We start from the raw sequence: 99,244 nt of genomic DNA, 5'->3' as shown, positions 1-99,244 counted from the left end.
GGCGGCGGGGGGGGGGGGGCGGGGTGCGGGGGCGGCGCGCGCGGGGCCGGGGCGCCCGCGCCCCGGGGGGTTGTGCTTGGGGGGGTCGCCGGGGCCCCCCCGCCCCCCCACGCCGGGGCTCGGCCCCGGACCCCGAGGTATTTCGGCCAAGATGAAGGGGAGATCCGCGCTCAGTTGCGCGGGCGCGAACGCCATCCGCCGCGCCGCTTCGGCGCAGCAATGCCGTGCTGTCCTTCGCGCAGAACTTCCGTCATAGGGTGGCCCTCCTGGCCGTACTCCTCCAGCAGCGCGGCGATCAGAGTGCTTGTATCGGTGTCGACCGGCAGCGACAGTGCCCAGTCGAAGAAGATCGAGCGGCATTCCTCGTTCGTGATGCCCTCGATCCGGTAGGCTTCCCGGATCAGCCCCTTGGGGTCCGCGTCGTTCATGTCTCTTCTCCTTCGGGCAGGACTGCCCGGATGATGCCGGCGGCGCGCGCGGTGCGCGTATCCAGTTCCTCACGCAGCGCGTCGAGGGTTTCGTGCCCGGTCAGCCGCAGCAGGAAGGCGCAGCCGCCCGCGCCCAGCGTGTCGGGGTCGAGCGGCTTGTCGCTGACCAGCCGCGCGCCGATCTGCAGCGACCAGGCGAGTTCGTAGGCCGCCACCAGCGGGCCGCTGTCGAGCCAGTCCGCCGCCCGCAGCGCCCTTGGCGTCTGGCGCACAGGCTTGCCGGAGATCAGCGCCGCCGCCTGCCCGATCAGTTCGATCTCCTGCATCCGGCCCGGGCCGATCTTGGCGTCCCACGGGCCCGAGCCGCCCTTTGCCGCCTCGATCCGGCGCAGCATGCTGGCCACCTCCGACAGCACTTTCGTGCGGTCGCGCGGCTCGGCCAGCAGGCCCAGCCGGAAGGCCTCCACGTCGTCGGCGAAGTCGCGCGGGCCAGCGATCACCCGCGCACGGGTCAGCGCGAGGTGCTCCCAGGTCCAGGCTTCTTCCTGCTGGTAACGCTGGAAAGACGCCCAGGAGGTCGCCACCGGCCCCTGGTTGCCGGAGGGACGGAGCCGCATGTCGACCTCGTAGAGCCGGCCCTCGGACATGCGCGCGGTCATCGCCGTCACCAGCGCCTGCGTCAGCCGTGCGTAATAGGTGCGCGAGGGCAGCGGCCGGCGGCCGTCCGAACTCTCGACGTCCTGCGGATCGTAGATCACGATGAGGTCGAGGTCGGAGCGCGCGTGCAGTCGCCCTGCCCCAAGCGATCCCATGCCCAGCACCACGGCACCGCGTCCCGGCGGCGCGCCGTGTTTCAGCGCGAATTCCTCCTGCACCACCGGCCAGATCGCCGTCAGAACGGCTTCGGCAAGGTCGGCATAGGCGCGGCCCGCCTCCTCCGGCGCCATCATCCCGCGCAGGAGGTGCACGCCTGCGCGGAAGTGCCATTCCTTGGCCCAGCGGCGCGCGAGGTCGAGGCGCCGTTCGTAGTCCGGTTCGGCCTCCAGGACGCGCGACAGTTCCTCTGCCAACCGGGTCCGTCCGGGCCACTGGCTCCAGAAGTCCCCGGCGATGACCGCGTCCAGCACGGACGCGTTGCGCGCGAGGTAGACGGCAAGGTCGGGCGAGGTGCCGACGATGTCCACCAGCAGGTCGGCGAGCTGCGGATTGGCCTCGAACAGCGCGAAAAGCTGCACGCCCGCGGGCAGCCCTTTCAGGAAACCGTCGAAGGCGGCCAGCGCCTCTTCGGGCCGGGCGGTGGCGGCGAGGCGCCGCAGGATCTCCGGCCGCACGCGCTGCCACAGTTGCTGGGCGCGTTCCGAGCGCAGGCAGGGATAGGTCGACCAGCGGCGCGGCAGGTCGCTGTCCTCGAAGACCTCCGGTTCGGCACAGGGCGCAGACGAGTCGGGGGCGAAGAAGCCCTCCGTCAGGGAATGCACCTCTGTCAGGCGGTCGACGATCTCTGTCTCCAGGTCGGCCAGGTCGCAGCCCATGAGGCAGGCGATGCGGTTCAGCCCCTCCTCGCTGGTCGGCATGTCGTGGGTCTGGGTGTCGTTGACCATCTGGATGCGGTGTTCCACCTCGCGGTGCGCACGGTAGTGGCAGACCAGCTTTTCCGAGACATCCTCCGGCACCCAACCCTTGGCGGTCAGCGCCCGCAGCCCCTCCACCGTGCCGCGCACCCGAAGGTCCCGGTCGCGGCCGCCGGCGATCAGCTGGCGCGTCTGGGTGAAGAACTCGATCTCGCGGATGCCGCCACGCCCCAGCTTCATGTTGTGCCCGGCCAGCGTCACCGGCCCGTGCAGCCGCTTGTGCGACCGGATGCGCAGCCGCATGTCATGCGCGTCCTGGATCGCCGCAAAGTCGAGATGCTTGCGCCAGACGAAGGGTTTCAGCGCGGCAAGGAACCGCTCCGCCGCCGGGATGTCCCCCGCCGAGGGCCGCGCCTTGATATAGGCCGCGCGTTCCCAGGTGCGCCCGAAGCTCTCGTAATACCGTTCCGCCGCCTCCATCGCCATGATGACCGGCGTCACCGAAGGATCGGGCCTCAGCCGCAGGTCGGTGCGGAAGACATACCCCTCGCCCGTGGGATCGTTCAGCATCGACGACATCTTGCGCGTGGCGCGCACGAGGGCCGAGCGCGCCTCGAAATAGTCGTCGGGATCGTAGCGGGTTTCGTCGAAGAGGCAGATCAGGTCGATGTCGGAGGAGTAGTTCAGCTCTCCCGCGCCCATCTTGCCCATGGCCAGCACCGCCGCACCGCCCGCCGTCTCCACATCCTCGGCGCTCATGCCGGGCAGCTTGCCGCGCCGGATCTCGTGACCCACGGCCGCCTGCAGCGCCAGCGTGACGGACAGGTCTGCGAAATCGCTCAGCGCGCCGGTGACATCCTCCAGTTCCCACGCGCCGGCCAGATCGCAGAGCGCGGTCAGCAGCGCGATCCTCCGCTTTGCCTGCCTGAGCGCGCTGCCGAGCGTATCGGGCGCCACCTCGCGCAGACCGGCGTGCACCGTGGCCAGCGCAGCCTCCATGTCGCCCGCAGCCTCTTCGAGCCAGTCGCCCTCCCGGGCGATCAGCCCCTTGAGATAGGGCGAGGAGCCGCCGGTGCCGCGCAGCAGGTCGGCAACGGCGCCGCTGGCCCAGCGGGCGCTCGACAGGGTTTCCTCCCCCTTCTCGGGATCGAAGGGGCGTGGCAGGCGGGTGATGCGGCTTTCCAGCGTCATGTCTGGCAGATGCTCATGACATCAGCGGCTTGGCAAGCCCTGCGCGCTCTGAGACAAGACCGCCATGCGCCTGCTCATGGTCATAGCCCACCCGCTGGAGGACAGTCTCAGCCACCGCTTCGCCGACCGCCTGTCGCGCGATCTGACGGGGCGCGGGCACGATGTCACGTTGCGCGACCTCTATGCCGAAGGGTTCGCACCCGCCCTGACCGCCGACGAGCGGCGCGCCTATTACAGCACGCCCTTCGAGGATGTTACCGGGCTGCAGACCTTCGACGGCATGATCCTTGTCTTCCCGACATGGTGGTTCGGTCTGCCCGCGATCCTCAAGGGCTGGATCGACCGGACCTTCCTTCCCGGCGTGGCCTACGCCCACGACCCGGAACAGGGCACGCTGCACCCCGGCCTGCCCGGCCTGAAGTCCGTGCTGGCGGTCACCACCATGGGCGCGCCCGCGTGGTACGACCGCCTCGTGGCCCGCCGCCCGGTGTATCGCGCGCTGAAATACGGGGTGTTCAAACCGTGCGCGCCGAAGGCCCGGTTCCGCTTCCTCGCCCTCAACGGGGCCGAGAAGGTCACGCCCGCCCGCCTGAACCGCTTCGAGACCCGCATCACCCGCGCGGCCACCCACCTCTTTCCCACGGAGCCCTGAATGAGCAAGAGCCTCAAACGTGTCCGCGCCGCCATCGAGGCGGCAGGCCTCACCCCCGACATCCGCGAGGTCGGACAGGCCCGCACCGCGCAGGAAGCCGCCGACAGCGTCGGCGTGCACGTCGACCAGATCGCCAAATCGATCATCTTCCGCGCCGAAACCTCGGGCGAGGCGGTGCTGTTCCTGACCGCGGGCGGCAACCGGGTCTGCGCCGACAAGGCCACGGCGCTGGCGGGCGAACCGCTGGGCAAGGCGGACGCCGGTCTGATCCGGGCGCAGACCGGCTTTGCCATCGGCGGCGTCGCCCCCATCGGCCACCTGAACCCGATCCGCGCCTGGCTCGACCCGCGCCTTCTGGCGTTCGAGGAGGTCTGGGCAGCAGCCGGCACACCGCGCCACGTCTTCCCGATTGACCCCAAACGCCTGCCCGGCCTGACCGGCGCGGAGACGGCCGACTTCACGCTCTGAGGCGCGCGCGGAACGCCCTGCGGCGGCCAGCCGGGCGGGTTTTTCCGGTCCTCGAACCCCCGGAAACCGCCGGAAAACCGCGTCCGGCGCTGGCTGCAGGATGCCAAAAGACCATGGCAAAACCCCGAAAATCACACCAGCACGCACCACAACCCATTGTTTTCGCTTACCATCCGCACATCACTTCGCAAATTCCGCGCCAAAATGTAAAAAACCTTCACATCGCCTCTTGATAAGCCGCCCGGCAATCCCGATCTCATGTCATGTGAAAGACATTCACATTCACTTCCAAACGGAGAGAGACATGACCACCGCCGCTTACCAAACGACCCATCTGCCCGCCAACGCAGGCTGGCTGACCCGGGCCGAGGCGTGGCTCGATCACAAGGGCAAAGGCGCCTGGATCGCGGCCATGGTCCTCGGATTCATCTTCTTCTGGCCCGTGGGCCTCGGCCTTCTGGCCTACATGATCTGGAGCAAACGCATGTTCGGCAAAGGATGCGCACAGCGCAAACAGCACTTCCAATCGCACCGCCACACTGCGTGGGCGGCAATGAAGCCCTCGGGCAACATGGCCTTCGACGCCTACAAGCAGGAAACCCTGCGCCGGCTGGAACAGGAACAGGAAGCCTTCGAATCCTTCCTCGAGCGTCTGCGCGAAGCCAAGGACAAGGCGGAGTTCGACCAGTTCATGAACGACCGCGAGAAGCGCGCCGCCGAGTCCGCCAAGACGGTTGACGAAGACGCCTGAGCGTCCCCCGCAGCCATCCGGAAGCGCCCCCGAGGGCGCTTCCCTTTTGTCCCGTCCCCACCGCTGGTAAACTGATGACAGATCTCACCCTACAGGAGCCCCGCATGTACACCGAACCGATGTCCCACCTGCCCGACCCGGAGCGTCAGGCCGGTTTCTACGACGGGGTTCTGGTGAAGCGTTTCCTCGCCTGGATCGTCGACGTGGTGCTGATCGCGCTCGTGACCCTCGTGATCTCCACCGTGACCATCGTCGGCCTGTTCATGATGCCGCTGATCTTCCTCGCGGTGGGCTTCCTCTACCGCTGGATGACGCTCGCGGGCGGTTCCGCCACATGGGGCATGCGCCTCATGGCAATCGAGTTCCGCAACGCATGGGGCGAACGGCTCGACGGCGGGCAGGCTTTCCTCCACGTCCTGGGCTACACGATCAGCATGTCGACCTTCATCATCCAGGTGGTTTCGGTCGTGCTGATGGCGACCTCCGAACGCGGCCAGGGCCTGACCGACATGGTTCTGGGCACCGTCGCCCTCAACCGCCGGGCGTGACCCGCAGCTTCCGGGCCCCTCGCAGATGGGGTCCGGAAGAATCACTTTTGCGCCGCCTTCCCGGGAACCGAACCAATTAACCTTCAGTTAACCAATTGATCAGTAAAGATTGTCCTAATGCCTTCCTGCCCATAAGTGGGGGTTGGCGGGCGGCATGATCGTTGTTACCGTTTCGTTAAACATCCCGGAGTAATGGCACCACCATGCGCCACTCGCTGCCGCTTGCACCGCAATTCTATGTCACCGCTCCGCAGCCCTGCCCTTATCTCGAGGGCCGGATGGAGCGTAAGCTCTTTACCGCGCTGCAGGGCGAAGGTTCGCAGAAACTGAACGACTCGCTGTCGAAACAGGGGTTCCGCCGCTCGCAGAACGTGCTCTACCGGCCGTCCTGCTCCGACTGCGCGGCCTGCCTGTCGGCGCGCATCGACGTGCAGAACTTCAAGCCGTCCCGCTCGCAGAAGCGCACGCTGAAGCGCAACGCCCACCTCGAACGCCGCGCGACCAGCCCCTGGGCCACCGAAGACCAGTACGACCTGTTTCGCCGCTACCTAGACGAGCGGCACGCACAGGGCGGCATGGCCGACATGGATGTGTTCGAATTCGCCGCCATGATCGAGGAGACGCCGATCCGCTCGCGCGTGATCGAATACCTCGACGGAGAGACGGGCGACCTGATCGCCACCTGCCTGACCGACATGCTCGATGACGGGCTGAGCATGGTCTATTCGTTCTACGAGCCCTCGCAGGCGAAGAACTCTCTCGGGACGTGGATGATCCTCGACCACATCGACATCGCGCGCGAGGCCGGCCTGCCCTATGTCTACCTGGGCTACTGGGTGCCGGGGTCCGACAAGATGGGCTACAAGGCCCAGTTCGACGCGCTGGAAATCTACCGCCAGGGCCGCTGGGAGCGGTTGACCGACCCCACCGCCTACGAGGCGGAGACGCATCCCCTGTCCACCGATCCCATCGCCGAACAGGTCGCCAACATCTCCTTCCCCGACGGGCGCGGCTGAACCCTCAACCGAGGAACGCTGGGACCGCCGGTGTCATCAGAAGCCCAACCGCCAGCAGGAACACCCCGCGCGCCGCGCGCCGGGCCACCGCGTGGAACTCGGTCGCGGGCTCCATCAGCCATGCCGCCGGGTCGTCCATCTCCATCAGGTGCCTGTCGTGGCGCGTGCTGCCCCGGCGGTGCACCGGGCCGGTCAGGCCGTACGCGCGGACCGGGCCGCGGCTCTCCTGCGGGCCATGTGCCGGGCGGGCCTGTCTCCGCCCCGTGCCTGCGATGCGTGATGCGTACATGATCGTATCCTCGTCTTATTGTCTTCCGCCCGGGTCTGCGCCCGGAACGATGCCAGCGTGGCACCCGATTGGGAAAACATAGCGCACACAATCATACAATTTTATGGCGAACTTTAACTCAACCTAAAAGAATGTGGCAGATGTGGCGCGGCGCCCTCACTTGCCCGCCGCAACGAAAACGCCCCCGCGGTGATCCGCGGGGGCGCCTGTTTCACGGGCCGTCCCGGTTCAGGTCAGCCGCTGCCCAGCAGCGCCGGAACAATGGTGACCACGCCCGGGAAGACCGCCAGCAGCAGCAGCCCCACCACCTGGATGATCACGAAGGGGATCACGCCGCGGTAGATGTGCCCGGTGGTGACCTCCTTCGGCGCCACGCCGCGCAGGTAGAACAGCGCAAAGCCGAAGGGCGGTGTCAGGAACGAGGTCTGAAGGTTCACCGCGATCATGATCGTCACCCACTTCGGATCGAAATGCGCGCCGTAGATCACCGGGCCGACGATCGGCACCACGATGTAGATGATCTCGAGGAAGTCGAGCACGAAGCCCAGCACGAAGAGCACCAGCATCACGATGATGAACACCGTGCGCACATCGTCGAAGCTCTTGAGGAACTCCTGGATGTAATGCTCGCCCCCGAAGGAGATCACCACGAGGTTCAGAAGCTGCGAGGCGATGAGGATGGTGAAGACCATCGACGTCACCTTGGCCGTCTCCCGCACCGCCGGCGTCAGCACGCCCGAAGTGAACAGCACCCAGCACGAGAACAGCAGGCCGAACAGCGCGTAGAGCCACAGGATGTAGGTGAAGACGAAGGCGACCCACGTTTCGATGCTGACGGTTTCGGTGTTGATGCGCAGGTCGAAGTTCATCCCCATCAGGATCATCCCGATCACGGCCAGCGTGGTCCAGATGATGACCTTCGGGCTGCGGCCCTGGTCGCCCAGCTTGCGGTAGGCCGCCAGCATGATGGCACCGGCCGCCCCGAGCGCCGCGGCGGGCGTCGGGTTGGTGATGCCGCCAAGGATCGACCCCAGCACCGCCACGATCAGCACCAGCGGCGGGAAGACCACACGCAGGAGCTCGTTCTTCGACAGCAGCTTGAAGCCATAGGCGACGCCGAACATGGTAATCGCCCATGGGATCGCCATCAGCACCACCGTCATGCCCGCCGAGGTGGTCGGCCGCAGCAGCAGCCAGTCCACCAGCAGGCCCAGCACGATCCCGAAGGCGCCGATCTGCAACGGGCGCGGATCGGAGGACGGCGACACGCCGCGCGCCACCGCGAGGATCAGGCCGAAGATCACCGCCAGCGTGGCGATGCCCACACCGATCGGGGCCGCGTCCGAAATCATCCCGGCCCGGATCGACGCGATCTCTTCCGGGGAGCGCCGGACGCTTTCCTGGATGCCGCCAGCTTCGTCGATGGCCGTCTGCTCGGCCACCGCGCGGTCCCAGGCTTCCTGCCCGTGCAGCTCGATCATCGAGGTCTTGCAGGCATCGCTCACGTTGGTCCGCAAGGACGCGGTCGCTGCGGTGTCGGAGAAGCTGTTGACCGTGAACGACTGGCTGCCGACGATGTTGAGCTGCGCCAGCACCATGGTGCCCGCGACCAGCAGAATTGGAACCCCGAGGTACCAGGTAAAGGCCTCGCCGCGCGTGACCGGCTCGTTGTGGCTGTCCTCGGCCATGACCGGCGGCGCCTTGTGCGGCTTCAACATCGCGTAGCCGAAGGCATAGGCGGCATAGAGGAACGCCAGAAGGATGCCCGGCAGCAGCGCCGCCTGGAACAGCGTGCCGACAGAGACCACCGCCGGCTTGCCGAGGAAGGTCAGCGCGTCGGTACAGCCCGCAGCCTGCGCCCGGGCGTCCTGCGCCGTGGCGTAAAGGTCGCCCGCCAGCGTCCCCAGAAGAACGATGACGATGGACGGCGGAATGATCTGACCCAGCGTACCCGACGCCGCGATCACCCCCGTCGCCAGTTCCGGCGAGTAGTTGTTGCGCAGCATGGTCGGCAGGGCGAGCAGGCCCATTGTGACCACTGTCGCGCCGACGATGCCGGTCGATGCGGCAAGGAACGCGCCCACCACGACGATGGACACCGCCAGACCGCCCGGAAGCGGGCCGAAGACACGCGCCATGGTGGTCAGCAGGTCGTTGGCGATCTTCGAGCGTTCCAGCACGATCCCCATCAGCACGAACATCAGCACCGCCAGCAGCGTCTCGATGGACTGGCCCGCGATGACGCGTTCGTTGATGCGGTTGGTGATGCCCGCGACGGTGCGCTTCAGCCCCTCTTCCCAGCCGCCGGCGGGGAAGATCGACTCTGTCGGCACCCTTGGCAGTTCGGGGTATCGGAAGATCGATATGTTCGACGGGTTGACGCCTGAGGCGACCAGATCCCGGTACTGCTGCGAGGACGTGTCCATCGCCTGGTGGATCAGGATCCCGGCACTGTCGAGCGCGGCGATGATCCCGAAGGAAATGACCCCTGCGCCACCGATGGCAAACGCCACCGGAAAGCCCGAAAGGATCGCGGCAAAGAGCGTCAGAAAGACGATGATCAGTCCGATCTCGACGCCATCAAGTCCGAATAGCATGGTGTTCGATCCTTCAGAATTCGGCGTGGTCGTAGGCTTCTTCGCCCGTTTCCACCTTGTCCCTGTCGAGGTACTTGCCCTCCGACTCCTCTCCTTCGACGAACTCGAGGTACGAGCGGAAGAAGAAGGTCCATGCCTGGATGAAGATCATGCCGACCATGATCACCATCAGGATCTTGAACAGGAAGTAGGCGGTGAAGCCGTTGGGGCTGAACCCGATGGTCTCCACGTTCCAGCGCAGCGCGCGGGCCTTCATCTCCAGCCGGTCCAGCGGATCGGTAGGATTGACCGGCGGCACGATCAGCGACCGCCACTGGAAGTACCAGGTATACAGCCAAATCAGCGTCGCCATGGGGATCATGAAGAAGAGCGACCCCGCCATGTCGATGATCCGCTTGGTGCGGAAGCTGACCGCGGAATAAACAAGGTCGACCCGCACGTGGCCGCCCTGGATGAAGGTGTAGGCAAGGCACAGTGCCACCACCATCGCATTGTAAAGCTTCAGCTCTTCCGCCCACCACGAGATGTCGAACCCGATGGGGATGCCGAAGCCCACGACGATGTCGGGGCGCGCGAATATGCGCTGGATGAAGACGATGATCACCTGTTGCAGGACCATCAGGAGGCCCGCCCAGGCGAAGAAGCGCCCGACCCAGTTGCCGAAGAACTCAAGCCCGATCACCACGCCCCACAGGAAGGACCGCTTCCACAGGCCGATCGCGAAGAGCACGAGGAAGAAGGTGACGACGATGAACCACAGCTCCACCGAGGCGCCGTAGTAGATGAAGCGCATGATGGCCGTCTGATCGCTCCAGTCCAGCCAGCTGGCCGGATGGGTGATGGCGTAGCCAAGGTTGTAGAAAGACATGGCGATGTTCTGCAGGACCCAACCGATCCCGCTCAGAATCCCGCCGCCTGCCGCGGTCTCGTCCATGATTACCCCCAATTGTCCCGGTGGCCGCCGGTCCCTTTCGGACCCCCTGCGGCACGACGGGCGCGGCGCGCGAGGCGCAGCGCCCGGATGCGGAAACGGAGCCCCCCGCAGGGGGCCCCGTCACCCGTTCGGTCTCGGTTACTGCCCCAGCACGCGCACGCGCTGCTGCACGTAGAAGCCGTCCGACTTGTTGATCCAGCTTGCGGAGGTCGCGAGGCTCTCCTCGAAGGAGTTGCGGATCTTGGCGAACAGCTCGTCGTTCATGTTCTCGTCCATGACTTCCTTCGACGCCGCGCCGAAGGCGTCCCACACGTCGTCCGAAAACTGCAGCGTCTTCACGCCCTGCGCCTGCAGACGCGCCAGCGCCGCACCGTTGTTGGCCAGCGTCTCGGCCAGCTGGTAGTGCGTGGTCGCCATGGAGCCGTAGTTCAGGATCGCCTTGTGGGTGTCGCTGAGGTCGTTCCAGACGTCGAGGTTGACGTTCGCCGACAGAGCGGAGCCCGGCTCGTGGAAACCGGCGGTGTAATAGATCTTCGCCACTTCCTGGAAGCCCGCGCGCTCGTCCGCCAGCGGGCCGACCCACTCCAGACCGTCGAGGGCACCGGAGGACAGAGCCTGGTACAACTCGCCGCCCGGGATGTTCTGAACCGATGCGCCCAGCTTGCCCAACACCTGGCCGCCAAGGCCCGGCATGCGGAACTTCAGGCCGTTGAAGTCGTCGGCCGACTTGATCTCGTTGCGGAACCAGCCGCCCGACTGCGAACCGGAGTTGCCCGCCATCAGGCCCTTCAGGTTGAAGATCATGCCCAGTTCGTCGTGCAGCTCCTGGCCGCCGCCGTGGTAGTACCAGTTCACCATTTCCTGCGCGGTACCGCCGAACGGCACGGCCGTGTAATAGGCAAAGCCCGGGTGCTGGCCGATGAAGTAGTAGTCGGCGGCGTGGTACATGTCGGCCTGGCCCGAGGACACGGCGTCGAACACTTCGAACGCGCCCACCAGCTCGCCCGGGGCCTTCAGGTCGATGGTCAGATTGCCGTCGGACAGCTCGCCGACGAATTTCACGAGGTACTGCGCCGCGTCATCGAGAACCGCGAAACCGCGCGGCCACGACGTCACCATGGTCAGCGTGCGCTGGCCCTGTGCATAGACCGGAGCGGCCAGCGTGGACGCAGCTGCAGCGCCCGCGCCCACGGTGGACGCGCGAAGAAAAGAACGACGATCCATTGAAATCCTCCCAGATTGTTCTTGATGCGCAGGGCTCCCCACTCTGCGCGGATCGTTGAAAGTGGAGGCAGACTAGGTACGATTCCCTGGGTTGGAAATACCCACTACTGCGCAGACGGGCCGGATAAATGACCCGAAAATGCCGCTCGTGACGTGAACCTGCCCCCGGAATACAACCTATGGTAAATTATTCGCGGCGGTGAACTTCACTCATGCGCGAATCTGTGTTACGATTTGATGTATTCAAACCATACCTTTACGGCCCGCGGAGGCTGCCTTGAAACCCTTGAACAGCCAGCCATATTTCACCTCTCCCTCCACAACCGCCGCCGGAGCGCATCCCGCGTCCAGAGTTCCCCTCCCCCTCGACGACCGGACCGCTGGATGCCTTCCCTGCCACCACTCACGAAACGGCGGTTTCCTGTCTGCAGCGCCTGCATAGCCAGAACCTGCGGCGGGGCACACCGGCCGCCATCGCGCATTCCCCCGATGGCGGCCGGGCTGTCCCGGCAAGCGGCCCGAACCGCCAGCCCGACAACGCCTTCACGACAAGGCCTGCCACGGCAATGACCCGCCCGGCAGCGTCACCTTGGTCCTGTTGGCGCCCGGGTCAGTCGAACCGCAGCCGCGCTACGGCGTAGACCAGCAGACCCGAACTGACCGCCGCGCCCAGCAGGTAGGGTGCGTGCAGCGCCGCCGCCCGGCCCATGTCCGGCTCCAGCACCGAGACCAGCGCCCCGGCCCCCATCGCCCCCAGCGGCATCGCGCCCCAGCCGAGGAAGCGGTAGACGGAATTCACCCGCCCCAAGAGCGCATCCGGGATCAGCCGCTGGCGGTAGCTGACGGTCACCACGTTCCACAACATGCCCCCCAGCGCCTCGGTGAACAGCGCCAGCCCCGCCACCACGGGCGACGCGAAAAGCCCCAGCATCAGGTGCACCGCCACGAAGAGGACCAGCGCCACAAGCAGCGCCGCCCGCATCCCCAGCCGCGCCGCCACGCGGGGCGCCGTCAGCCCGCCCAGCACGCCGCCGCAGGCACCCAGCGTCAGCAGCAGGCCGTAACCCGCCGAGGACATCCCCAGCACCTCCTGCGCATAAAGCACCAGCACCGTCATGCCGCCGGTGAAAACCGCGTTGATGACGCCCAGCATCACCGCCAGCCGCAGCACCGTCGGATTGGCGCGCATCCATGCCAGCCCCTCCACCAGCGCGGGCCAGAACCGCGCCGCGGCGCCGCCCGGCCGCGCCGGCAGCGCGATCAGCCAGACCAGCGCGGCGGAGATGGCGTAGAAGGACGCATCCGCCCCGAAGGGCAGCGCGATGGACGAGGCGATCAGCAGACCGGCCAGCGGCGGCCCGATGAACTGCCCCGTGACCTGCTCGGCGCTCCACATCTGGCCGTTGGCCCGCTCCAGCGCATCATGCGGCACGATGGAGGGCAGCACCGTCTGGGCGGCGTTGTCGCGGATCACCTCCGCCGTGCCGAACAGGAAGGCGATCAGCACCAGCGCCCAGATCCCGCCCTCCTGCACCGGCGACAGGACCATGCCCAGCGTCAGCCCCATCAGCACCACGCGCACGAGGTCGGCGCGCACCATCATCAGCCGCCGGTCGGAGCGGTCGGTCCAGACGCCCGCCGGCAGCGCGAACAGCGTCCACGGCAGGCGCTGCGCTGTGGCGACGGCGGCGATCAGCACCGGGTCCTGCGTCAGCAGCGTCGCGAGCCAGGGCAGCGCCACCATGCCGATCCCGTCGCCCAGGTTCGAGACAGCGCTGGCCGAGATCAGCAGCCGGTAATTGCGGTTTTCCCGGATCAATGCGCCTGCCATGTCCTGCCCCTCATGCCGGTGTTTCCCGCAGGCTAGTGCGCCGCGCCCCGGACCGGAAGCCGCATTCCGGGCCGCCCTGCCCGCCCGCGCGACCGTTGCCCCTTTTCCCCGGCCCCGTGCTCTGCTTTCATTGCACCATGGGCCTGATGAAACGCCTCCGCCTCTCCTACGGTCAGAAGCTCTTCCTGCTGGCCTCGCTGCCGCTGATCCTCGCGGTGTCCGCCATAGCCCTTCTGGTGGCGGAACAGGCGCGCACGCTGGCCGACCGCGAGATCCGCGGCCTCGAGACCCAGCTCATCGAGGCAAAGAAGCGCGAACTGAGGAACTACGTCACGCAGGCCCGCAACGGCTTCTACTTCATCTACGGCTCCGCCCCGCCCGACGACGAGGACGCCAAGCGGCAGGTCATGCAGATCCTCGCCGCGATGATCTACGGCGACGAGGGCTTCTTCTTCGTCTACGACTACGACGGGCTGAACCTCGTCTCGCCCCGCCAGACGGAACTGATCAACACCAACCAGTGGGAGATGCGCGACAGCGAAGGCACCCCCGTGGTGCAGGAGTTCATCAACACCGCCCGCTCCGGCGCGGGTTACGTCGAACACCTCTGGCCCAAACCCTCCACGGGCGAGGACGCGCGGATGATCACCTATGTCACCTCCTTCCCGTCATGGCGTTGGGCGGTGGGCACCGGCGTCTTCATCGACGACGTGCTCCAGACCGTCGCCGCCGCCCGGGCAGAGGTCGAGGACCGCGTTCACCGCACCTTTCAGTGGATCGGCGCGATCACCCTCTCGGCGCTGCTCCTGGTCTTCATCTCCGGCCTCGTCATCAACATCCGCGAACGCCGCCTGGCCGACGCCAAGCTCAAGCACCTGACCCAGCGCGTGCTCGACGCGCAGGAGGACGAGCGCGGTCGCGTCGCGCGCGAACTGCACGACAGCATCAGCCAGATCCTCGTGGGGGTGAGATACGCTCTCGACATCGCCCGCCGCCGGCTGTCCTCCGGCGATCCGCGCGCCGAGGAATCGCTGGCCAAGGGCGCCGACAACCTCTCTCGCGCGATCACCGAGGTGCGGCGCATCTCGCGCGACCTGCGCCCCGGCGTGCTGGATGACCTGGGCCTCGGTCCGGCGATCAAGTCGCTGACCGACGACTTCCGCACCCGCACCGGCATCGACACGCGGTTCGAAACCGTGGTCTTCCGCAACCGCCTGTCGCAGGACGCCAAGATCGCGCTCTACCGCATCGCGCAGGAGGCGCTGACCAACGTCGAACGCCATTCCGGCGCGACCGAGGTGTCGATCGACCTGCGCGGCCACCGCTCCGGCGCCACGCTGCGGGTCGTCGACAACGGAAAGGGCATGGGCGACCGCAGCCGCCCCACCACGGGCATCGGCCTCAGAAACATGCAGGAGCGGATGGATCAGCTCGGCGGAACGCTCAGGGTGCTTTCCTCGCGCACCGGGACCGTGGTAGAGGCACAGGTCCCCCTCTCCCACCTGCTGCCGCCGGAAGAAGGCGCGCCCAAACGGAAGGCCAAAGGATGACGACGCGCGTGACCATCGTCGACGACCACCCGCTTGTGGCCGAAGGCATCGAAGCCATCCTCGACAGCTACGACGACATTTCCGTCGTGGCGACCCTGTCGGACGGGCAGTCGATGATCGACCGGCTGGAAGAGCTTAACCCCGACGTGATCCTCATGGACCTGAACATGCCGGGCCTCGGCGGTCTGTCGGCGACCGAGATGATCCTCGAACGCGCGCCCGATACCCGCATCCTCGTGCTCTCGATGCACGACACGCCGGAATACATCTCGACCGCGCTCAGCCACGGCGCGCGGGGCTACGTGCTGAAGGACGTGCCCACCGACGAGATCAAGCATGCCATCGACGCGGTGATGCGGGGCGAGCGATACCTCTGCACCGGGGCCTCCGGCGCGCTGACCCCGATCAACACCGGCGGGCGCGACCCGCTGACCACCCGCGAACAGACGATCCTGCTGCAACTGGCGCAGGGCAAGTCCAACAAGGAGGTGGCCGTGGCGCTCGACATCTCCGTGCGCACGGTGGAAACCCACCGCAAGAACATCAAGCGCAAGCTGGGGATCGCCACCACCGCAGGCCTGACCCGCTACGCGCTGGAACACGGCGTCCTTCAGGGCACCAGCGTCAACTTCTGACGCGCAGCGCCACCTCAGCCACATGCCGATGCCAAGAAAAAACCGGCTCCCGAAGGAGCCGGTAGAGGTAACGTGCCTTGGGTAGTTCTTGCGTCAGATGTTGACGCCAGTCTCATGCGGATCGCAACCGAGGTCAGGAGCGGACAGGACCGCAGGAACCAACAGCACCGCATTCGCTTCCGCCGCACCGGCCATGTCGGGCTCCGCCTTGGGTACGCCGCCCAACACCAGTGCCGCACCGATCAACCCCACCAGGGCCGCCGCCTTGCACAGGGTGAAATCACGAAAGAAGACGTTACGGGTCATCGCTGAAAATCCCTCGGGTCTGCTCGGCGCTCTTCGATGCCGCCTGCTTCGACAGTGCGGGAAAGCGTTGATCCGATCAACTCACGAATTTGAGCAGAAATGTTGCAGAATCGGCACGACACCCCATGGCGCGCCGCCCCTGCACCCGGCAAACCCTTGAAACCCTTAGCCCCACGCCCCCTGCAAGACCTTTCGTCAAGCGACCCCTGCGAAGATGCACAACTGCCCCGCGCAATCGGATATCGGCGCATCTCCGCTCAAATCCTGCGCTTTGGCGGCGACAAAAATTCCAAGAACGCCCCCTCTGGCGCAACAAATGGAAAAATATCTGCGCGAAATGCCCCCTCACAGGGCTTTCTGCGGTTGACGCCCCGGCGCATGGCCCATACAACTGCCCCCGCAAGAAGGAGCCTCTGGCATGATCACTCTAGTAGTCATCGTAGGAGAAAGGCGCATGGGCCGCTAACGCGGACACCCTTCCAGGTCCCCATGCGCCCCCGTCAGCCGACCGGGGGCTTTTTTATGCCCGCTGCCCGCGCAGCGCGATGCAATACCGAACCCGGGCAATCCCGCCCAAGTGTCAAGATCGGAGACAGTTATGACACGTCAGATGACCGGAGCGAAAATGGTGGTCCAGGCCCTCAAGGATCAGGGCGTGGAAGTCGTATTCGGCTACCCGGGCGGCGCGGTTCTACCGATTTATGACGAGATCTTTCAGCAGAACGACATCCGTCACGTTCTGGTGCGGCACGAACAGGGCGCGGTGCACATGGCCGAGGGCTATGCCCGCTCGACCGGCAAGCCGGGCGTCGTGCTCGTGACCTCGGGCCCGGGCGCCACGAACGCCGTGACCGGCCTGACCGACGCGCTGATGGACTCGATCCCGCTGGTTGTCCTCACCGGCCAGGTGCCGACCTTCATGATCGGCTCCGACGCCTTCCAGGAGGCGGACACCGTCGGCATCACCCGCCCCTGCACCAAGCACAACTGGCTGGTGAAGGAGACGGAGCGCCTGTCCGCCACCATCCACGAGGCCTTCCACGTCGCCACCGCCGGCCGTCCCGGCCCGGTGCTTGTCGACATCCCGAAGGACGTGCAGTTCGCCTCGGCCACCTACCAGCCGAAGCCTTCGGTCTCGACCCGGCACTACCAGCCGCAGGTCAAGGGCGACATGGAGATGATCGAGGACCTCGTGGAGGCGATCGAGACCGCCGAGAAGCCGGTGTTCTACACCGGCGGCGGCGTCATCAACTCCGGCCCGGCAGCCTCGCAACTGCTGCGTGAACTGGTGGAGGCCACCGGCTTCCCGATCACCTCCACGCTGATGGGTCTCGGCGCCTACCCCGCGTCGGGCAAGGCCTGGCTGGGGATGCTGGGGATGCACGGTCTTTACGAGGCCAACCTCGCGATGCACGGCTGCGACCTGATGATCAACCTCGGCGCCCGCTTCGACGACCGGATCACCGGCCGCATCGACGCATTCAGCCCGGACAGCCGCAAGGTGCACGTCGACATCGACCCGTCCTCGATCAACAAGGTCATCAAGACCGACATCCCGATCGTCGGCGACATCGCCCATGTCCTCGAGGACGTGCTGGCGCTCTGGAAATCGCGCGGCCGCAAGGTCAACCGCGAGGCGCTGGCCAAGTGGTGGAAGCGCATCGACGAATGGAAGAAGGTCAACTGCCTGTCCTACAAGAACTCCGACAAGACGATCAAGCCGCAGTACGCGCTGCAGCGTCTCGAAGAGCTCACCAAGGGCAAGGACCGCTACATCTGCACCGAGGTCGGCCAGCACCAGATGTGGGCCGCGCAGTTCCTCGGCTTCGAGGACCCGAACCGCTGGATGACCTCCGGTGGCCTCGGCACGATGGGCTACGGCTTCCCGGCCTCCATCGGTGTGCAGATGGCGCATCCCGAAAGCCTCGTCATCAACGTGGCGGGTGAAGCCTCGTGGCTGATGAACATGCAGGAGCTCGGCACCGCGACCCAGTACCGCCTGCCGGTCAAGCAGTTCATCCTCAACAACGAGCGCCTCGGCATGGTCCGCCAGTGGCAGCAGCTTCTGCACGGCGAGCGTTACTCGCACTCGTGGTCGGAATCGCTGCCCGACTTCGTGAAGCTGGCAGAGGCCTTCGGCTGCAAGGGCATCTCGATCTCCGATCCCGCCGACCTCGACGACGCGATCATGGAGATGCTGGAGTACGACGGCCCGGTGGTCTTCGACTGCCTCGTCGAGAAGCACGAGAACTGCTTCCCGATGATCCCCTCGGGCGAGCCGCACAACAAGATGCTGCTCGGCGAAGCCAAGGCCACCAACGCCATCGCCGGCAAGGGCGCGGTTCTGGTGTAAGGCCATGAGCGGGGGGAGCGATCAGCCCGGCAAGGACCCGCGCCTTGAAAAGGCGCGGGACTCCGCACGCCAGCGCAAGATCGTCTCCAACCGTTCGGACAAGGCGGCCCGCCGTCATGCCCGCACCATCAAGGCCACGGCCAACCGGCACCTGCGCCGCAAGGGGCGTCAGGATCTCTCAGCGATGACCGATCCCGACGACCTGAGCGGACAGGACCTGGCCACCGCCCACCGTGTCAAGGACCGGCACTGGGGCACGCAAAACGCCGCGGCGCACCGGGACCGCCGTAACGCGGAACGCCGCTATCTCGACGAAACGCCCGTCGGATCTCTGAAGGGGCGCGCCCGCTCTCTTGCGCAGCGCCTCTCGAACGACCGAAGCCCCGCCGAAATGCGCGCCATTGCCGCACGCCTCGGCGCCACCGGCCTCACGGCCTTCCCGGATCAGGCGGACGCACTGCGCCGCCTCGCCGACCGTCTCGACCAACAAAGCCGCGACAGCCTCGACTGATCCGGCCCCGCAACGACTGACAAAGGAACACCGCATGTCCGCGCTAAAGATCAAGAAGGGCTCTTCGAAGCACTCCGCCTACAACCTGCGCCCGAACTTCTCGGACGTGACGGAGACGCACACCCTCGCCGTCCTCGTCGAAAACGAGCCCGGCGTGCTGGCGCGCGTCATTGGCCTGTTCTCGGGCCGCGGCTACAACATCGAAAGCCTCACCGTGGCCGAGGTCGACCACCAGGGCCACCTGTCGCGCATCACCATCGTCACCAAGGGCACCCCGCAGGTGATCGAGCAGATCAAGGCCCAGCTTGGCCGCATCGTCCCGGTCCACGACGTGCACGACCTGACGGTCGAAGGGTCTTCGGTGGAACGCGAACTGGCGCTCTTCAAGGTGAAAAGCACCGGCGACAAGCGCGTCGAGGCGCTGCGCCTTGCCGACATCTTCCGCGCGCAGGTGGTCGATTCGACGCTGGAAAGCTTCATCTTCCAGCTCACCGGCGCACCGGACAAGATCGACGCCTTCGCCGACCTCATGCGCCCGCTCGGCATGATCGAGATCGCCCGGACGGGTGTGGCCGCCCTGGCCCGCGGCGCCGGCTCCTGATCTGAAGTCATCCCCTGAAAACAGCGAAGGCGCGCCCGGTGAGGCGCGCCTTTCGCGTTTGGTCGGCCATTAAGTCAGATCACGACATCACGACCCCGGGAAACGCCACGACGTTGTCCGTCCGCGTGAAACGTCTCGGCTCGGGCCGCGGCGCCACGGCGTCGTTCACCCGGCCGCGCAGGTTCTGCGCCAGATCGGGCGCATAGCCCGCGCCCACGCGCCTGAGGTTGTCCGCACGCCGGAAATTCGCGCATTCGCTCAGTTCGAACTGGATCAGGTCGCCGGCGTCGAGCGCGGGCCCTTCGTGGATGTCTTCTTCGGCAGCGGTATAATACGCCAGATTGCCCTGATCTTCACACCAGATCACAGCCTTCGTATCGCTGGCATCCGCCCAAAGAACCACTCCGTACATATGTTCTTGCATCACGCCACACCTGCTGATGGTTGCAGATCAAAGGTGCCGGAAACCATTCGCACAGAACACGTATTTTTCCGCGTCGGCTTCTTGATTTTTGTGCCGTGAATCGGCAGGTTTGCCTCTGTTAAGCATCACCCGTGACGCCAAGTAGCGGCAAGTCAAGCATCAGCTTGTGTTCTCATCTTCCAATAAGTCGTAAAACAGTGCTACGACTCAACAATAACGGGAATTTTTATGGCAAAGGACGGCGGCAAGATGCGACAGCGCAGCCCCTCTCCGGCAGAACTGCGCAACATGCTTGGTGACAATCTGCGTCAGTTGTCACAACAGGCAGCATCCATCTCGGCCCTGTGCCGGGAACTGGGGATCAACCGGACACAATATAACAGATACCTCGCCGGAGAGAGCTTTCCCCGGCCAGACGTGCTGCACAGGATCTGCTCCTACTTCGGTGTCGATGCGCGCATCCTGCTGGAGCCGGTCGAGCGAGTCGTGGCGACCGACAACAGCGTGCTGCTGAACCCGGCGGTGGCGGAATACCTCGGCGGCACCGCCCGCCCGGTCCCGGAAGAGGTCTTCCCCTCCGGCTTCTACCGTTTCACGCGGCGCAGCTTCATGGACGACAAGGCCTTCGTGCAGGGCGTGATCTACGTGTTCCGCAACCGCGGCGGCACTTTCCTCAAGGGATTCGAGGCCAAGGACGCCATGCGCGCGCAGGGCCTCTCGGTCGAGCCGCGCAACCGCGAATTCCGCGGCACGGTGATCCCGCAGGAGGACGGCATCGCGGCGCTGGTCAGCCGCAAGGGTGCGACGACCACCTCGTTCAACTACCTCGCCCGGATCCCGACGTTCGAAAACAACTTCTGGGTCGGCTACGTCACCCGCACCGTCCGCGAGAATGTCGCCGGACGGCGCGTCGAACGGCTGGTCTACGAACATCTCGGCACCGATCTGCAGGGGGTCCTGCCTGCCGCACGTCAGGCCGGGTTCTGTACAGCCGAGGATCTGGTGCCCTACCATCGCAACCTGCTGAAAGTGGGCGAGAACTTCTACTGACGGATGGGCAGGTCCCCTGCCCGTCCCCGCGCAGCCAGCCCCGCGCCTGTCTCCACGGCGCCCGCAAGCCCGAGCGCCCGCACGCCAGCCCGAGTGTTGGCCAGCCCGGGCGCCCCGGGTCCGCGCGACTTCAGCGCATGGCCACCGCCTCCGCGGCGGAGACCGTGCCGCGCCGCGTGCCGTAGGCCAGCATGTCGTAAAGGTGCCATGTGGCGTGCCCCAGCACCGGCAGGACCACCAGCAGCCCCAGGAACCCCGGCAGCATCGACACGAAGGTCGTGACGGCGATGAAGGCCGCCCAGCCGAACATCACCACCGGCTCGCGCTGCACGTAGCCGAAGGAGGTGATCATCGCGGTCACGAAGTCGATTTCCCGGTCCAGAAGCATCGGCAGCGCCAGCACCGTGATCATGAACAGGAGCGCCGCAAAGCCCGCGCCAACCCCGGTGCCCACCGCCAGCATGGTCAGCCCGTTCGGCGTCAGGAATATGTCGTAGGACGAGGACACGTTGGTCATCGGCGCAAGCCCCAGGAACAGCGCAAAGATCATGTGCGCCAGGAAGAACCAGAACAGGAAGATCACCAGGATCACCGCGCTGATCGACGGAAGCTGGCGTTTCGACTGGCGCGCGATCACGCTCGAGATCTGCATCCAGTCGAGCGGGCGCCCTTCCTCAAGCCGCCGGCTCACGTCGTAGAAGCCCACCGCCGCGAATGGCGCGATCAGCGGAAAGCCTATGGCCGCGAAGACCAGCCAGTAGCTCTGCCCGGTCACCCATGTGACCCAGACCATGAGCCACCCGGCCAGCACGTAGGGCCCGGCAAAGACCAGCGCGAAACCGGGCGCGCGGCGCAGGTCGCGCCAGCCGCGCCGCAGCGCCTCGCGCAGCATCTCGGCGGACACGGGCCCGAGTTCGGGAACGCCGGGTTTCGGTGTGTCGGGCATGGCCTCTCCTCCTCAGGGTCAGTCCCGTTGCGCGCGGTGGCATTCACTAAAGGCGATATGTCGCCGACGGGCAAGATTCGTCTCTTATTAACATTTTCCTTCTACGCCTGTGTTCTACCATTGGCTGTGGGAGGAGCTTCAATGACACACGCACCCGATCCGATTCGGCGTGGCGACGACGGCAGGATTCGCAATATCGACGTGCCCGCACTGGTCCGGCGGCCCGACGGCTTTGCCCGTCTGCGCGCCGCGCTGAGCGAGCTGTCGGACAGGATGCCCGCGCCGCGTGCGGTCTACGACGAACCGCCCTGGACGATCTGCCCCGACATGCCGCGCGGCAGCGTCGCCTGGCACACCACGGGCGGGGAAACCGCCATGTCCGGCTTCATCGCGTGGTACCGCGGACAAAGCCCCGAACGACAGGCCCGCATCCGCGCCGAACACCCCGAGCCGCCGGCCTGGCAGGGCTTCTACGAAACCCTGACCTGACCCGGCCAACCAGTGGATCCACGCCGCGGACATAGCTGTCCGCGAGGCTGGGCGCGCGCGCCAACGTAGGGCGGAGAGTCTCCGCCTCCTTCTGCCCAAGAACGCGCTCAATGTCCCCGGATCCGACCACTACCACAGGCTAAAGAGGCTGCGCCCTCAGCCATCGCGGTCCCGTCGTACGACTTTGAAAATGTCTCGCGCCGTCTGGTCCAACGACCACGAGTGTGCGCCAATGTGCGGTGCAGCCCCCCGGGCCTGGCATCCACCGCACCACACAAACCCCGACCGCCGGACGAGGCATCCCGCAACGCCACAGGCGCGCGGCATCGTAGGGCGGAGATTCTCCGCCCTCCCGTCCGCTCACACCCGGAGCGTCTGCCTGAAAGGGATCAGTCCTCGCCGCGTGCGTCTGCGCGGCTCTTGCCGGACACTTGTAGCGCCAGCGTCGCTTCCATGAAGGGGTCGAGGTCGCCGTCCAGCACGCCCTGCGTATCGGCGGTCTCGTACTGCGTCCGCAGGTCCTTCACCATCTGGTAGGGCTGCAGCACGTAGGACCGGATCTGGTTGCCCCAGCCCGCATCGCCCTTCGCCTCGTGCAGCGCGTTCACCTCGGCGTTCCGGCGGTCGAGCTCAAGCTGGTAGAGCCGCGATTTCAGCGCCTTCATGGCGATGTCGCGGTTCTGGTGCTGCGACTTCTCCGAGCTCGTCACCACGATCCCCGTGGGGTGGTGGGTGATCCGCACCGCGGAGTCGGTAGTGTTCACGTGCTGCCCGCCCGCGCCCGACGAACGGAAGGTGTCGATGCGGATATCGGCGGGGTTCACCACCACCTCGATGTTGTCGTCGATCACCGGGTAGGCGCCCACCGCGGCAAAGGAGGTCTCCCGCGTGCCCTTCCCGAAGGGCGAGATCCGCACCAGCCGGTGCGTACCGCTCTCGGACTTCAGCCAGCCGTAGGCGTTCTTGCCCTTGATCTGGTAGGTGGCCGACTTGATGCCCGCCTCCGCGCCCGCCTGCTCTTCCTGCAGGTCGACCTCGAAGCCGCGCTTCTCCGCCCAGCGGACATACATCCGCGCCAGCATGTTGGCCCAGTCGCAGGCCTCCGTGCCGCCCGCGCCCGCCTTGATCTCGAGGAAGGCGTCGTTGCCGTCGGTCTCGCCGTCCAGCAGCGCCTCCAGCTCCTTCTTGGCGGCGGTCTCCACCAGCGCCTTCAGCGCCGCCTCGGCGTCGCGCACCACTTCCTCGTCGTCTTCCATTTCCCCCAGCTCGATCAGCTCGACCTGGTCCTCCAGCTCCTGCTTGAGCGAGGTGTAGGATTCCATCGCGTCGACCAGCGACTGCCGGTCGCGCATCAGCTTCTGCGCGGCTTCGGGGTTGTCCCACAGGTTCGGGTCCTCGACCCGCGCGTTGAACTCCTCCAGCCGGTGCTGCGCCGTCTCCCAGCCAAGCCGCTGCTTGAGCAGATCAAGCGACTTCTCGATCTTCTCCACGTGGTTCTGGGCTTCGGCGCGCATGGGGGACTCCTCGTACTCTCAGGCCCCGCGTGATACCAAGGGGCCAGAGGACGGGCAAGGTGGGGAATGTGGTGGAGCGTCGCTTGGAAAAAGCCCTTGCGCGGCACGCGGTGCAGATCGTCCGCCCCCTCGCCACCACCGCCGCCGCCGAATTCCACGAGGTGCGCAGGGATGACAGCCGCGCCGTCCTGAAACTCTGGCCGCAGGGCCACGCCGGGAACGAGGCCGCGGGCATCCGGCTGATGCAGGCCTGGGCCGGGCCGCACATGGTCGCCATCCTGGGCGCAGGGCCCGACAGCGTCCTGATGGAGGCGCTCGACGGCCCCTCGCTTGGCGACCTCTCCCGTCAGGGCCGCGACGCGGAAGCCTGCCGCCTGCTCGCCGACACCGCCCGGGCGCTGCACGCCAGCCGCCCGCAGCTTGCCGACCTGCCGACCGTTGGCGTCTGGTTCGAACGGCTCTTCGCCCTGCCCCTTGGCACCTGCCCGGCCAGCGTCCGCCGCGACATAACACGCGCGCAGGCCCTCGCCCGCGACCTCATCGCCACGACAGCCCAACCCGTGCCGCTGCACGGCGACCTGCACCACGATAACGTCATCCTGACCGCCACCGGGCCAAAGGCCTTCGACGCCAAGGGCCTCACCGGCGACCCGGCGTTCGAGCTCGCCAACGCGATCCGCAATCCGAAGGGCATCCCAGCCACCGTCCGGGACCCCGGGCGCATCGCCGCCTGCCTCGACACCTACGCCGAAGCCCTGGACGTTAGCCGCCACAGGCTCGCCGGGTGGGCGGCGGCGAAATGTGCCCATTCCATCGCCATGCGCGGCAAACCGGACACCGACCCGGAGGCCGACCTGCTCTCCGCCCTTCTGGCGGAAACCTAAAGCATTGCGAGGATCATGTTGCGCACCACCGGGTAGATCTCCTTCTCCCAGCGGCGGCCGTTGAACACGCCGTAATGCCCGACGTTGGCCTGCAAATGATGGCGCTTCAGGTGCGGCCGCAGGGACGAACACAGGTCATGCGCGGCGCTCGTCTGGCCCAGCCCGCAGATGTCGTCGCGCCCGCCCTCGACCGTCAGAAGCGCGGTGTGCCGGATCGCCGCCGGGTTCACCTTGCGGCCCTTGTAGGTCATCTCGCCCCGGGCCAGCTCCGCCTTCTGGAACACCCGGTCGATGGTCTCGATGTAGAACTCCTCCGTCAGGTCGAGCACGGCGAAATACTCGTCGTAGAACGCCTTGATCTTCTCCGCCTCCTCCACCTCGCCATCTGCCAGCAACTGGTACATGCGCTTGTGCTGCGCCATGTGCCTGTCCATGTTCATCGTCATGAAGGCGGTCAGCTGCACGAACCCCGGATAGACCCGCCGCCCGGCGCCCGGATAGCGGAACGGGACAGAGGCGATCACGTTGTTCCTGAACCACGACAGCGGCTTCTCGAAGGCCAGGTCGTTCACCGCCGTGGGGCTTTCCCGCACGTCCACCGGCCCCGCCATCAGCGTCATCGACAGGGGCGTCGCCGGGTTGCGGTCCTCCGACATGACCGCCACCGCGGCCAGCGCCTGCACGCAGGGCTGGCACACCGCCAGGATATGGCCGCCCGGGCCGATCTCTTCCATGAAGCGGATCACGTATTCCACGTAATCCTCTACCCCGAAGGACCCTGCGCTGCGCGGCACGTCGCGGGCGTTCTTCCAGTCGGTGATATAGACCTCGTGATCCTGCAGCAGCACCTTCACCGTGCCCGCCAGCAGCGTCGCGAAATGCCCCGACAGGGGCGCCACCACCAGCACCTTGGGTTGCGGCGTGTCGATCTCGCGCTTGAAGTGCAGAAGCTGGCCGTACGGCAGATCGCAGACCACCTCCTCCGTCACCGGCACGGTCCGCCCGTCGATGGAGACCGAACGGATGCCATAGGGCGGCCGCGTGTGGCTCAGCCTGAACCGGGACAGCATCTCAAGCCCGGCCATGTGGCGGCGCAGCATCGGCGCGAAGGCCCCGGACTTTTCACCGCCCAGCGACAGCCCCATCAGGGCAGACGTTCGAAAAGGGGCGAAAAAATCATCGAAACCCTGGTAGATGGCGTACTGCATGGCGGTTCCTGCCTGTGTCTTCCCACAAAACGCTAGTCAGGCCCCCGGTGCGGTGCGACAAAAAAATGCAATTTCGCTGCACCGCCGCGACACGGGGAAGACCATGACGGACGCCACGCTCACGATTTCATCAAAAAACTATTCGTCCTGGTCCCTGCGCGGATGGCTGTTGTGCAAGATGTCGGGAATCGCGTTCGCCGAGGCGCCGGTGGACCCCGACAGCGCCGACAACCGTCAGGAACTGCTGCTGCTTTCGCCGTCCGTCCGCGTGCCCCGGCTGGAGCATGGCAAGATCGCGGTCTGGGACACGCTCGCCATCGCCGAATACCTGAACGAGACCTTCCCCAAGGCCGGTCTCTACCCGAAGGACCCGGTGATGCGCGCCCGGTGCCGGGCGATCTCGGGCGAGATGCACTCCGGCTTCTACAACCTGCGCTCCGCCCTGCCGATGAACCTCAAGTCGCATCATGCGGCCTTCAAGATCTTCTCCGGCGCCCGGCCCGACATCGAACGGGTCAAGACCATCTGGCACGAATGCCTCGACGCCTGTGGCGGGCCGTTCCTCTTCGGGGCAAAGCCCACGGTGGCCGATGCGATGTATGCGCCGGTCTGCACCCGGTTCCGCACCTATTCCGTGGCCCTCGACCCGACGCTGCAAAGCTACGCCGACCACATCCTCGGCTGGGACCTGATGCGCGAATGGACCGAGGGCGCGCTGGCCGAGCCCGAAGAGATCGTCGAGCTCGAAGTCGAATTCTGACGGATTAACCCTTTCCGACGCAACGTCACGCGCGGCCCGTCCGGAAAGGTTAACAACCGGCCGGTTCAGGGGGTCGAAACGGCCGGTTCGCCGGTAACGCGGCGGTCATTCTGGTGAAGATCGGGTAAATGCCCCTGAACCCGGGGTTTGACACCCCCCAGATGTGCGAAGCGCGCGCCGGGTTAACCCCAACGCGCGCTCCGTTTACCCCATTGCCCAACCCGAAGGGTTAAGCCGGTTGCCGGCGATCCCTCAGTACAGGCCACCGGAGGACAGCGTGCCGAACCCGGCCTTCGGACCCACCACGGCCTTGCGGCCGGTGGAGGTCGTGACCTCCCGCGCGACCGAACCGCCTTCGGGACGGATCAGGTCGAAACTGCCCGAGATGGCAAAGCCGCCGTCCAGCTGGATGCCCCACACACCGTCAAGCAGATCGTCCTCGCGGAAACACTCCGCCACGACATTCGCACCCGATGCGCCCGCGCCAAGGCGCGCGCCCGAAAACCGGTCGATGTTCACGAAGTTGCATGTTTCCGGGACCTTGAAGGGGCCGCCGCCGTATTTCTTCACCGCCTTCTGCATGAACTGGGTGAACACCGGGCCACAGAACCCGCCGCCCGACGCACCGCTGCCAAGGCTGCGCGGCTGGTCGTAACCGATGTAGCAGCCCGCCACGATGTTGGAGGTGAAGCCGATGAACCACACGTCCTTCGCGTCGTTGGTGGTGCCGGTCTTGCCCGCCGTTGGAACCGGCAGCTTCACCGTGCCCGACGCCGTCCCGCGCTGCACCACACCCTCCATCATCGATGTAAGCTGGTACGCGGTGATCGCATCCATGATCCGCTCGCGGTCGTTGACGATCCGCGGGCTCCGCCCCGGCGGAATGTTCGGATCCGCACAGTCCACGCAGACCCGCCGGTTCCCCTGCGCCGCATCGTGGCTGTAGACCGTGTTGCCGTAGCGGTCCTGCACCCGGTCGACCAGCGTCGGCTCCACCCGCTCACCGCCGTTGGCGAACATGGCATAGGCCGAGATCATCCGCATAAGCGTCGTTTCGTCGGCCCCCAGCGCGTTGGCCAGAACCCGGCCCATGTTGTCGTAAACCCCGAACTTTTCGGCATAATTCGCGACCACGTCCATGCCGACCTCCTGCGCGAGACGGATGGTCATCAGGTTCCGAGACCGTTCGATCCCGGTGCGCAGGGGGGTCGGTCCGTAGAACTGGTTCGACGCGTTCTTCGGACGCCAGACACCCTGCGGCGTGTCGATCTCGATGGGCGCATCGACCACGATTGTGGCCGGTGTATAGCCGCTGTCGAGTGCCGCAGCGTAGACGAACGGCTTGAACGAGGAACCCGGCTGCCGCTTCGCCTGCGTCGCGCGGTTGAAGACCGAGTGCTGGTAGCTGAACCCGCCCTGCATGGCGATCACGCGGCCGGTGTTCACGTCCATGGCCATGAACCCGCCCTGCACCTGCGGCACCTGCCGCAGCGTCCAGCGGATGAAGTTGCCGGAGTCGTCCTCGGTCATCTCGCGGACGTGGATCACATCGCCCGGCTCGAAGTTCTCGAACAGGTTGCCCTTGAACCAGTCGGTGTCCGCACGCGGAACTTCCATGCCCCGCGGATCGTCCAGCGGCACATCCTCGATCCCGATCAGAAGGGAGTTCTCGCGCACCTCGCGCACCACGGCCACGTGCCACTTGCTGACCAGCGTCACGTCGCGCGTCACGCGCACGCCTGCGAGGGCCTCGCGCCATGCGGCTTCGTCGCCGAGCAGCCCGGCGTCGATGGTCTTGCCCGTGCCGCGCCAGCGGCCAAGCCCGCGGTCGTACTGCTCCAGCGCACGCTGCAGAGCATGGGCCGCCTCGGTCTGCATCTCCGGGTCAAGCGTCGCGCGCACCGAATAACCGCCGGAAAAGAACTGGTCCTCCCCGAAGTCGCGGCTGAGCTGGCGGCGGATCTCGTCGGTGAAATAGTCGCGCGGCGGCAGCGCCTGGTTGTAGGGTTCGAAGTCGCCGTTCTGAACCGAGCGCAGCGGCTGCTGGACCTCGCTCTCGTAGGTCGCCTTGTCGATGTAGCCGTTCTCGTACATCTCCTTCAGCACGAAGTCGCGGCGCTGCGTCAGACGCTCCTTCCGGCGCACCGGGTGGTAGTCCGACGGCGCCTTCGGCATGGAGGCGAGCATCGCCGCCTCGTGCGGTTCGAGCTCCGACAGGGTCTTGTTGAAGTAGGTCTGCGCCGCCGCGGTCACGCCAAAGGAGTTCTGCCCGAGGAAGATCTCGTTCAGGTACAGCTCAAGGATCTTGTCCTTGTCCAGTGCCTCTTCGACGCGCGAGGCGAGAATGATTTCCTTGATCTTCCGCTCTGCCCGGCGGTCGCCGGACAGCAGGAAGTTCTTCATCACCTGCTGGGTGATCGTCGAGGCGCCGCGCACGTCGCGCCCGCCGGACTGCACCGCCTGCACGCCCGCCGCGACGATGCCGCGCACGTCATAGCCCTGGTGGGTGTAGAAGTTCTTGTCCTCGGCCGAGATGAAGGCGTTCTTCACTAGGTCGGGGATCTCGTTCGCAGGCGTGAACAGGCGGCGTTCCTGCGCGAATTCGTCGATCACCCGCCCTTCCTGCGAATAGATGCGGCTGATCGTCGGCGGGGTGTATTGCGCCAGGTGTTCGTGGCTGGGCAGGTCGCGCCCGTACATCCAGAAGATCGCGCCGATGGTGAGCGCGATCATCATGGTGCCCATGGTCACCACCGCGAAGATACCGCCGAAGAATGAGAAGATGAACCGCGTCACGCGTGGACCCTTGTGGCAAGTGCTCGATTTCAAACCGTCGCATATACTGTAACGCGGCGTCGGTCAAAACACATCCCTGTTGCCGTCAGCGCCGGACCGCCCAAGCATTTGAATGCGCGCGTTATTGCCGGCGCAGACGCGACAGGGCCTTGTCCTCGATCAGCCATTGCGCCAGCCCGTCCCGGATGCCCGCCGCCATGCCCGCGCGCCACGCCGGATCCTGCAGGTTCATCAGGTCCTGCTGCGAGGACAGGAACCCCAGTTCCACGAGAACGGAGGGGATGTCCGCCGACTTCAGCACGGAAAAAGCCGCCTGCCGCAGCGGGTCCTTGTGGACCTTGCCGTCGTTGTTGCGGATGCCCGCGACGATGCTTTTGGCCAGCGCCTGGCTGCGCGGGGTGTTGTCCTGCCGGGCCAGGTCCAAGAGCACCTGCGCCACCCGGTCGTCCGACCCGGAAAGGTCGATCCCCGACAGCAGGTCATCGCGGTCGTGCCGCTCTGCCAGCGCGGCAGAAGCCGCGTCGGAGGCGTCTTCGGCCAGCGTATAAACCGCCGCCCCCTTTGCGCCGCCGCCGTCCAGCGCGTCGGCATGGAGCGAGATGAACACGTCCGCGCCCGCGTCATGCGCCGCCGCAACGCGGCCTTCGAGCGACACGAAGACGTCGGAGTTCCGTGTCATCCTCACGTCGTAGTTCCCGGATCGGAGCAACACGTCCCTAAGTTCGCGCCCGAATTGCAGGACGAGGTCGGCCTCCTTCACCCCTGCCCGTTCCGCGCCCGGGTCGATGCCGCCGTGGCCCGGGTCGATGACGATCACCAGCGGCGCACCGGCCGCGCGCGGGGCGGGCCGCCGTGCCTTGGGCCGCAGGTGATCCCAGCCCGGATCGCGCGGCACGCCTGCCTTCGCTGCGAAGCTGGCCGCGTCCGTCGGCGACAACACGACCTTCAACTGCGCGCTGCCGCCGTCCTTTGGCACTGTCAGGCTGGCCGAATCCACCGACAGCGGCTCTGTCAGGTCGGCCACCATGCGCGACCAGCCGGGCCGGAAGCCGCCGACCCGCACCGCACCGATCCGCGCCGAGGCATCGAGTTCGCCGGGGGTTGCGCCCTCCCAGTCGACCTCGCGGAAATCGACCACCAGCCGCAGCGGGTTGTCGACGGTGAAGAGCCGCCACGGCACCCCCTGGCTGAGGTTCAGCGACAGCTCCGTCGCGCCACCGAACCGCCGGTCGGTGAACCCGCCCCCCTCATAGCGCGCAAGGCCGGAGCTTTCTTCCTGCTGCTGCGCCACTACTGGCGACGCGCAAAGCATGGCGATGAGTAACGCGAAGATCCTGTGCATGGCTGCTCTTTCCCGGTTGGCGGGCCCGCTTTGCGGGTTCTCGTTGCGGCCAAATCTAGCAGGTGCGCGTCCCTTCGCCCAGCCCTGCCCGTTCACGAACGGCGTTTGGCCATGAAGTCCCTGAGCCGCGCCAGCCCTTCCTCGATATCGGCTGTGCTGCGCGCGTAGGAGAACCTGAGCGTGCCGCCGCCGCGCAGCGGATCGAAATCCAGCCCCGGCGTCACCGCGACCCCGGCCCCTTCAAGGATCTCCTGCGCGAAGGCGCGGCTGTCGTCGGTCAGGTGGCTCACATCGGCATAGACGTAAAAGGCGCCGTCCGGCGGTGCGATGCGGTCGAATCCCGCCTCCGGCAGACCGGCCATCGTCAGCGCGCGGTTCTTCGCGTAGACGGCAAGGTTGGCCTCTGTCTCCTCCTTCGCGTCCATGGCGGCCAGCGCGGCGATCTGCGCCGCATGGGGCGCGCAGATGAAAAGGTTCTGGGCCAACCGTTCCACCTGCCGCACCAGCCCCTCCGGCACCACCAGCCAGCCGACCCGCCAGCCCGTCATCGAGAAGAACTTCGAGAAGGAATTGATGACCACCACGTCGTCGCTGATCTCCAGCGCGCTGACGGCTTTGCGGTCGTACTCGATACCGTGGTAGATCTCGTCAGACAGGAAGGCCGCGCCCTTTTCCGCCGTCACGTCGATCAGATCCGACAGCGCCTGCCGGTCCAGCATCGTGCCCGTGGGATTGGCCGGAGAGGCCACCATCAGACCCTCGAAATCGAGCCCGCGCAGATCGGACGGCACGGGCTGGTAGCGGTTGGCAGGTGCGGTCTGCACCTCCACCGGCACGAGGTCCAGCGATCTAAGGATCTGGCGGTAGGACGGATAGCCCGGAGCCCCCAGCGCCACACGCTCGCCCGCATCGAACAGCGCGGTAAAGGCCAGGATGAAGCCGCCGGAGGACCCGGAGGTCACCACCACGCGCCCCGGATCGAGGTCCAGCCCGTACCATTCGCCGTAAAGCCGAGCGATGCGGGCGCGCAATTCCGGAAGGCCGAGCGCCACGGTATATCCCAGCGCGTCGCTTTCCAGCGCATGGCCCAGGGCCTCGCGCGCCAGACGCGGCGCCGGTGTGCCCGGCTGGCCGACTTCCATGTGAATCACCCGATGACCCGCCGCTTCGCGGGCGCGCGCCGCCTCCATGACGTCCATCACGATAAAGGGATCGACGTCACCGCGTCTTGAACTCCGCATGCCTGCCTCTCTAGTCTGCCGCTTGAACCCGAGGCTTACGGCTGCGACCTGCGAGACGTCAATGATCCTAACCCGAGCGATGGCCGTGCTTCTGGCGGCGACCCTGATGCTGGCCCAGCCCGTCCGCGCGGCGACCTTCCTGCGCGACGCCGACATGGAATACGCGCTGGGGCAACTGGCGGCACCGATCCTCAGCGCCGCCGGCCTCTCCCCCAGCCAGGTTCAGATCGTCGTGCTGGACGACAATTCGCTCAACGCCTTCGTTGCGGACGCGCGCCACATCTTCCTGCATTCGGGCCTCATCATGAAGGTCGAGAGCGCCGCCGCCCTGCAGGCGGTGATCGCCCACGAGGCCGCGCATATCGCCAACGGCCACATCACGCGCCGCCTGGGCAACATGCGCAGCGCGCGCAGCGCCGCCGGTATGGGCATGCTGCTGGCTCTGGCCACGGGGCTTGCGGGCGCCGATCCGAGTGTCGCCGCGGGCATCGCCTTCGGATCGCAAAGCTCCGCACAGCGGCGCCTGTTCAGCCACACCCGGGCCGAGGAAAGCTCGGCCGACATCGCTTCTGTCCGGTACCTGAAGCGCGCCGGCCTCGATCCCCAGGGCGCGGTCGAGGTCATCAAGATCTTCGCCGGGCAGGTGTCGCTCTCCGAATCCCGGCTCGACCCCTACGCCGTCACCCATCCGCTGTCCCGCGACCGCCTCCGCGCGCTGGAGGCGCTGGCCGTTTCCGCCGGTCCCGGCAAGCGTTCGCCCGAAGGCGAATACTGGTTCGCCCGCGCCAGGGGCAAGCTGAGTGCCTTCAAGCGCGCGCCGTCCTGGACACTGCGGCGCAGCGGATCGGTGCCCTACAAGGACGTGCGCCTGATGCAGGAGGCCGTCGCCTGGCACCGCCAGTCGAACCTCAAGAAGGCGCTCGCCGCCATCGACGGCGCCATCGCGACCCGGCCCGGCGACCCCTTCCTGCTGGACCTCAAAGGCCAGATCTTGCTTGAATCCCGCCAGTTCGGCCCGGCCGTCCAGGTCTACGAGGCCGCCGCCAGCCGTGCCCCGCGCGAACCGCTGATCCTTGGCGGACTGGGCCGCGCCCGGCTGGCCGCAGGCGATCCGCGCGGCGCGCTCCAGGCGCTGGAGGCCGCCCGCGGGCGCGACTTCTCGGACCCGGGTGTGCTGCGGGACCTCGGCGTGACCTACGCCAAGCTCGGCAACAACGCGATGGCCTCACTCGCCACGGCGGAACGTTACGCGCTCCTGGGACGGCTGGAGGATGCAGAGCTTCACGCCCGCCGCGCCTCCGATCAACTGCCGCGCGGTTCCGCCCCGTGGCAGCGCGCACAGGATGTGCTAAGTGCCGCACAGCAGGCAAAGCGCCGGTAAGCGAACCCCCACGGGACAACGATATAACGGAGACCCCCATGACACGAACCCTTTTCAAAGCCGGCGCCGCCATGATGTGCCTGGCCGCGGCCCCCGCCTCGGCACAGGACACCTTCGACTTCGGCGCCATGAACGACGACCAGAAGGCCGCCTTCGGTCAGGCGGTGCGTGACTACCTGATGGACAACCCGCAGGTCATCATGGATGCAGTCGCCGTTCTGGAACAGCAGGAAGCCGCAGCCCAGGAACAGAACGACAAGCAGCTTGTCGAAACCCACCGCGATGCGCTGCTGAACGACGGCTATTCCTGGGTCGGCGGCAACCCGGACGGCGACTTCACCATCGTCGAGTTCATGGACTACCGCTGCGGGTATTGCCGCAAGGCGCAGCCGGAGGTCACCGAGCTTCTGGAAAACGACGGCAACATCCGCCTGATCGTCAAGGAATTCCCGATCCTCGGCGATGCGTCCACGATTTCGTCGCGCTTTGCCATCGCCACCAAGATCGTCGCCGGTGACGAGGCCTACGGCCAGGTGCACGACGCGCTGATCGCCCTCGAAGGTAACCCGACCGAAGCCTCCCTGAAGCGCATCGCCGACACGCTTGGCCTCGACGCCGATGCGATCATGGCCGAGATGGGCAGCGAGGAGATCACCCGCCGCATCAACGAGACCCGCGCGCTGGCGCAGGCCATGCAGATCAACGGCACGCCCTCCTTCGTCTTCGGGGACGAGATGGTGCGCGGCTACGCCCCGCTGGCCGCGATGGAACAGATCGTCGCCATGGGCCGCGCCGAGTGAAACACCTGCTGATCCCGGCGCTGCTTGTGGCGGCGCCGGTCCACGCCCAGTTCGCCCCCACCGCAGAGGAACGTCTACGCGCTCTGGTGGCGCCTCCGCCCGTCGACATCTACCGTGAGGAAAAGAACGCCGACCTTCTGGTGATCGAGGAGCACGCCGATACCCTGTTCGGCACGGACGGGGACGTGGCCATCGCCCTGTTCACCGGCCCGGACTGCGAGGCCTGCGCAACTGCCGAGACCGAGCTGCGCGCCGTCACGGAGCGCCTCGGCCTGCGGATGCAGGTCTTCGACACGTCCACACCCGACGCGCAGACGCTGTTCAGCGACCTGGGTTTCGACACCCTGCCCGCCTACGTCATGCCCGACAGACTGATCCGCGGGCACATGCCGGACTTCGTCTTGCAGGATTACCTGACGCAGTGACGCCGAATGGCGGCGATCACTCCGCCGCCTTCGCCTCTGCCGCGCCGCTCTCGATGGCTTCGGCGCGCTTCTCGACCTCTTCGACGATGTGGTCGATCATCTGGGCATTGGACATCTTGTGGCTGGCCTTGCCCGCCAGGTAGACCATGCCCGACCCGGCGCCGCCGCCGGTGAAGCCCACGTCGGTCATCAGCGCTTCGCCCGGTCCGTTCACCACGCAGCCGATGATCGACAGCGACATCGGCGTCTTGATGTGCTCCAGCCGTTTTTCCAGCGTTTCCACCGTCTTGATGACGTCGAACCCCTGCCGCGCACAGGACGGGCAGGAAATGATGTTCACCCCGCGATGGCGCAGGCCCAGCGACTTGAGGATCTCGTACCCGATCTTCACCTCTTCGACCGGGTCGGCGGACAGGGACACGCGGATCGTGTCGCCGATGCCCATCCACAGCAGGTTGCCAAGGCCGATGGCGCTTTTCACCGTGCCGGAAACCAGCCCGCCCGCCTCGGTGATGCCGAGGTGGATCGGCGCGTCGGTCTGTTCTGCCAGTTGCTGGTAGGCCGCCGCCGCCATGAAGACGTCGGACGCCTTGACGCTGATCTTGAACTCGTGGAAGTCGTTGTCCTGCAGGATGCGGATGTGATCCAGCCCGCTTTCGACCATGGCGTCGGGGCACGGCTCGCCGTATTTCTCCAGCAGGTGTTTTTCCAGCGACCCGGCGTTCACGCCGATGCGGATCGAACAGTTGTGGTCGCGCGCCGCCTTGATGACCTCACGGACCCGCTCGGGGCTGCCGATGTTGCCGGGGTTGATGCGCAGGCAGGCCGCGCCCGCCTCAGCCGCCTCGATACCCCGGCGGTAATGGAAATGGATGTCCGCCACGATCGGCACCGGGCTTTCGCGCACGATCTCCTTCAAGGCCTTCGCCGACGCCTCGTCGGGGACAGAGACGCGCACGATGTCTGCCCCGGCCTCGGCCGCCTGCTGAATCTGCGCGATGGTTCCCGGAATGTCTGTCGTGACCGTGTTGGTCATCGTCTGCACGCTGATCGGCGCGCCGCCACCCACCGGCACGGATCCGACCATGATCTGACGCGAGGCGCGGCGGTAGATGTTCCGCCAGGGGCGGACGTGGTTGATGCTCATGACAGCTATCCCGTTACGATGACACGCGGTCGAGCGACCTGCTTGCTGAGTGTGACCTGTGATCGTGACAGGCAGATTGCAACCCGCAACCTGCCGTCAGCGCCCGGGTCCGTCCGTGGACTGGAGGTTCAGCTCGGCGACGACCCGCGCGAGGGTCTGGTTGGCGCTCAGGTCCGCCACCTGCAATTGCTGCTGGATGGCGGCCGGCGACAGGGCGAGGTTGCGTCCGAACTGGCCGGTGGAGCCGTAGGGCCCGAAGGTCTGTCCGTTGACGGCAAAGAACACGCCGCCTGCATTGCCCGAGAAGATGGTCGGTGGCTGATCGGTCTGCGGCACCTGGTAGGTCTGCCCCGCCTGCAGGGTCTGGGCGAACAGCTTCTTGCCGGAGGGCGACGTGACCTCCACCCATGTTTCCTGCGTGGCGACGACGGTGATGCCCGGGGGCGTCTCGGCCAGCACGCGCGGCGAATTCGGCACGGCATCCTGCTGTGCCGCCGGCGCCTCGGCCACCTGTGCCGGTGCCTGCTGCTGCGCCGGTTCGGGGGAAGACGGCGCATCGTAGAGACGCGGCGCGGCAAAAGCCTGGGGTGCGGCGGGTGCTGCGGGGGCCTGGGCGGCCGCCACGTTGACCGGCTCGGCGGCGCGCTTCATGTCGAGTTCGACGAGAACGGCCAAAAGATCGTCGTCGGCACCCGGCTGCGCGGGCTCGAAACGGTCGACGAGGTCCGCCGCCGCCAGCGAGACGTCCTCGCTCACGGCGCCGCGGCTGCCTGCGGGACCGTAGGTCTCGCCCTCGATGTTGAAGTAGATCGCGCCGGATTCGCCGATCTGGATCTTCGGCGTGCCCGCGTTGCGCGGCACCGGGTAGGCGTCGCCCGCGTTCATGACGCGCGAATAAAGCACCGTGCCCGCCTCGTCCTTGACCTGCACCCAGGCCGGACGCACCGCCACGACCGTCACGCCGGACCCTGCCGTTACGGGCACCGCGCCGGTCGACGCTTGGTCGATCAGGCCCTGGGCCAGCGCCGCCGCGGCAAGCGAACTGTCGTCCACACGCGGGAGCGACGGACCGCGACCGGAATAAAGCCCGCCGCTGTCCGGATCGAGGGTCGAGATCGGCTCGTCCCGCGCCACCAGCACCGGCACATCGAGCGCCTGAGGCCGGTAAAGCCGGTCGAAGGCCTCGGTGGACGGCGGGGTGAAGACACCTGCCATCTGCTCCGTCTCGGCCCCTTCCGGCTGACCTTTTCCGGCCTTGGCGGCGTCGAGCGGATCCAGTTCGCTGAGAACGACCGGGGTCTGGTCGACCGGCGTCACCTGAACGCGCTGGATTTCCTGAAGAACGGTCCACCCGCCGTAGCCGATGCCGCCGATCAGGGCGATCAGAACCAGCGACGACCCGATGGCGCGCGGTTCAATCTGGCTGAAAAAGCTGTCGGAGGCCGGTGCGAAGGGCATCTTCGGTTCGGCCAGCGGATTGCGCGCCCGCGGCTTCGGCGCCTCGTCGTCATGCGCCTTGCGGATGACGGAGGCCTCCTGCGACATGCCGTGCGCGACGGAGAACCCGCTTTCCTTGCAGAACCCGGCGAAGGCCTCGTCGGGATCCATACCAAGGTATCGAGCGTAGGAACGGACGTAACCGGCTATAAACCCGGGTGTGTCAAAAGCAGAGGGGTCGCAGTTCTCGATGGCAGAGATGTAGCTCGCCTTGATCCGCAGTTCCCGTTGCACATCCAGCAGCGATTTGCCCAGCGTCGCGCGCTCACCGCGCATCACGTCGCCCAATCGCAGGGCGTAGTCGTCGAACCCCTGCACCGAGGGGTCCGTCACGCCGTTATTGCTATGGGTTTTGCGCCCGATCATACGAGACTGCCCCACTTCACTGTCTGTCCGTCCTGCCCATCCGGGCAATCACGATTCGTGCAGCCCGGTTATTGCGATAACGTTACCACATCGCAAGACAATTGACAGAAGTACCGTAGGTTACCCCGCCAATTCAGCACGATTCAGCGCACAGTGGCTCCACAGTTCGTCCATCGCGTGGACGAGATGATCCATCTCGCCGGGCCCGTGAACCGGCGACGGAGTGAAGCGCAGACGCTCCGTTCCGCGCGGCACGGTGGGGAAGTTGATCGGCTGGACATAGATGCCGTAACCCTCGAGCAGCATGTCCGACAGCATCTTCGTATGCACCGGATCGCCGACGATCACCGGTACGATGTGCGACCCGTGATCGACGATCGGCAGCCCCATGCCCTTCAGACGGGTCTTGAGGATCCTCGCCTGGGTCTGGTGCTTGTCGCGCAGCCCCTGATCGCGCTTCAGATGCGCGACGGAGGCGGCGGCACCCGCGGCCACGGCCGGCGGCAGCGAGGTGGTGAAGATGAAGCCCGGCGCATAAGAGCGCACCGCATCACACATTTTAGCGCTCGCCGCGATGTAGCCGCCCATTACGCCGAACGCCTTGGCCAGCGTGCCGTTGATGATGTCGATGCGGTGCATCAGGCGGTCACGCTCTGCCACACCGGCACCGCGGGGGCCGTACATGCCGACCGCGTGCACCTCGTCGATGTAGGTCAGCGCGCCGAATTCGTCGGCCAGATCGCAGATCGCCTCGATCGGGCCGAAGTCGCCGTCCATCGAGTAGATCGATTCGAAGGCGATCAGCTTGGGCGCGGCGGGATCGTCCGCCTCCAGCTTGGCGCGCAGATCGTCGAGGTCGTTGTGCTTGAAGATCCGCTTTGCCCCGCCGTTGCGGCGCACGCCCTCGATCATGGATGCGTGGTTCAGCTCGTCGGAATAGATGATCAGGCCCGGGAAGAGCTTCGGCAGCGTCGACAGGGTCGCGTCGTTCGCGATGTAGGCAGAGGTGAACAGCAGCGCCGCTTCCTTGCCGTGCAGGTCGGCGAGTTCCGCCTCCAGCCGCTTGTGGTAGACCGTGGTCCCGGAGATGTTCCGCGTGCCACCCGAACCGGCGCCGGTGGCGTCGATGGCCTCGTGCATAGCCTGCAGGACGACAGGGTGCTGGCCCATGCCAAGGTAGTCGTTGCCGCACCAGACCGTGATCGGCTTCTCGGTCCCGTCCGGCATGCGCCAGGTGGCGTGCGGGAACTGGCCCTTCTTGCGCTCGATGTCGATGAAGGTCCGGTAACGGCCTTCTTCATGCAGACGGTTCAGTGCGTCGTCGAGTTTCGCGGTGTAGTCCACCGGGCTCCTCCTTGGTCATTGTGGGGACGCTGTGGTTCGCGTCCCTTGTGCGGCCCCGGGCTGCATTCAAGTTCGTGAATAACTAATGCGCGCGGCGTCATGTGTCTACCGTTTAGGCTCGGACGTTCCGTCGCATCTTTGACAAAGATCAAAGGCTTCAAAGAAAGATCTCCATTCCACCTTTCCGCTCGGAACCTTTTTAGTGGATCGGAAACCTCCTTGACCACCCTGCCACTTACCGACCTTAGGCTGAGGTCCGGTTTTCCCTACTTCGCGTGAAATGGTTAACAGCCTACCCTCCAAGGCATTCGTTTTCATGACATTTTCAGTACGTTTCAACTTAAAGGTTTGCCAGTGCTCACCATTCACAACACGGTCAACTCCACCCTGCCCCTCATCCTTGTCACCGCTTTCGGCTACGTTCTGGCGACCGTCGGAATGAAGGGCGCGGCCAGCGGGCTGCTCCTGCCGGGAATCGCCCTTGCCGTCCTGGGTTTCCTCCTCGCCTTCGCGGCGGAGGTCGCGCTGATGCGCCAGACTCACCTTTCGATCATCTACATTCTCGTGCTGGGCGTCGAGACGGTGATCGTCCTGGGATTCGCCTTCGGTATCGGCGAGGGCTTCACGCTCAGGCAGGCATTGGGCGCGATGATCGTGCTTGGCGGTTTGGCCATAGTCGCGGTCTGAGCCGTCTGGACACCGACCGCTTTGCCGCTAGGCTCCGCCAAAAGGCCAATGCCGGCCCATGGCAAAGGAGCACACATGTCCCTCGACCCCGTACTCGACCGTATCGATTCCGATCTCGACGCCGCGATGGAGCGGCTCTTCGACCTGCTCCGAATCCCGTCGATCTCCACCGACCCGGCGTTCAAGGCGGACGTCGACCGCGCCGCCGACTGGCTTGTGAGCGACCTCGAGGGCATCGGGATCGCGGCGACCAAGCGCCCGACCACCGGCCACCCGATGGTCGTCGGCCATGTCGAAGGCACCGGACCGCATGTCCTTTTCTATGGACACTACGACGTACAGCCGGTCGATCCGCTGGAACTGTGGGACCGCGACCCCTTCGACCCCGCCATCGAGGAGACGCCGAAAGGACGCGTGATCCGGGCGCGGGGAGCATCGGATGACAAGGGTCAGCTCATGACCTTCGTCGAGGCCTGCCGCGCGTGGAAAGCCGTGCACGGAGAGATGCCCTGCCGCATCACCTTCTTCTTCGAGGGCGAGGAGGAAAGCGGCTCTCCCTCGCTCATTCCGTTCCTGAAAGAGAACGCGGACGAACTGAAGGCGGACATCGCACTGATCTGCGACACCGGACTGTTCGAAAGCCGTGCGCCCGCCATCATGACGCAGCTGCGCGGCCTGCTGGGCGAAGAGATCGTCCTGACCGGCCCGTCGAAGGACCTGCACTCCGGCATGTACGGCGGCGCCGCGATGAACCCGATCCGCGTGATGTCGCGGATCCTCGCCAACCTGCATGACGACACCGGCCGCATCCAGGTGCCGCACTTCTACGACGACGTTCCCGACCTGCCGGCGGACATCAAGGCGCAGTGGGACGGCCTGAACTTCGACCACGCCACCTTCCTTGGCGACGTCGGCCTGTCGAAGCCCGCGGGCGAACAGGATCATACCGCGCTCGAGATGATCTGGTCCCGCCCCACGGCAGAGATCAACGGCATCAAGGGCGGCTATACCGGCGACGGTTTCAAGACCGTTCTGCCCTCGAAGGTCTCCGCCAAGGTCAGTTTCCGCCTTGTCGGCCAGCAGGACCCGCACGCCCTGCGCGAACACTTCCGGGCATGGGTCAAGGCGCAGCTGCCCGAGGATGTCACCGCCGAGTTCCACGCGCATGGCGCCTCTCCGGCCAGCCAGATGTCCATCGATCACCCGGCGTTCGAGCAGACCCGCGCGGTGCTGGGCGAGGAATGGGGCGAAGAGGCCGCCTTCACCGGATGCGGCGGATCCATTCCCGTCGCGGGCTACTTCAAGACGTACCTCGGCCTCGACACGATGCTGGTGGGATGGGGCAAGGACGACGACCAGATCCACTCCCCGAACGAGAAGTACGACGTCGAGAGCTTCCACAAAGGCATCCGGAGCTGGGCCCGGATTCTCGACGCCATCCGCTGAGGCAAGCGAACGGCCGGGCCGGTCTGTCGGGGACCGGCCCGCACACGCAGGGGTTTAGCTGTTGGGTATGTCAAGTTTACCCTTGGTCAAGCCGTGCAACCCGAATGCGGCGGCCTTGGCGTTCCGCCCCATCAAACTGCGCCGCTTCGGCCAAATCTCTCCCAAAAGGTTAAAATACAACCCATGGTAAGGTCAGATTGTGGCCATTTCGCCTCAATTGACCCTGATTTGGCCCGAATCCGCTTTTAGACATGAGGCATGAGCACAGCGATCCGAAAACAGACCCACGCGGATTTTTGTCAACGCCTCTCTCGCGTGGAGAGCCGCTTTTGTCGCCCCGGTGCATCGGCTACGACCCGGGACACGACGGTCGCCCGCCCGTTCGCCGCAACTCTGACGGGTTTCGGCTGGATCTATCTCGTGGTTGCGGTTTCGACCAACCGTGAATTGATCGCTTCCTCGCTGAAGCAGGGCTCGCTTCCCGTTGAATACCACGACTGGATCTTCAACGGCCTCGCCGCGATGATCGTGGCATCCTTTATAGTGTTGGCCCTGCACGTCTTCCGCTACTTCATGAAGACCGGCGGCAAGCGGACGAACTCCGGCGGTGTTCTTGTCGGCGCAATCGCGGCATTGGTGCTGTTCTACACCCCATCCGGCGTGTGGAGCACGGGCTTCGGAATGCTGGACGGGCACAGCCGGAATGCCCTGGCAACAGCGGGCGCCGCGATCGAGGGCACCTTCCCCGGGCTTGGTGTTCACAATCTGGCTTTCGTCTCGTCCGGCGGCAACTGACGCCCCGCGCGCCCCTCAGAACGCACCCACGAACCTGTCCGGCACCACGTATTGTTGTTCGAACTCGGGGCGTGCAAAGTGCCAGAACCCGGTTTCGCCGCGCGGTCCCCAGCTTCGGTGCATGCGTTTCCGCACCCACCCGAAGTCGAAGCCGTCCATCATCTCCAGATCCGCGAACGCTTCGAACACCGCGCGATCCTCTCCCCGCGCCTCCGCGAACCAGTGCCGCCCGATGGAGGCCGTCTGAACATCCGCGCCCACACTCTCCGTCACGGCGTTGCGGGCGTTCATCACCTCCGTGTAGTTGCGGAAATCGCAGAACTTCAGGTGGAACAGGTACAGCTCGTCAGGCGCGTGCAGCTTGTCGTACTGCGTGAAATGGCCACCCCGGGCGATCTTGGCGCCGTGGCTGACGATGCAGGGTTTCGAATAATGCGGCGCAAGGCGCACATGCCGGCGGGGCCCGAGGATATGGTCGGAGATCTCCTCTTCCTCGACATCGATGCGATGGATGACCTCCAGCCCCAGCGGCGTCAGGAACCGGCGCGGCTTCGTCTCGGTCAGGTATTGCAGCAGGTCGCGTCCGTCCTCCGGGTCCACCACCACCAGCTCGTCCACGTCGCCCACCACCACATGCGTGTAGTAGCAGCGCAGCCCCTGCACGAGGTTGTTCAGCAACCGCCAGCGCTTCATGTCGAAGTTGGGATGCGGATCGCCGGGGATGCCGATGACGTTGCAGCCCTCGGCCAGCGCGGCGACCTCATCCCCCCGGCCATGGTTGACGATATAGCAGTTCTCGCGCCCGAAGACCTCGCCGTAGTGGCGCAACCAGGCCTTCAGGAAGAAGGCATCGTCCCGCACCATGGTGAGTGCCGCCGCAACCGATTGCATCCGCTCGTATCCCTCGTATCGCCCGCTTCCGTGGCCTTTGCGCCGCAGGATACCGCAGGACCCCGAACATGAGAATCGCATTCTGTCACGCGCCTCACTAAGGTTGCGAAAAAGAGACCCGCGAGGCGCGAGCATGATCTCAGACGAGTTTTCCCGGACAGGCTGGCAGATTGTCCCCGGCCCGGCCCCCGTGCGCCGCTTCCAGGTCTTCGGAGAGCGGTCGTCCGGCACCAACTTCGTCAAGCGGCTGATCGGGCGGAACTCTGCCCTGCGACCGACCGAGGCGCTCGGCTGGAAACATGGTTTCCCGCACATGACCGCGATTCCGGCGGATACGGTGGTGATCTGCTGCGTCCGGGATGCCCGCGCTTGGAGCCTCTCGATGCACGCCAAGCCCTGGCACACGCCGCCCGCGATGCAGGCCATGGGATATTCCGATTTCATCCGCGCCGAATGGGCCACCATCGCCGACCGCAAACGCTACTTCCCGCAGGTCCAGGAGATCGGCGGCGAAGGTCTGCCGTTGCAGCACGACCGCCACCCGGTGACCGGGGCGACCTTTGCCAACCTCTTCGCGCTGCGCCGGACCAAGCTGGAAGGGCTCTTGTCTTTCCTGATGCGCGGGTCGGCCGTGGTGCTCTGCCGCATGGAAGCCGTGCAGGCGGACCCACAGGCATTTCTGCGCGGCGTTCACGAGGGTCTTGGTCTGCCGATGCCGGAAGGCGATTATCGCCCCGTCATGAAGCGCCTCGGGTCGAAGTTCTCGCCCGCCGTCGCGGAACGCCCCGACACGCCCCGCGACGTGCCGGAGGCCGACCTCGACTTCCTGCGCGACGCCCTCGACCTGACGACCGAGGCGCGCCTGGGTTACGTCTACTGACCGCGCTTCGCGTCAGGTTTCAGCTTCGATGAATATCGCCCTGAAATCGTTGACGTTTGTCCCGGTTGGCCCGGGCGCGAAGATGTCACCAATTGCGTCGAAGGCGCCGTAGGGATCCTGCTTACGAACGAAGTCGCGCGGGTCGTGCCCCGCTTCGCGCAGCCGCGCCATACTCTGACCGTCGCAGAAGGCCCCTGCATTGTCTTCGGTGCCGTCGATGCCGTCGGTATCCGCCGCCAATGCGCTGATCGGCATCCCCTCTGTGCCAAGGGCAAACCCCAGCAGAAACGCGGTGTTGCGACCGCCGCGGCCCGGGGTTTCGCCCAGCGTCACGGTGGTTTCGCCGCCTGACAGCATGACAACCGGCGGTTTGAAAGGACGACCCCGGCGGGCCACCTCGCGCGCAATGGCGGCGTGCACCGAGCCGACATCGCCCGCCTCACCCTCGATGGCATCCGACAGGATCACCGGCGTGATGCCCGCTGCCTCGGCCTTGGCCGCCGCCGCTTCGAGCGATAAGCGGGCCGACGCCACGACCCGGACCACGTTGCGTTCAAAGGCCGGGTCCATCGGTGAGGGTGCCGCGGCGGCCTCCGTCGCGATGTGGGCCATGACCTTTTCCGGCAGGGCGATGTTGCGCGCCCGGATCATCGCCAGCGCGTCTTCGCGCGTGACCCAGTCGGGTACCGTCGGACCAGAGGCGACCTGCGCCGGATCGTCCCCCGGCACGTCCGAGACCACCAGCGACACGACCTGCGCCGGTGCTGCGGCAGCGGCCAGACGCCCGCCTTTTATCCGGCTCACATGCTTGCGGATCGCGTTCATCACCCCGATGGGCGCGCCGGACGCCAGAAGCGCGCGGTTCAGCGCCTGTTCGTCCTCAAGCGTCAGACCTTCGGGCGGGGCGGGCAGCAGGGCCGAGCCGCCACCGCAGACCAGCGCCACGACCAGATCGCCGGGCGTCAGGCCGGAGACGGCGTTGAACACCTCCTCCGTCGCGGCGAGACCGGCGGCATCCGGCACCGGGTGCGCGGCCTCGATCACCTTCAGGTGCTTGCAGGGCGCGGCATAGCCGTAGCGGGTGACGACGACGCCCTCTACCGGGTCTCCCCACAGCTCTTCGAAGGCGGCCGCAAGTTGCGCGGCGCCCTTGCCTAAGGCGACGACCACGGTGCGCCCCGGCGGTTTCGGAGGCAACACGTCGCGCAGCGCCTGCATGGGATCGGCGGCGGCCACGGCGGCCTCGAACAGATCGGTCAGAAAGGCGCGCTTATCCATCGGTCATCTCCTCTTGGCGGGCATGGGCGGCGGCCAGCCGTTCAACGGCCTCTAGCACATGCGGCAGCGGCGGACAGGACCGGCGCGTCTCGAGGGAAACATGCAGCATGAACTGGTCGCAGGTCGACAGGATTGCATCGTCCGAAGCGCGCTTCATCTCGTGCCATAGGCGCAGCTTCTTGCCCTCCCCCTGCGTGACGCGCGTTTCAACGTAAAACTCTTCCCCCGCAATGGTTTCGGCGAGATACTTGATGTTGTTTTCGGCGGTGAAATAGCTGTGGCCCGCCGCGATGTAGGCCCGGTCGGCCCCGATGTGGGTCATCAGCTCTTCGGACGCGTCGGAGAACACCTGCCCGTAGCGGCCTTCGTTCATGTGGCGGTTCATGTCGGTCCAGTCGACCGGTACGGTGCGACGGACGGTCACCAGCGGCACGCCGTCGCCAAGGTCGCCGCGCAGGGTCGCGTCGTGGTCGAGAATCAGCTTGCCCGCCGCCGCCTCGCGGCCCTTGAGCGCCCGCAGGATCGCCACGAGATTGTCGTCCCGCTGACGCTCCAGCTCGCGGATGGAGAACTGGCCCGACTGCGCGTCCGACTGGTCGGCGATCAGGTCGACCAGCTCGTCGGTGAACTCGGGCACGTCCATCAGCTTGGTCCAGGGCCACGACAGGCACGGCCCGAACTGCGCCATGAAGTGCCGCATCCCCGCTTCGCCGCCCGCGACGCGGTAGGTCTCGAACAGGCCCATCTGCGCCCAGCGAAGGCCGAACCCGTAGCGGATGGCATTGTCGATCTCTTCGGTGGTGGCGATGCCGTCCTTGACCAGCCACAACGCCTCGCGCCAGACGGCCTCGAGGAAACGGTCGGCGATATGGGCGTCGATCTCGGCGCGCACATGCAGGGGATACATGCCGATCTCGGTCAGGATGGTGCGCGCGCGGACCACCGTCGCATCGTCCGCCCCGCCCGGCACCAGTTCGACAAGCGGCAGCAGGTAGACCGGGTTGAACGGATGCGCGACGACGATCTGTCCGGGCCGCGTGGCGCCCTGCTGCAACTCGGAGGGTTTGAACCCGCTGGTGGAGGAGCCCAGGACCGCACCTTCGGGCGCATGGGCCTGGATTTCGCGGATGACCCTGTGCTTGAGGTCGAGCCGTTCAGGCACGCTTTCCTCGATGTAATCGGCGCCTGTGACCGCCTCCGCCAGATCCTTGTGGAAGGTGATCTTGCCGCGCTTCGGCATCGGCGCCTCGTAGAGCATCGGCAACGCGCGGGCGGCGCCGGCCATCACCTCTGCGATCTTGCGCTCCGCCTCCGGATCGGGATCGAAGATCCGCACGTCCCAGCCCATCAGTGCAAAGCGCGCGGCCCAGCCGCCGCCGATCACCCCGCCGCCGACGATGGTGGCTATCTTCGTCATGTGACGCTCTCCCTCATTTCATCACCCGGGTCAGGTCGTACCCGTACCACTCCAGGATGTCCCGTGCTGCGTTCAGCCGTTCTCCGGGGCGGCCCGTCCGGTCGAGAATGGCGAACCAAGCGCCCCCCGGCGCGCCCATGGCCAGCGTCCGGTCGTCATCGTCCAGCCAGTGCACCCAGACCTCCGTCTCGCCCGAGGCGAAGCGGCCTTGCCCCTTCGGCACGAAGGCCTCCGCATACGGGCCGATCTGCAGGGCGCCGTTGCCCATGCGGACCGGGGTGCCGGGCCGCGCCCGGCTGCTTTGCACCACGACCCACTGGCCCTGGACGCGCGCGGGATCGGCGTTGACCTGCGACGCCACGGCGGTTGTCGGGTTGCGGACCGGGATCGGCGCATGCGGTGCCTGGGGCGCGACCGAACAGGCCGCCACAAGCAGGATCGCCGGCACTGCGCGGATCAAGACAGACGGGCCCGGATGGCGGGGGCCAACGCCTGTCCCAGCGCGATATGCGACTCAGGCTCCCAATGGACACCGTCCTTCGGCGACACGGTGGCGTATTGGCCCGCATCGAAGAACCCGATGCCCTGACGTCCGGCCATCTCTGCCAGCCGTTCGGTCAATCCCTGCTGTCGCGCCTCTGCCCCGAGGTAGGGCGCCTCAAGCGCGCCGCATTCGCGCACCGGGGCGGGCGCGATGACCATGAAGTCGGACACCACGGCCTCTGCCCTGCTCATGATGACCAGCCGTTCGACCGAGCGGGCGATCTCCCAGGCGGTGACCGAAAAGCGGTTCTTCAGGTCGTTGGTGCCAAGCATGATCAGCATAAGGTCGATGGGGCGGTGGGTGTGCAGGATCGCGGTCAGCACCGCCTGCCCGTTGCGGCAGCCGCCCTCAACCGGATCGTCGTGCACCGTGGTCCGACCGGGCAGGCCCTCCGGGATGACCTCGTGCCCGTCGCCCAGTTCCGCTGCCAGCACGTCGGGCCAGCGCTGGCCTTTCGGATGGCGCGCCTGACCGCCGGGCCGGTCCAGCGGCGCGGTCCCGTGCGTGTTGCTGTCGCCGAAGCATAAAATGACTGCCATGGTGCCTCCTTTGCGTGCAGTGAGACCCGGCTCGCGGCCATGGTCAATCCCCATGCCACCAAATCGCACCTCGACCGTCTTGGAATCGCCCCGGTCCCATGCAATTGAACACGTGGGGCACCCTTCTGCCGGGGGTATTTACGTGACCATCTCGACCGCCACTCACCAGCCGGAGCAGCGCTCCGGACGACACGCGCGCCTGTTCGACCTGCACCGCCAGACGCAGGCCCCGCGAGAGGCCCGGCCCGATCTGCTTGCGGCAGAGGACAGCCTGCGCATTCAGGCCAGTGCCGCGCAGTCGCTGACAGCGGGACCCCGGCGCAGGCCCAGCCTTCTGCGGGCCCTGCTGCGCCGGTTCTCAGCCCCGAAAGCCGGTGGCTACGACGAACTTTTCCGATGAATCCGAACGGCTTGCGGGCGGCTTGAAATTCGCCACCTTGTCGAACCGCTGCTTCAGGGTGGACTGGAGCGTGCCTTCGGCCCCGCCCGCCAGCACCTTGGCCACGAAGGTCCCGCCCTCTTCCAGCACGTCGAAGGCCAGTTCCGCCGCTGCCTCGCAGAGGGTGATAATGCGCAGGTGATCGGTCTGCTTGTGACCGGAGGAGGCCGCGGCCATGTCCGACATCACCACATCCGCGCTGCCGCCCAGCCAATCCTTCACCTTGTCGTCGGCCCCGTCTTCGAGGAAGTCGAGTTGGTGCAGTTCCACGCCGGCGATCGCGTCGACCTCCTGCAGGTCGATGCCAAGCACGAAACCCTGCGCCTTGCCGGGCTTCTCGCCAAGGGAATTGACCCGGCGCGCCGCCACCTGGCACCAGCCACCCGGCGCACAGCCCAGATCGACGACCCGCGCGCCGGGCACGAGGAAGCGGTACTTGTCGTCGATCTCGAGGATCTTGAAGGCCGCGCGGCCACGGTAGCCCTCTTCCTTCGCCCTCTTCACGTAGGGGTCGTTCAACTGACGTTGCAGCCAGAGGGTCGAGGACAGCTTGCGCCCCCGGGCGGTCTTTACCTTGACCTTCAGATCGCGCTGTCCGCGTCCGGATGAGTTCTTCGGCCCCTTCGCCATCGTGTCGCGACCCTGTCCTGTCAGTTCTGTGAAAACGGTCCGGGCGGCCGGTCAGCCCCCCGGCGCGCTCTTTCCGAGAAACCGTCTATAGCGGACCGTCTTCCAGAACGCCATCCGCCGACATTTGCGCGTAAAGCAGACCCTCGCGCAGGCCGCGGTCCGCCACGCTCAGCCGGTCGGTGGGCCAGAGCCGCAGCAGCGCCTGAAGGATGGCCGACCCCGACATGATGAGGGCGTGCCGGTCCGGCCCGATGCGAGGATCGCGGCGGCGCCCGGTCGGTCCCATCTCGAGGTAGTTCTGGATCACCGCCTCGATCTGGTCGGAGGACATGCGCAGCCCGTCGACCTTCGTGCGGTCGTAGCGCCGCAGCCCGAGGTGCGATGCCGCAACCGTGGTCACGGTCCCCGAAGTACCTACGATCTGGAACCCCTCGCGCGCCTGTTCGTCCTGATAAGGCGCGAATTCGGCGAGGTTTTCCTCGAAGTACCAGCTCATCAGAGCGTATCGCGCGGCGTCGTCCTGCACGTCCGAGAACTGGTCGCGCAGGGTCGCCACGCCGAGCGGCACGGAGATCCAGTCGACCACTTTCGCAGAGGGAAACGGCGAGGACGGCGGATGGAACCCGGCATGCAGCCGCATGATGGCGCGGGGCCGTTCACGCGGTTCGACTGCGCTGAGGTCGATCCACACCAGCTCTGTCGAGCCGCCGCCGATGTCCACCACCAGAAGCTGCTCTGTCTTGGTGGAGACGAGCGGCGCGCAGGAGATCACGGCAAGGCGGGCTTCTTCCTCGGGCTGGATGATCTCCAGCGTGAGGCCGGTGTCGCGCCGCACCTGCCGGATGAACTCGCGCGCGTTCTTGGCACGGCGGCAGGCCTCCGTCGCGACAAGCCGCATGCGCTGCACGTTGTGGCGTTCGATCTTCTGCTTGCAGACACGCAAAGCAGAGACCGTGCGCCCCATGGACGCACGGCTTAACCTTCCGGTCATCTCCAGCCCCTGCCCCAGCTGGACGGACTTGGAGAAGCTGTCGACCACATGAAACTGGCTGCCCTTCGGCTGGGCAATCAGCATGCGGCAACTGTTTGTTCCCAGATCCAGAGCCGCGTAGAGGGCATTCGGATCCGGGTCTGTCGGCGCGGGACTCTCAACCGGTCTCGGGAAAGCGCCCGCAGCCTTGGGACGCTTGGGCGCCATGATGATGCGCCTCTTCCGATCTCAACTTGATTTCAGGATACGCCTCAGTTCGGTATCGCGCAAGCCGCATGTATCTTAGATCCGAAGGGGTTGCGGAAGTAGCCCTTCAGGAGCGCGTATTCCTGTTCGAGGAAAGGCCGGATCGCATCCACCGTTTCGTCGAGCAAGTCGTCGAGCACCAGCTTGCGGCGCGTTGCATTGGCATGCGGCACCGTCAGCATCCGCCCGGTGCGCACCGAGAGGTCATGCTCCAGTTCGTCGAGCTCGGACGTGCGGTAGACGCGGTCGAAGTCCTCTTCGGGCTGGGGGCCGACAAAAAAGGCGGCGCTCATGCAGTGATGTTTCACCAGCGAGGAATGCATCTTGTAAGCTTCCAGATTCAGAAAGAAAAAGTCCGGATCCGGGTCGACGGGATAGCGCGCGGACTTGCGCAGGCGCGGGCTGTTCGACATCTCTTCGCGGTTGGCGACGATGTCGGTGTAACACGACATCAGCCGCTTTACCGGATCGCGGACGACGCAGAAGCGGAAGTAGTCGGCGTAGCGCACCCAGCGGTCGCTGCGGAAACGGCGGGTCGGGTAGACATCGTGCCAGACCTGCACGTCCGGCGTGTCGGGCTGCGACACGTCCGGGTCGACCTGCGCCAGCGTGCGCTTGACCGAGGTGCAGGCCGATTTCGGCAAGGGCGTGAAGGCCAGCCTGTATGCGTCCACCGTGATCGTCATCGCCCCGTCCCCTTCAGCCTCCGATTGAATGGTTAATCAAAGGTTTGGCCGGAAAATGCGGCGTCAATGGGTCGGGAGTCCTCAATCATTTCATCATTTTCCTGAAAACTTTGGGGCAAAGGTGCCGTTCACCTTCCGGTCTGTTTCACATAGGCTGTCGCTCATGATGCGTCACGGGTCGAAAACCGACACCGTCCGGCGCATCCCTGCAGGTAGAGAGACCTTCAGGCGAACAGGGGAATCGACGCTGATGAGCACGGAACTGACCATTGTCTACTGGCGGGACATCCCGGCGCAGGTGATCGTCGGCAAGGGCCGTCGCGGTGCCAAGGCACAATTGCCCGAGCGCTTCGAACAGGCGATCGACCGTGCCGCGATGAAATCCGGTGCGGCGGAAACCGACGCTTATCTGGCGGAGTGGCGCAAGGTGCCCTCCGGCGAGGTGGCGGGCGATCCGCAGGAGGCGGCGGCGGATGCGGCGGCGCGACTGGATGCGGAATACGACAGCGAGCGCCTCAAGACCCTGATCGCCAATGGTGGCTGGGCCGATGTTTCTGCGCAGGCGGAAAACCAGGCCTGAAGTTGATGACCCTGAAGGAGGCTCTCATGGCTTTGTTCCAATTTCGTAAACGCGAAGACCGCTCTTTCACCGAGACCCCGGGCAATGCCGCCATGGAGGCCTTCCTGAAGGGCTATTCCATCGAGGTCATGCCGCGCACGGCCTCCAAGGTGGAGAATTTCCGCGACCTGCTGCCGGAAGGCACCCGGGTCTACATCGCCCACATCGACGGCACCCCCATCGAGGAGATGGTCGCCACGGCAAAGCGTTTGTCGTCCGAGGGTTACAACGTGATGCCGCACTTCCCCGCGCGCATCATCAAGGACGCCGCGACGCTCGGGAACTGGATCGCCATGTACCAGGGCGAGGCCGGCGTCGAGCAGGCGCTGCTGCTGGCCGGCGGCGTGTCGGAGCCGCACGGCGACTTCCACTCCTCCATGCAGCTCATGGAAACCGGCCTGTTCGACAAGGCGGGCTTCAAACGCCTGCACGTGGCGGGCCACCCCGAGGGCAACAAGGACATCGACCCCGACGGCTCCGACCGTGCGGTGATGGAGGCGCTGCGCTGGAAGCAGTCGTTCTCGGAACGGACGGACGCGCAGATGGCGCTGGCCACGCAGTTCGCGTTCGAGGCGAAGCCGATCATCGAATGGGTCAACCGCCTGAATGCAGAGGGGATTTCCCTGCCCGTCCACATCGGGATCGCGGGTCCGGCCAAGCTACAGACGCTGATCAAGTTCGCCATCGCCTGCGGTGTCGGCCCCTCTCTCAAGGTGCTGCAGAAGCGCGCGATGGACGTGACCAAGCTGCTGCTGCCCTACGAGCCGACGGACGTCCTGGCAGAGCTGGCGGCCCACAAGGCGGCCAACCCGGCGTTCGGCATCGAGCAGGTGCACTTCTTCCCGCTGGGCGGCATCAAGACCAACGCCGAGTGGGCCATCGACAACGGCGGCGAAGCGGCGCGCCCGGCGAACGGATGACCAAACCCGCGCTGCTCTTCGACCTCGACGGCACCATGCTGGACACGGACGCGATCCACGCCCGTGTCTTTGCCGAAATGATGGCGCCTTACGGGATCGAGGTGACCCACGACTTCTACATGGCCAGGGTCCACGGCCGCCTGAACGTTGATATCTTTGCGGAAATCCTGCCCGACCTTGATGACCCGCAGGGCCTGTCGGAGGCGAAGGAGGCGGAGTTCCGCAATCGTCTGCCGCGTCCCTATCCGGGGATGCCGGGGGTTCAGGCGCTGGTCCGCGCGGCAGAGGCCGAGGGCTGGCGGCTGGCGGTTGTGACCAACGCCATGCGCGCCAACGCCGAGGCGATGCTGCAGGCCATCGAGTTGAGGGACGCCTTCGAAGTCATTGTAATCGGGGAAGAATGTGAGCGCGGCAAGCCCGATCCGATGCCCTACCGGGAGGCGATGCGCCAGCTTGGCGTGCCCCCCGGCCACTGCATCGCATTCGAGGACAGCCCCTCGGGGATGCGGGCTGCGGCGGGGTCCGGGGCCTATGCCATCGGCATCCGCTCCAGCCTGGACGATGCCACTTTGCGGGCCAGCGGCGCACGCGAAACACTACAGGATTTCAAGGACATATCGCTCGACGCTCTGTGCGCGCGATTGAAGGGAGAGACCACCACATGACCCGTACCGTCGTCGAGTCGAAGACCAAAACCGCGATCATCGGATTTGACCAGCCGTTCTGCGTGATCGGGGAGCGTATCAACCCGACCGGGCGCAAGATCCTCAACGAGGAACTGGAGCGCGGCGACTTTTCCCGCGTGGAGGCGGACGCCATCGCGCAGGTCGCGGCGGGGGCCACGGTGCTCGACATCAACTCCGGCGCGGTGTTCTCCAACAAGATGGCCGAGGACCCGCGCTATGCCGACAACAACTTTGTCGAGCCGGAGCTGATGCGCCAACTTGTCGAGTGTGTTCAAAAGGTTGTGGACGCTCCCTTGTGCATCGACTCCTCCGTTCCCGGCGCGCTGGAGAACGGGCTTGCCGCGGCAGAGGGGCGTCCGCTCCTGAACTCCGTCACCGGCGAGGAAGAGCGGCTGGAGCTGGTTCTGCCGCTGGTGAAGAAATACAACGTGCCGGTCGTGGCGATCTCGAACGACGACACGGGCATCAGCGAGGACCCGGAGGTCCGCTTTGCCGTCGCCAAGAAAATCGTCCAGCGCGCGGCCGATTTCGGCATCCCGGCACACGATATTGTGGTCGACCCGCTTGTCATGCCCATCGGTGCGATGGCCACGGCTGGTCATCAGGTGTTTACCTTGGTTAGGCGCCTGCGCGAGGAGCTGGGCGTGAACACCACCTGCGGCGCGTCCAACATCAGCTTCGGCCTGCCCAACCGGCACGGCATCAACAATGCCTTCCTGCCGATGGCGATGGGCGCGGGCATGACCTCCGCGATCATGAACCCGGTGGCGCTGCCGATCAACGCGGCCAAGATTGCCGAGAAGAAACAACAGGTTGAAGCCGCGGGCATCATCCTGCCCGAGGACATGGACGACGAAACCTTCGTCACCCTGTTCGGCATGGGGTCGACCAAGCCGCGTCCCGGCAAGGAGATGGAGGCCATCCGCGCCGCCAACCTGCTGACCAACCACGACGACGGTGGCGCGGCCTGGATTTCCTTTAACAAACCCGCCGGTGAAGCCGGTGGCGGTGCCGGCGGGCGCCGTGGCGGGCGTCGCCGCCGGGCCTGAGCGTCCGCGCACCGGCCCCACACCACGTCAAGACATGCGGCGCGCGGCCTGTTAACCGCGCGCCGTTTACGTTTTGGAAAGGTGAGTCCCGGCCGGTTCGGCCCCCTGAACCGGCCGGTTGTTAACCATCGCCCCGGCCCCGGGGCGCCCCATTCGGGATCAGCCAGACCGTTTTCCGGTGCGACGCAGGATTTCCGCACCAGCGGTCATCACGACCGCGTGAACGCCGGGCCGAAAGGCAGGAAAAACCTCAGCAGCGGGAGCGGCAGAGGTTTTCGCAGGGGATGCCGTCGTGATCGCCGTCCCGCTTCGACTGACCGCACTGGATCAGCTTGAAGCAGGCCTCCTCGCAGGAGCGCAGTTGCTTGCAGCTCACGTCCCGGCAGTCGTAGGCCTGCGCGGTCTGGTAAGGCGCCAGCCGCGACCGCAGGTCGGCGGCCGTGAGCGGTTCCGCCGTGGCGGAGGACGTGGTGGCGATGAGAAGAAGGACCGTGAGAACTCGCATGGTGAACACCCGTTAACGTTTCGTTCATATACGTTAACGGAGCGGCCCCGCCCGCCAAACAGGAAACGCCGCCGCACCACGCGGTTTTCCCGGCGGCACGCGGTCGCAGACCCACAGGCGCATGACCGGTGTCAGGCCTTTTCGGCGCGCTTCTTCAGGACGCCCGCGTGTTCGGCCAGATCGCGGGCGATGGCGAAGGCGCCCTGGATCTTGTCGCGGTCCTTCTTCCAGTCGCGGCGGACGACGATCTTGTTGTCCTTGATCTTCGCCAGCCCCTTCTGGTCGTTGATGAAGGCCACCAGCCCCTCGGGCGAGGCGAACTTGTCGTTGTGGAACTGGATCGTCGCGCCCTTCGGCCCGCCGTCGAGCTTGGCGATGCCCGCGCGCTTGCACATCGCCTTGATGCGCACCACCAGAAGAAGGGTGTTCACCTCGCGCGGGAGCTTGCCGAAGCGGTCGATCAGCTCGGCGGCAAAGCCTTCCAGCTCCACCTTTGTGGTCAGCGACGACAGGCGGCGGTACAGGCCCAGCCGCACGTCGAGGTCGGGCACGTAGTCTTCGGGGATCAGCACCGGCACGCCGAGGTTGATCTGCGGCGCCCACTGGCCGTCTTCCTCGGTCAGGCCCTCCATCTCGCCGGAGCGGATCTTGGAGATCGCCTCCTCCAGCATGGACTGGTACAACTCGTAGCCCACGTCGCGCATCTGGCCGGACTGTTCCTCGCCCAGGAGGTTGCCCGCGCCGCGGATGTCGAGGTCCTGCGAGGCGAGGCTGAAGCCCGCGCCCAGCATGTCGATGGCCCCCAGCACGCGCAGGCGTTTCTCGGCGGTGGCGGTCAGCTTTGCGCGCGGCTTCGTCGTCAGGTAGCAGTAGGCGCGGGTCTTGGACCGGCCCACCCTGCCCCGGATCTGGTAGAGCTGGCTGAGGCCGAACATGTCGGCGCGGTGCACGATCATGGTGTTGGCGGTCGGGATGTCGAGGCCGGATTCCACGATGGTGGTGGCCACCAGCACGTCGTACTTGCCGTCGTAGAAGGCGTTCATCCGCTCGTCGAGGTCGCCCGCCGCCATCTGGCCGTGCGCCACGACGTAGGAACATTCGGGGACCTGTTCCTTCAGGAATTCCTCGATCTCCGGCAGGTCGGTGATCTTCGGCACGACGACGAAGGACTGCCCGCCGCGGTAGTGTTCGCGCAGGAGCGCCTCGCGCACGGTGACGGGATCGAATTCCGAGACATAGGTGCGGATCGACAGGCGGTCGACCGGCGGCGTGCCGATGATCGACAGGTCGCGTACCCCGGTCAGAGAAAGCTGCAGCGTGCGCGGGATCGGCGTGGCGGTGAGCGTCAGCACGTGGATGTCGGAGCGCAGCTGTTTCAGCCGTTCCTTGTGCTGCACGCCGAAGCGCTGCTCCTCGTCGATGATCAAGAGGCCGAGGTTCTGGAAGCGGATGTTCTTGGCCAGAAGCGCATGGGTGCCGATGGCGATATCGACGGTGCCCTTGGCGATGCCCTCGCGCGTCTTGGCGGCCTGCTTGGCCGGGACGAAGCGCGACAGGGCCGCGACCTCGAGCGGGAAGCCGCGGAAGCGTTCGGCAAAGGACTTGTAGTGTTGACGGGCGAGCAGCGTCGTGGGTGCGATCACCGCCACCTGCACGCCGGACATGGCGGCGACGAAGGCGGCGCGCATCGCGACTTCGGTCTTGCCGAAGCCCACGTCGCCGCAGATCAGCCGGTCCATCGGCTGGCCGGACTGGAGGTCGGCCATCACGTCCTCGATGGCGGCAAGCTGGTCGTCGGTTTCGGAGTACGGGAAGCGCGCGGCAAAGCTCTCGTAGGCGCCCGGCGGCGGGTCGAGCATCGGCGCCTTGCGCAGCGCGCGTTCGGCGGCGATCCGGATCAGCCGGTCGGCCATCTCGCGGATGCGTTCCTTGAGCTTGGCCTTCTTCGCCTGCCACGCGCCGCCGCCCAGCCGGTCGAGCAGACCCTCGTCGTGGCCATACTTGGACAGCAGCTCGATGTTCTCGACGGGCAGGTAGAGCTTCGCGTCCTCGGCGTATTGCAGCAGCAGGCATTCGTGCGGGCTGCCCGCGGCGGTGATGACCTCCATCCCCATGTAGCGGCCGATGCCGTGGTCGACGTGCACCACGAGGTCGCCCGGAGACAGCGACTGGTGTTCGGTCAGGAAGTTCTCGGCCTTGCGGCGCTTCGCGGGTTTGCGGATCAGCCGGTCGCCCAGCACGTCCTGTTCCGAGACCACGGTGATCCGGCCCTTGTCGCCCGCGGCCTCCCACGGGGCCTCGAACCCGGTGTCGAGCGCCCAGACCGCAAGGTGCAGCCCGCGTTTGCCGACACGCGTGGCGTTGGAGATCGGGATGACCTCGGCGAGGCCCTCGTCCTCGATCAGGCCGGTCAGGCGTTCGCGCGCCCCTTCGGACCAGGACGCGATGACGACCGGGCCCTGATCCAGCTTCTTCTTGACGTGGTCGGCGAGGGCGGCAAACAGGCTGATGTTCTCCTGCTGGCGCTCGGGGGCGAAGTTGCGCCCGATGCGCCCGCCCGCGTCCACCACGCCCGGCCCGGTGGCCTGCGGCAGCGGATGGAACTGCACGCGGCGGCGGTCGCCGATCGCCTGTTCCCACGCGCTGTCATCGAGGTAGAGCAGGTCCGGCGGGACGGGCTTGTAGACCGTGCTGCCCAGCGTCTTCTTCTGCGAGAGCGCGTGCTTGCGGGTCTCGTACTGGTCGGCGATGCTGTCCCAGCGCGACAGCCGCGCGGGCGTCAGCTGGTCGTCCATCAGCACCGGCGCCCCCGGCAGGTAGTCGAAGAGCGTTTCCAGCCGGTCGTGGAAGAACGGCAGCCAGTGTTCGATCCCGGCGTGCTTGCGGCCGGCGCTCACCGCCTCGTAAAGCGGGTCGTCGGTGCCCGCCGCGCCGAACTCGATCCGGTAGTTCTGGCGGAAGCGCAGGATCGCCGCCTCGTCGAGGATCACCTCGGACACCGGCGCCAGTTCCACCACGTCGAGCTTTTCCGTCGTCCGCTGGGAGGCCGCGTCGAAGCGGCGCGCGCCCTCCAGCGTGTCGCCGAAGAAGTCGAGCCGCACGGGCCCGCCCTCGCCCGGCGGGTAGATGTCGATGATGCCGCCGCGGATGGCGTAATCGCCGGGCTCCGTCACCGTGGGCGCCTGGCTGAACCCCATGCGCACGAGGAAGGCGCGCAGCGCCTCCTCGTCGACACGGTCGCCCACGCGGGCGGTGAAGGCCGCCTCGCGCAGCACCTCGCGGGCGGGCAGGCGCTGCATCGCCGCGCCCAGCGTCGTCAGGAGGACAAAGCGGTCCGGCATGCCGTGCGCCAGCCCCGCCAGCGTCGCCATGCGCGCCGCCGAGATATCGGCATTGGGCGACACCCGGTCATAGGGCACGCAGTCCCAGGCGGGGAAGACCACAACCGGCATGTCCGGGGCAAAGAAGGCCAGCGCATCGCGCATCGCCGCCAGCCGCTTGTCGTCGCGGGCGATGTGCACCACCGGCCCACCCGCCTTCGCCACTTCGCCCAGCACGAGCCGCGCGTCAAAGCCCTCCGGGGCGCCGCCGATGATCACCTGTCCAGCCATGCCGCCCCAGATGGCCCGACCGTGCGGCGCCGTCAAGCAAGACCTCTCCGTCCCCCGCCGTCACCGATCCAGCGCAAGGGCCCGGCACACGCGCCCCCGCACCGGCCCGACCGCCGCCAGCTTTCTTCCGGAGCCGTCCCTCGCCTGTCGATGCCCCGACGGGGGCGGCGCGCCGGGACAAGCCAAATCGCCGAGGGGCCCCCGCAAGGGGGATACGGCTATTTTGCTTGGCGCGGGGCGACGACCCTGTCAGGCAGCAAGACGGCGAGGGACGGCATCGGCAGAAAGCAGGGTTTTCTTCTGGTGAGTCCCGAAGCCCTCCCCGGGAAGGACATTGCACGCAGCTGCCCACGAAGGACCGGCCCGACGTAGGGCGGGGCTATGCGCCGCCCTGCCCGGCGCTCAGCCGCCGAGCACGCCGATGGAGAGGTTCTGGAACATCCCCCAGAGCGCGGTGACGAAGATCGACACCAGTCCGATCATCTGGGTGATGACCCGGTGCACCCGGAGGCGGCGCCAGAGCGGCTCTCCGGATTGCTCGCCCGCGCGGATGCGGCGCGCGGAATAGACGCTCAGCAGCCCCACCAGCGTCATCGGGAAGCCCAGCAGGAACAGCGCCTGCGCCAGTTCCACCCCGTACCAGAATCCGAGGATCGCGGCGCCCGACAGGAAGGCCGACGTCAGGGCCGAGAGGAACAGACCGGATTCGTCGACGATGTAGAGAAAGCGGTTGGTGTTGATGCGCACCAGGTCCTCGAGGTCCTGCTCTGCCTGCCCGCCGCTGCGGCGCGCGCGGGCGACCATGTCGAAGGGCACGCCCAGCACCCAGTGGCTGGTCGAGGACCACAGGACGGCAAGGACGATCCAGAACCAGAGGTTGGAGAAGGACCGCATGTCGATCACTTCGAACACCGTGCCGTACCAGTCCATGCCTGCCTTTTCCCTGCTGCTTTTCGGACTTACTACCGCGCGTCCGCGCAAATGCCCAGCGACAAACAGTCGGGACCCGCGGGCGGCGTTGACGTGGCTTCCTTCCCCGGCGGCGGGTGCACACAGGATGGAACCCGGGGCGGGTCCCGTGCGCTGAGGAAGCAGACGGATGCTTGATCGTCCGTCGCCGAAAACCAATCACAGGAGGAACCAATGCCGCTGGAATACGCGCCCGATCCCGCATGCGCTGATGCCTACCCCACCCGTGCCCCCGAGCGGGAGCGCTGGATGGAGCGTGAGGACCCGGTGCTCTGGCAGGACTGGGAGGCGGATGCGCCGATCACCCGCGAGGAGGCCGCATTCTTCGAGAGGAACGGCTATCTGGTGCTGAAGGACCTGTTCACCCCGGCCGAGGTGCAGGCGCTGGTCGCCCGCGCCGGAGATATCAGGTCGCGGCTGGCGGGCAGCGATGCCGATCACGTCGTCACCGAACCGGGCGGCGACGCGGTGCGCACCGTCTTTCAACTGGAGGCGGAAGACGCGCTGATGGACAGGCTTTCCCGCGACGCCCGGCTGGCGGGGATCGCCCGCTTCATCCTGGGCGACGAGGTGGCGATCCACCAGTCGCGCCTGAACTACAAGCCGGGCTTCACCGGCAAGGAGTTCTACTGGCACTCGGACTTCGAGACATGGCACGCGGAGGACGGGATGCCCCGGATGCGCGCGCTGTCGGCCTCGCTCTTGCTGACCGACAACGTGGCGCACAACGGCGCGCTGATGCTGATGCCCGGGTCGCACAAGACCTACGTGTCCTGCCGGGGCGAGACGCCCGAGGACAATCACAAGTCCTCGCTCGCACGCCAGGAGGTGGGCACGCCCTCGCAGGAGAGCCTTGCCGACATGGCACGCCTTTGCGGGATCGACGATGCGGAGGGGCCGGCGGGCACGCTGATCCTGTTCGACTGCAACACGCTGCACGGCTCGAACGGGAACATCACGCCCAGCCCGCGCTCCAACGCGTTCTTCGTCTACAACGCCGTGTCGAACGCGCCCGTGGCGCCGTTTGCCGCCCCCGCACCGCGCCCGGACTACCTGGCCCGCCGCGGCACGCCCGAGGCGCTTGAGGTGCGCGAGGGCGCCCTGGCCTGACGGAACCGCCCCTGCGGCCCGCCCCAATTCGTCGCGGGCGGGCCACTGGACAAGCGGGGACCGCGGGTGCATCCCTTTTGCGCGCGAAGCCAAAGGAGATGCCAGATGCACAGCCACGCCCCCTTCCCCGCCCTGCGACTTCGCCGTCTGCGCCGCACGCCCGCGCTTCGCGCGCTTGTGGCCGAGACGGTGCTGAGCCCGGCGGACTTCATCTGGCCGGTCTTCGTACGCGACGGCGAGGGCGTGTCGGAGCCGATCCATTCCATGCCCGGGGTGAACCGGCTGTCGGTCGACAAGGTGGTGGAAGCCGCGCGCGAGGCCCATGCGCTGGGCATCCCGGCGATCTGCCTGTTTCCCTATACCGACCCCGCCCTCAAGACCAAGGACTGCGCCGAGGCCTGGAACCCCGAGAACCTGTCGAACCGCGCCACCCGTGCGATCAAGGCGGCGGTGCCGGATATCGCGGTGATGACCGACGTGGCGCTCGACCCGTACAGCATCGACGGGCATGACGGCTTTGTGGAGGACGGGGTGATCGTCAACGACCGCACCGTCGAGGCGCTGGTGAAGCAGGCGCTGTCCCAGGCCGAGGCGGGCGCCGACATCATCGGGCCCTCGGACATGATGGACGGGCGCATCGGCGCGATCCGCACCGCGCTGGAGAGCGCGGGCCATCAGGACGTGCTTCTGCTGAGCTACGCGGCCAAGTATGCCTCTGCCTTCTACGGGCCGTTCCGCGATGCGGTGGGCGCGTCCGGCGCGCTCAAGGGCGACAAGAAGACCTACCAGCAGGACCCGGGCAATTCCGACGAGGCGATGCGGCTGATCGCCCGCGATCTGGGCGAAGGCGCGGACATGATCATGGTAAAGCCGGGGATGCCGTATCTGGACATCTGCCGCCGCGCCAAGGACACCTTCGGCGCGCCGACCTTCGCCTACCAGGTGTCGGGCGAATACGCGATGCTGGCGGGTGCCGGCGAACGCGGCTGGGTCGACGGCCAGAAGGTGATGATGGAAAGCCTGACCGCCTTCAAACGCGCGGGCTGCGACGGGGTGCTGACCTACTTCGCCCCCGCCGCCGCGCGTCTGCTGAACGGCTGAGGCGCGCTGGGCGCTATTGGCGCCCGGCTGCTGCCCCGTCAACGATTTCAACGCCTTGCAGAGGGGCGGCGGCTGACGCCGCGTCCGCCGGCCTGCGCCGGGCAAGGCGGCCCCTGCCCGTTTCCCCATCGCCTGCCCCCATCAATAGCGGGTCTTCGCGCATCGACCACAAGTTGAGGTGACAAGCCGCCCGCGCGCGCGTATAAAAGGCGCAACCGGCGGCACAGCCGGACGAACGAGGCATCGGCAGAAAAGAGCACACCATGACACATACGCGACGCGACGTATTTCTCGGCCTTGGGGCCGTGGGCCTTTTGGGCGCCTGCGCCAACGGCGTCGGCGGCAACGGCGGGGCAACCATCGACGCGAGGGTCGACTCCACGCTTGCACAGCTTTACGGCGACTACCCCGCGACCCGGCAACTGGCGGAGAAATCCGCAGGCCAGCTTGTCATGCCGCTGGTGACGGAAGCGGGTCTTGGCTTTGGCGGCGGCGGCGGCAACGGCGCGCTGCGCATCGGTGGCGCGACGGTCGACTATTACAACATGGTCAAGGCGTCGGGCGGTCTTCAGATCGGTGTCCAGCAGTACAGCCATGTCCTGTTCTTCATGACCGACGACGCGCTGCAGACGTTCCGCCGTTCCGGCGGTTTCGCCGCGGGCGCCGGTATTGCCTATGCCACCCCGCAAAAGGGCGAGGCGCTGGCGGCCGAGACGACCACGTCGCTTGCGCCGGTGATCGCGGTGATCTTCGGCCAGTCCGGCCTGCGGGTCGGCGCGACGCTGGAAGGCGTGAAATACACGCGCATCATTCCCTGACCTGACCGGACAAGATGCCCCAAACGGCAGCGCGGCCACACCGGCCGCGCCTTTGCGGCAAATTTTTGTATCAGGCGGGAACGGTAGAGGGCTCCGGGCATTGGTCTTTCGACAGGAGAGACCAGAATGACCAGCGAGCAAAAGTCACAGGACCGTCCGTCCACCTCCCGCAACGCCATCCGGCACCACGGCAAGCAGCTATTCGGCGGCGCGCGGACCTTCGGGTCGGGCGTCGGGCGCAGGCTGGGCCGCACCGGCTGGAAGACGCGCACGGCCCTTGCGCTGGGCACCGTGGCCTTCTTGGGCGCCGCCAGCGTGTCGGTGGCGGTTGCCTCCCTCGACGATCTGGACGCGCTCGAAGCGCGGCGCGAGCGGCCCCTGCGGCTGGAGGACGCCACCGGCGGGCCGCTGTTTGCCCGCGGCGAGCGCCCCGCCGATTACGCCACCATCGAGCGCATTCCCGACACGCTGGAAAACGCCGTCATCGCCATCGAGGACCAGCGGTTCCGCGATCACGGCGGGCTGGACTATCGGTCCATCGGGCGGGCCTTCTGGACCAACGCCGCCGCCGGAGAGATCGTTCAGGGCGGCAGCACCATCTCGCAACAGCTTGTGAAGATCAGCTACCTTGAGCCGGAGCGCACCTACAAGCGCAAGCTGCACGAGGCGCTGCTGACCCGCGAACTGGAATCGGCGCACACCAAGGACGAGATCCTCGAGATGTATCTCAACCGGGTGTACCTCGGCAGCGGCGCCTACGGGATGCCCTCTGCCGCGCAGGTGTACTTCGGCAAGCCGATCGACGACCTGAGCCTTGCGGAAAGCGCGCTTCTGGCGGCGTCGATCCAGGCGCCGTCCATCGTGAACCCGCGCAACGACATGGAAGCGGCGCGCGACCGCGCGCAGGTGGTGATCCGCGCCATGGTTGCGAGCGGCAGCATCGACGAGAACGCCGCCAACGCGGCACTGGCCGAGCTGACGGTGATGGCGCCCTCCTCTGGCGAGCAGCCCTATGGCGGCTGGTTCGCGGACATCGCGGCGCGTCAGGGCGAACAGCTGGCGGCGCGGTTCTCTGGTGCCGGTGCGCTGCGCACAACGCTCGATCCCGAATTGCAGCGGCTGGCGGAGCGTGCCGTTCAGACCCGGCTGGCGGGCCTGCCGATGGAGGCGGCGCTGGTCGCCCTGCGTCCCGATGGCAGCGTCGCGGCGCTGGTCGGCGGCAAGGACTACCAGGTGAGCCAGTTCAACCGGGCGACACAGGCGCAGCGGCAGCCGGGGTCGACCTTCAAGACCTTCGTTTACCTGACCGCGCTGGCCGACGGCTACAGCCCCGGCACGGTGATTTCCGACCGGCCCGTCGACATCGACGGCTACGCGCCTGAGAACTTCGGCGGCCGGTTCTACGGCGACGTGCAGATGGCCACCGCCTTTGCCAAGTCGATGAACGCGGCGACCGTGCGGCTGGCGATGGACGTGGGATTGGCCGACGTGGTGAAGACCGCGCGGCTGCTGGGCATCGACGCCGAGCTGTCGGAGACGCCGTCGGTCGCGCTTGGCGCCTCGGGCGTGTCGCTGCTGGACCTTACGGCGGCCTATGGCGCCATCGCCACCGGGCGCGCGCCGTTCGAGACGCATTTCGTGAGCGGCATCACCGCGGGCAACGAACAGACCTACTATCCGTTCAAGTGGAAGACGCCGCAGATGACCGGCCGCACCGCGCAGCTGATGAACGCGCGCGCCGACATGGCGGCGATGCTGCGGGCCGTGGTGACGGACGGCACGGGCAAGGCGGTGGCGGATGTTCCCGGCGCCGTGGGCAAGACCGGCACCAGCCAGAACTTCCGCGACGCGCTGTTCGTCGGCTGGAACGACGCGCTGATCGTGGGCGTCTGGGTCGGCAACGACGACAATTCGCCCATGGACGAGGTCACCGGCGGCTCGATCCCGGCGGAGATCTGGTCGGACTTCCTGACCGCGGCGCAGGGCATGGACGTGAGCATCCCGCAGGTGGCGGAGCCCCGCGCGGTGGAGCCGGAGTCGGTCGCGCCCGGCACCCCTGACCCTGCTGCCAGTGGCACGCAGGCGGTTGTCGCCGCCGTGCGGTCCGAGCCGGGCGAGGCGGAAGCGGTGGCGCGTGACGACCGCTCAGAGCTGGAGATCGCGCTGGGGGCTGCCCTCTCGCGGATGGAGAACGACGGACGTGTGCGCGGCAAGGACATCGAGGAGCTGCGCCGCACGGTGGAGCGCGAGTTGCAGGACGGCGACGTGCACGGGCTGCGCGAGTTCGTGATCCGGTCCTGGGCCGACTCCGTGGGCCAGACCACCGCTCAGCAGCAGTGCAACATCCGCGCCTGCCAGCGTGCCTACCGTTCGTTCCGCGCGTCAGACTGCACGTTCCAGCCCTACGGTGGCGGACCGCGGGAGATCTGTACGCAGTAACGCGCCGGATCGGGCTTTCACACAAGGGCGGCCACGGGTCGCCCTTGTGCCGTTTCAGCCCCTCAGTGGTAGCGGAATTCACCCACCACGTTGCGCCATTCGCCCGGCGAGATCATCTTGCGGTGGGTGAAACGGATGGAGTGCAGCGGCCCCTCGATCCTGTCCTGCCAGAACTCGATGAAGCCGAAAAGCTTCGGGTGGTCCGGCGCCAGGTCGTAATCCTGCCAGACGAAGGTGTTCAGCACGTTGCGGTAATCCGGCATGCGATAGAAGATCTCTGCCGTGGTGAGCCCGTAGCCTTTCAGCATCAATTCCGTTTCGGTCATCTGCATCTTGTTAGCCCTTGGAGTTTGCCGTAAGGACATGGTGCCGAGACCGTTATTACTTTTCAATGAAAACAGTGTGTTAGCAGGCATATCCGGTGGCTGCCAAAAGCACTGCACCCCGCGCCATTGCACCCCATATCCTGCATCTGATATAAGAGCGCCAACAAGATATGGCAGAATGACGGACAGGCTCCAGACGTGACCGATACGCCCGAACCCCCTGAAAACGAAGAAGAAAAGCGTCCGAGCTACATCGGCCCCTCGATCTCCATCGAAGAAGAGATGAAGTCGAGCTATCTCGATTACGCGATGAGCGTGATCGTGAGCCGGGCGATTCCGGACCTGCGCGACGGCCTAAAACCTGTGCACCGGCGCATCCTCTACGCGATGCACGAAGGCGGTTACACGCCCGACAAGTCGTACCGGAAGTCGGCGAAATCCGTGGGCGAGGTGATGGGCAACTATCACCCGCACGGCGATTCCGCGATCTACGACGCGCTGGTCCGCATGGCGCAGGACTTCTCCATGTCGCTGCCGCTGATCGACGGCCAGGGCAACTTCGGCTCCATGGACGGCGACCCGCCGGCGGCCATGCGTTACACCGAAAGCCGGCTGGCGAAATCGGCGCTGCAGTTGCTGGTGGATATCGACAAGGAAACCGTCGATTTCCAGGACAACTACGACGGCAAGGAACGTGAGCCCACGGTCCTGCCCGCCCGCTATCCCAACGTGCTGGTCAACGGTGCCGAAGGCATCGCCGTCGGCATGGCGACCCGCATCCCGCCGCACAACCTCGGCGAGGTGATCGACGCGACGCTGGCGCTGATGGACAACCCCGACCTCAGCTCCGAAGACCTGATGGAATGGGTCAAGGGCCCGGACTTCCCCACCGGGGGCATCATGCTGGGCCGGTCCGGCGCGCGGAAGGCCTACCTCGAAGGGCGCGGTTCGGTCATCATCCGTGCCACCACCCGGGTCGAGGAGATCCGCAAGGACCGCTATGCCATCGTCATCAGCGCCATTCCCTACCAGGTGAACAAGGCCACGATGATCGAGCGCATCGCCGAGGCCGCGCGCGACAAGAAGATCGAGGGCATCGCCCACGTCCAGGACGAATCCGACCGCGATGGCGTGCGGGTCGTGGTGGAACTGAAGCGCGACGCCACCGCCGAGGTGGTGCTGAACCAGCTTTTCCGCTTTACCCCGATGCAGACCTCCTTTGGCTGCAACATGCTGGCGCTGAACGGCGGCAAGCCCGAGCAGCTGACGCTGCGCGGCTTCCTGTCGGCGTTCCTCGACTTCCGCGAGGACGTGGTCGCCCGCCGCACCGCCTACCTGCTGCGCAAGGCACGGGAACGGTCGCACGTGCTGTGCGGTCTGGCGGTGGCGGTGTCGAACGTCGACGAGGTCGTGGCGACGATCCGGTCGTCGGCCGATGCGGCGGAGGCCCGGCAGCGGCTGATGGAGCGGCGCTGGCCCGCGCACGAGATCCTGCCCTACATCGCGCTGATCGACGATCCGACCCACAAGGCCAACGAGGACGGCACCTACAACCTGTCCGAAACGCAGGCCCGCGCGATCCTCGACCTGCGCCTGCAGCGCCTGACCCAGATCGGTGTCAAGGAAGTCACCGACGAGCTGGAAGACCTGGCCTCCAAGATCAAGGACTACCTTGAGATCCTGTCGAGCCGCGAGCGGATCACCGGCATCATCCGCGAGGAAATGACCGCCATCCGCGACGAGTTTGCCGTGCCCCGCCGCACGGAGATCGTCGACTGGGCCGGCGACCTCGACGACGAGGACCTGATCGAGCGCGAGGACATGGTCGTGACCGTCACCGCGGGCGGCTACATCAAGCGCACCGCGCTGGCTGACTTCCGCGCGCAGAAGCGCGGCGGCAAGGGGCTGTCCGGTGGCGGGCTGAAGGAGGACGACGTCGTCACGACGCTGTTCGTCGCCAACACCCACACGCAGCTTCTGTTCTTCACGACCGACGGCATGGTCTACAAGCTGAAGACATGGCGCCTGCCGCTGGGCGGACGCACGTCGAAGGGCAAGGCGATCGTCAACATCCTGCCGATCCCGGCAGGGGTTTCCATCGCCGCGATCATGCCCGTGGACCGGGACGAGGACGAGTGGGACGACCTGCAGATCGTCTTTGCGACCTCCAAGGGTTCGGTCCGCCGCAACCGGCTGTCGGATTTCACCAACGTCATGCGCAACGGCAAGATCGCGATGAAGTTCGAGGGCGAGGACGAGAACACCCGCCTGATCAACGCGCGCATCTGTTCGGAGGATGACGACGTGATGCTGGTCACCAACTCCGGCCGGGCGATCCGTTTCCCGGTGCCGGAGGTGCGGGTCTTCAACTCGCGCAATTCGACCGGCGTGCGCGGCATCCGCCTGATGAACGGCGACGAGGTGGTTTCGATGTCGGTGATCCGCCACTTCGAGGCGGAGTCGGACGAACGCGCCAGCTATCTCAAGATGCGCCGCCTGATGGCCGGCGTGACAGACGACGAGGCCGGCGACGAGGAAGGCGATGCGGACACGCCGCTGCCGCAGGAACGCTATGCGGAGATGTCGGCGGTCGAGAACCTGATCCTGACCGTCACCGCCAAGGGCCTGGGCAAGCTGTCGTCCTCGCACGATTACCCGGTACGCGGACGTGGCGGCCAGGGTGTCACCGCGTGGGAGAAATCCATGCGCGGCGGCGATATCGTGGCCTCCTTCCCGGTGGAACAGGGCGACCAGATCATGCTGGCGACCTCTACCGGCCAGTCGATCCGGGTGCCGGTGGACGGCATCTCGTTCCGGTCGCGGAGCGCGGGCGGCGTGCGGGTGTTCAACACCGGCGCGGGCGAAACCGTGGTGTCCGTGGCATGGATCGCGGACCAGGCCGACGAAGAGCCGGAGGACAGCGCCGACTGACACGGGCGCCCTTTGCGAGAGATCGTCACGGCCCGGCCCTGCGCCGGGCCGTTTGCTGTTCCGGTGATCGCTTCCCGCCCGGTCGAATCAACCTTTGGATGTGGTTTCCGCAGCGTTAACTTTTGGTTCACGATTGGTTTAAACAACGAAAACAGGTACATGCCGCCTATACTTTCGAGACGGCGGTGCCGAACATATTTCGCAAAGTCGTCATTGCAGCTTTGTCTTGATCTACCTAAAGTTTATGGAAACGTGCGGCGCCCCGGCGGGCATCACGTCCTGCAAACCGGGTCTTCACCCCTCAAACCTGCCAGGCTGGCCCTCGGGAAACTGCAATGGAAAACTGGGACGATCTGAGGTTTCTCGTGGCCCTGGCCCGCACCGGCACGATGAAGGCGGCCGCCCTGATGCTGGGCACCAACACCGCCACCGTATCCCGCCGGATCGACAGGCTGTCGGAGACGCTGGGAGAGGCGGCCTTCATCAAGACGCCCGGCGGCTGGCAGCCGTCAGAGGCGGTGAAGGGCCTGATCCAGATTGCCCAGACCTTTGACGGCCAGATCCAGACCGCGCTTCACAGCCGCGTCGGGACGGACGCCGCGCCGGTTCCGCTGAGGCTGGGCTCTGTCCCGTTCATCGCGCGCAACATCCTGATCCCCGGCATGAACCGCTACGGCGACCTGCTTGACGGGATCGAGCTGCACCTGACCGACCGCGTCTTCAAGGACGGGCTCGGAGATCATGACATCGTCATCCAGACGAACCGGCCCGCCGAGGGCCGCGTGGTGACGCGCCGGGTGGGCCGCCTGCCCGTGCGCCTCTACCGCCCCGCAGGCGTGCCCGAGCCGAAGAACTGGGCGGGCTACAGCGCGCAGATGGATGACATGCCGTTCCAGAAATTCGGCTTCGACGCCTTTGGCAAGCCGCCCAAGATCCGGGTGAGCAGCGCGGATGCCATCATCAGCGTCGCCAAGGCCGCGGGGCTGGCGGCCCCCCTGCCCGACCTCGTCGGGATGAACGATCCGGAGCTGGTGGCCTACGATCCGGAGAGGCCGCCGCATGTGATCGAGGTGTGGATGTTCTACCACGAAACCCGCCGCGACGACCCGGTGATCCGCAACACCGTCGACTTCGTCCTGGGGTGTTTCGAGGACATCGAAACCACAAGGACCGAGCGCGCCGCCGCAGAGTAATTTCATTTCTGCAACGTCAGGTTTACCAATCTCGCAATTGAAAACACGTTAAGGATGATTAACATTCCTTAACAAAGCAAAAAATGCGAGCAGGTAACATTCATGGCAAAGACCCTCGACGGTCTGATGTGCGGTTTGCGCATCTCCCTGGCCGGTGCCCTGGCGTACACCGCGTCCGAGCACATCCTCCTTTCCTCCCAGTCGCATGGCGTGCTTTCCCTGAATGACACCCATACCGCCTTGGCCGGGACGATCATGTCCGGCCTGCTCTGGGTCATCTCTGTCTGGCTGATGTTCGGCGTCCGCACCCGTATCGTGGCGGCGCTGGGGCTGACGATCTACGGCGCGATGGCGCTGCTGCTGCCCGGTCTCGACCGGCTGACGGCGCATTCGCTGCTGAGCGTGGCCATCGTGGCCGGCTTGACCCTTCCCGTTATCCTTGCCGGTGGCGGTCACTACAGCCTTGTGCGTGGTGGCTGGCGCGTGGCGCTTTAAGACATTTGAGCAAGTATTTCCCTGTACTACACCGACTGAGGGTGGCTTTTCGGAGCCACCTCTTTTTTTGTCTTAACCCCGCTGAAAGGCAAACGGGTGCACTCCTGCCCGGTCGGAGGAGATGCGATGAACCTGTACACCTGTGCAATCGACCTGAAGAACGACGCCAAGGCGCTTGTCTTTGCCAAGGCGCTGGATGACTGGATGTCCCATCTGCGGGCCATCGGCGCGATCGAAAGCTGGCGCCTGATGCGCCGCAAGCTGAACCTCGCCTCTGGCGCGCACCGCGATTTCCTGCTGGAGATCGAGGTAAAGGACATGACCCAGCTCGACAAGGCGTTCCGGGCGCTTGGCGCCCATGACGACACGGTCGAGGGGCTGTACCGCGCGGTGCACGAACTGATCGCGGTGGCGGAGACCGGGCTTTACCGCCCGTTCCCGGACCCGGAGCGCGCGGAACGCATGGCGTTGATCTGAGGCCGCGCGGCCTGTGGGCGGGCGTGCCGGTGGCGACACGCCCGCGAACGGCTAGAGATCGTAGAGCGCGGTGAACTTCGCTTCGAGGTAGTCGAGCAGCGGCTCCTCCGAAGGGGCGCTGCCGGTGGCCTTCTCGATCAGCGCGCGCGGCTGGTAGAGGCTGCCGTGGTGCTGGAGGTTATCCTTGAGCCAGGCCGTCGCGGCAGAGGTATCGCCGCGCGCCAGTTGCGCGTCGAGGTCCGGCACCGCTTCGGTCAGCGCCTTGTGCAGGCAGCCCGCGTAGACATTGCCGAGGCTGTAGGTCGGGAAGTAGCCGAAGAGGCCCGCCGACCAGTGCACGTCCTGCAGGACGCCGTTCGACGGCTTGTCGACCTCGAACCCGAAATCGGCCTTGAACCGGTCGTTCCACGCGGTTTCGAGGTCGTTGACGTTCAGGTCGCCCGCCACCAGCGCGCGTTCGAGGTCGAAGCGCAGCAGCACGTGCAGGTTGTACTGCAGTTCGTCCGCCTCTGTCCGGATGTAGCCGTTCCGCACCTGGTTCACGGCGCCGTAGAAGGTGTCCTCGTCGGGGATGCCGAAGTCGCCGAAGGTGTCGCGCATCTGGTGATAGAGCCAGCCGCAGAAGGCGCGCGAGCGGCCAAGCTGGTTCTCGTAGATCCGGCTTTGCGATTCGTGCACGCCCATCGACACACCCTGCCCCAGCGGCGTCAGGCGGTAGGACGGGTCGACATTCTGTTCATAGGCGGCATGGCCGACCTCGTGGATCGTCGAGTAGAGGCAGTTGAACGGGTCGAGCGGCACGGTGCGCGTGGTGATGCGCACGTCGTCGCCGGAGCCGGAGGAGAACGGGTGCACCGCCTTGTCGACGCGCCCCCGGCGGAAGTCGTAGCCGAAGGTCTTTGCCAGCAGCCGGGCGAGCTTCATCTGCCCCTGTTCGTTGAAGGATTTCGTCAGGCCGGGCAGCGCGGGTTTCGACAAGACCGCCTCGCGCAGCGCCACCAGCCGCGGCCTGAGCGCGCCGAACATGGCGACGAGGTCCTCGGCGCGCGCCTCCGGTTCGTACTTGTCCAGGAGCGCATCGTAGAGGTCGCCGCCGCAGGCCAGCGCCGCGGCTTCCTCCTGCCGCAGTTTCAGGATCTCCGACAGGACCGGCGCGAAGGACGCAAAGTCGTCGTCGGCGCGCGCCTCCGCCCAGGTGACATGGCCCCGGCTGACGGTGCGCGCGATCTCTGACGCCAGCCGTTCGGGCACCTTGGCGGCGCGGTCATGGTCGCGCCGGATGAGCCGCAGCTTGGCGCGGTCCTGTTCCGACAGGCCGTCGGTCGGGATCGCCTCGAGCCAGTCGCGCACGCGCGGGTCTATGCGGCGCTGGTGGAGCACCGCCTCCATCGCCGCGCGTTCGTCGCTGCGCTGGTCCGCCGCACCGCGCGGCATCATCGTTTCCTGATCCCAGGACAGACGTCCTGCGATCTGGGCCAGCGCTTCGGTGTCGCGCTGGAAGGCCATCAACTCGTTAAAAGCTTGGAGTGTCACTTGGGTCCCCTGACAGACTGGGGCACCGGGTAGCGTGCCGCAAACCTTGCGCGCAGGATCAGTGCCCAAAGAAGGACGGCACCGAACTGGTGAAGGATCGCGATGTGCAACGGTGCCATATACACAACCGTAACGATACCGATGACCACCTGCAGGAGCAACATGGCGAACATCGCATTGTAGCGGTAACGGGTGTCGGAATTGGCCGAGCGGCGGCCCCTCAGCCAGACCACGACGCCGAAGGCAAAGAGCAGGTAGCCCGCCATGCGGTGCATGAACTGCACGAGGCCGGGGTTCTCGAAGAAGTTCCGCCAGGCCGGGCTTTCGACGAACATGTCCGACGGCCAGAGCCCGCCTTCCATCAGCGGCCAGCTCGGGTAGTTGCGGCCCGCGTCGATGCCCGCCACCAGCGCGCCCAGCAGGATCTGCAGGAAGGCGAAGTGCAGAAGGCCCGTGGTCATGCCGAAGAGCTTGGCCTCGCCCAGCCGGCGAGCCTGCATCAGGTCACGCTCCGGTCGGGCGAGCGCGTAGGTATACCACGCGATGTAGCCGAGGATGACGAAGGCCACGCCAAGGTGCGTCGCCAGCCGGTAGGAGGCCACGTCGAGCCGTTCGCCGGACAGGCCGGAATGCACCATCCACCAGCCGACCGCGCCCTGCAGCGCGCCGAGCAGCCCGATGAACAGCAGGCGCGGAATCCAGTCCGGCGTCTCCTCGCGCATGAAACCCAGAAGGAACACCACCAGCGCCGCGATCATCGCCGCGACAAGGCCATTCGTGTCGAGCGGCAGGAGGCCCGCGACGCTGCCCGCTATGGCCAGCGCACCGATGCCGAGCGAGGCTATGCCGCCATACAGCAGTCCGATGCCCGAGGTGCCGCGCGGCATCCGGCCGGCCAGCAGGAACCCGAAGAAGCCAAGCGCCCAGACAACGCCGATCAGCCGGCCAAGCTGCCGGTGGCCCCATTCCCACCAGTAGATCGTCTTGAACTCGGACATGGACATGCCCTTGTTCTGCAACTGGTATTCCGGGATCTCGCGGTACTTGTCGAACTCGGCCGTCCAGGCGGCTTCCGACATCGGCGGCAGCGCCCCGGTGACCGGCTTCCATTCCGTGATCGACAGGCCGCTGTCGGTCAGCCGGGTCAGCCCGCCCACGGCGATCATCACCACGACCAGCACAAAGAGCACCATCAGCCAGATCCGGATCGCCCCGCGCGCGCCGCGGCTTGCCTTGTCGATCATCCCGCCGGTGGGGGCCTGTTTCGGCGTCTCGGCGCCAACCTCCTCGAAGAGCTTGCGTTTCTCGGCCATTCCGGTCTCCTTTTTCGCTTCGCCAACATAGCCGCGTTCGGGCGGGCTTCAAGCGCCAGAGCCGCGCCCGATTGACCCGGCAGGTCGCCCCGCAAGCGCGCCATGGACCCGGGGGCCGCCACGTCAAGGGCGGGGTCGGGTATTCCACCAGTCAGGACTTCCGGACTACGCGTTCCGCCTTCCCGGCCCTACCTTCACGTCAAGCGGCCACACGCCGACCGTCAGTCGATGATTTGCAAACGAGGGTGCCCCGATGAAGACGATCCTGCTTTCCGCCGCCATCGCCACAGCGAGCCTTGCGGGAACGGCGGCCATGGCCGATCAGGTCTGGGTGGGCGGCAGCGCGCTCAACGCCCGCAGCGGGCCGGGCACGCACTACGCAAAGGTCACCACCTTCCCACCCTGCACCGAGCTGAACGCCGTGGGTTACGCCAACGGCTGGGCCAAGGTGGCCTGGCACAACGCCTATTACTGGGTCTCCGCGAAATACCTGCGGGGTCAGGCCTGCGCACCGCGCGCCGCCCACCCGAAGAACACCTACCGCCAGCCCAGCTACCGGCCCAATGGCTACAGCTACTGACGCGGCACGACGTCCCCAGCAGGCCGGTTTCCTCCCTGTCCGGCCCGGCTGACTGGCCGGCTGATCCCCCCCAAGGATCAGCCGGCCTTTTTATTGGCCCACCGCACCATCTGGCGCATCATGCCGTGCAGCATCTGCACGTCGGCCCGGGTCAGCGGCATCCGCGACCACATGTTGCGCAGGTTGAGCTTCATGCCTTCGGCCTTGGTCTCGGGAAAGAAGAACCCCGCCTCGTCCAACTGCTGCTCGTAGTGGCGGGCCAGATGCTCGACCTCGTGGCCCTCGGCGACCTCGGTCCCGGCCAGTGCCTCCGCCTTCGGCGCAAATTCCGCCGTGGCGCGCTGCCATTCGTAGGACATCAGGAGCACGCATTGCGCGAGGTTCAGGGAGTAGAACTCCGGATTGACCGGGACGGTGACGATGGCGCTGGCCTGCGCCACGTCCTCGTTCTCCAGCCCCGCGCGCTCGGGGCCGAACATCACCGCGACGCGCTGGCCCGCGGCGATCCGGCGGGCGGCCTCAGCCATGGCTTCGCGCGGCTCGTAGACCGTCTTCGTCAGGTCGCGCGACCGCGCGGTGGTGGCCAGCACGAAATGGCAGTCCGCCAGCGCCTCGGCCAGCGTGTCGGTGTGCTGCGCCTCGTCCAGCAGGCGCCCCGCGCCGGAGGCCATGGCCACCGCCTTCGGGTTCGGCCAGCCGTCGCGCGGCCCCACGACCCGCATCCGGTCCAGCCCGAAATTCCACATCGCCCGCGCCGCGGCGCCGATGTTCTCGCCCATCTGCGGGCGGACCAGCACGATGGCCGGCTGCTGTGTCCCTCGGGTCATGGCCCCTCCGTCTCGATCGCCCCCGCCTAGAACGCCCGCCCCGGCAGCACAAGCCCCCGCCAGAGGCAGGATTGCCCCCTTCACCGGCGGCTACGCGCGAAACCCCGCCACAAATCCCCATGGTCAAACGGAAAATCCCGCGCTAAGAGGGCCTCCGTCAGGAGAGGACCCGATGACCCAGCCCGAGACCCCGCAGATCTACCTCGTCACCCCGCCGGAAATCGAGCTTTCGCGCTTTCCGGCCGAGCTGAGGCGCGTGCTGGACGGGGCCGAGATCGCCTGCCTGCGCCTGTCGCTGGCCACCCGCGACGAGGACCGCCTGATGCGCGCCGCCGATGCCGTGCGCGAGGTCGCCCATGCCGCCGACGTTGCGCTGGTGATCGACACCCACGTGGTGCTGGCGGAGCGGCTGGGCCTCGACGGCGTGCACCTGCTCGACGGCGGACGCGGCGTGCGCGCCGCCCGCAAGACGCTGGGGCCCGATGCCATCGTCGGCTGCCACTGCGGCCAGTCCCGGCACGAGGGCATGTCGGCGGGCGAAGCCGGTGCGGATTACGTGGCCTTCGGCCCGGTGGGCGGCGCCCTGGGCGACGGCGCCCATGCCGAAACCGAGCTGTTCCAGTGGTGGTCCGAGGTGATCGAGGTTCCGGTCGTCGCCGAAGGCGGCCTCGACCCCGAGAACATCGCAACCCTCGCCCCCTTCGCCGACTTCTTCGCCGTGGGCGAGGAGATCTGGAACGACGATGACCCGCTGGCCGCGCTGAAACGCCTGCAGGCCGCCATGATCCCCGGCTGAGCCCGGGGTACGTCCCGCTCCTTCATCTTGGCGAAAATACCTCGGGGGTCCGGGGGCAGCGCCCCCGGCGTGTCGCCGGGCCGCAGGCACGGCGATACGCCCCTCTTTCCCCCGTCACCCCTTGCGCGACAGCGCCCGCTCGTGCCCCGCGCGGACCTGCGTCTCCAGCGCGTGGGCCAGGCTCTTGCGGTTGGCGTAATCGTCGACCCGCACCGGCGCATGGCAGACCAGGTCCACCGATCCCTGCCGCCGCTGCGCCAGCACGCGGGCCAGCGAGGGCGCGAAGTCCATGCCGCCCCACCAGCCATAGAACCGCGGATCGGCGCCTTCGGGCGCGTGGTAGGCGAGGCTGACCGCCTGCACCGACACCTCGTGCACCAGGTCCTCGTCGAAGAAGGCGGCAAAGAGCGGCGTGCGGAAGGTCAGGACGCGCAGGCCGTCGGTCGAGGTGCCCTCGGGAAAGAACAGCAGCCGGTGGCCGTGGGCCAGCCGTTCGCGGAAAAGCGCAGCCTGCGCGGCGGCATCGCGGCGGTCGCGGGTGATGAAGACGGTGCCGGTCGCCCGCGCGAGGAGGCCGATCCCCGGCCAGCCCGCCACCTCCGCCTTGGAGACGAAGTAGACCGGCCAGCGGCTGTTCAGCACGAAGATGTCGAGCCAGGAGGAATGGTTGGCCACAAGCGCGCCGCACGGCGCGGGCGGGCTGCCGCTGGCCCTGACCCTCAGCCCCATGATCCGCAGCACGATGCGGCAGACCACGCGGGTGATGTGGGGTGTCCAGGGGCGGTCCATGCCGTGCAGCGGACGCTCGATGAGGCGCAGGAGCATCATGAGCAGCAGTCCCGTAACCAGCACCAGCGCGATCGGCGTGCCGCGCCAGGCCACGCGCAGCCGTTCGGACAGGGTGAAGGGCGGATGGGCCGGCGGCTCCTCCCCCTCCCAGGTGTAGCTCATGTCGCCCGCTCCCGCGTGTAGACCGCGCGCTGCCGCTCGGTCATGCGGGCGGTGTCCATCACGAGGCAGACATCGGTGGTGTTGAAGGCGTGGTCGACGTAGGCGCCCTCGCCCACGCAGCCGCCGAGCCTGAGGTAGGCCTTGATCAGCGCGGGCACCTCGAGCATCGCGCCCACCCGGTCGATATCGGCCTCGGGGACCAGGTTCATGTCCTGGAAATTGCGGGCGCGCACCCGCAGGTCCGGCGGCGCGAGGTGGCGGTGGTGCAGGAGCGACAGCGGCTGCGCCAGCCGCGCGATGTCGGTGCCGTGGAAGCTGGCGGTGCCGAACAGCACCTCGATGCCGTGGTCGGTCACGTAGGCGGCCAGCCCCTGCCAGAGGTGGAACATCGCAGGCCCGCCGCGGTAGTCGGGATGCAGGCAGGAGCGCCCCAGTTCCAGCAGCCTGCGGCCAGAGCGGCGCAGCGGCCCGAGGTCGTATTCGTCCTCCGAATAGAACTGCCCGGCTTCCGCCGCGCGGTCGTCGCGCAGGAGCCGGTAGACCCCCACCACCATGTCGCCGCGCGCCGGGTCGCAGACCAGCAGGTGATCGAAGAACGGGTCGAAGCGGTCGCGTTCCAGCCGGTTCTCGTGATCGACCAGCGGGCCGTCGCCGCCCAGCTCGGCCACGAAGACGTCGTAGCGCAGCCGCTGCGCCGCCGCCACGTCCGCCGCGTCCCGGGCCAGCCGCACTGTAAAGCTGTCGCTCATGTGTTCCGTTCCGCCGGCCGCCCGGCGCCCTGTGCCACCCCGTATCCGGGCGCGTTCTAGAGCATCTCGGCCCGGTTTGGAAACGCCCAATTGCCGGGCATGGCGCTTGCCGCGACCGCTCAGTGGTTAACCATTTGTCAACCGGTGACGCCCTAGTTTAGGTTTCGAACACGGGAACGAGGGCCACGACCGAGCCGTCGAGCACGACCTTGCCCTGTTCCCTGAAATTGACGGTGATGCGCCCGTCGATGTTGGACTGGACCTGACCCAGGCCCCAATCCGGCTGATCCGGATGGCGGACGATCTGACCGGGCTCCAGCAAGGCGTTGATGTCGTTCATGTCCGTTCGTCCTTGTGGAGATAGAAATGCAGAATGTCAGCGCCACGCTCGCAGCACTTGTGGGGTCGCGCCTGTGCCACGACCTTATCAGCCCGATCGGTGCGATCCAGAACGGACTTGAGCTGATTGCCCTGTCGGGGGCCGACCAGTCCAGCCCGGAGATGACGCTGATCCAGGACAGTTGCGCCAGCGCCGCGGCGCGCATCCGGTTCTTCCGGGTGGCCTATGGCGCGGCGGGCGAGGCGCAGATGATGTCGCGCCGCGAGATCGCCGGCATCCTGTCGGGCGTGACCAGCGGCGGGCGGCTGACGGCGGAATGGTCGGCGGCGGAGGACCAGCCGCGCCCGGAGGTGCAGCTCTGCTTCCTGGCCTTCCAGTGCTGCGAGAGCGCGCTGCCCATGGGCGGCGCCGTGCGGATCGAGAACGACGCGGCCGGCTGGACGGTGCGCGCATCGGGCGCGCGGATCAACGGCGACCGGACGTACTGGGATCACATCAACGGCGCGGCGCCGCTGGACACGCCGCCGCCCGACAAGGTGCATTTCGCGCTGCTGCCGATCCTCGCAGCAGTGCGCGGGCGGCAGTTGCTGGCCACCCTGACGGACGATTCGATCACCCTGAAGATCGCCTGACACGAGGTCCCGGAGCGGCCCGCCCGGAGCGGAGCGGGGCGGCGGCGCGAAGCCCCGCCCTACGTCATGTCGCGCAGGGCGGGTGCCGTCAGCCTCGTCACTTGCGGAGGATGCCGTCGCCTTCGACGAGGTACTTGAACGAGGTGAGCTGCTCGACCCCCACCGGGCCGCGGGCGTGCATCTTGCCGGTGGCGATGCCGATCTCGGCGCCCATGCCGAACTCTCCGCCGTCGGCGAACTGCGTCGAGACGTTGCGCATCAGGATCGCCGAATCGAGCCGCTGGAAGAACCGGGCGGCGGCGGCATCGTCCTCGGTGATGATGCAGTCGGTGTGGTTCGAGCCGTAGCGCCGGATGTGCGCGATGGCGGCGTCGATGTCGTCCACCACCTTCGCGGCGATCACCATGTCGAGGTATTCCTTGCCCCAGTCGGCCTCCGTCGCCTCCTCGGTGCCGGCGATGGCACGCAGGGTCTCGTCGGCGCGCACCTCCACCCCGGCGTCGATCAGCGCCCGGATGATGCCCTGCCCGATGTCGTCGACCACGTCGCGGTGGATCAGCAGGCATTCGGCGGCGCCGCAGATGCCGGTGCGGCGGGTCTTGGCGTTCTTGACGACCGAGAGCGCCTTCACCGGGTCGGCGTCCTTGTCGATGTAGATGTGCACGATGCCTTCGAGGTGGGCGAAGACCGGCACGCGGGCCTCGCGCTGGACAAGACCCACGAGGCCCTTTCCGCCGCGCGGGATGATGACGTCGATGTAATCGGTCATGGTCAGCATCTCGGAGACGGCGGCCCGGTCGCGGGTCGGCACCATCTGGATCGCATCCTCGGGCAGACCGGCCTCTTGCAGGCCGTGCACGAGGCTGGCGTGGATCGCGGCGCTGGAATGCAGCGATTCAGAGCCGCCGCGCAGGATCACCGCATTGCCGGACTTCAGGCAGAGCGCGCCCGCGTCCGCGGTCACGTTGGGCCGGGACTCGTAGATCACGCCGATCACGCCGAGCGGTGTGCGCACGCGCCGGATGTGGAGGCCCGAGGGCTGGTCCCATTCGGTGATGACCTTGCCCACGGGATCGTCCTGCTGCGCCACGGCGATCAGGCTGTCGCGGATCGCGGCGATGCGGTCCTCCGTCAGGGTCAGGCGGTCCATCATCGCGTCCGAGAGACCCTTTTCGCGCCCGTAGTCGAGGTCCTTTGCGTTGGCCTCGACGATGGCGGCGCGGTTGTCCCACAGGTGAGCTGCGGCGGATTCGAGCGCCTTCTGCTTGGCTGCGGCTGGTGCGAAGGCGAGATCCGCTGCGGCGGCGCGCGCGCGCGTGCCGATGTCCTGCATCAGGGCGGGGATGTCGGTGAGATCCTTCATGGGCCTTGCCTTCGTGGTTGGGGTTCGAGGGGTATTTTTACAGGGGATGCGCGCGGGGCGCCAGTTCTTCGGACGCCCGCGCGCGCCCCGGGTCAGAACGGGTCAGAGCGCCATGTCGTCGCGATGGACAAGCACGGCGCGCCCCGGATAGCCGAGGATCTGCTCGATCTCGGCGCTGTGGTGGCCGGCGATCTGGCGCGCCTCTGCGGCGGTGTAGCGGGCGAGCCCCTGCCCCAGCGTGGTGCCGTCGGGGGCGCGCAGCGTCACCGGGTCGCCCCGGCCGAACGTGCCTTCGACCCGGGTGAGACCGGCGGGCAGCAGGCTTTTCCCGCGGGCCAGCGCCTGCGTGGCGCCCGCGTCGATGATCAGCGTGCCCTGAGACTTCATCGCGGCGATCCAGCGCTTGCGGGCGGCGTGCGGGTCCATGTCGGCGACGAAGAGCGTGTGCGGCGCGCCGTCCCTGAGGCGCGTCAGCGGGTGATCCGCCGCCCCGTGCATGATGACCATGGCGCAGCCGGAGGCCATGGCGGTCTTGGCGGCCATCACCTTGGTCTTCATCCCGCCCTTGGATAGGCCCGAGCCCGCGTCACCGGCCATCGCCTCGATCTGCGGTGTTATATCGTTCACCGTCGCGAGGCGCTGTGCCTGCGGGTCGCTGCCGGGGTTGCCGGTATAGAGCCCGTCGACATCCGACAGCAGGATCAGCAGGTCGGCGCCGGTGGTCACGGCGATCTGCGCCGCGAGGCGGTCGTTGTCGCCATAGCGGATCTCGTCCGTGGCGACGGTGTCGTTCTCGTTCACGATGGGCACGGCGCCGTGGCTGAGCAGCGTGGCCAGCGTGGCGCGGGCGTTCAGGTAGCGGCGGCGGTCGGCGGAATCCTCCAGCGTCACCAGCACCTGCGCGGTGATCAGACCGTGGCGGGCCAGCGCCTCGGCCCAGGCGTGGGCAAGGCGGATCTGGCCGCAGGCGGCGGCGGCCTGTGCCTGTTCCAGCGGCAGCGTGGTCTGCGGCAGGCCGAGCAGCCCGCGCCCCAGCGCAATGGAGCCGGAAGAGACCAGGATCACGTCCTTGCCGGCGGCCTTCTGTTCGGCGATGTCTTCGGCGATGGCGGCGAGCCAGTCCCGGCGCAGGTCGCCGGTCTTGCGGTCCACCAGCAGCGCAGAACCGATCTTGACCACCAGCCTGCGCGAGGCGGTCAGGGCTTCCAAGGCTTGTCCTCCTCGTCCTCCGGATCGGCGGGACGGTCGGCGGCGCGGCGGGCATCGACATGCGGCCGGAGCGCGCGCAGCACCTCGGTCACGCCTTCCTTGGTGGCGCCGGACATCAGCATGACGTTCTCGGCCCCGGCGGCCTCCAGTTCGTCCTTGAGGAAGGCGCGTTCCTCGTCGTCCATGGCGTCGATCTTGTTCAGCACGGTGATGCGGGGCTTGTCGGTCAGCCCCTCGCCGTAGGCGTCGAGTTCGTCGCAGATGGTCTGCCAGTCCTCGATCAGCGTGCCGGAGGTGCCGTCGATCAGGTGCAGAAGGACGGCGCTCCGCTCGATATGGCCGAGGAAGATGTCGCCCAGGCCACGGCCTTCGTGCGCACCCTCGATCAGGCCGGGGATGTCTGCCACGACGAATTCGGTGTTGTCGACCTTCACCACCCCGAGGTTCGGGTGCAGCGTGGTGAACGGGTAATCCGCGATCTTCGGCCGGGCGTTCGAGGTGGCGGCGAGGAAGGTGGACTTGCCCGCGTTGGGCAGCCCCACGAGACCCACGTCCGCGATCAGCTTCAGCCGCAGCCAGAGGGTGCGTTCGATGCCTTCCTGACCGGCGTTGGCGCGGCGCGGCGCCTGGTTGGTGGAGGTCTTGAACCGCAGGTTGCCCCAGCCGCCGTTGCCGCCCTTGGCCAGCAGGACGCGATCGCCCAGCGTGGAGAGGTCGGCGATGACGGTTTCCTCGTCCTCGTCGATGATCTCCGTGCCCACGGGCACGCGCAGCAGGATGTCGTCGCCGTTCTTGCCGGTGCGGCCGCGGCCCATGCCGCCCTGCCCGTTCTGGGCGAACCAGTGCTGCTGGTAGCGGAAGTCGATCAGCGTGTTGAGGCCGTCCACGGCCTCTGCCCAGACGGAGCCGCCCGTGCCGCCGTCACCGCCGTCGGGGCCGCCGAACTCGATGAACTTCTCCCGGCGGAACGAGACCGAGCCGTTGCCGCCCGAGCCGGAGCGGACATAGACCTTGCAGAGATCGAGGAATTTCATCGGAACGTGCTTTCGAACTGGGTGGCCGGGATGTAGCGGGATTTGCGTACGGGAACAAGCGATCCCGGCGTGTGGAAGGGGCGGACTGCGCGCGGGCCGGGCCGTTGCGCAGGCGGGGTGTTACGGGTGCGCCGGGTGGGCGTCCGCGGGGTCATGTCGTGGCGGGAACGGCGCATCGGCGGGCAGGATCACCCGCTCTACCGTCACCGGCCGGCCGTGGAAGAAGGCGTGCCGTTCTTCGTTGTGTGTCGGGCCTTGGAACCCCAGCTTTGCCAGCACCCGGGCAGAGCCCGCGTTGCCGGTGATCCAGCCGCTGTGGATGGTGGCCCCGTGTTCGGCGCGGTGGTGACGGATCGCGGCCTCCGCCGCTTCGGTCATCAGCCCCCTGCCCCAATGGTCGCGGCGCAGCCAGTAGCCCAGTTCCCACGCCGCCGGACGGTCGTCGGCAAGGCGGCTGGCGTGCTCGATGGTCAGCACCCCGCAGGGCACGTCCTCGGCGACCAGCGCCAGCGTTCCGGGGCGCCCGGCAAAGCGTGCGACGAAGGCCGCGCCATCCGCCGCCGCGTAGGGATGCGGCACGGAGGTCAGCCAGCGGTGCACTTCGGGATCGGCGATGTGGCGGGTGATCCAGCCCTCGTCCCCGGCGCGAAGAGGCCGGAGGACCAGCCGCTTCGTGCGCAACATGGGGGGCTCCTCAGCTCAGCTTTTTCAGGTAGGTCCAGGTCGGGACCTTCGACTGGCGCGCGACGGAATAGGATTCCGCGTCGCCGATGTATTCGAAGCCGCAGTTCACCAGCACCTTGGCCGAGGCCGGGTTGTCCTGAAAGACGGAGGCGAACATCGTCTTGTTGTTCAGCGGGTTGGCCTCTACCAGGGCGCGCACGGCCTCCGACGCGAGGCCGGTGTTCCAGAAGGCGGGCGCCACCCAGTAGCGGATCTCCGACTGGTCGCGGTCCAGCCGCATCAGCTTGATCACGCCCATGAATTCCGACCCGCCGACGCGGGTCCCGTCCATCGCCCAGATGTCCCATTCGCGGTCCGGCGCCACGGCGCGGGTCACGAAAGCCTCTGCCGCGCCGGGGGGCACGGGGTGCGGGATCGTGGGGGTCATGGCGGCCACGCGCTTGTCGGAGGCGTAAAGCTCCCACAGGCCCATGTCGGACCGGCGCACGGGGCGCAGGTCGAACCGTTCGGTTTCCACAACAGGAAGGTCATTCGTCAAATCAAGGCCCATCTGCACTCTCCTCTCGTGCATCCCTCGCAATCACGAAGGTCTGGGATAACGGACATACATGTCCGATATAAGGCCGGGCCCGGTCGCTCAAAAGGCGAAGGGGACCGGCCGGTTGGCCGATCCCCCGTCTGTAACTTTCAGACCTGAAAACCGGCTTACTCGGCAGCCTCCGCTGCCGGCATTACGGAAATGAAGGTGCGGCCTTTCAGTCCCTTGTGGAACTGGACGGCGCCCTCGACCGTGGCAAAGATCGTGTGGTCGCGGCCCATGCCGACGCCTTCGCCCGGCCAGAACTTCGTGCCGCGCTGACGCACGATGATGTTGCCCGGGATAACGGCCTGGCCGCCGTAAAGTTTCACGCCGAGGCGACGACCTGCGGAGTCGCGACCGTTGCGGGAGGAACCGCCTGCCTTTTTATGTGCCATGTGTCTCTCTCCTTACTATCGGTTACGCGAGGGTCTTCGCCTGCTCGACCCACTCCGGCTTCACCTTGGTGGCCTCGAAGGTTTCCGGGTCGACAGCGGCGAGCTGCGCGTAGGTCGTGATGCCTGCGTCGTTCAGCTTCTTGGCGGCGGCGGGGCCGACACCGGTGATCTGGGTCAGGTCGTCACCTTCGCCACCCTTTGTGGCGGCTGCGGGTGCGGCTGCGTCGTTCGACGCGGCCTTCGGAGCGGAGCCCGCGCCGATTGCGGCCTTGACGCCGGTCTTGTCTGCGCCTTCGGACAGGATCTCGGTGATCCGCAGGACGGTCAGTTGCTGACGGTGGCCCTTGGTCCGCTGCGAGCTGTGCTTGCGGCGACGCTTCACGAAGTGGATCAGCTTCTCGCCCTTGACCTGGTCCACGACCTCGGCCTGCACGGCCGCGCCCGACACGAAGGGTGCACCGACGACGACGGAGTCACCGCCGAGCATCAGGATGTCGTTGAACTGAACGGTCTCGCCAGCGTCTGCGGCCAGCTTTTCCACCCGGAGGGTGTCGCCGGCTGCGACCTTGTACTGCTTGCCGCCGGTTTTCATCACCGCGAACATGCGCGTCTTCCTTTTCTCTGCCGCGTCCTTCGGCCCCCGGTTCCGGGCGTTGGCGGGGCACCTGCCCCGGCCTCGAACTGCGCGTCTTTCTCAAGACGTTGGTTGATGTGCCCTGCGTCGGGCGGGTATCTCAAAAACGAAAGGCGGGGCCTGAGCCCCGTCCTTTGGTCCGGTGCCTATACGCGCGTGCGACAGGCCTGTCAAGCGCTCCGCACCACGCGGCGCGCCCTGTTCTACAGCTCCTGCGTCTGCATCTGTTCCGCCGCGGCGAGCCCCAGCGCATAGGACACCTCGTCGTACATCGCGTTGAACCCGGCAAAGAGCGCACGGTTCAGAAGACGCCCCTCCGGCGTGGCCGAGATCTCGATGTACTGGTCGAGTTCCGCGTCCGTCAGCGGCTCGTAGGCCAGCATCAGGAAGGCATAGAGCCATTCGCGCGTGTCGTCGCGGGTCTCTTCCTCCTGCCCCCAGACGTCGGCGAGGATGTCGCCCTCCGTCATCGCAAGGCCGCCGCCGTCCACCAGCCCGCGGTAGAACTGGAAGGAGGCGTTGAGCGCGCCGGCCACGTTGGCCTCGAGCAGGTCGTTCACCTCGATGAAGCGGGTGAGTTGCTGCATCCGCGGCGCGTCGAGATCGGCGGCAAGGAAAGCCTGCCGCGCGGTGTCCTCCACCTCGTCGTCGATCATCGCGCGGCGCGCCGAAAGCTCGAGCTGCACGATGCGGGTGCCCGTCTCGGACGAGAAGAAGTCGACCAGCGGCCCGATGTCGGTGCCGTCCAGCAGATGGGCGAAGTGGTTGCGCATGACGATGTGCATCTTCGGCACGTCGTAGATCTGCGACAGAAGGGTCTGCCAGCGGGCGTTGTCCCCGCCCTGGAACATGTCGTCGCCAAGATCGGCCCCGTAGGCCAGCCCCTCGACGCGCATGATCTCGAGCATGGAATCGATCTGCAGCGCATCCAGCAGGTCGTCGATGCCCTCTTTCGCCGGATCGGCACGCAGAGGTAGCGCGGCGACAAGGCAGAGCATCAGTGCGGCGGCGATGCGCATGAGCCCTGCCCCCGCGGGCTGCTGCGCGAATCTGGTGGCGGTGGCCATGGGGTTGTCCGGGTCCTCGTGCGTGTTTGCTGGGTTACAGGTAGCCCGGCAGGCGGGCGGCAACAACCGTGTTGCGCGGCCTGTGCGGCGCTCCGGCGAAATTCCGTTGTTTTGGCTGTTGCACCTGCCTTTTGAATTGTCTAAACGCCCCTCTACCCAGACCCCCGCGGAGAGGTGCCGGAGTGGTCGAGCGGGGCGGTCTCGAAAACCGTTGTGGGCGCAAGTCCACCCAGGGTTCGAATCCCTGTCTCTCCGCCACATTTCCCCGACTATGGATCGCCCTCTCCTGCCTTGCGCAGGAAAGACGGCGTGTGGGGATTGTCGGCTTTGTCTTACATATCATGTGCGCGGGTCATCGGCGTGACATGCCCGCTGGGTCCTTTTTTCCGTGCCTCTAATAGATGTGGAGCCGCTCGGCGGCGGCACCTTCCGGTGCAGCGCCGCCCTGAGACCCATCATTCACATCCACCGGCAAATGCTTGCGCGCTCGGGAACCGTCTCCATATCTCATCCATTACCGCATGGAAGCGGCACGGAGGCTTGGATGGGCTATGTAAAGACAGCGATGCTCATGGCGGCGATGACGGCGCTGTTCATGGGCGTGGGCTACCTGATCGGCGGCACGGGCGGCGCGATGATCGCGCTTCTGGTGGCGGCGGGGATGAACGTCTTCACCTGGTGGAACTCGGACCGCATGGTCCTGCGCATGCACAACGCGCAGCCGGTGGTGCGCGGCGACCGGATGGGGCTGCACGCCCTCACGGCCGAACTGGCGCGCAACGCCGGGCTGCCCGAGCCCAAGGTCTACCTGATCGACACGCCGCAGCCCAATGCCTTTGCCACCGGGCGGAACCCCGAGAATGCCGCCGTGGCGGTGACCTCGGGCCTGATCCGCAGCCTCAGCCGCGAGGAACTGGCCGGCGTGATCGCGCATGAGCTGGCGCATATCCGCAACCACGACACCGCGATCATGACCGTGACGGCGACCTTCGCCGGGGCGATTTCCATGCTGGCGAACTTCGCAATGTTCTTCGGCGGCTCGCGGGAGAGGCTGGGCCTGATCGGCACGCTTTTGATGATGTTCCTTGCCCCGCTGGCGGCGGCGCTGGTGCAGATGGCGATCAGCCGGACGCGGGAATACGCCGCCGACAAGGCCGGGGCGGAGATCTGCGGCCAGCCGCTCTGGCTGGCCTCGGCGCTGGAAAAGATCGCCGTGGGCGCGGCCCGCATCGACAACCACGCGGCAGAGCGCAACCCGGCCACGGCGCATATGTTCATCATCAACCCGCTGCATGCCCACAAGCACGACAACCTGTTCGCGACCCACCCCGCGACGGAGAACCGGATCGCTGCCCTGCGCGCCATGGCCGGTCAGGCAGGTTCGGGACGTGTGCGGGACACCGCGACCGTCTCTTCCAGCAGCGTGCCGAAGACCCGCGCGCGCCGTCAGTCCGGTCCCTGGTCGTAAGGGTCCGGCGGGGCGACTGCGGCGACGCCCAGCCGTCAGACGGACGGCCCCCGCCCTGACGCCACCGCTTTGCGCCCGCCTGACCTTCTGAGCGGACAAGGCAGGTATCGCTCGTCCACGGCGTTGGATAAGGTGCCGGTCAAACAGAGAGGTACACATGGAGCTTATCGCAAAAGCAACCGCCCTTGTGGGCGGCACCGTCGCATACGTCCGGCGCATGGGATCGCCGGCACATCAGGCCTTTGGTGCAAAACCCGACATTCCCGAGGCCCGTGCGCAGGGCATCATGACGCTGAAGATGCCGGTTGCCGAAGGCTGGAAGAACGGTCGCCTGCCGACCTGCGCGCCCGGGCTCAAGGTCAACGCCTTTGCCAGCGGGCTCGACCATCCGCGCTGGATCGAGGTTCTGCCGAACGGCGACGTGCTGGTGGCGGAGTCGAAGGAACAGGCCGGGCCGCCGAAGACGCTGATGGATCACGCCGCGCAGGCGACGATGCGCCGGGTCAAGGCCATCGGCAAGAGCGCCAACCGCGTCACCCTGTGGCGCGACGCGGACGGCGACGGCGTGGCGGAGGTCCGCAAGGTCTTTGTCGAGAACCAGAACCAGCCTTTCGGCATGGCGCTGGTGGGCAACCGCTTCTACCTCGGCAACACGGACGGGATAAAGGTCTTCGACTACGCCGACGGGGACCAGGCGCTGTCCGGCGACGGAGAGAAGCTGGTCGATTTCAAGCCGCACGGCCACTGGACGCGCAGCCTGATCGTCTCGCCCGACGGGACGAAGATCTATGCCGGGGTCGGGTCGCTGTCGAACATCGGCGACCAGGGCATGGCGGCCGAGGAAGGCCGCGCGGCGATCTGGGAACTGGACGTGGCCACGGGCGCGGCGCGCATCTTCGCCTCGGGCCTGCGCAACGCGGTCGGCATGGCGTGGGAGCCGGTGACCGGCAAGCTCTGGACGGTGGTGAACGAGCGCGACGGCCTGGGTGACGAGACGCCGCCGGATTACCTGACCTCGGTTCAGGACGGCGGGTTCTACGGCTGGCCCTATTGCTACTGGGGCAAGACGGTGGACGACCGCGTCGCGCAGGACCCGGAGATGGTCGCGCAGGCGATCACGCCGGACTACGCGCTTGGCGGGCACACGGCGTCGCTGGGGCTCTGCTGGATGCCCGAAGGCACCCTGCCCGGTTTCGGCGCGGGCATGGTGATCGGCCAGCACGGATCGTGGAACCGCTCGAAGCTGAGCGGCTACCGGCTGATCTTCATCCCTTTCGAGGGCGGCAAGCCGAGCGGCCCGGCGCGGGACATCCTGTCGGGTTTCCTGTCGGAGGACGAGAAGCTGGCCTACGGACGGCCTGTCGGGGTGACGCTGGGACCGGACGGCAAGTCGCTGCTGATGGCGGATGACGTGGGCGACGTGATCTGGCGGGTGACGGCGGCCTCCTGAGCGCCGTTGCGGGCGCCTGCATTCACCGAAGCGCCCGACATAGATGCTGCGGCCCTGTCACGGATCAGGGCCGCAGCTTTCCCCCGGTCAAGCCTGCCTTGCGGAAAGACGCTCTGTATAGCGGATGGTCCTGTCGCGAGGCCCCGCCGCCGTCACACCGGCACCTGCCGCGTGTGTTTTATCCGGCGCAGGGCGAAGATGGTGGATGTGCCCGCCACGCAGTCCAGTTCGAGCAGGCGCCGCATCAGGATGTCCTCGAAATCGGCGATGTCGCGCACGACCATGTGCAGCATGTAGTCCCACTCGCCGGTGACCGAGTAGACCTCCATGATCGCGGGTTCGTCGTCGACCGCCTGCTGGAAAGCCGCCCGCGCCTGCGCGTCCTGCGACTTCATCCGCACCTGGCAGTAGACATCCATGCCGCGCCCGACCTTTGCCGGATCGACCAGCCGCACCGGCGGGCCGATCACGCCGCGTTCCTCGAGGCTGCGGATGCGGCGCCAGACCGTTGCGGCAGAGCTGTTCGCCGCCTCGGCCAACTCCGCTACGGAGAGCGAGGCGTCGCGCTGGAGCATCGAAAGCAGTTTAGCCTCTACCGGCGATAGCGGATCGAAATCGTTCATCTGGGCGGCCCTTCTGAAAGGAATCGCTCACATTGGACCCTGCCCGGGACGTCGTTGAAAGCCCTTTTCACCTGAAATGCCGTATCATCGGGCCCAAGCGACACATGTCCGCACCGGGAGGAGACCGATGACAGACCAGACGCCGATCCTGAAGGATTACGCGCTGAGCGACCGCTACACACGCACCGAAGGCCGGGTGTTCATGACCGGGACGCAGGCCATCGTGCGCATTGCGCTGGACCAGGCGCGGCGCGACCGGGCGCGCGGGCTCGACACGCGGGGGTATATCTCCGGCTATCGCGGCTCGCCGGTGGGGGGCATCGACCTCGAGATCGGGCGAAACGCCGACATCGTGCGCGAGGCGGGCGTGACCTTCCTGCCCGCGGTGAACGAGGAATTCGGCGCGACGCAGATGATCGGCACCCAGCAGGTGGAGACCGATCCCGACAAGGAATGCCGCGCCGTCTTCGGCCTCTGGTACGGCAAGGGGCCGGGGGTGGACCGGGCGGGCGACGCGCTGAAGCACGGCAACGCCTACGGGTCCTCGCCCCATGGCGGTGTGCTGGTGGTGGCGGGCGACGACCACGGATGCGTGTCCTCGTCGATGTCGCACCAGTCCGACGTGGCCTTCATGAACTTCTTCATGCCGACGCTGAACCCCGCCAACGTGGCGGAGTTCCTGCCCTTCGCCGAATGGGGCTATGCGCTGTCGCGCTTCTCGGGGATGTGGGTCGGCTTCAAGGCGATCTCCGAAACCGTTGAATCCGGCATGTCGTTCGAGCTGGCGCCGGACCGGACATTTGTCACGCCCGACTTCACGCCGCCTGCCGATGGCCTGCACTACCGCTGGCCCGACCTGCCCGGCCCGCAGATCGAGGCGCGGCTGGAGCACAAGAAAAACGCCGTGATGGCCTTTGCCCGGACCAATCCCATCGACCGCGCCGAATGGGGCCACCCTGCCCGCTTCGGCATCGTCACCACAGGCAAGGCACATCTGGACGTGCTGGAGGCGCTGCGCCTGCTGGGCATCGACCGGACGCGCGCGGCGGAGCTTGGCATCGACCTCTACAAGGTCGGCATGGTCTGGCCGCTGGAGCATGACGGCGCGCTGGAGTTCGCCCACGAGAAGGACGAGCTGCTGGTGGTCGAGGAGAAGCGCGGTATCATCGAGAGCCAGCTCAAGGAGTACTTCTACGATTTCCCCGGACGCAAACCGCGGCGCATGGTGGGCAAGCGCGACGAGACCGGCCAGCGCCTGATCCCATGGACGCAGGAGCTTGGCCCGGTGATGCTGGCCCGGCACATCGCCGACCGGCTGGAGCGCAACGGCATCGTCGACCTGCGGGATCGCGCGGCCCATGTGACCGACACGCCGCAGCCGATCCAGGTCGCGGGCGCGACCCGCACGCCGTATTTCTGTTCGGGTTGTCCGCACAACACCTCCACCAAGGTGCCCAAGGGATCGCAGGCCTTTGCCGGGATCGGCTGTCACTTCATGGCCTCGTGGATGGGGCGCAACACCACCTCGCTGATCCAGATGGGCGGCGAAGGGGTGAACTGGGTGGCGCGGTCGAAGTTCAACGGCAACCGGCACGTGTTCCAGAACCTCGGCGAAGGGACCTATTACCACTCCGGGTCGCTGGCCATTCGCCAGGCGATTGCCGCGGGCACCAACATCACCTTCAAGATCCTGTTCAACGACGCCGTGGCGATGACCGGCGGGCAGCAGGTGGACGGGCCGATCTCGGTCGAGGCGATTGCCCGGTCGGTGCTGGCCGAAGGCGCGAAGAAGGTCGTCATGGTAAGCGACGCGCCCGACGGCCTGCCCCGGGTTCCCGGTGTCACCGCCTTCCACCGACGCGATCTGGACCGCGTCCAGCGCGATCTTCGCGAGATCCCCGGCACCACCGTCCTGATCTACCAGCAGACCTGCGCCACGGAGAAACGCCGCCTGCGCAAGCGCGGCCTGATGGAGGATCCGAAGCGCTACGCCGTCATCAACCCGCTGGTCTGCGAGGGCTGCGGCGACTGTTCGGTGGAGAGTAACTGCCTGAGCGTGGAGCCGCTGGAGACGGAATTCGGCCGCAAGCGCAAGATCAACCTCAACACCTGCAACAAGGATTTCACCTGCCTGAACGGCTTCTGCCCCAGCTTCGTCACGGTGGAGGGCGCGACGCTGAAGCGTGGCAAGGGCGCGGGCGACGCGGCCTTCGACCGGCTGTCGCAAAGGCTGACGGAGCCGGTCGGGCCCGCACTGGACCGGCCCTGGGACATCGTCGTCACCGGCGTGGGCGGGACGGGCGTGGTCACGGTCGGACAGGTGATCGCCATGGCCGCCAACCTCGAAGGCAAGGGCGCATCGGTGCTGGACTTCATGGGGTTTGCGCAAAAATTCGGCCCGGTCATCAGCTACATCCGCATGGCAAAGGAGCCCGAGGCGGTGAACCAGGTGCGGGTGGAGCCCGCCTCCGCCGACGCGCTGATCGGTTGCGACATTGTGGTCAGCTCCTCCCCCAAGGCCTCGCAGACTTTCCACGCGGGCACCCGGGCGGTGGTGAACACCGCCGTCATGCCGACGGGCGACCTCGTACGGAACCGCGACGCGGACCTGAACGCCGGGCAGCGTCTGGCGGCGATTGCCGGGGGTGTCGACGCGGCGTATCTGAAGACGCTCGATGCCAACGCCCTGTCAGAGGCGCTTCTGGGCGATACGGTCTTTGCCAATGTGATGATGTTGGGCGCGGCCTGGCAGGCGGGCCTCGTGCCCCTGTCGTACGATGCCCTGATGCGCGCCATCGAGCTGAACGGCGTGAAGCCCGACCTCAACAAGCGCGCCTTCGCCTGGGGGCGGATCGTGGTGACCGACCGGGCAGAGGCGGAGGCCGCCGCCGGGCTGACCGCCGCGCCGGTGATGACGCTGGACGAGACGATCGACCGCCGCGCTGCCTTCCTGACGGAGTATCAGGACAGTGCCTGGGCGGACCACTATCGCACCGCGATCGACCGGGTGCGTGCGGCGGAGGTGGCGGCGACCGGTGCGCCCGGCCCGCTGACGGAGGCCGCCGTGAAGGGGCTGTTCAAGCTCATGTCCTACAAGGACGAATATGAGGTCGCGCGGCTGCACAGCCAGACGGGGTTTGCCGAAGGGCTGAAGGATCGCTTCGGCGGCGACTTCGTCGTGAAACACCACCTCGCGCCGCCGATGCTGCCGGGCAAGGACGCGCGGGGACGGCCGCTGAAGCGCAGCTTCGGGCCGTGGATCGGCCCGGTGTTCCGCCAGCTGGCCCGCATGAAACGGCTGCGGGGTACGGCGCTCGATCCCTTCGGCTACACGCGCGAACGGCGCATGGAGCGCGCCCTGATCGGGGAATACACCGCGCTTCTGGACAGGCTCACCACCGGGCTGACCCGCGACACCGTCGAAGACCGGGCTGGCATCGCCGCCAGGGTCATGGAGATCCGTGGCTTCGGGCCGGTCAAGGACGCGGCGGTGGACCGGGTGCGCGGCGATATCGCACAGGCGCTTGAAGAGCGGGGCCTCTGACCGCCTTGACCGGTCAGGTGGCCTTCGAAGACTGCGGCGCGCGCCTGTTCCCCTGATCGACAAACGGCCAAACGGCCCAAGGTTGTGAAGAAGGGGCGCGCGACCTGCCGCCCCTTCAGGCCGCCTTGTCAATTCGCTTCTCGACCGCTTGCGCCGGGCGGGTGGAGAAGCGGGAGACGAGATCGTTCAGGCTGTCGGCGTCGCCCTGCAGCATCTGCGCGGCGGCGGTGGACTCTTCGACCATGGCGGCGTTCTGCTGGGTCACGCGGTCCAGGTTGGCGATGCCGGTGTTGATTTCGTTAAGTCCCTGAGCCTGATCGCCGGCGCTTGAGGCGATGCCCTCCACCATGCGGGACACGTCCGCCACCTTGTCGAGAACGTCCTGCAGGGCGTTGCCCGCGGCCTCCACCAGCCGCACGCCGTCGCGGACGCGTTCGCCCGAGCCCTGGATCAGGTCCTTGATCTGCTGCGCGGCCTCCGCGCTTCGCTGGGCCAGACCGCGCACCTCGGAGGCGACCACGGCAAAGCCCTTGCCCGAGTCACCGGCCCGCGCCGCCTCCACCCCGGCGTTCAGCGCAAGGAGGTTGGTCTGGAAGGCGATGTCGTCGATGACGGTCGTGATCTCCGATATCCGGTCAGAGCTTTTCTCGATCTCGCCCATGGCATCGACGGCGGATTTCATCACCTCGCCGTTGCGTTCGGCGATCTCGCGGGTGCTGTGCACGGTGGTGTTGGCGTCCGCTGCATTCTTCGCGGCGGAGCGCACGCTGTTCAGCATCTCCTCCATCGCTGCGGCGCTTTGTTCGAGCGTCGCGGCCTGGGTTTCCGTCCGGCGCGACAGTTCGCCAGAGGCAGAGGCGATCTGGTCCGAGCTGCCGAGGATGCTTTTCGCGCCTTCCTTCACCTCTTCGACGACCTTGCGCAGATGGTCGACCGCGCGGTTGTAGTTGTCGCGCAGCGACCTGTATTCGCCGGGGAACTCCACCTCGATCCGGCGGTGCAGCACCCCGCTGGCGAGGCTGTCCAGCGCCTGCCCCAGTTCCTCCACCACGCGGATCTGCGCGGCGAGCGTCTGTGCGCGGCGGTCCTCGGCCGCGCGACCGTCGCGCAGCACCTCCAGCAGGGTGTCGAGGTTGCGGGCGATGCCGCCGATCTCGTCCTTGCGGGCGCTCATGCCGTGCTGCGTGTCGTAATTGCCCTGCGCCACATCGGACACTGCCGCGGCCAGCGACTTCAGCGGGCGGCCAAGGGTCCGGGACAAGAGGTAAAGCGTCAGAGACATCATCAAGGCGAATGTCACGGCGGCCAGAACGAAGATCCAGCGGACCCGGTTCCAGACCTCCTGCATCTTCGCATCGTAGGAGACGGTGAAACCGAAGACGCCGATCACCGGACCGCCTTCCCCGGCGAAGACCGGCACCGCCCGCACGCGCCCGCCGTCCGCCGAGACCGCCGTTCCGGAAGACATGACCTCCTGCGCGATCTCGCCCACCGGACCCATGTCGTCCGCGTCGCCGAGCGCCAGCACGACGTCGCCTTCGGCCCCGATCACCACGGCGGCGCCACCGCTTGCGCCAACGCTGCTGAAGGCGTGGGCGACCGCTTCCTCGATCTTGTCGGTCACGTTGAAGCGCAGGGGCTTGGCAAGATCCTCCGCGGCCTTGTCGGCGGCGCGTTCCCCCTGGAGGTTCACGTCTGCGACGGCCATCCGCTCGAGCAACTGCATGGCACCGCCGGACAGCACGCCCGCGACGACGATCGTGGTCAGGGCCATGATCGCGGCGCAGCGGATGAAGATGGAGTGGCGGGCGCCGGCCCGCGGGCCGTCTGAAGTCGTTTGCTCGGACATCGGATTTCTTTCAGGTTTTTTCCCGATTTTTCCGCGCGGCGGGTTCGCCCCCCGCGCGGCAGTGCGACTGGTCGGCGCTTACATCAGCGCTTCGGCATCGATGCCCACCGTCATCGCGCCGATGGGGGCGCCGGTGGCCGGGTCGTTGAGGGTGATGGAGATCTGCACCTGGTAAGTCTGGCTCGATTCGTCGAACTCGATCTCCGAGACATGCACCGCGCGGGGACCGACGCTGTAGGTCTGCTGGTACTTGTCCTCGTCGCCCTGCCAGTAGTCGGAGGTCGCCTGCGAGGCGGCGACGTTCAGGCCGAGGGCATCCATGACGATCACCTCCGTCATCATCCCGCCGGACCCCTCGACCCGCGACCGCAGGAGGTCGGATGCGGGGTTCATCAGCACGCCGTCGACCAGTTCGGAGGCTCCCGTGCCGACCTCTGCCCGCCATTTCTGGTCCATTTCCTCGATGGTGGCGGCGTCGTAGCCCGCGGTCTGGGCATTCTGTTTCGCGACCGCCGAAAGGATGGCGGGGTCCTGCGCCCAAGGCGCGATGTGGGTGTCGAGGAAGGCCTTCACGTTGGCCTCGGGTTCGGCCGCGAAGGCCATGGTGGCCGAAAGGCCGAGCATGGCGGTGAAGAGTGCTGCGCGCATGGGGGGAGTCTCCGGTATCTGTGTCAGGTGGAGCGCACGCTACGCCCCAACACCTACCAGTCGGTAAAGGCGCCTCATTCAATTTCCGTCCAATTGTCGCAACCCGCACCGCGGGCGCTGACGAAAACGACCCCATGTCGCATTCGGCGCAGACGGCGCGGCGCGCCAGCCCCCAGCATCGCGGCATGACATCACCCGATCAGGCAGACGGAGACCTATCGAGATGAATGCGCCTCTTACCCGGCGGGGCGGCGGTCGCCGTGCCCGTGTCGCTGCCAGAACCGCCGCCCTCGCCCACGATCTCAGACCGGTGCGGGCCGGGCTCACGGGTGGGCGCTACAATCCCCTGAGCGACGCAGAGGTGCTGCGCATCCACCGCACCGCGCTGACGGCGCTGGAAGAGATCGGGCTGTCAGGCGCGCCGGAGAGCGGTGTGGAGGCGATGGTGGCCGCGGGTGCCCTGCAGGGCGAGGACGGCCGCCTGCGCTTCCCTGCGGCGCTGGTGGAGGACATGCTGGCCCGGGCTGCGCGGGATATCCCGCTGCACGGTCGCGAGGCGCATCACGACCTCGACCTGTCGGGCAGCCGCGTGCACTACGGCACCGCCGGCGCTGCCGTGCACATGGTCGATCCGGCGGACCGCAGCTACCGCGAAAGCACGGTGCAGGACCTGCACGATGCGGCGCGGATCGTCGACGTGCTCGACAACCTGCATTTCCTGCAGCGCCCCATGGTGGCGCGCGACATTCCCAACGCGCTGGAGATGGACCTCAACACGCTCTACGCCTGCTGCTCTGGCACGACGAAACACGTGGGCACCTCCTTTTCCGACCCATCCCATGTGGGCGCGGCGTTCGAGCTGCTGCACCTGATCGCGGGCGGAGAAGAGGCGTGGCGCGCCCGGCCCTTCGTCTCGAACTCCAACTGTTTCGTGGTGCCGCCGATGCGCTTTGCCACCGAAAGCTGCCAGACGATGGAGGCCTGCATCCGCGGCGGTATGCCCGTGCTCCTGCTCAGCGCGGGCATGGCCGGGGCGACCGCGCCCTCGACCATCGCCGGGGCCATCGTGCAGTCGGTGGCGGAATGCCTTGCCGGTGTGGTCTACGTCAACGCGCTGGCGCCGGGGCATCCGGCGATCTTCGGGACATGGCCCTTCGGGCTCGACCTCAGGACCGGGGCGATGAGCGTGGGTTCTGGCGAGCAGGCCTTGCTGACGGCGGGCTGCGGGCAGATGGCGCGGTTCTACGGCCTGCCCGGCGGATCGGCGGGCGGCGCTTCGGATTCGAAGCTGCCGGACATGCAGGCCGGGTGGGAACAGATGTGTTCCAACGTCATGGCCGGGCTGGCGGGCGTGAACATGATCTACGAGGCCGCGGGCATGCACGCCTCCCTTCTGGGGTTCTGCCACGAGAGCCTGATCCTGGGCGACGACCTGATCGGTCAGGCGCTGCGCTGCGTGCGCGGGATCGAGGTGGACGACGACACCCTCGCGCTGGATCAGATGCGCGAGGTCTGCCTTGAGGGTCCGGGCCACTACGTCGGCACCGACCAGACTCTGGGCCGGATGCAGAAGGACCACGTCTATCCGACGCTCGGCAACCGCATGTCGCCCAAGGAGTGGGAGGAGCGCGAGAAGCCCTGCCTGCAGGAGGCCGCGACCCGCAGGAAGGAGATGATCCTGTCCGTGCCCTCTGCCGCCCGGTTCCACGCCGATCTGGACCGTGCCATCCGGGCCCGCTTCCCGATCCACCTGCCCGCGTATTGACCCCGCCGCCCCGGCACGTAGACCGGGGCACAACCAAGCGGGAGTCGCCTCATGCCCTATCTCATCCTCATCCTCGCGGTGGTGGCCGAAACCATCGGTACCACCGCGCTGCAGGCCAGCCAGCAGTTCACCCGGCCCCTGCCCTCTGTCGTGGTGGCGGTGTCCTACGCTGCGGCGTTCTATCTGCTGAGCATGGTGCTGAAGGTCATGCCCGTGGGCGTCACTTACGCGATCTGGTCCGGGCTGGGCATCGTGCTGATCGCCGTGATCGGTCGGGTGGTCTTCGGCCAGAAGCTCGACCTTGCGGCGGTGCTGGGCATGGCCATGATCCTCGCCGGGATCGTGGTGATCCACCTGTTTTCCCGCGCGACACCGCACTGACCGGCACGGCCGCGACGCACAAACGAAAACGCCCCGGACCAAGGGTCCGGGGCGCAACATCGACAGATCAGGCTGCGATCAGAAACGGAAGTTGCCGCGCAGCGAGATCGAGTCCTGCTGCAGGTCGGTTTCCGTGGAGCCGAGGTTCTCGAAGTCCTCGTTCAGGTATTCCGCACCGACGCTGAAGCGATCGGTCACCTTGTATTCCATGCCGAGGCCGTAAACCGGGGAGGTCGCCTCGCCGATGCTGGTGTTCACCTTGGAGACACCGGCGGTGCCGTAAACCAGCGCCGGGCCGAGGTCGTAGCCCATGCGTGCCTTGGCGCGGGACACGTTGTCCACGTCGAAGCCGTTGACGCTCAGGTCGTCGTTGCCCTGGAACTCGGCTTCACCACCCAGAACGATACCGTTACCGAACTGGTAGTCGTAGCCGCCGTGCAGGCCGTAGATCAGGCCGGTCTCTTCGGAACCGCCCGAGGACGCCTGTGCGCCGCCGAGGCTCAGACCGGCATAGCCACCCGTCCAGGTGCCGACCGGTGCAACCGGAACGACTTCAACCGGGGTGACCGGGGTCGGCTCGACCGGCGTCACGTCAAGGCTGCCTGCGGAAGCTGCGGTGCCAAGTGCTGCAATGGCGACGGTCATGGTCAGGATATGCTTTTTCATTTCCTTCGTCCTTTCTTTTGTTTTTCACGCCTCGTTCCGGGTCTCTGTCCGGTCTGCTCGGGCGCTCGACAGCCATGTGGCCATCCGTAGTACCCTTTCAACGGTTGAACCCCGCCTTTCCGTTCCCGATTTCGTGTGTAATTTCCAAGGACTGGCTTTTTTTGGCCAATCGGTGCCGATGACGTGGATGCACCCGGCCATTCCCCGCCTGTTCCGCGCGCGAAAACGTGAGGAACGATCCGTCACATCATTGCAACAGGGGGGTTTGCGACCGATTGGCACTGGTGTTTTGGCCCGACTGCCGCTACGCGGGCGGCAATCCGGACAAGAGGAAACAGACATGCAATTGCGCAACGTCGCGATCATCGCGCACGTCGACCACGGCAAGACGACCCTCGTCGACGAACTGCTGAAGCAATCCGGCGCTTTCCGCGCCAACCAGGCCGTGGCCGAACGGGCCATGGATTCGAACGACCTCGAACGCGAGCGAGGGATCACCATCCTTGCCAAGGCGACTTCCGTCGAGTGGAAGGGCACGCGGATCAACATCGTGGACACCCCCGGCCACGCCGACTTCGGCGCCGAGGTGGAACGCATCCTGTCGATGGTCGACGGCGTGGTGCTGCTGGTGGACGCCGCCGAAGGCCCCATGCCGCAGACCAAGTTCGTGACGTCCAAGGCGCTGGCGCTTGGCCTGCGCCCGATCGTGGTGCTGAACAAGGTCGACAAGCCCGACGCGGAGCCGGACCGCGCGCTGGACGAAGTCTTTGACCTGTTCTCGGCCCTCGACGCCGACGAGGACCAGCTCGACTTCCCGCATCTCTATGCCTCCGGCCGCAACGGCTGGTGCGACACGGAGCTGGACGGCCCGCGCAAGAACCTCGACGCGCTGTTCCGCCTGATCGTCGACCACGTGCCCGAGCCGAAGCAGGTCAAGCACGTGGACGAGGACTTCCGCATGCTGGCCGTCACCCTGGGTGCCGACCCCTTTGTCGGCCGCCTGCTGACGGGCCGCATCGAATCCGGCCACGTGAAGGTGGGTCAGACGATCCAGTCGATCAGCCGTATCGGCCAGAAGATCGAGCAGTTCCGCGTCACCAAGATCCAGGCCTTCCGCGGCCTGCAGATGCAGGACATCGACGAGGCCTTTGCCGGCGACATCGTGTCCGTCGCGGGCATGACCAAGACCACCGTGGCCGACACGCTCTGCGCGCTGGCGGTGGACGAGCCGCTCGAGGCCCAGCCCATCGACCCGCCGACCATCACCGTGACCTTCGGGATCAACGACAGCCCGCTGGCTGGCCGCGACGGCAAGAAGGTGCAGTCCCGCGTGATCCGCGACCGCCTTTATAAAGAGGCCGAGACCAACGTCGCCATCCGCATCAAGGACACCCCCGGCGGCGAGGCCTTTGAAGTCTCGGGCCGTGGCGAACTGCAGATGGGCGTCCTGATCGAGAACATGCGTCGCGAAGGCTTCGAGCTGTCGATCTCGCGTCCGCAGGTAATCATGAAGGAAGTCGACGGCCAGATGATGGAACCCGTCGAAGAGGCGACCATCGACGTGGACGACGAGTACTCCGGCGCGGTGATCGAGAAGATCACAGGCGTCCGCAAGGGCGAGCTGGTCGAGATGCGGCCCGCCGGTGCGGGCAAGACGCGGATCATCGCGCATGTCCCGTCGCGCGGCCTCATCGGCTATCACGGCGAGTTCCTGACCGACACCCGCGGCACCGGCGTTCTGAACCGCGTGTTCCACGGCTGGACCCCGCACAAGGGTGCCATCCCGGGCCGCCGCCAGGGCGTGCTGATCTCCATGGAAAGCGGCGAGGCGGTGGCCTACGCGCTGTGGAACCTCGAGGATCGCGGCAAGATGATGATCGGCGCGCAGGCCCCGGTCTACACCGGCATGATCATCGGCGAGCATTCCCGGGACAACGACCTGGAAGTGAACCCGCTGAAAGGCAAGAAGCTGACCAACGTCCGGGCCTCGGGCACCGACGAGGCCGTGCGCCTGACCACGCCGATGTCGCTGTCGCTGGAAGAGGCCATCGCCTACATCAACGACGACGAGCTGGTGGAAGTCACGCCGAACGCCGTGCGCCTGCGCAAGCGGTTCCTCGACCCGCATGAGCGCAAGCGCGCGTCGCGCTCTGCCTGACCGGGTTTGGCCCGCGTTCGTTGGCCCCCCCCGGGGGGGGGGGGGGGGGGGGCGGGCCCCCCCCCCGCGGCACCGGCGGTCTGAACCGCGGGTTCCACGGCTGGACCCCGCACAAGGGTGCCATCGCGGGCCGCCGCCCGGGGGTGCTGAGCTCGATGGAACGCGGCGGGGCGGTGGCCTCGGCGCGGTGGACCCGCGAGGATCGCGGCGCGAGGAG

Annotated in this window: 91 protein-coding genes and 1 tRNA gene; 44 read left to right on the top strand and 48 right to left on the bottom strand. The window is 66.8% G+C overall.

Features of this window, described 5'->3' with window-relative positions:
* Positions 1-170: 170 nt before the first annotated feature.
* Together ACU0DV_RS03660 and ACU0DV_RS03655 are read right to left on the bottom strand one after the other, a co-directional pair.
* Complete coding sequence (locus ACU0DV_RS03660; RefSeq protein ID WP_446241071.1) at positions 171-428, bottom strand: hypothetical protein; 258 nt, start codon at positions 426-428, stop codon at positions 171-173.
* On the bottom strand, positions 425-3,190 hold the full coding sequence (locus ACU0DV_RS03655; RefSeq protein WP_446241070.1) for a [protein-PII] uridylyltransferase family protein: 2,766 nt from the start codon (positions 3,188-3,190) through the stop codon (positions 425-427). The genes ACU0DV_RS03660 and ACU0DV_RS03655 overlap by 4 nt, the downstream gene beginning before the upstream one ends.
* Before the next feature lie 64 nt (positions 3,191-3,254).
* On the opposite strand from ACU0DV_RS03655, the gene ACU0DV_RS03650 reads away from it, so the two are divergent.
* The 5 genes from ACU0DV_RS03650 to ACU0DV_RS03630 all read left to right on the top strand — a co-directional run bounded on the left by ACU0DV_RS03650 (position 3,255) and on the right by ACU0DV_RS03630 (position 6,625).
* Positions 3,255-3,842 (top strand): NAD(P)H-dependent oxidoreductase, encoded by a 588-nt coding sequence (locus tag ACU0DV_RS03650; RefSeq protein WP_446241069.1) that lies wholly within the window; start codon positions 3,255-3,257, stop codon positions 3,840-3,842.
* Positions 3,843-4,310, top strand: coding sequence for a YbaK/EbsC family protein (locus ACU0DV_RS03645; protein WP_446241068.1), 468 nt, complete (start codon positions 3,843-3,845; stop codon positions 4,308-4,310). It begins immediately after the preceding gene.
* A gap of 304 nt (positions 4,311-4,614) precedes the next feature.
* Complete coding sequence (locus tag ACU0DV_RS03640; RefSeq protein ID WP_100930518.1) at positions 4,615-5,061, top strand: DUF2852 domain-containing protein; 447 nt, start codon at positions 4,615-4,617, stop codon at positions 5,059-5,061.
* Between the two features lie 104 nt (positions 5,062-5,165).
* Positions 5,166-5,609 carry an RDD family protein gene (locus ACU0DV_RS03635; RefSeq protein ID WP_198521771.1) on the top strand — a complete coding sequence of 148 codons (444 nt, stop codon included), beginning with the start codon at positions 5,166-5,168 and terminating at the stop codon, positions 5,607-5,609.
* Between the two features lie 203 nt (positions 5,610-5,812).
* Positions 5,813-6,625 carry an arginyltransferase gene (locus tag ACU0DV_RS03630; RefSeq protein ID WP_100930517.1) on the top strand — a complete coding sequence of 271 codons (813 nt, stop codon included), beginning with the start codon at positions 5,813-5,815 and terminating at the stop codon, positions 6,623-6,625.
* Between the two features lie 4 nt (positions 6,626-6,629).
* Here ACU0DV_RS03630 and ACU0DV_RS03625 read toward each other — a convergent pair whose 3' ends face one another.
* The 5 genes from ACU0DV_RS03625 to ACU0DV_RS03605 all read right to left on the bottom strand — a co-directional run bounded on the left by ACU0DV_RS03625 (position 6,630) and on the right by ACU0DV_RS03605 (position 13,500).
* Entirely contained in the window at positions 6,630-6,914 is a 285-nt protein-coding gene (locus ACU0DV_RS03625) for a hypothetical protein (protein ID WP_446241067.1), read from the bottom strand.
* Between the two features lie 233 nt (positions 6,915-7,147).
* Complete coding sequence (locus tag ACU0DV_RS03620; RefSeq protein WP_446241066.1) at positions 7,148-9,511, bottom strand: TRAP transporter large permease; 2,364 nt, start codon at positions 9,509-9,511, stop codon at positions 7,148-7,150.
* 13 nt (positions 9,512-9,524) lie between these two features.
* A complete protein-coding gene (locus ACU0DV_RS03615; RefSeq protein WP_100930514.1) occupies positions 9,525-10,445 on the bottom strand; it encodes a TRAP transporter small permease subunit in 921 nt (306 codons plus the stop codon).
* Positions 10,446-10,583: 138 nt separating this feature from the next.
* Positions 10,584-11,669 carry a TRAP transporter substrate-binding protein gene (locus tag ACU0DV_RS03610; RefSeq protein WP_100930513.1) on the bottom strand — a complete coding sequence of 362 codons (1,086 nt, stop codon included), beginning with the start codon at positions 11,667-11,669 and terminating at the stop codon, positions 10,584-10,586.
* 610 nt (positions 11,670-12,279) lie between these two features.
* Positions 12,280-13,500 carry an MFS transporter gene (locus tag ACU0DV_RS03605; RefSeq protein WP_446241065.1) on the bottom strand — a complete coding sequence of 407 codons (1,221 nt, stop codon included), beginning with the start codon at positions 13,498-13,500 and terminating at the stop codon, positions 12,280-12,282.
* A gap of 137 nt (positions 13,501-13,637) precedes the next feature.
* Between ACU0DV_RS03605 and ACU0DV_RS03600 the strand changes: the two genes are divergently transcribed.
* Both ACU0DV_RS03600 and ACU0DV_RS03595 read left to right on the top strand, forming a co-directional pair.
* Positions 13,638-15,050: a cache domain-containing protein gene (locus tag ACU0DV_RS03600; RefSeq protein WP_446241064.1), complete on the top strand. Its 1,413-nt coding sequence runs from the start codon at positions 13,638-13,640 to the stop codon at positions 15,048-15,050.
* On the top strand, positions 15,047-15,685 hold the full coding sequence (locus ACU0DV_RS03595) for a response regulator transcription factor (RefSeq protein WP_283983375.1): 639 nt from the start codon (positions 15,047-15,049) through the stop codon (positions 15,683-15,685). The genes ACU0DV_RS03600 and ACU0DV_RS03595 overlap by 4 nt, the downstream gene beginning before the upstream one ends.
* 93 nt (positions 15,686-15,778) lie before the next feature.
* Here ACU0DV_RS03595 and ACU0DV_RS03590 read toward each other — a convergent pair whose 3' ends face one another.
* Positions 15,779-15,991 carry a hypothetical protein gene (locus tag ACU0DV_RS03590; RefSeq protein ID WP_100930510.1) on the bottom strand — a complete coding sequence of 71 codons (213 nt, stop codon included), beginning with the start codon at positions 15,989-15,991 and terminating at the stop codon, positions 15,779-15,781.
* A gap of 598 nt (positions 15,992-16,589) precedes the next feature.
* Here ACU0DV_RS03590 and ACU0DV_RS03585 point away from each other — a divergent pair.
* Genes ACU0DV_RS03585 through ilvN form a run of 3 tightly spaced genes read left to right on the top strand, consistent with a single transcriptional unit; the run spans position 16,590 to position 19,456 of the window.
* Positions 16,590-18,344 (top strand): acetolactate synthase 3 large subunit, encoded by a 1,755-nt coding sequence (locus tag ACU0DV_RS03585; protein ID WP_100930509.1) that lies wholly within the window; start codon positions 16,590-16,592, stop codon positions 18,342-18,344.
* A 4-nt stretch (positions 18,345-18,348) separates the two neighbouring features.
* Positions 18,349-18,855, top strand: coding sequence for a hypothetical protein (locus tag ACU0DV_RS03580; protein WP_446241063.1), 507 nt, complete (start codon positions 18,349-18,351; stop codon positions 18,853-18,855).
* Between the two features lie 34 nt (positions 18,856-18,889).
* Positions 18,890-19,456, top strand: coding sequence for an acetolactate synthase small subunit (gene ilvN, locus ACU0DV_RS03575; protein WP_100930507.1), 567 nt, complete (start codon positions 18,890-18,892; stop codon positions 19,454-19,456).
* A gap of 79 nt (positions 19,457-19,535) precedes the next feature.
* On the opposite strand, the gene ACU0DV_RS03570 is transcribed toward ilvN, so the two are convergent.
* Entirely contained in the window at positions 19,536-19,880 is a 345-nt protein-coding gene (locus ACU0DV_RS03570; RefSeq protein ID WP_283983377.1) for a hypothetical protein, read from the bottom strand.
* 249 nt (positions 19,881-20,129) lie between these two features.
* On the opposite strand from ACU0DV_RS03570, the gene ACU0DV_RS03565 reads away from it, so the two are divergent.
* The gene (locus ACU0DV_RS03565) at positions 20,130-20,930 is read left to right on the top strand and encodes a helix-turn-helix domain-containing protein (protein WP_446241062.1); all 801 of its coding nucleotides are present in this window, start codon (positions 20,130-20,132) and stop codon (positions 20,928-20,930) included.
* Between the two features lie 130 nt (positions 20,931-21,060).
* Here the strand turns inward: ACU0DV_RS03565 and ACU0DV_RS03560 are convergent, their stop codons facing one another.
* Positions 21,061-21,876: a DUF2189 domain-containing protein gene (locus tag ACU0DV_RS03560; protein WP_100930505.1), complete on the bottom strand. Its 816-nt coding sequence runs from the start codon at positions 21,874-21,876 to the stop codon at positions 21,061-21,063.
* Positions 21,877-22,017: 141 nt separating this feature from the next.
* On the opposite strand from ACU0DV_RS03560, the gene ACU0DV_RS03555 reads away from it, so the two are divergent.
* On the top strand, positions 22,018-22,365 hold the full coding sequence (locus ACU0DV_RS03555) for a hypothetical protein (RefSeq protein ID WP_283983379.1): 348 nt from the start codon (positions 22,018-22,020) through the stop codon (positions 22,363-22,365).
* Between the two features lie 389 nt (positions 22,366-22,754).
* On the opposite strand, the gene prfB is transcribed toward ACU0DV_RS03555, so the two are convergent.
* Positions 22,755-23,879: a peptide chain release factor 2 gene (gene prfB, locus ACU0DV_RS03550; RefSeq protein ID WP_100930503.1), complete on the bottom strand. Its 1,125-nt coding sequence runs from the start codon at positions 23,877-23,879 to the stop codon at positions 22,755-22,757.
* An 83-nt stretch (positions 23,880-23,962) separates the two neighbouring features.
* On the opposite strand from prfB, the gene ACU0DV_RS03545 reads away from it, so the two are divergent.
* Entirely contained in the window at positions 23,963-24,763 is an 801-nt protein-coding gene (locus ACU0DV_RS03545) for an aminoglycoside phosphotransferase family protein (protein WP_446241061.1), read from the top strand.
* On the opposite strand, the gene ACU0DV_RS03540 is transcribed toward ACU0DV_RS03545, so the two are convergent.
* Positions 24,760-25,971 (bottom strand): polyhydroxyalkanoate depolymerase, encoded by a 1,212-nt coding sequence (locus tag ACU0DV_RS03540; protein WP_100930501.1) that lies wholly within the window; start codon positions 25,969-25,971, stop codon positions 24,760-24,762. The genes ACU0DV_RS03545 and ACU0DV_RS03540 overlap by 4 nt on opposite strands.
* 103 nt (positions 25,972-26,074) lie before the next feature.
* Here ACU0DV_RS03540 and ACU0DV_RS03535 point away from each other — a divergent pair, with 103 nt between their 5' ends.
* Complete coding sequence (locus ACU0DV_RS03535; RefSeq protein ID WP_100930500.1) at positions 26,075-26,731, top strand: glutathione S-transferase family protein; 657 nt, start codon at positions 26,075-26,077, stop codon at positions 26,729-26,731.
* 252 nt (positions 26,732-26,983) lie between these two features.
* Here ACU0DV_RS03535 and ACU0DV_RS03530 read toward each other — a convergent pair whose 3' ends face one another.
* From ACU0DV_RS03530 to ACU0DV_RS03520, 3 genes are all read right to left on the bottom strand, one after another.
* Complete coding sequence (locus ACU0DV_RS03530) at positions 26,984-29,527, bottom strand: penicillin-binding protein 1A (RefSeq protein WP_370311763.1); 2,544 nt, start codon at positions 29,525-29,527, stop codon at positions 26,984-26,986.
* A gap of 121 nt (positions 29,528-29,648) precedes the next feature.
* Positions 29,649-30,869, bottom strand: coding sequence for an N-acetylmuramoyl-L-alanine amidase (locus tag ACU0DV_RS03525; RefSeq protein WP_446241060.1), 1,221 nt, complete (start codon positions 30,867-30,869; stop codon positions 29,649-29,651).
* A 92-nt stretch (positions 30,870-30,961) separates the two neighbouring features.
* Positions 30,962-32,110 carry a pyridoxal phosphate-dependent aminotransferase gene (locus ACU0DV_RS03520; RefSeq protein ID WP_446241059.1) on the bottom strand — a complete coding sequence of 383 codons (1,149 nt, stop codon included), beginning with the start codon at positions 32,108-32,110 and terminating at the stop codon, positions 30,962-30,964.
* A gap of 61 nt (positions 32,111-32,171) precedes the next feature.
* Here ACU0DV_RS03520 and ACU0DV_RS03515 point away from each other — a divergent pair, with 61 nt between their 5' ends.
* The 3 genes from ACU0DV_RS03515 to ACU0DV_RS03505 are packed head-to-tail and all read left to right on the top strand — an operon-like array spanning position 32,172 to position 34,716.
* On the top strand, positions 32,172-33,491 hold the full coding sequence (locus ACU0DV_RS03515) for a M48 family metalloprotease (RefSeq protein ID WP_254698224.1): 1,320 nt from the start codon (positions 32,172-32,174) through the stop codon (positions 33,489-33,491).
* 38 nt (positions 33,492-33,529) lie between these two features.
* Positions 33,530-34,291, top strand: coding sequence for a DsbA family protein (locus tag ACU0DV_RS03510; protein WP_446241058.1), 762 nt, complete (start codon positions 33,530-33,532; stop codon positions 34,289-34,291).
* Positions 34,288-34,716 carry a hypothetical protein gene (locus tag ACU0DV_RS03505; RefSeq protein ID WP_446241057.1) on the top strand — a complete coding sequence of 143 codons (429 nt, stop codon included), beginning with the start codon at positions 34,288-34,290 and terminating at the stop codon, positions 34,714-34,716. Before ACU0DV_RS03510 ends, ACU0DV_RS03505 begins: the two co-directional genes overlap by 4 nt.
* Before the next feature lie 16 nt (positions 34,717-34,732).
* Here the strand turns inward: ACU0DV_RS03505 and ispG are convergent, their stop codons facing one another.
* From ispG to hemA, 3 genes are all read right to left on the bottom strand, one after another.
* A complete protein-coding gene (gene ispG / locus ACU0DV_RS03500) occupies positions 34,733-35,863 on the bottom strand; it encodes a flavodoxin-dependent (E)-4-hydroxy-3-methylbut-2-enyl-diphosphate synthase (RefSeq protein WP_100930494.1) in 1,131 nt (376 codons plus the stop codon).
* Between the two features lie 96 nt (positions 35,864-35,959).
* Positions 35,960-37,726 carry a helix-turn-helix domain-containing protein gene (locus ACU0DV_RS03495; RefSeq protein WP_446241056.1) on the bottom strand — a complete coding sequence of 589 codons (1,767 nt, stop codon included), beginning with the start codon at positions 37,724-37,726 and terminating at the stop codon, positions 35,960-35,962.
* Positions 37,727-37,846: 120 nt separating this feature from the next.
* A complete protein-coding gene (gene hemA / locus ACU0DV_RS03490; RefSeq protein WP_446241055.1) occupies positions 37,847-39,070 on the bottom strand; it encodes a 5-aminolevulinate synthase in 1,224 nt (407 codons plus the stop codon).
* 354 nt (positions 39,071-39,424) lie between these two features.
* Between hemA and ACU0DV_RS03485 the strand changes: the two genes are divergently transcribed.
* From ACU0DV_RS03485 to ACU0DV_RS03475, 3 genes are all read left to right on the top strand, one after another.
* Positions 39,425-39,757 (top strand): 5-aminolevulinate synthase, encoded by a 333-nt coding sequence (locus ACU0DV_RS03485; RefSeq protein ID WP_446241054.1) that lies wholly within the window; start codon positions 39,425-39,427, stop codon positions 39,755-39,757.
* A 75-nt stretch (positions 39,758-39,832) separates the two neighbouring features.
* The gene (locus tag ACU0DV_RS03480; protein WP_446241053.1) at positions 39,833-41,203 is read left to right on the top strand and encodes a M20/M25/M40 family metallo-hydrolase; all 1,371 of its coding nucleotides are present in this window, start codon (positions 39,833-39,835) and stop codon (positions 41,201-41,203) included.
* Between the two features lie 258 nt (positions 41,204-41,461).
* Positions 41,462-41,998: a hypothetical protein gene (locus ACU0DV_RS03475; RefSeq protein ID WP_446241052.1), complete on the top strand. Its 537-nt coding sequence runs from the start codon at positions 41,462-41,464 to the stop codon at positions 41,996-41,998.
* 15 nt (positions 41,999-42,013) lie between these two features.
* Here the strand turns inward: ACU0DV_RS03475 and ACU0DV_RS03470 are convergent, their stop codons facing one another.
* On the bottom strand, positions 42,014-42,889 hold the full coding sequence (locus ACU0DV_RS03470; protein ID WP_446241051.1) for a glycosyltransferase family 2 protein: 876 nt from the start codon (positions 42,887-42,889) through the stop codon (positions 42,014-42,016).
* A gap of 133 nt (positions 42,890-43,022) precedes the next feature.
* Here ACU0DV_RS03470 and ACU0DV_RS03465 point away from each other — a divergent pair, with 133 nt between their 5' ends.
* Complete coding sequence (locus tag ACU0DV_RS03465) at positions 43,023-43,769, top strand: hypothetical protein (protein WP_446241050.1); 747 nt, start codon at positions 43,023-43,025, stop codon at positions 43,767-43,769.
* Between the two features lie 12 nt (positions 43,770-43,781).
* On the opposite strand, the gene ACU0DV_RS03460 is transcribed toward ACU0DV_RS03465, so the two are convergent.
* From ACU0DV_RS03460 to ACU0DV_RS03445, 4 genes are read right to left on the bottom strand one after another with little or no spacing between them, the layout of a single operon-like run.
* Entirely contained in the window at positions 43,782-45,047 is a 1,266-nt protein-coding gene (locus tag ACU0DV_RS03460; RefSeq protein WP_446241049.1) for a glycerate kinase type-2 family protein, read from the bottom strand.
* Positions 45,040-46,464 carry a carnitine 3-dehydrogenase gene (locus ACU0DV_RS03455; protein WP_446241048.1) on the bottom strand — a complete coding sequence of 475 codons (1,425 nt, stop codon included), beginning with the start codon at positions 46,462-46,464 and terminating at the stop codon, positions 45,040-45,042. Before ACU0DV_RS03455 ends, ACU0DV_RS03460 begins: the two co-directional genes overlap by 8 nt.
* A gap of 13 nt (positions 46,465-46,477) precedes the next feature.
* Entirely contained in the window at positions 46,478-46,924 is a 447-nt protein-coding gene (locus tag ACU0DV_RS03450) for a lipocalin (protein ID WP_254698223.1), read from the bottom strand.
* Entirely contained in the window at positions 46,921-47,547 is a 627-nt protein-coding gene (locus ACU0DV_RS03445) for an SGNH/GDSL hydrolase family protein (RefSeq protein WP_446241047.1), read from the bottom strand. Before ACU0DV_RS03445 ends, ACU0DV_RS03450 begins: the two co-directional genes overlap by 4 nt.
* 142 nt (positions 47,548-47,689) lie before the next feature.
* Here ACU0DV_RS03445 and ACU0DV_RS03440 point away from each other — a divergent pair, with 142 nt between their 5' ends.
* Complete coding sequence (locus ACU0DV_RS03440; protein WP_446241046.1) at positions 47,690-47,947, top strand: hypothetical protein; 258 nt, start codon at positions 47,690-47,692, stop codon at positions 47,945-47,947.
* Here the strand turns inward: ACU0DV_RS03440 and ACU0DV_RS03435 are convergent.
* From ACU0DV_RS03435 to ACU0DV_RS03425, 3 genes are all read right to left on the bottom strand, one after another.
* The gene (locus ACU0DV_RS03435) at positions 47,906-48,616 is read right to left on the bottom strand and encodes an RlmE family RNA methyltransferase (protein ID WP_100930484.1); all 711 of its coding nucleotides are present in this window, start codon (positions 48,614-48,616) and stop codon (positions 47,906-47,908) included. The two genes, ACU0DV_RS03440 and ACU0DV_RS03435, sit on opposite strands and share 42 nt — an antisense overlap.
* A gap of 85 nt (positions 48,617-48,701) precedes the next feature.
* Positions 48,702-49,814, bottom strand: coding sequence for a Ppx/GppA phosphatase family protein (locus ACU0DV_RS03430; protein ID WP_100930483.1), 1,113 nt, complete (start codon positions 49,812-49,814; stop codon positions 48,702-48,704).
* A 44-nt stretch (positions 49,815-49,858) separates the two neighbouring features.
* A complete protein-coding gene (locus tag ACU0DV_RS03425; protein ID WP_283983396.1) occupies positions 49,859-50,539 on the bottom strand; it encodes a sulfotransferase family 2 domain-containing protein in 681 nt (226 codons plus the stop codon).
* A gap of 250 nt (positions 50,540-50,789) precedes the next feature.
* Between ACU0DV_RS03425 and ACU0DV_RS03420 the strand changes: the two genes are divergently transcribed.
* Genes ACU0DV_RS03420 through ACU0DV_RS03405 form a run of 4 tightly spaced genes read left to right on the top strand, consistent with a single transcriptional unit; the run spans position 50,790 to position 53,813 of the window.
* Positions 50,790-51,119: a virulence factor gene (locus tag ACU0DV_RS03420; RefSeq protein WP_100930481.1), complete on the top strand. Its 330-nt coding sequence runs from the start codon at positions 50,790-50,792 to the stop codon at positions 51,117-51,119.
* Positions 51,120-51,145: 26 nt separating this feature from the next.
* A complete protein-coding gene (locus tag ACU0DV_RS03415; RefSeq protein WP_446241045.1) occupies positions 51,146-52,078 on the top strand; it encodes a methylenetetrahydrofolate reductase in 933 nt (310 codons plus the stop codon).
* Positions 52,075-52,743, top strand: coding sequence for an HAD family hydrolase (locus ACU0DV_RS03410; RefSeq protein WP_446241044.1), 669 nt, complete (start codon positions 52,075-52,077; stop codon positions 52,741-52,743). Before ACU0DV_RS03415 ends, ACU0DV_RS03410 begins: the two co-directional genes overlap by 4 nt.
* A complete protein-coding gene (locus ACU0DV_RS03405; protein WP_100930478.1) occupies positions 52,740-53,813 on the top strand; it encodes a methyltetrahydrofolate cobalamin methyltransferase in 1,074 nt (357 codons plus the stop codon). Before ACU0DV_RS03410 ends, ACU0DV_RS03405 begins: the two co-directional genes overlap by 4 nt.
* Before the next feature lie 250 nt (positions 53,814-54,063).
* On the opposite strand, the gene ACU0DV_RS03400 is transcribed toward ACU0DV_RS03405, so the two are convergent.
* From ACU0DV_RS03400 to ACU0DV_RS03390, 3 genes are all read right to left on the bottom strand, one after another.
* Positions 54,064-54,318, bottom strand: a complete 255-nt coding sequence (locus tag ACU0DV_RS03400) for an excalibur calcium-binding domain-containing protein (protein ID WP_100930477.1) — start codon at positions 54,316-54,318, stop codon at positions 54,064-54,066.
* A 131-nt stretch (positions 54,319-54,449) separates the two neighbouring features.
* Complete coding sequence (gene mfd / locus ACU0DV_RS03395) at positions 54,450-57,929, bottom strand: transcription-repair coupling factor (protein WP_446241043.1); 3,480 nt, start codon at positions 57,927-57,929, stop codon at positions 54,450-54,452.
* A gap of 402 nt (positions 57,930-58,331) precedes the next feature.
* The gene (locus ACU0DV_RS03390; RefSeq protein ID WP_100930476.1) at positions 58,332-58,859 is read right to left on the bottom strand and encodes a component of SufBCD complex; all 528 of its coding nucleotides are present in this window, start codon (positions 58,857-58,859) and stop codon (positions 58,332-58,334) included.
* Between the two features lie 213 nt (positions 58,860-59,072).
* On the opposite strand from ACU0DV_RS03390, the gene thpD reads away from it, so the two are divergent.
* The 4 genes from thpD (at position 59,073) to ACU0DV_RS03370 (ending at position 64,366) form a co-directional block, all read left to right on the top strand.
* Positions 59,073-60,008 (top strand): ectoine hydroxylase, encoded by a 936-nt coding sequence (gene thpD / locus ACU0DV_RS03385; RefSeq protein ID WP_446241042.1) that lies wholly within the window; start codon positions 59,073-59,075, stop codon positions 60,006-60,008.
* Positions 60,009-60,113: 105 nt separating this feature from the next.
* Positions 60,114-61,109, top strand: coding sequence for a porphobilinogen synthase (gene hemB, locus ACU0DV_RS03380; protein WP_283983401.1), 996 nt, complete (start codon positions 60,114-60,116; stop codon positions 61,107-61,109).
* A 263-nt stretch (positions 61,110-61,372) separates the two neighbouring features.
* Positions 61,373-61,927, top strand: coding sequence for a lipid-binding SYLF domain-containing protein (locus tag ACU0DV_RS03375; protein ID WP_100930473.1), 555 nt, complete (start codon positions 61,373-61,375; stop codon positions 61,925-61,927).
* A gap of 126 nt (positions 61,928-62,053) precedes the next feature.
* Complete coding sequence (locus tag ACU0DV_RS03370) at positions 62,054-64,366, top strand: PBP1A family penicillin-binding protein (protein ID WP_446241041.1); 2,313 nt, start codon at positions 62,054-62,056, stop codon at positions 64,364-64,366.
* A gap of 62 nt (positions 64,367-64,428) precedes the next feature.
* On the opposite strand, the gene ACU0DV_RS03365 is transcribed toward ACU0DV_RS03370, so the two are convergent.
* On the bottom strand, positions 64,429-64,698 hold the full coding sequence (locus tag ACU0DV_RS03365) for an usg protein (protein WP_100930471.1): 270 nt from the start codon (positions 64,696-64,698) through the stop codon (positions 64,429-64,431).
* A gap of 192 nt (positions 64,699-64,890) precedes the next feature.
* On the opposite strand from ACU0DV_RS03365, the gene gyrA reads away from it, so the two are divergent.
* From gyrA to ACU0DV_RS03345, 4 genes are all read left to right on the top strand, one after another.
* A complete protein-coding gene (gene gyrA / locus ACU0DV_RS03360; RefSeq protein WP_446241040.1) occupies positions 64,891-67,623 on the top strand; it encodes a DNA gyrase subunit A in 2,733 nt (910 codons plus the stop codon).
* 335 nt (positions 67,624-67,958) lie between these two features.
* Positions 67,959-68,816 (top strand): LysR family transcriptional regulator, encoded by an 858-nt coding sequence (locus ACU0DV_RS03355; protein WP_283983404.1) that lies wholly within the window; start codon positions 67,959-67,961, stop codon positions 68,814-68,816.
* A 102-nt stretch (positions 68,817-68,918) separates the two neighbouring features.
* A complete protein-coding gene (locus ACU0DV_RS03350; RefSeq protein WP_446241039.1) occupies positions 68,919-69,311 on the top strand; it encodes a hypothetical protein in 393 nt (130 codons plus the stop codon).
* Between the two features lie 126 nt (positions 69,312-69,437).
* Complete coding sequence (locus tag ACU0DV_RS03345; RefSeq protein WP_100930467.1) at positions 69,438-69,788, top strand: DUF6614 family protein; 351 nt, start codon at positions 69,438-69,440, stop codon at positions 69,786-69,788.
* Between the two features lie 51 nt (positions 69,789-69,839).
* Here the strand turns inward: ACU0DV_RS03345 and ACU0DV_RS03340 are convergent, their stop codons facing one another.
* Together ACU0DV_RS03340 and ACU0DV_RS03335 are read right to left on the bottom strand one after the other, a co-directional pair.
* Complete coding sequence (locus ACU0DV_RS03340) at positions 69,840-71,294, bottom strand: carboxypeptidase M32 (RefSeq protein ID WP_283983497.1); 1,455 nt, start codon at positions 71,292-71,294, stop codon at positions 69,840-69,842.
* Positions 71,295-71,317: 23 nt separating this feature from the next.
* The gene (locus ACU0DV_RS03335; protein WP_446241038.1) at positions 71,318-72,634 is read right to left on the bottom strand and encodes a COX15/CtaA family protein; all 1,317 of its coding nucleotides are present in this window, start codon (positions 72,632-72,634) and stop codon (positions 71,318-71,320) included.
* 253 nt (positions 72,635-72,887) lie between these two features.
* On the opposite strand from ACU0DV_RS03335, the gene ACU0DV_RS03330 reads away from it, so the two are divergent.
* On the top strand, positions 72,888-73,214 hold the full coding sequence (locus ACU0DV_RS03330) for an SH3 domain-containing protein (protein WP_446241037.1): 327 nt from the start codon (positions 72,888-72,890) through the stop codon (positions 73,212-73,214).
* 77 nt (positions 73,215-73,291) lie between these two features.
* On the opposite strand, the gene ACU0DV_RS03325 is transcribed toward ACU0DV_RS03330, so the two are convergent.
* The gene (locus ACU0DV_RS03325; protein ID WP_446241036.1) at positions 73,292-74,041 is read right to left on the bottom strand and encodes an RNA methyltransferase; all 750 of its coding nucleotides are present in this window, start codon (positions 74,039-74,041) and stop codon (positions 73,292-73,294) included.
* A gap of 172 nt (positions 74,042-74,213) precedes the next feature.
* On the opposite strand from ACU0DV_RS03325, the gene ACU0DV_RS03320 reads away from it, so the two are divergent.
* Positions 74,214-74,837 (top strand): thiamine phosphate synthase, encoded by a 624-nt coding sequence (locus ACU0DV_RS03320; RefSeq protein ID WP_283983409.1) that lies wholly within the window; start codon positions 74,214-74,216, stop codon positions 74,835-74,837.
* Positions 74,838-74,951: 114 nt separating this feature from the next.
* On the opposite strand, the gene ACU0DV_RS03315 is transcribed toward ACU0DV_RS03320, so the two are convergent.
* From ACU0DV_RS03315 to ACU0DV_RS03305, 3 genes are all read right to left on the bottom strand, one after another.
* Complete coding sequence (locus tag ACU0DV_RS03315; RefSeq protein WP_446241035.1) at positions 74,952-75,788, bottom strand: lysophospholipid acyltransferase family protein; 837 nt, start codon at positions 75,786-75,788, stop codon at positions 74,952-74,954.
* Entirely contained in the window at positions 75,785-76,537 is a 753-nt protein-coding gene (locus tag ACU0DV_RS03310) for a GNAT family N-acetyltransferase (protein ID WP_100930460.1), read from the bottom strand. Before ACU0DV_RS03310 ends, ACU0DV_RS03315 begins: the two co-directional genes overlap by 4 nt.
* 157 nt (positions 76,538-76,694) lie before the next feature.
* Positions 76,695-76,877, bottom strand: a complete 183-nt coding sequence (locus tag ACU0DV_RS03305) for a DUF3553 domain-containing protein (RefSeq protein WP_005857999.1) — start codon at positions 76,875-76,877, stop codon at positions 76,695-76,697.
* 26 nt (positions 76,878-76,903) lie between these two features.
* Here ACU0DV_RS03305 and ACU0DV_RS03300 point away from each other — a divergent pair, with 26 nt between their 5' ends.
* A complete protein-coding gene (locus ACU0DV_RS03300; protein WP_254698221.1) occupies positions 76,904-77,509 on the top strand; it encodes a histidine phosphotransferase family protein in 606 nt (201 codons plus the stop codon).
* Between the two features lie 97 nt (positions 77,510-77,606).
* Here ACU0DV_RS03300 and ACU0DV_RS03295 read toward each other — a convergent pair whose 3' ends face one another.
* The 8 genes from ACU0DV_RS03295 to ACU0DV_RS03260 form a co-directional block, all read right to left on the bottom strand.
* Positions 77,607-78,872 carry a glutamate-5-semialdehyde dehydrogenase gene (locus ACU0DV_RS03295; RefSeq protein ID WP_446241034.1) on the bottom strand — a complete coding sequence of 422 codons (1,266 nt, stop codon included), beginning with the start codon at positions 78,870-78,872 and terminating at the stop codon, positions 77,607-77,609.
* Between the two features lie 102 nt (positions 78,873-78,974).
* A complete protein-coding gene (proB, locus tag ACU0DV_RS03290) occupies positions 78,975-80,081 on the bottom strand; it encodes a glutamate 5-kinase (protein ID WP_446241033.1) in 1,107 nt (368 codons plus the stop codon).
* Positions 80,069-81,115 (bottom strand): GTPase ObgE, encoded by a 1,047-nt coding sequence (gene obgE / locus ACU0DV_RS03285; protein WP_100930457.1) that lies wholly within the window; start codon positions 81,113-81,115, stop codon positions 80,069-80,071. The genes proB and obgE overlap by 13 nt, the downstream gene beginning before the upstream one ends.
* A 120-nt stretch (positions 81,116-81,235) precedes the next feature.
* Complete coding sequence (locus ACU0DV_RS03280) at positions 81,236-81,799, bottom strand: GNAT family N-acetyltransferase (RefSeq protein WP_446241032.1); 564 nt, start codon at positions 81,797-81,799, stop codon at positions 81,236-81,238.
* Between the two features lie 10 nt (positions 81,800-81,809).
* Positions 81,810-82,349, bottom strand: coding sequence for a GNAT family N-acetyltransferase (locus ACU0DV_RS03275; protein WP_100930455.1), 540 nt, complete (start codon positions 82,347-82,349; stop codon positions 81,810-81,812).
* A 155-nt stretch (positions 82,350-82,504) separates the two neighbouring features.
* Complete coding sequence (gene rpmA / locus ACU0DV_RS03270) at positions 82,505-82,774, bottom strand: 50S ribosomal protein L27 (protein WP_005857992.1); 270 nt, start codon at positions 82,772-82,774, stop codon at positions 82,505-82,507.
* Positions 82,775-82,796: 22 nt separating this feature from the next.
* Complete coding sequence (locus tag ACU0DV_RS03265) at positions 82,797-83,378, bottom strand: 50S ribosomal protein L21 (RefSeq protein WP_446241031.1); 582 nt, start codon at positions 83,376-83,378, stop codon at positions 82,797-82,799.
* A gap of 233 nt (positions 83,379-83,611) precedes the next feature.
* The gene (locus ACU0DV_RS03260) at positions 83,612-84,475 is read right to left on the bottom strand and encodes a DUF2059 domain-containing protein (protein ID WP_370311208.1); all 864 of its coding nucleotides are present in this window, start codon (positions 84,473-84,475) and stop codon (positions 83,612-83,614) included.
* 168 nt (positions 84,476-84,643) lie between these two features.
* On the opposite strand from ACU0DV_RS03260, the gene ACU0DV_RS03255 reads away from it, so the two are divergent.
* The 3 genes from ACU0DV_RS03255 to ACU0DV_RS03245 all read left to right on the top strand — a co-directional run bounded on the left by ACU0DV_RS03255 (position 84,644) and on the right by ACU0DV_RS03245 (position 87,393).
* Positions 84,644-84,733 (top strand) — tRNA-Ser (locus ACU0DV_RS03255).
* A 286-nt stretch (positions 84,734-85,019) separates the two neighbouring features.
* Entirely contained in the window at positions 85,020-85,943 is a 924-nt protein-coding gene (gene htpX, locus ACU0DV_RS03250; protein WP_100930453.1) for a zinc metalloprotease HtpX, read from the top strand.
* A gap of 157 nt (positions 85,944-86,100) precedes the next feature.
* The gene (locus tag ACU0DV_RS03245; protein ID WP_446241030.1) at positions 86,101-87,393 is read left to right on the top strand and encodes a PQQ-dependent sugar dehydrogenase; all 1,293 of its coding nucleotides are present in this window, start codon (positions 86,101-86,103) and stop codon (positions 87,391-87,393) included.
* A gap of 152 nt (positions 87,394-87,545) precedes the next feature.
* Here the strand turns inward: ACU0DV_RS03245 and ACU0DV_RS03240 are convergent, their stop codons facing one another.
* Positions 87,546-88,016: an Lrp/AsnC family transcriptional regulator gene (locus tag ACU0DV_RS03240; protein ID WP_446241029.1), complete on the bottom strand. Its 471-nt coding sequence runs from the start codon at positions 88,014-88,016 to the stop codon at positions 87,546-87,548.
* A 127-nt stretch (positions 88,017-88,143) separates the two neighbouring features.
* Here ACU0DV_RS03240 and ACU0DV_RS03235 point away from each other — a divergent pair, with 127 nt between their 5' ends.
* On the top strand, positions 88,144-91,560 hold the full coding sequence (locus ACU0DV_RS03235) for an indolepyruvate ferredoxin oxidoreductase family protein (RefSeq protein ID WP_446241028.1): 3,417 nt from the start codon (positions 88,144-88,146) through the stop codon (positions 91,558-91,560).
* Positions 91,561-91,675: 115 nt separating this feature from the next.
* On the opposite strand, the gene ACU0DV_RS03230 is transcribed toward ACU0DV_RS03235, so the two are convergent.
* Positions 91,676-93,409 carry a methyl-accepting chemotaxis protein gene (locus ACU0DV_RS03230; protein WP_446241027.1) on the bottom strand — a complete coding sequence of 578 codons (1,734 nt, stop codon included), beginning with the start codon at positions 93,407-93,409 and terminating at the stop codon, positions 91,676-91,678.
* A gap of 78 nt (positions 93,410-93,487) precedes the next feature.
* Positions 93,488-94,057 (bottom strand): hypothetical protein, encoded by a 570-nt coding sequence (locus tag ACU0DV_RS03225; protein ID WP_283983429.1) that lies wholly within the window; start codon positions 94,055-94,057, stop codon positions 93,488-93,490.
* A gap of 223 nt (positions 94,058-94,280) precedes the next feature.
* Here ACU0DV_RS03225 and ACU0DV_RS03220 point away from each other — a divergent pair, with 223 nt between their 5' ends.
* Entirely contained in the window at positions 94,281-95,822 is a 1,542-nt protein-coding gene (locus tag ACU0DV_RS03220) for a trimethylamine methyltransferase family protein (protein ID WP_446241026.1), read from the top strand.
* Positions 95,823-95,873: 51 nt separating this feature from the next.
* Entirely contained in the window at positions 95,874-96,203 is a 330-nt protein-coding gene (locus ACU0DV_RS03215) for a DMT family transporter (protein WP_446241025.1), read from the top strand.
* Between the two features lie 78 nt (positions 96,204-96,281).
* Here ACU0DV_RS03215 and ACU0DV_RS03210 read toward each other — a convergent pair whose 3' ends face one another.
* The gene (locus ACU0DV_RS03210; RefSeq protein ID WP_100930445.1) at positions 96,282-96,869 is read right to left on the bottom strand and encodes an outer membrane protein; all 588 of its coding nucleotides are present in this window, start codon (positions 96,867-96,869) and stop codon (positions 96,282-96,284) included.
* Between the two features lie 340 nt (positions 96,870-97,209).
* Between ACU0DV_RS03210 and typA the strand changes: the two genes are divergently transcribed.
* Positions 97,210-99,027, top strand: coding sequence for a translational GTPase TypA (gene typA / locus ACU0DV_RS03205; protein ID WP_100930444.1), 1,818 nt, complete (start codon positions 97,210-97,212; stop codon positions 99,025-99,027).
* Positions 99,028-99,244: the final 217 nt, after the last annotated feature.

This window comes from Sagittula sp. (genome assembly GCF_052825245.1).
Note: the sequence above shows the minus strand (reverse complement) of the source record. Positions and strands in the feature narration are given on the sequence as shown.

Coding starts and splice junctions, on each gene's coding strand:
- ACU0DV_RS03660 (WP_446241071.1), bottom strand. CDS start 428: ATGAACGACGCGGACCCCAAGGGGCTGATCCGGGAAGCCTACCGGATC.
- ACU0DV_RS03655 (WP_446241070.1), bottom strand. CDS start 3,190: ATGACGCTGGAAAGCCGCATCACCCGCCTGCCACGCCCCTTCGATCCC.
- ACU0DV_RS03650 (WP_446241069.1), top strand. CDS start 3,255: ATGCGCCTGCTCATGGTCATAGCCCACCCGCTGGAGGACAGTCTCAGC.
- ACU0DV_RS03645 (WP_446241068.1), top strand. CDS start 3,843: ATGAGCAAGAGCCTCAAACGTGTCCGCGCCGCCATCGAGGCGGCAGGC.
- ACU0DV_RS03640 (WP_100930518.1), top strand. CDS start 4,615: ATGACCACCGCCGCTTACCAAACGACCCATCTGCCCGCCAACGCAGGC.
- ACU0DV_RS03635 (WP_198521771.1), top strand. CDS start 5,166: ATGTACACCGAACCGATGTCCCACCTGCCCGACCCGGAGCGTCAGGCC.
- ACU0DV_RS03630 (WP_100930517.1), top strand. CDS start 5,813: ATGCGCCACTCGCTGCCGCTTGCACCGCAATTCTATGTCACCGCTCCG.
- ACU0DV_RS03625 (WP_446241067.1), bottom strand. CDS start 6,914: ATGTACGCATCACGCATCGCAGGCACGGGGCGGAGACAGGCCCGCCCG.
- ACU0DV_RS03620 (WP_446241066.1), bottom strand. CDS start 9,511: ATGCTATTCGGACTTGATGGCGTCGAGATCGGACTGATCATCGTCTTT.
- ACU0DV_RS03615 (WP_100930514.1), bottom strand. CDS start 10,445: ATGGACGAGACCGCGGCAGGCGGCGGGATTCTGAGCGGGATCGGTTGG.
- ACU0DV_RS03610 (WP_100930513.1), bottom strand. CDS start 11,669: ATGGATCGTCGTTCTTTTCTTCGCGCGTCCACCGTGGGCGCGGGCGCT.
- ACU0DV_RS03605 (WP_446241065.1), bottom strand. CDS start 13,500: ATGGCAGGCGCATTGATCCGGGAAAACCGCAATTACCGGCTGCTGATC.
- ACU0DV_RS03600 (WP_446241064.1), top strand. CDS start 13,638: ATGGGCCTGATGAAACGCCTCCGCCTCTCCTACGGTCAGAAGCTCTTC.
- ACU0DV_RS03595 (WP_283983375.1), top strand. CDS start 15,047: ATGACGACGCGCGTGACCATCGTCGACGACCACCCGCTTGTGGCCGAA.
- ACU0DV_RS03590 (WP_100930510.1), bottom strand. CDS start 15,991: ATGACCCGTAACGTCTTCTTTCGTGATTTCACCCTGTGCAAGGCGGCG.
- ACU0DV_RS03585 (WP_100930509.1), top strand. CDS start 16,590: ATGACACGTCAGATGACCGGAGCGAAAATGGTGGTCCAGGCCCTCAAG.
- ACU0DV_RS03580 (WP_446241063.1), top strand. CDS start 18,349: ATGAGCGGGGGGAGCGATCAGCCCGGCAAGGACCCGCGCCTTGAAAAG.
- ilvN (WP_100930507.1), top strand. CDS start 18,890: ATGTCCGCGCTAAAGATCAAGAAGGGCTCTTCGAAGCACTCCGCCTAC.
- ACU0DV_RS03570 (WP_283983377.1), bottom strand. CDS start 19,880: ATGCAAGAACATATGTACGGAGTGGTTCTTTGGGCGGATGCCAGCGAT.
- ACU0DV_RS03565 (WP_446241062.1), top strand. CDS start 20,130: ATGCGACAGCGCAGCCCCTCTCCGGCAGAACTGCGCAACATGCTTGGT.
- ACU0DV_RS03560 (WP_100930505.1), bottom strand. CDS start 21,876: ATGCCCGACACACCGAAACCCGGCGTTCCCGAACTCGGGCCCGTGTCC.
- ACU0DV_RS03555 (WP_283983379.1), top strand. CDS start 22,018: ATGACACACGCACCCGATCCGATTCGGCGTGGCGACGACGGCAGGATT.
- prfB (WP_100930503.1), bottom strand. CDS start 23,879: ATGCGCGCCGAAGCCCAGAACCACGTGGAGAAGATCGAGAAGTCGCTT.
- ACU0DV_RS03540 (WP_100930501.1), bottom strand. CDS start 25,971: ATGCAGTACGCCATCTACCAGGGTTTCGATGATTTTTTCGCCCCTTTT.
- ACU0DV_RS03535 (WP_100930500.1), top strand. CDS start 26,075: ATGACGGACGCCACGCTCACGATTTCATCAAAAAACTATTCGTCCTGG.
- ACU0DV_RS03525 (WP_446241060.1), bottom strand. CDS start 30,869: ATGCACAGGATCTTCGCGTTACTCATCGCCATGCTTTGCGCGTCGCCA.
- ACU0DV_RS03520 (WP_446241059.1), bottom strand. CDS start 32,110: ATGCGGAGTTCAAGACGCGGTGACGTCGATCCCTTTATCGTGATGGAC.
- ACU0DV_RS03515 (WP_254698224.1), top strand. CDS start 32,172: ATGATCCTAACCCGAGCGATGGCCGTGCTTCTGGCGGCGACCCTGATG.
- ACU0DV_RS03510 (WP_446241058.1), top strand. CDS start 33,530: ATGACACGAACCCTTTTCAAAGCCGGCGCCGCCATGATGTGCCTGGCC.
- ispG (WP_100930494.1), bottom strand. CDS start 35,863: ATGAGCATCAACCACGTCCGCCCCTGGCGGAACATCTACCGCCGCGCC.
- ACU0DV_RS03495 (WP_446241056.1), bottom strand. CDS start 37,726: ATGATCGGGCGCAAAACCCATAGCAATAACGGCGTGACGGACCCCTCG.
- ACU0DV_RS03480 (WP_446241053.1), top strand. CDS start 39,833: ATGTCCCTCGACCCCGTACTCGACCGTATCGATTCCGATCTCGACGCC.
- ACU0DV_RS03475 (WP_446241052.1), top strand. CDS start 41,462: ATGAGCACAGCGATCCGAAAACAGACCCACGCGGATTTTTGTCAACGC.
- ACU0DV_RS03470 (WP_446241051.1), bottom strand. CDS start 42,889: ATGCAATCGGTTGCGGCGGCACTCACCATGGTGCGGGACGATGCCTTC.
- ACU0DV_RS03465 (WP_446241050.1), top strand. CDS start 43,023: ATGATCTCAGACGAGTTTTCCCGGACAGGCTGGCAGATTGTCCCCGGC.
- ACU0DV_RS03460 (WP_446241049.1), bottom strand. CDS start 45,047: ATGGATAAGCGCGCCTTTCTGACCGATCTGTTCGAGGCCGCCGTGGCC.
- ACU0DV_RS03455 (WP_446241048.1), bottom strand. CDS start 46,464: ATGACGAAGATAGCCACCATCGTCGGCGGCGGGGTGATCGGCGGCGGC.
- ACU0DV_RS03445 (WP_446241047.1), bottom strand. CDS start 47,547: ATGGCAGTCATTTTATGCTTCGGCGACAGCAACACGCACGGGACCGCG.
- ACU0DV_RS03435 (WP_100930484.1), bottom strand. CDS start 48,616: ATGGCGAAGGGGCCGAAGAACTCATCCGGACGCGGACAGCGCGATCTG.
- ACU0DV_RS03430 (WP_100930483.1), bottom strand. CDS start 49,814: ATGGCGCCCAAGCGTCCCAAGGCTGCGGGCGCTTTCCCGAGACCGGTT.
- ACU0DV_RS03425 (WP_283983396.1), bottom strand. CDS start 50,539: ATGACGATCACGGTGGACGCATACAGGCTGGCCTTCACGCCCTTGCCG.
- ACU0DV_RS03420 (WP_100930481.1), top strand. CDS start 50,790: ATGAGCACGGAACTGACCATTGTCTACTGGCGGGACATCCCGGCGCAG.
- ACU0DV_RS03415 (WP_446241045.1), top strand. CDS start 51,146: ATGGCTTTGTTCCAATTTCGTAAACGCGAAGACCGCTCTTTCACCGAG.
- ACU0DV_RS03410 (WP_446241044.1), top strand. CDS start 52,075: ATGACCAAACCCGCGCTGCTCTTCGACCTCGACGGCACCATGCTGGAC.
- ACU0DV_RS03405 (WP_100930478.1), top strand. CDS start 52,740: ATGACCCGTACCGTCGTCGAGTCGAAGACCAAAACCGCGATCATCGGA.
- ACU0DV_RS03400 (WP_100930477.1), bottom strand. CDS start 54,318: ATGCGAGTTCTCACGGTCCTTCTTCTCATCGCCACCACGTCCTCCGCC.
- mfd (WP_446241043.1), bottom strand. CDS start 57,929: ATGGCTGGACAGGTGATCATCGGCGGCGCCCCGGAGGGCTTTGACGCG.
- ACU0DV_RS03390 (WP_100930476.1), bottom strand. CDS start 58,859: ATGGACTGGTACGGCACGGTGTTCGAAGTGATCGACATGCGGTCCTTC.
- thpD (WP_446241042.1), top strand. CDS start 59,073: ATGCCGCTGGAATACGCGCCCGATCCCGCATGCGCTGATGCCTACCCC.
- hemB (WP_283983401.1), top strand. CDS start 60,114: ATGCACAGCCACGCCCCCTTCCCCGCCCTGCGACTTCGCCGTCTGCGC.
- ACU0DV_RS03375 (WP_100930473.1), top strand. CDS start 61,373: ATGACACATACGCGACGCGACGTATTTCTCGGCCTTGGGGCCGTGGGC.
- ACU0DV_RS03370 (WP_446241041.1), top strand. CDS start 62,054: ATGACCAGCGAGCAAAAGTCACAGGACCGTCCGTCCACCTCCCGCAAC.
- ACU0DV_RS03365 (WP_100930471.1), bottom strand. CDS start 64,698: ATGCAGATGACCGAAACGGAATTGATGCTGAAAGGCTACGGGCTCACC.
- ACU0DV_RS03355 (WP_283983404.1), top strand. CDS start 67,959: ATGGAAAACTGGGACGATCTGAGGTTTCTCGTGGCCCTGGCCCGCACC.
- ACU0DV_RS03350 (WP_446241039.1), top strand. CDS start 68,919: ATGGCAAAGACCCTCGACGGTCTGATGTGCGGTTTGCGCATCTCCCTG.
- ACU0DV_RS03345 (WP_100930467.1), top strand. CDS start 69,438: ATGAACCTGTACACCTGTGCAATCGACCTGAAGAACGACGCCAAGGCG.
- ACU0DV_RS03340 (WP_283983497.1), bottom strand. CDS start 71,294: ATGGCCTTCCAGCGCGACACCGAAGCGCTGGCCCAGATCGCAGGACGT.
- ACU0DV_RS03335 (WP_446241038.1), bottom strand. CDS start 72,634: ATGGCCGAGAAACGCAAGCTCTTCGAGGAGGTTGGCGCCGAGACGCCG.
- ACU0DV_RS03330 (WP_446241037.1), top strand. CDS start 72,888: ATGAAGACGATCCTGCTTTCCGCCGCCATCGCCACAGCGAGCCTTGCG.
- ACU0DV_RS03325 (WP_446241036.1), bottom strand. CDS start 74,041: ATGACCCGAGGGACACAGCAGCCGGCCATCGTGCTGGTCCGCCCGCAG.
- ACU0DV_RS03320 (WP_283983409.1), top strand. CDS start 74,214: ATGACCCAGCCCGAGACCCCGCAGATCTACCTCGTCACCCCGCCGGAA.
- ACU0DV_RS03315 (WP_446241035.1), bottom strand. CDS start 75,788: ATGAGCTACACCTGGGAGGGGGAGGAGCCGCCGGCCCATCCGCCCTTC.
- ACU0DV_RS03310 (WP_100930460.1), bottom strand. CDS start 76,537: ATGAGCGACAGCTTTACAGTGCGGCTGGCCCGGGACGCGGCGGACGTG.
- ACU0DV_RS03305 (WP_005857999.1), bottom strand. CDS start 76,877: ATGAACGACATCAACGCCTTGCTGGAGCCCGGTCAGATCGTCCGCCAT.
- ACU0DV_RS03300 (WP_254698221.1), top strand. CDS start 76,904: ATGCAGAATGTCAGCGCCACGCTCGCAGCACTTGTGGGGTCGCGCCTG.
- ACU0DV_RS03295 (WP_446241034.1), bottom strand. CDS start 78,872: ATGAAGGATCTCACCGACATCCCCGCCCTGATGCAGGACATCGGCACG.
- obgE (WP_100930457.1), bottom strand. CDS start 81,115: ATGAAATTCCTCGATCTCTGCAAGGTCTATGTCCGCTCCGGCTCGGGC.
- ACU0DV_RS03280 (WP_446241032.1), bottom strand. CDS start 81,799: ATGTTGCGCACGAAGCGGCTGGTCCTCCGGCCTCTTCGCGCCGGGGAC.
- ACU0DV_RS03275 (WP_100930455.1), bottom strand. CDS start 82,349: ATGGGCCTTGATTTGACGAATGACCTTCCTGTTGTGGAAACCGAACGG.
- rpmA (WP_005857992.1), bottom strand. CDS start 82,774: ATGGCACATAAAAAGGCAGGCGGTTCCTCCCGCAACGGTCGCGACTCC.
- ACU0DV_RS03265 (WP_446241031.1), bottom strand. CDS start 83,378: ATGTTCGCGGTGATGAAAACCGGCGGCAAGCAGTACAAGGTCGCAGCC.
- ACU0DV_RS03260 (WP_370311208.1), bottom strand. CDS start 84,475: ATGGCCACCGCCACCAGATTCGCGCAGCAGCCCGCGGGGGCAGGGCTC.
- htpX (WP_100930453.1), top strand. CDS start 85,020: ATGGGCTATGTAAAGACAGCGATGCTCATGGCGGCGATGACGGCGCTG.
- ACU0DV_RS03245 (WP_446241030.1), top strand. CDS start 86,101: ATGGAGCTTATCGCAAAAGCAACCGCCCTTGTGGGCGGCACCGTCGCA.
- ACU0DV_RS03240 (WP_446241029.1), bottom strand. CDS start 88,016: ATGAACGATTTCGATCCGCTATCGCCGGTAGAGGCTAAACTGCTTTCG.
- ACU0DV_RS03235 (WP_446241028.1), top strand. CDS start 88,144: ATGACAGACCAGACGCCGATCCTGAAGGATTACGCGCTGAGCGACCGC.
- ACU0DV_RS03230 (WP_446241027.1), bottom strand. CDS start 93,409: ATGTCCGAGCAAACGACTTCAGACGGCCCGCGGGCCGGCGCCCGCCAC.
- ACU0DV_RS03225 (WP_283983429.1), bottom strand. CDS start 94,057: ATGCGCGCAGCACTCTTCACCGCCATGCTCGGCCTTTCGGCCACCATG.
- ACU0DV_RS03220 (WP_446241026.1), top strand. CDS start 94,281: ATGAATGCGCCTCTTACCCGGCGGGGCGGCGGTCGCCGTGCCCGTGTC.
- ACU0DV_RS03215 (WP_446241025.1), top strand. CDS start 95,874: ATGCCCTATCTCATCCTCATCCTCGCGGTGGTGGCCGAAACCATCGGT.
- ACU0DV_RS03210 (WP_100930445.1), bottom strand. CDS start 96,869: ATGAAAAAGCATATCCTGACCATGACCGTCGCCATTGCAGCACTTGGC.
- typA (WP_100930444.1), top strand. CDS start 97,210: ATGCAATTGCGCAACGTCGCGATCATCGCGCACGTCGACCACGGCAAG.